Annotated in this window: 97 protein-coding genes, 1 tRNA gene and 1 CRISPR repeat array (1 of these 99 running past the window's edge); of the genes, 41 read left to right on the plus strand and 57 right to left on the minus strand. The window is 61.9% G+C overall.

Going from position 1 to position 115,343, the window contains the following annotated elements; translation table 11 throughout:
- Positions 1-323: 323 nt before the first annotated feature.
- Positions 324-1,355: an IS630 family transposase gene (locus tag C7H85_RS09165; protein WP_106729418.1), complete on the plus strand. Its 1,032-nt coding sequence runs from the start codon at positions 324-326 to the stop codon at positions 1,353-1,355.
- Positions 1,356-1,384: 29 nt separating this feature from the next.
- Here C7H85_RS09165 and C7H85_RS09170 read toward each other — a convergent pair whose 3' ends face one another.
- From C7H85_RS09170 to guaB, 17 genes are all read right to left on the minus strand, one after another.
- Positions 1,385-3,532, minus strand: a complete 2,148-nt coding sequence (locus C7H85_RS09170) for an SEC-C metal-binding domain-containing protein (RefSeq protein ID WP_106729419.1) — start codon at positions 3,530-3,532, stop codon at positions 1,385-1,387.
- 203 nt (positions 3,533-3,735) lie between these two features.
- Positions 3,736-4,017, minus strand: a complete 282-nt coding sequence (locus C7H85_RS20320; RefSeq protein WP_425445064.1) for a type I toxin-antitoxin system ptaRNA1 family toxin — start codon at positions 4,015-4,017, stop codon at positions 3,736-3,738.
- 2 nt (positions 4,018-4,019) lie between these two features.
- On the minus strand, positions 4,020-4,277 hold the full coding sequence (locus C7H85_RS09180) for a hypothetical protein (protein ID WP_106729420.1): 258 nt from the start codon (positions 4,275-4,277) through the stop codon (positions 4,020-4,022).
- A 2-nt stretch (positions 4,278-4,279) separates the two neighbouring features.
- A complete protein-coding gene (trbL, locus tag C7H85_RS09185) occupies positions 4,280-5,674 on the minus strand; it encodes a P-type conjugative transfer protein TrbL (RefSeq protein WP_106729663.1) in 1,395 nt (464 codons plus the stop codon).
- Positions 5,675-5,688: 14 nt separating this feature from the next.
- Positions 5,689-5,919, minus strand: coding sequence for an entry exclusion lipoprotein TrbK (trbK, locus tag C7H85_RS09190; RefSeq protein ID WP_106729421.1), 231 nt, complete (start codon positions 5,917-5,919; stop codon positions 5,689-5,691).
- Between the two features lie 11 nt (positions 5,920-5,930).
- On the minus strand, positions 5,931-6,701 hold the full coding sequence (gene trbJ, locus C7H85_RS09195) for a P-type conjugative transfer protein TrbJ (protein ID WP_106729422.1): 771 nt from the start codon (positions 6,699-6,701) through the stop codon (positions 5,931-5,933).
- A 224-nt stretch (positions 6,702-6,925) separates the two neighbouring features.
- Positions 6,926-7,345, minus strand: a complete 420-nt coding sequence (locus C7H85_RS09200; RefSeq protein WP_106729423.1) for a type II toxin-antitoxin system VapC family toxin — start codon at positions 7,343-7,345, stop codon at positions 6,926-6,928.
- Complete coding sequence (locus C7H85_RS09205; RefSeq protein WP_245879622.1) at positions 7,342-7,689, minus strand: FitA-like ribbon-helix-helix domain-containing protein; 348 nt, start codon at positions 7,687-7,689, stop codon at positions 7,342-7,344. Before C7H85_RS09205 ends, C7H85_RS09200 begins: the two co-directional genes overlap by 4 nt.
- Positions 7,662-9,440: a TraI/MobA(P) family conjugative relaxase gene (gene traI / locus C7H85_RS09210; RefSeq protein WP_106729424.1), complete on the minus strand. Its 1,779-nt coding sequence runs from the start codon at positions 9,438-9,440 to the stop codon at positions 7,662-7,664. The genes C7H85_RS09205 and traI overlap by 28 nt, the downstream gene beginning before the upstream one ends.
- Positions 9,437-9,811 carry a conjugal transfer transcriptional regulator TraJ gene (gene traJ / locus C7H85_RS09215; RefSeq protein ID WP_096779516.1) on the minus strand — a complete coding sequence of 125 codons (375 nt, stop codon included), beginning with the start codon at positions 9,809-9,811 and terminating at the stop codon, positions 9,437-9,439. The genes traI and traJ overlap by 4 nt, the downstream gene beginning before the upstream one ends.
- Positions 9,812-10,678: 867 nt before the next feature.
- Positions 10,679-11,434: an ABC transporter ATPase gene (locus C7H85_RS09220; protein WP_106729425.1), complete on the minus strand. Its 756-nt coding sequence runs from the start codon at positions 11,432-11,434 to the stop codon at positions 10,679-10,681.
- Positions 11,421-12,272 carry a helicase RepA family protein gene (locus C7H85_RS09225; protein ID WP_106729664.1) on the minus strand — a complete coding sequence of 284 codons (852 nt, stop codon included), beginning with the start codon at positions 12,270-12,272 and terminating at the stop codon, positions 11,421-11,423. The genes C7H85_RS09220 and C7H85_RS09225 overlap by 14 nt, the downstream gene beginning before the upstream one ends.
- 4 nt (positions 12,273-12,276) lie before the next feature.
- Entirely contained in the window at positions 12,277-12,507 is a 231-nt protein-coding gene (locus C7H85_RS09230; RefSeq protein ID WP_106729426.1) for a helix-turn-helix transcriptional regulator, read from the minus strand.
- A 564-nt stretch (positions 12,508-13,071) separates the two neighbouring features.
- A complete protein-coding gene (locus C7H85_RS19540) occupies positions 13,072-14,487 on the minus strand; it encodes a DUF6035 family protein (RefSeq protein ID WP_146140436.1) in 1,416 nt (471 codons plus the stop codon).
- Positions 14,488-14,845: 358 nt separating this feature from the next.
- On the minus strand, positions 14,846-16,039 hold the full coding sequence (locus C7H85_RS09240; RefSeq protein WP_106729428.1) for a tyrosine-type recombinase/integrase: 1,194 nt from the start codon (positions 16,037-16,039) through the stop codon (positions 14,846-14,848).
- A gap of 307 nt (positions 16,040-16,346) precedes the next feature.
- Positions 16,347-17,924, minus strand: a complete 1,578-nt coding sequence (guaA, locus tag C7H85_RS09245; RefSeq protein WP_106729429.1) for a glutamine-hydrolyzing GMP synthase — start codon at positions 17,922-17,924, stop codon at positions 16,347-16,349.
- A 95-nt stretch (positions 17,925-18,019) separates the two neighbouring features.
- A complete protein-coding gene (gene guaB, locus C7H85_RS09250) occupies positions 18,020-19,483 on the minus strand; it encodes an IMP dehydrogenase (RefSeq protein WP_106729430.1) in 1,464 nt (487 codons plus the stop codon).
- A gap of 158 nt (positions 19,484-19,641) precedes the next feature.
- Here guaB and xseA point away from each other — a divergent pair, with 158 nt between their 5' ends.
- Positions 19,642-20,988, plus strand: coding sequence for an exodeoxyribonuclease VII large subunit (gene xseA / locus C7H85_RS09255; RefSeq protein ID WP_106729431.1), 1,347 nt, complete (start codon positions 19,642-19,644; stop codon positions 20,986-20,988).
- Between the two features lie 274 nt (positions 20,989-21,262).
- On the opposite strand, the gene C7H85_RS09260 is transcribed toward xseA, so the two are convergent.
- On the minus strand, positions 21,263-22,930 hold the full coding sequence (locus tag C7H85_RS09260; RefSeq protein WP_106729432.1) for a methyl-accepting chemotaxis protein: 1,668 nt from the start codon (positions 22,928-22,930) through the stop codon (positions 21,263-21,265).
- A 199-nt stretch (positions 22,931-23,129) separates the two neighbouring features.
- Here C7H85_RS09260 and C7H85_RS09265 point away from each other — a divergent pair, with 199 nt between their 5' ends.
- The gene (locus C7H85_RS09265) at positions 23,130-23,630 is read left to right on the plus strand and encodes an aminoacyl-tRNA deacylase (protein ID WP_106729433.1); all 501 of its coding nucleotides are present in this window, start codon (positions 23,130-23,132) and stop codon (positions 23,628-23,630) included.
- 96 nt (positions 23,631-23,726) lie between these two features.
- Here the strand turns inward: C7H85_RS09265 and sucD are convergent, their stop codons facing one another.
- From sucD to sdhC, 8 genes are all read right to left on the minus strand, one after another.
- Positions 23,727-24,599 (minus strand): succinate--CoA ligase subunit alpha, encoded by an 873-nt coding sequence (gene sucD, locus C7H85_RS09270; RefSeq protein WP_106454431.1) that lies wholly within the window; start codon positions 24,597-24,599, stop codon positions 23,727-23,729.
- A gap of 4 nt (positions 24,600-24,603) precedes the next feature.
- Positions 24,604-25,770, minus strand: a complete 1,167-nt coding sequence (gene sucC, locus C7H85_RS09275) for an ADP-forming succinate--CoA ligase subunit beta (RefSeq protein WP_106729434.1) — start codon at positions 25,768-25,770, stop codon at positions 24,604-24,606.
- Between the two features lie 80 nt (positions 25,771-25,850).
- Complete coding sequence (gene odhB, locus C7H85_RS09280) at positions 25,851-27,050, minus strand: 2-oxoglutarate dehydrogenase complex dihydrolipoyllysine-residue succinyltransferase (protein WP_106729435.1); 1,200 nt, start codon at positions 27,048-27,050, stop codon at positions 25,851-25,853.
- Between the two features lie 18 nt (positions 27,051-27,068).
- A complete protein-coding gene (sucA, locus tag C7H85_RS09285) occupies positions 27,069-29,882 on the minus strand; it encodes a 2-oxoglutarate dehydrogenase E1 component (protein WP_106729436.1) in 2,814 nt (937 codons plus the stop codon).
- Positions 29,883-29,979: 97 nt separating this feature from the next.
- Positions 29,980-30,696, minus strand: a complete 717-nt coding sequence (locus C7H85_RS09290; protein ID WP_106729437.1) for a succinate dehydrogenase iron-sulfur subunit — start codon at positions 30,694-30,696, stop codon at positions 29,980-29,982.
- Positions 30,697-30,710: 14 nt separating this feature from the next.
- Positions 30,711-32,477 (minus strand): succinate dehydrogenase flavoprotein subunit, encoded by a 1,767-nt coding sequence (gene sdhA, locus C7H85_RS09295; protein WP_106729438.1) that lies wholly within the window; start codon positions 32,475-32,477, stop codon positions 30,711-30,713.
- A gap of 1 nt (position 32,478) precedes the next feature.
- A complete protein-coding gene (gene sdhD / locus C7H85_RS09300; protein WP_106729439.1) occupies positions 32,479-32,823 on the minus strand; it encodes a succinate dehydrogenase, hydrophobic membrane anchor protein in 345 nt (114 codons plus the stop codon).
- Positions 32,817-33,206 (minus strand): succinate dehydrogenase cytochrome b556 subunit, encoded by a 390-nt coding sequence (gene sdhC, locus C7H85_RS09305; RefSeq protein ID WP_245879623.1) that lies wholly within the window; start codon positions 33,204-33,206, stop codon positions 32,817-32,819. Before sdhC ends, sdhD begins: the two co-directional genes overlap by 7 nt.
- Before the next feature lie 408 nt (positions 33,207-33,614).
- Here sdhC and C7H85_RS09310 point away from each other — a divergent pair, with 408 nt between their 5' ends.
- Positions 33,615-34,904 (plus strand): citrate synthase, encoded by a 1,290-nt coding sequence (locus C7H85_RS09310; RefSeq protein ID WP_106729441.1) that lies wholly within the window; start codon positions 33,615-33,617, stop codon positions 34,902-34,904.
- Between the two features lie 100 nt (positions 34,905-35,004).
- On the opposite strand, the gene C7H85_RS09315 is transcribed toward C7H85_RS09310, so the two are convergent.
- From C7H85_RS09315 to C7H85_RS09345, 7 genes are all read right to left on the minus strand, one after another.
- Positions 35,005-35,535 carry an Hsp20/alpha crystallin family protein gene (locus C7H85_RS09315; protein WP_106729442.1) on the minus strand — a complete coding sequence of 177 codons (531 nt, stop codon included), beginning with the start codon at positions 35,533-35,535 and terminating at the stop codon, positions 35,005-35,007.
- Positions 35,536-35,693: 158 nt separating this feature from the next.
- The gene (fbp, locus tag C7H85_RS09320; RefSeq protein ID WP_425445065.1) at positions 35,694-36,713 is read right to left on the minus strand and encodes a class 1 fructose-bisphosphatase; all 1,020 of its coding nucleotides are present in this window, start codon (positions 36,711-36,713) and stop codon (positions 35,694-35,696) included.
- A 117-nt stretch (positions 36,714-36,830) separates the two neighbouring features.
- On the minus strand, positions 36,831-37,580 hold the full coding sequence (gene kdsB / locus C7H85_RS09325) for a 3-deoxy-manno-octulosonate cytidylyltransferase (RefSeq protein WP_106729444.1): 750 nt from the start codon (positions 37,578-37,580) through the stop codon (positions 36,831-36,833).
- Positions 37,577-37,765, minus strand: a complete 189-nt coding sequence (locus C7H85_RS09330) for a Trm112 family protein (RefSeq protein WP_106729445.1) — start codon at positions 37,763-37,765, stop codon at positions 37,577-37,579. Before C7H85_RS09330 ends, kdsB begins: the two co-directional genes overlap by 4 nt.
- Positions 37,755-38,714: a tetraacyldisaccharide 4'-kinase gene (lpxK, locus tag C7H85_RS09335; protein ID WP_106729446.1), complete on the minus strand. Its 960-nt coding sequence runs from the start codon at positions 38,712-38,714 to the stop codon at positions 37,755-37,757. Before lpxK ends, C7H85_RS09330 begins: the two co-directional genes overlap by 11 nt.
- Complete coding sequence (msbA, locus tag C7H85_RS09340; protein ID WP_106729447.1) at positions 38,714-40,465, minus strand: lipid A ABC transporter ATP-binding protein/permease MsbA; 1,752 nt, start codon at positions 40,463-40,465, stop codon at positions 38,714-38,716. The genes lpxK and msbA overlap by 1 nt, the downstream gene beginning before the upstream one ends.
- A gap of 27 nt (positions 40,466-40,492) precedes the next feature.
- Positions 40,493-42,640 (minus strand): DNA internalization-related competence protein ComEC/Rec2, encoded by a 2,148-nt coding sequence (locus C7H85_RS09345; RefSeq protein ID WP_245879624.1) that lies wholly within the window; start codon positions 42,638-42,640, stop codon positions 40,493-40,495.
- A gap of 72 nt (positions 42,641-42,712) precedes the next feature.
- On the opposite strand from C7H85_RS09345, the gene C7H85_RS09350 reads away from it, so the two are divergent.
- Together C7H85_RS09350 and C7H85_RS09355 are read left to right on the plus strand one after the other, a co-directional pair.
- Positions 42,713-43,225 (plus strand): DUF2062 domain-containing protein, encoded by a 513-nt coding sequence (locus C7H85_RS09350; RefSeq protein ID WP_106729449.1) that lies wholly within the window; start codon positions 42,713-42,715, stop codon positions 43,223-43,225.
- A complete protein-coding gene (locus tag C7H85_RS09355; protein ID WP_245879625.1) occupies positions 43,174-43,728 on the plus strand; it encodes a DUF2062 domain-containing protein in 555 nt (184 codons plus the stop codon). The genes C7H85_RS09350 and C7H85_RS09355 overlap by 52 nt, the downstream gene beginning before the upstream one ends.
- A gap of 187 nt (positions 43,729-43,915) precedes the next feature.
- On the opposite strand, the gene lolE is transcribed toward C7H85_RS09355, so the two are convergent.
- The 3 genes from lolE to C7H85_RS09370 are packed head-to-tail and all read right to left on the minus strand — an operon-like array spanning position 43,916 to position 47,044.
- Positions 43,916-45,157 carry a lipoprotein-releasing ABC transporter permease subunit LolE gene (gene lolE, locus C7H85_RS09360; protein WP_106729450.1) on the minus strand — a complete coding sequence of 414 codons (1,242 nt, stop codon included), beginning with the start codon at positions 45,155-45,157 and terminating at the stop codon, positions 43,916-43,918.
- The gene (gene lolD, locus C7H85_RS09365; RefSeq protein WP_106729451.1) at positions 45,157-45,840 is read right to left on the minus strand and encodes a lipoprotein-releasing ABC transporter ATP-binding protein LolD; all 684 of its coding nucleotides are present in this window, start codon (positions 45,838-45,840) and stop codon (positions 45,157-45,159) included. The genes lolE and lolD overlap by 1 nt, the downstream gene beginning before the upstream one ends.
- Complete coding sequence (locus C7H85_RS09370; RefSeq protein ID WP_106729452.1) at positions 45,833-47,044, minus strand: lipoprotein-releasing ABC transporter permease subunit; 1,212 nt, start codon at positions 47,042-47,044, stop codon at positions 45,833-45,835. The genes lolD and C7H85_RS09370 overlap by 8 nt, the downstream gene beginning before the upstream one ends.
- Positions 47,045-47,112: 68 nt before the next feature.
- On the opposite strand from C7H85_RS09370, the gene C7H85_RS09375 reads away from it, so the two are divergent.
- The 7 genes from C7H85_RS09375 (at position 47,113) to C7H85_RS19550 (ending at position 58,158) form a co-directional block, all read left to right on the plus strand.
- Entirely contained in the window at positions 47,113-47,700 is a 588-nt protein-coding gene (locus tag C7H85_RS09375; RefSeq protein ID WP_245879626.1) for a PilZ domain-containing protein, read from the plus strand.
- A gap of 4 nt (positions 47,701-47,704) precedes the next feature.
- Positions 47,705-51,142 carry a transcription-repair coupling factor gene (gene mfd, locus C7H85_RS09380; protein ID WP_106729453.1) on the plus strand — a complete coding sequence of 1,146 codons (3,438 nt, stop codon included), beginning with the start codon at positions 47,705-47,707 and terminating at the stop codon, positions 51,140-51,142.
- Positions 51,143-51,200: 58 nt separating this feature from the next.
- Positions 51,201-52,661, plus strand: coding sequence for an FAD-dependent oxidoreductase (locus C7H85_RS09385; protein WP_106729454.1), 1,461 nt, complete (start codon positions 51,201-51,203; stop codon positions 52,659-52,661).
- Between the two features lie 542 nt (positions 52,662-53,203).
- A complete protein-coding gene (locus C7H85_RS09390) occupies positions 53,204-54,118 on the plus strand; it encodes an AbiTii domain-containing protein (RefSeq protein WP_106729455.1) in 915 nt (304 codons plus the stop codon).
- A 112-nt stretch (positions 54,119-54,230) separates the two neighbouring features.
- Positions 54,231-55,967: a hypothetical protein gene (locus C7H85_RS09395; protein ID WP_106729667.1), complete on the plus strand. Its 1,737-nt coding sequence runs from the start codon at positions 54,231-54,233 to the stop codon at positions 55,965-55,967.
- The gene (locus C7H85_RS09400) at positions 55,964-57,706 is read left to right on the plus strand and encodes a hypothetical protein (protein ID WP_106729456.1); all 1,743 of its coding nucleotides are present in this window, start codon (positions 55,964-55,966) and stop codon (positions 57,704-57,706) included. Before C7H85_RS09395 ends, C7H85_RS09400 begins: the two co-directional genes overlap by 4 nt.
- A gap of 137 nt (positions 57,707-57,843) precedes the next feature.
- A complete protein-coding gene (locus C7H85_RS19550) occupies positions 57,844-58,158 on the plus strand; it encodes a hypothetical protein (RefSeq protein ID WP_146140437.1) in 315 nt (104 codons plus the stop codon).
- 73 nt (positions 58,159-58,231) lie between these two features.
- Here the strand turns inward: C7H85_RS19550 and C7H85_RS20090 are convergent, their stop codons facing one another.
- Entirely contained in the window at positions 58,232-58,720 is a 489-nt protein-coding gene (locus C7H85_RS20090) for a hypothetical protein (RefSeq protein WP_245879627.1), read from the minus strand.
- Positions 58,721-58,753: 33 nt separating this feature from the next.
- Here C7H85_RS20090 and C7H85_RS09410 point away from each other — a divergent pair, with 33 nt between their 5' ends.
- From C7H85_RS09410 to C7H85_RS09460, 12 genes are all read left to right on the plus strand, one after another.
- Positions 58,754-59,548 carry a class I SAM-dependent methyltransferase gene (locus C7H85_RS09410; RefSeq protein WP_106729458.1) on the plus strand — a complete coding sequence of 265 codons (795 nt, stop codon included), beginning with the start codon at positions 58,754-58,756 and terminating at the stop codon, positions 59,546-59,548.
- On the plus strand, positions 59,517-60,260 hold the full coding sequence (locus tag C7H85_RS09415; protein ID WP_106729459.1) for a class I SAM-dependent methyltransferase: 744 nt from the start codon (positions 59,517-59,519) through the stop codon (positions 60,258-60,260). Before C7H85_RS09410 ends, C7H85_RS09415 begins: the two co-directional genes overlap by 32 nt.
- A gap of 196 nt (positions 60,261-60,456) precedes the next feature.
- Positions 60,457-60,768 carry a DUF6172 family protein gene (locus C7H85_RS09420; RefSeq protein WP_106729460.1) on the plus strand — a complete coding sequence of 104 codons (312 nt, stop codon included), beginning with the start codon at positions 60,457-60,459 and terminating at the stop codon, positions 60,766-60,768.
- 159 nt (positions 60,769-60,927) lie between these two features.
- The gene (locus tag C7H85_RS09425; RefSeq protein ID WP_106729461.1) at positions 60,928-62,316 is read left to right on the plus strand and encodes a DEAD/DEAH box helicase; all 1,389 of its coding nucleotides are present in this window, start codon (positions 60,928-60,930) and stop codon (positions 62,314-62,316) included.
- 1,146 nt (positions 62,317-63,462) lie between these two features.
- Positions 63,463-63,627, plus strand: coding sequence for a hypothetical protein (locus C7H85_RS19715; protein ID WP_158260075.1), 165 nt, complete (start codon positions 63,463-63,465; stop codon positions 63,625-63,627).
- A 284-nt stretch (positions 63,628-63,911) separates the two neighbouring features.
- A complete protein-coding gene (locus C7H85_RS09430) occupies positions 63,912-65,129 on the plus strand; it encodes a radical SAM protein (protein ID WP_106729462.1) in 1,218 nt (405 codons plus the stop codon).
- Positions 65,126-66,127, plus strand: coding sequence for a hypothetical protein (locus tag C7H85_RS09435; RefSeq protein WP_146140438.1), 1,002 nt, complete (start codon positions 65,126-65,128; stop codon positions 66,125-66,127). The genes C7H85_RS09430 and C7H85_RS09435 overlap by 4 nt, the downstream gene beginning before the upstream one ends.
- Positions 66,124-67,221: a sulfotransferase domain-containing protein gene (locus C7H85_RS09440; protein ID WP_106729464.1), complete on the plus strand. Its 1,098-nt coding sequence runs from the start codon at positions 66,124-66,126 to the stop codon at positions 67,219-67,221. Before C7H85_RS09435 ends, C7H85_RS09440 begins: the two co-directional genes overlap by 4 nt.
- 15 nt (positions 67,222-67,236) lie before the next feature.
- Positions 67,237-68,679, plus strand: coding sequence for a GMC oxidoreductase (locus C7H85_RS09445; RefSeq protein ID WP_106729465.1), 1,443 nt, complete (start codon positions 67,237-67,239; stop codon positions 68,677-68,679).
- 4 nt (positions 68,680-68,683) lie between these two features.
- Positions 68,684-69,163: a VOC family protein gene (locus C7H85_RS09450; protein WP_158260076.1), complete on the plus strand. Its 480-nt coding sequence runs from the start codon at positions 68,684-68,686 to the stop codon at positions 69,161-69,163.
- Positions 69,160-69,804, plus strand: coding sequence for a 2OG-Fe(II) oxygenase family protein (locus C7H85_RS09455; RefSeq protein WP_106729467.1), 645 nt, complete (start codon positions 69,160-69,162; stop codon positions 69,802-69,804). The genes C7H85_RS09450 and C7H85_RS09455 overlap by 4 nt, the downstream gene beginning before the upstream one ends.
- A gap of 252 nt (positions 69,805-70,056) precedes the next feature.
- The gene (locus C7H85_RS09460) at positions 70,057-70,296 is read left to right on the plus strand and encodes a hypothetical protein (protein ID WP_106729468.1); all 240 of its coding nucleotides are present in this window, start codon (positions 70,057-70,059) and stop codon (positions 70,294-70,296) included.
- Positions 70,297-70,453: 157 nt separating this feature from the next.
- Here C7H85_RS09460 and alr read toward each other — a convergent pair whose 3' ends face one another.
- The 6 genes from alr to hinT all read right to left on the minus strand — a co-directional run bounded on the left by alr (position 70,454) and on the right by hinT (position 76,504).
- The gene (gene alr / locus C7H85_RS09465; RefSeq protein ID WP_245879629.1) at positions 70,454-71,686 is read right to left on the minus strand and encodes an alanine racemase; all 1,233 of its coding nucleotides are present in this window, start codon (positions 71,684-71,686) and stop codon (positions 70,454-70,456) included.
- A gap of 553 nt (positions 71,687-72,239) precedes the next feature.
- A complete protein-coding gene (locus C7H85_RS09470) occupies positions 72,240-73,532 on the minus strand; it encodes an NAD(P)/FAD-dependent oxidoreductase (protein ID WP_106729469.1) in 1,293 nt (430 codons plus the stop codon).
- A gap of 156 nt (positions 73,533-73,688) precedes the next feature.
- Positions 73,689-74,699 carry a beta-N-acetylhexosaminidase gene (nagZ, locus tag C7H85_RS09475; protein WP_106729470.1) on the minus strand — a complete coding sequence of 337 codons (1,011 nt, stop codon included), beginning with the start codon at positions 74,697-74,699 and terminating at the stop codon, positions 73,689-73,691.
- A 39-nt stretch (positions 74,700-74,738) separates the two neighbouring features.
- Positions 74,739-75,557 (minus strand): phosphotransferase, encoded by an 819-nt coding sequence (locus tag C7H85_RS09480; RefSeq protein ID WP_106729471.1) that lies wholly within the window; start codon positions 75,555-75,557, stop codon positions 74,739-74,741.
- Positions 75,547-76,143, minus strand: coding sequence for a penicillin-binding protein activator LpoB (locus C7H85_RS20260; protein WP_106729472.1), 597 nt, complete (start codon positions 76,141-76,143; stop codon positions 75,547-75,549). Before C7H85_RS20260 ends, C7H85_RS09480 begins: the two co-directional genes overlap by 11 nt.
- Before the next feature lie 10 nt (positions 76,144-76,153).
- Positions 76,154-76,504 (minus strand): purine nucleoside phosphoramidase, encoded by a 351-nt coding sequence (hinT, locus tag C7H85_RS09490; RefSeq protein WP_106729473.1) that lies wholly within the window; start codon positions 76,502-76,504, stop codon positions 76,154-76,156.
- A 100-nt stretch (positions 76,505-76,604) separates the two neighbouring features.
- On the opposite strand from hinT, the gene C7H85_RS09495 reads away from it, so the two are divergent.
- From C7H85_RS09495 to C7H85_RS09505, 3 genes are all read left to right on the plus strand, one after another.
- A complete protein-coding gene (locus tag C7H85_RS09495) occupies positions 76,605-77,951 on the plus strand; it encodes a dihydroorotase (RefSeq protein ID WP_106729474.1) in 1,347 nt (448 codons plus the stop codon).
- A 100-nt stretch (positions 77,952-78,051) separates the two neighbouring features.
- A tRNA-Pro gene (locus C7H85_RS09500) sits at positions 78,052-78,128 on the plus strand.
- A 282-nt stretch (positions 78,129-78,410) separates the two neighbouring features.
- Positions 78,411-78,623 carry a hypothetical protein gene (locus tag C7H85_RS09505; protein ID WP_106729475.1) on the plus strand — a complete coding sequence of 71 codons (213 nt, stop codon included), beginning with the start codon at positions 78,411-78,413 and terminating at the stop codon, positions 78,621-78,623.
- A 102-nt stretch (positions 78,624-78,725) separates the two neighbouring features.
- On the opposite strand, the gene C7H85_RS09510 is transcribed toward C7H85_RS09505, so the two are convergent.
- Positions 78,726-79,742 carry a LacI family DNA-binding transcriptional regulator gene (locus C7H85_RS09510; RefSeq protein WP_106729476.1) on the minus strand — a complete coding sequence of 339 codons (1,017 nt, stop codon included), beginning with the start codon at positions 79,740-79,742 and terminating at the stop codon, positions 78,726-78,728.
- A gap of 134 nt (positions 79,743-79,876) precedes the next feature.
- Entirely contained in the window at positions 79,877-83,494 is a 3,618-nt protein-coding gene (gene putA / locus C7H85_RS09515; protein ID WP_106729477.1) for a bifunctional proline dehydrogenase/L-glutamate gamma-semialdehyde dehydrogenase PutA, read from the minus strand.
- A 244-nt stretch (positions 83,495-83,738) separates the two neighbouring features.
- Here putA and C7H85_RS09520 point away from each other — a divergent pair, with 244 nt between their 5' ends.
- Entirely contained in the window at positions 83,739-84,191 is a 453-nt protein-coding gene (locus C7H85_RS09520; protein WP_106729478.1) for an Lrp/AsnC ligand binding domain-containing protein, read from the plus strand.
- A gap of 6 nt (positions 84,192-84,197) precedes the next feature.
- On the opposite strand, the gene C7H85_RS09525 is transcribed toward C7H85_RS09520, so the two are convergent.
- The 4 genes from C7H85_RS09525 to C7H85_RS09540 form a co-directional block, all read right to left on the minus strand.
- Positions 84,198-85,610: a sucrose-6-phosphate hydrolase gene (locus C7H85_RS09525; RefSeq protein WP_106729479.1), complete on the minus strand. Its 1,413-nt coding sequence runs from the start codon at positions 85,608-85,610 to the stop codon at positions 84,198-84,200.
- Positions 85,611-85,760: 150 nt separating this feature from the next.
- On the minus strand, positions 85,761-87,125 hold the full coding sequence (locus C7H85_RS09530; protein ID WP_106729480.1) for a sucrose-specific PTS transporter subunit IIBC: 1,365 nt from the start codon (positions 87,123-87,125) through the stop codon (positions 85,761-85,763).
- Positions 87,126-87,172: 47 nt separating this feature from the next.
- Entirely contained in the window at positions 87,173-88,291 is a 1,119-nt protein-coding gene (locus C7H85_RS09535; protein WP_106729481.1) for a carbohydrate porin, read from the minus strand.
- Between the two features lie 25 nt (positions 88,292-88,316).
- The gene (locus C7H85_RS09540; protein WP_106729482.1) at positions 88,317-89,246 is read right to left on the minus strand and encodes an aminoimidazole riboside kinase; all 930 of its coding nucleotides are present in this window, start codon (positions 89,244-89,246) and stop codon (positions 88,317-88,319) included.
- Between the two features lie 463 nt (positions 89,247-89,709).
- On the opposite strand from C7H85_RS09540, the gene C7H85_RS09545 reads away from it, so the two are divergent.
- Positions 89,710-91,695: a methyl-accepting chemotaxis protein gene (locus C7H85_RS09545; protein ID WP_106729483.1), complete on the plus strand. Its 1,986-nt coding sequence runs from the start codon at positions 89,710-89,712 to the stop codon at positions 91,693-91,695.
- Positions 91,696-91,769: 74 nt separating this feature from the next.
- On the opposite strand, the gene C7H85_RS09550 is transcribed toward C7H85_RS09545, so the two are convergent.
- The 3 genes from C7H85_RS09550 to tamA form a co-directional block, all read right to left on the minus strand.
- Positions 91,770-93,587 carry a PglL family O-oligosaccharyltransferase gene (locus C7H85_RS09550; RefSeq protein ID WP_106729484.1) on the minus strand — a complete coding sequence of 606 codons (1,818 nt, stop codon included), beginning with the start codon at positions 93,585-93,587 and terminating at the stop codon, positions 91,770-91,772.
- A 128-nt stretch (positions 93,588-93,715) separates the two neighbouring features.
- Positions 93,716-97,399, minus strand: coding sequence for an autotransporter assembly complex protein TamB (tamB, locus tag C7H85_RS09555; RefSeq protein ID WP_106729485.1), 3,684 nt, complete (start codon positions 97,397-97,399; stop codon positions 93,716-93,718).
- Positions 97,396-99,111 carry an autotransporter assembly complex protein TamA gene (gene tamA, locus C7H85_RS09560; RefSeq protein WP_106729486.1) on the minus strand — a complete coding sequence of 572 codons (1,716 nt, stop codon included), beginning with the start codon at positions 99,109-99,111 and terminating at the stop codon, positions 97,396-97,398. Before tamA ends, tamB begins: the two co-directional genes overlap by 4 nt.
- A gap of 154 nt (positions 99,112-99,265) precedes the next feature.
- On the opposite strand from tamA, the gene mobB reads away from it, so the two are divergent.
- Entirely contained in the window at positions 99,266-99,811 is a 546-nt protein-coding gene (gene mobB / locus C7H85_RS09565; protein ID WP_106729487.1) for a molybdopterin-guanine dinucleotide biosynthesis protein B, read from the plus strand.
- Here the strand turns inward: mobB and C7H85_RS09570 are convergent.
- Positions 99,762-100,328 carry a peptide-methionine (S)-S-oxide reductase gene (locus C7H85_RS09570; protein WP_245879630.1) on the minus strand — a complete coding sequence of 189 codons (567 nt, stop codon included), beginning with the start codon at positions 100,326-100,328 and terminating at the stop codon, positions 99,762-99,764. The genes mobB and C7H85_RS09570 overlap by 50 nt on opposite strands.
- Positions 100,329-100,402: 74 nt before the next feature.
- Here C7H85_RS09570 and C7H85_RS09575 point away from each other — a divergent pair, with 74 nt between their 5' ends.
- The 6 genes from C7H85_RS09575 (at position 100,403) to C7H85_RS09600 (ending at position 109,268) form a co-directional block, all read left to right on the plus strand.
- Positions 100,403-101,104: a DUF1499 domain-containing protein gene (locus C7H85_RS09575; protein WP_106729488.1), complete on the plus strand. Its 702-nt coding sequence runs from the start codon at positions 100,403-100,405 to the stop codon at positions 101,102-101,104.
- A 22-nt stretch (positions 101,105-101,126) separates the two neighbouring features.
- Positions 101,127-101,459, plus strand: a complete 333-nt coding sequence (locus tag C7H85_RS09580) for a hypothetical protein (protein WP_210433614.1) — start codon at positions 101,127-101,129, stop codon at positions 101,457-101,459.
- Complete coding sequence (locus C7H85_RS09585; RefSeq protein WP_106729489.1) at positions 101,456-102,214, plus strand: sulfite exporter TauE/SafE family protein; 759 nt, start codon at positions 101,456-101,458, stop codon at positions 102,212-102,214. The genes C7H85_RS09580 and C7H85_RS09585 overlap by 4 nt, the downstream gene beginning before the upstream one ends.
- A gap of 285 nt (positions 102,215-102,499) precedes the next feature.
- On the plus strand, positions 102,500-104,233 hold the full coding sequence (locus tag C7H85_RS09590) for an ABC transporter ATP-binding protein (RefSeq protein WP_106729490.1): 1,734 nt from the start codon (positions 102,500-102,502) through the stop codon (positions 104,231-104,233).
- Positions 104,223-105,998, plus strand: coding sequence for an ABC transporter ATP-binding protein (locus C7H85_RS09595; RefSeq protein WP_106729491.1), 1,776 nt, complete (start codon positions 104,223-104,225; stop codon positions 105,996-105,998). The genes C7H85_RS09590 and C7H85_RS09595 overlap by 11 nt, the downstream gene beginning before the upstream one ends.
- Positions 105,999-106,136: 138 nt before the next feature.
- Positions 106,137-109,268: a transglycosylase domain-containing protein gene (locus tag C7H85_RS09600; RefSeq protein WP_106729492.1), complete on the plus strand. Its 3,132-nt coding sequence runs from the start codon at positions 106,137-106,139 to the stop codon at positions 109,266-109,268.
- A gap of 33 nt (positions 109,269-109,301) precedes the next feature.
- Here C7H85_RS09600 and C7H85_RS09605 read toward each other — a convergent pair whose 3' ends face one another.
- Positions 109,302-110,378, minus strand: a complete 1,077-nt coding sequence (locus tag C7H85_RS09605) for a metal-dependent hydrolase (protein WP_106729493.1) — start codon at positions 110,376-110,378, stop codon at positions 109,302-109,304.
- Between the two features lie 104 nt (positions 110,379-110,482).
- Between C7H85_RS09605 and cobT the strand changes: the two genes are divergently transcribed.
- The 3 genes from cobT to C7H85_RS09620 are packed head-to-tail and all read left to right on the plus strand — an operon-like array spanning position 110,483 to position 112,887.
- The gene (cobT, locus tag C7H85_RS09610) at positions 110,483-111,526 is read left to right on the plus strand and encodes a nicotinate-nucleotide--dimethylbenzimidazole phosphoribosyltransferase (protein WP_106729494.1); all 1,044 of its coding nucleotides are present in this window, start codon (positions 110,483-110,485) and stop codon (positions 111,524-111,526) included.
- A gap of 3 nt (positions 111,527-111,529) precedes the next feature.
- Positions 111,530-112,312, plus strand: coding sequence for an adenosylcobinamide-GDP ribazoletransferase (gene cobS, locus C7H85_RS09615; RefSeq protein WP_106729495.1), 783 nt, complete (start codon positions 111,530-111,532; stop codon positions 112,310-112,312).
- Positions 112,309-112,887, plus strand: coding sequence for a histidine phosphatase family protein (locus tag C7H85_RS09620; protein ID WP_106729496.1), 579 nt, complete (start codon positions 112,309-112,311; stop codon positions 112,885-112,887). The genes cobS and C7H85_RS09620 overlap by 4 nt, the downstream gene beginning before the upstream one ends.
- Here C7H85_RS09620 and C7H85_RS09625 read toward each other — a convergent pair.
- The 3 genes from C7H85_RS09625 to C7H85_RS09635 all read right to left on the minus strand — a co-directional run bounded on the left by C7H85_RS09625 (position 112,835) and on the right by C7H85_RS09635 (position 113,911).
- Positions 112,835-113,233, minus strand: coding sequence for a septal ring lytic transglycosylase RlpA family protein (locus C7H85_RS09625; RefSeq protein WP_245879631.1), 399 nt, complete (start codon positions 113,231-113,233; stop codon positions 112,835-112,837). The genes C7H85_RS09620 and C7H85_RS09625 overlap by 53 nt on opposite strands.
- Before the next feature lie 16 nt (positions 113,234-113,249).
- On the minus strand, positions 113,250-113,567 hold the full coding sequence (locus C7H85_RS09630) for a DUF4144 family protein (protein WP_106729498.1): 318 nt from the start codon (positions 113,565-113,567) through the stop codon (positions 113,250-113,252).
- Between the two features lie 95 nt (positions 113,568-113,662).
- Positions 113,663-113,911, minus strand: a complete 249-nt coding sequence (locus C7H85_RS09635) for a hypothetical protein (protein WP_106729499.1) — start codon at positions 113,909-113,911, stop codon at positions 113,663-113,665.
- A 226-nt stretch (positions 113,912-114,137) separates the two neighbouring features.
- On the opposite strand from C7H85_RS09635, the gene C7H85_RS09640 reads away from it, so the two are divergent.
- Entirely contained in the window at positions 114,138-115,064 is a 927-nt protein-coding gene (locus C7H85_RS09640; protein WP_106729500.1) for a sugar ABC transporter substrate-binding protein, read from the plus strand.
- A 146-nt stretch (positions 115,065-115,210) separates the two neighbouring features.
- Positions 115,211-115,343: direct repeats of the CRISPR family, unit length 32 nt; unit sequence GTTTCAATCCACGCGCCCGCGTGGGGCGCGAC; it runs 10,573 nt beyond the window's last position.

A 115,343-nucleotide genomic window follows, 5' to 3' on the forward strand; every position in this document is an offset into this window, starting at 1 on the left:
CGTGAACGGCGATTCCGGAAATCCAGCAAAAGTGTTCATCTTGGGCCGGAATAGGTGTTCACGTTGAACCAGAATAGGTGTTCACGTTCCGCCGGAATGGCTGTTCACCATGGGCCGGAATATGCAAGAAGCGAACCCGAGAAACGAGTCTGTCACAGCACTGAAATTAGGCGGCTTGTCCGAATGTAAAAGTATTGTTGTCGACAGTATCTCTAAATAGCTGTTCCGAATAGTAGATCAGTGGAGGCAGGGAACTCAGTCCAGTTTGTGCGATCTGATCAGTCGCCAAACAAAACCAACTCGACACCCAAAGGACTGAGTTCATGCCGATCTTACCACCCCTGCCACGTCCTGAGCGACGCCGGATGCACAAAATCATTCAGACCACACCAGACAAACAGCATGCTCGGCGAGTCATGGCGGTGCTGTTGCGTCACGAACGATACACCCTTGAGAAAATACAGCAGCTGACCGGGGCCGCGCGCTCTACCCTGGGCCGCTGGTTCAACTGGTACCAGGACGGCGGGCTCGATGCCTTACGCTCGCTGCCGGCAGGCCGGCCACCCGCGCTTCCTATCCGTAACATTATCATGCTGCTTCAGATGCTTATCCAGATGTCACCACAAGACTTGGGTTACCAGCGTAGTCGCTGGTCTACCGAGCTCTTTGCTATTGAAATCAACCGGTTGTTGGGTCTCGACATCGCGGCTTCCACGCTCCGCCGTTGGCTGCCTCGCGAGGGGATTGTCTGGCGTAGAGTCGCCCCCACACTGCGGATCAAAGACCCGGATTACCACAGCAAAGTCGAGCAGATCAGGGCAGCACTGGCGAGCAGCAGCCGAGATAACCCTGTGCTTTATGCCGATGAAGTCGACATCGACCTAAACCCCAAGCTGGGAGCGGACTGGATGCCACGAGGCCAACAGAAGAAGGTGGTGACCCCAGGGAAAAACGAAAAGCACTATCTGGCTGGCGCGTTGCACTCAACCACCGGGCAAGTGACCTATGTCTCTGGCCATAAAAAGAATTCTTCCCTGTTCATCGCCCTGCTGGAGGCCTTGCGGCGGCGCTATCGCCGGGCTCGGCAGATCACTCTGATCCTGAACAACTACGTGATCCACAAGAGCCGTCAGGTCCAGGCCTGGCTGGCGAAGAACCCCAAGTTCATCTTGCTCTTCCAGCCGGTTTACTCACCTTGGATCAACAAGATAGAGCTGCTGTGGTACAAGCTGCACGAGACGGTTACCCGTAACCACCAATGCCGTAGCATCTGGTCTCTTCTCCAGCGGGTCAGGCACTTCATGGATACAGTTTCGCCCTTTCCCAGAAGTGGTTACGGAACAGCCAGAATGTAGCACTATTAGGATCAGTTATTTACACCGGATTACCTTAAACAGCACCTCTTGTATTTGAGTCCGCTACCGCAGTGACACGGGTCATTCCGACCGAGTTTTATGCGGCCGACTTTTCGCAAATATTGGGGAAGAGCATCGTTCACTTTAGATGCAGGCTTCATATCAGCTGTAAACCGTTCCATTTCGTCAGAGGCTTCCCACGGAAAATCCAATGTGACGCCGAACTGGACTTGCCCAGCCGGGCTGACAGAAACCCCAAACCACTGTGCTGCACGTTGCTGATACTTGCGTTTGACGCAGTGGGCCTCCAACACGGCAATCGCTTCAGGAGATGATGTTGGATTGCAATGGAAGCAGACCCCACAAGGTGGTGTGTTCGATGCAATCGTAACGTCGTGTCGCTTACCGTCGATCAGCGCCTTCTTCGTGATGGTTTCGAGTATGCGATGGACGTTCCTGCACGAATCTTCGTTCATTGAAAGCAAGTGAAAGCCGAGTTCGAGAGTTCCCGGGTCTGCCCTAGCTTCGATCTCTTTGATGAGGCTCTCGTAACGGGTTTCGCGCATCTTCGTGAGGATGCCCACTGGCGTATCGTCGCCAGGCTGATTGTCCCTGCGAACCATCATCGCTGCGTCTAGGTCTTGTGCGACGGAGTCCTCAAGTATAACTAGATCGTGCTTCTCATCCAGCCAGAGATTCTTCTGAAGGTGGTAGCCAAGCACAGTCAACTCGTGTCCACTCATCAGCTTGTCCGATACGGCCACGCGCAATTTCACATATCCAAGCAGACGCAACGGCGTCGCCAGCATCTCCGTCAACGTGTCGAGAAGGAACACGTCCATCACGAACGGAGGTCGGATGACATCGGTGGTCTGGAACTTCAGCGACTGGCTTGCCTGAAAAGCAAGCGCCGGATAGTGTTCCGACACAAGGCTGAACAAGAAAATTTCTTTGATGCTGGGTGGAAGCTCGACTTCTTTCTTGTTGTCGTCCACCAGCCGACACCCGCTGGCAAGCAGCTCGTTAGCGCATGTCCAGCCTTGGTTATACGAATCTTGGATGGCAGCAGCGAAGTCGGCTTTTAGCTGGTTATCGTTCCCCTTGCGCGCAGCGATGGTCAGTTTCTTAGCCTTCGCCTGCAAAATGATGAGTCGGTCTCCGTAGATGACCAGAACATCCACTTCACCCACAATGTCTTTGCCTCGATGCAGGTTCACATTCGTATGGACATGCTCACGGCCAAAGACCCTAGCCAACCGGCGCGCAGCGAACTGTTCGGTGAAGGCGCCGCGATGCTTGGCGGCTATTGGGCGGTAAGCTTTGTCGTCCCACATCCAAAAGAATGGAGATTCATACAACGCCTCGTAAATGGCGTAATGCGAGAAGAGAAGCACAGTCCCATGGTCGGTAGGTAGCAGCGGCCGAGCGGCGACCTCATTGAAATCACCTACCTCCTTGAACCCCGAGTTATCCCCCGCAAAGCGGAACGCGCGAAAGAAAGCTTCGACTACACCTTTATCAACCCTGCTATGATACGCCACCTCATCTAGCGAGAACTCAAATACGGGCAACCAAGTAGCGGGAGTGTTGACCATTCGGGTATCAGCGAGAAGTCGCGTCCCCTTTTCGTCCATCAAGGCGCACATCGTCTTTGCGATGATACGCGCCTGGTAGGATGTGAATCCTTTATTCTTAAGCATCCATGCGTCATCGGCCCCGTACTTCTCAGGCACAAAGTCCCTGTACTGGAAAGCATAGGCTGACTCAGTGCCGTAAAAGATAGGCTCTCGCATCCCCGGGCCGTGCCACGGTTCTGGCGGCGTGGTGCCTGCCTTCACAGCCTCGAACATGGATTTGAACATCGGGTAGGACATCGAGTCGTGCAGTTCCTGCATAAGGGCATCGGTGCGCCTGACGTAGCCATCAATCACATTTGTCGGCTGTAGAGACAGGTCTAACGGCTTCTTTACCATCAGGCCAATCAGCGTCGTCAATTCTGTCCGAATAAGGCGCTCACGACTGAACAATCGGTCCATGTCGGACGGCTTCAGCTTACCCTTGATGTGAATGACGTTGTCACGATGACAGATGTTGGCTACCGCATGAACGTATCCAGGCAATCCTGCAAGCGTAGCTAGGTCCTCAAGAATTTGGGATTCTTCGCGTGGCTTCTCCATGCTTCCTACTAGGTTCATTTTAAGTACCGAAACATTGAAATTTGACGCATATCATAACACCACCTAGTGTGTCACATTCGCAAAAGCGCGAAGCCGCAGACTGTCCAGAAAACCACCGTTTGATGAACACTTTTAGCCGCTAAAAAGAAAAGAGCGATCAACTGACCGCCCTTCCCTTCTTGGCGTTCAGCACTATCAGGGTGTCAAAGACTGCCGCACGGCCTTGATGGCCTCTTGGAGCCCCCCTTCAATACCTGGCCGGTTTCGGCCTGGCAGAACATCACCATGAACATATTGGCAACTGCCTCAGCCAGTGGCCCGAGTTGCTGGGCATGCTCCCGGTCGAGATATTCCCACATCACCAAAGCAGCAGCCGCTTGATACACGGCTTGGCAGGGGTCTATAAACTGTTGTATTGTCAAGATTCCCTCTCTATCTGGTGGATTGAGGAAATACCGGCCGGCCCGCAATGCCGGCCGGCGCACTTTTATCGGCCTGAGCTGAGAAAGCCGGCAGCCTCAGCAAATGGTGTGCTGCCCGTACTCGTTCCAGCGGACTTATCCATCACTCGGGTTTCTTCTTCTCTCCCAGTTTCAACACCAGGGAAAGGATCAGGCCGGCCCACGAAAGCGGCAACCTCTACGGCTACATCCAGCTCTGTTGACTGATCCCCTACCGGCTCAAAATAGGCTGTCGTACCTTGGCTAGCAACAACGTCCAGCCCGTCAAAAAAACTGCGTTTCATCGTCACTCATCCCGCTTGTTGTTGCTGTCGTTTGTGCCACCCAAGCTGCTACCTTCAAATGAAGGCGAGCTGGAACGGATCGAGGAGACCAAGCGGCCACCGGTCGTATCAGCCACGCGATCCTTGAACTTGTCCGCAGCCATAGAACCAGCCCCCTTAGCCAGATTCCCGACTGTCGCAGCAGCAAGGCTTGCTGCACGCTTGATCCCGCCAGCAGAACTGTCACTAAAACCTGCTGCTTGAGCAAACGGTGTGCTTCCGGTGCTGTTATCGCCGCCGGAGCTGGAGCCTCCGCCTACACCGCTACTATTCGATACTCCATCCATGCTGGGCATATCGCTCCCGCTCGACATCGAGGCCGATGCCTTTTCAAATGCAGCCTTAAGGGCCGAGGCGCCACCTACCGCATTTGCGACCCCTCCCAGCATGGCGCCTCCGGCCATTTTGGCCCCCGCCATGGCCATGCCGGCCGCCGTCATGGCTGCGCCCATTGCAGCACCGGCCCCAAAAGAGCCAATGCCCATGGCACCGACGCTGCCGCCGGATACTAGGCCGGAGATCATGGGCGGCACCTTGTTTACCAGGAACAGCAGGATCACCGACACCACCAGCATCACTACCAGCTCCTGGGACGCCATGTTCTCGCTGATCTGCGAGTAATAATGAGCGAGAAAATCCCGACCGATGGCGACAAGCAGCACCATGGCCATCAACTGGGCCGCAATGCCGAGAATGGCCTTGTAGTAATTGATCGCCATGTCCGAGGTCCAACGGGAACCACCAAAGCCCAGGAAGAACACGCCTGCGTAAAGCAGTATCCAACTGGCCGCCAGCAACAACAGCAGGTTGACGGAAATAATCGCCAGCACCAGCAATACCGCCAGGGCCATCAGCTCCATCACCAGCGCAGTGGCGAACTGTTGCCAGCTCAGCTCCGACGTGGCCTGTACCGTCCGGTCGTAGAGTTCAAAGCCAAGATCCAGGATGCTGGACGGGCCGAGATTACTGTTGGAAAGGCCACCGGCCTGCGCGCCCAGGGTTTGCAATGACTGGACGATGGTTCCGGCGATGTTCATGCCTTGGTTCGCGTTCGTCAGCAGCCACCAGAAGAACCCGGTAAAGATGGTGAACCGCACCAGCTCCGCGAAGAACTCGCCGATGTCGGCCCTGCGCAACGCCATCATACCGAAGGTCCAGACCATCGAAATCACCACCAGGGTCCAGAAGAGACGGCTCGCGGCGGCTTCTATGGCGGGCCCCCAGGTCGAGGCGGCACCATGAAAACGGTCCAGCACATCATCCATGATGTTGCTGCTGGACAGCTCCTGCGCCAGAACAGGCTCCGACACGACAACGGCGGCCAATACTCCCAGGCCACAAAAGGCTATTCGTTTCATGCTAAGGCCTCCCATCAATACCGGTCGGGGGAGCTGGGCTTAAACTCCCAGCTCCGCATTTGCCGGGCTTTCTCGAAGGATCGGCAAGCCTGGGTGAAGGCTTTCCGGTTCGCCTCGTTTCTCAGCTCGCTGATGGCCTGCTGAAATGCGGCCGGCGCACAGGTTGCCGCGCTCGCCTCCGGTACTACTTCCTGCTCACATCCGGACAAGGCAACCAGGGCCACCAATGGAATGATTCTTTTCATGGCGGCCTCCCTTAGTAGCGATCTGCTGAGCTGGGTTGATAGGTCCAGGTGCGCAGCTGCTGTTCCCGTGCTTCGCCCCTGGCGTAGGCATCCATTTCGGACGCCAGCCGGGCTGCCTCTGCATTCTGCTGGGCAATCAGCAGGCTACGGATCTGCAGGAGCTGGTTGGCCTGGTTGCTGGCGAGCTGATTGGCGTAGCCGATGGCGGCAAGCTGGCCATCCGCGCCCTGGGCGGCGGATTGCAGGCGTTCAAGCTGACGAGCGTCGGATTGCAGGTTGCGCTGCTGCTGGCTAAGCCCGCGAAACAGCGCGTCGTTGGCCGCCTTTTGGTATTCGGACGCCAGGCGGCGGTTTTCTTCCATCGCAGTTTTTTCGGCCGGTGTGCAGCCACCGGAGCCGTTAAAACAGGGCGAGCTGCGGTAATAGGCCACATCCTGGAACTTGCCCAGGTAGGCATCGAGGCTGCCAAGCTGGTTCTGGTAATGCTGGAGCGTGTTGGTGGCCTGGACCAGATCATTGATGGTGGTCTGGGCCTGATCCCAAATGTAAGCGGCCGGAGCCATGGTGTTCTGCAGTTGGTTTTCGTACTGCTGGAGCTGGGTTTGATACTGCTCAATTTGCTTGAGCGTCTGCGCAACGGCCTCCATCGCTGACATCATGTTTTGCGCCAGGTTGGTGCCGTCGACAACCGGAATGCCCGCCCGTGCCGGCACGGATGTGGTCAACGCCAGGGAGATGGCGAGCGCGGCCATTTTAGCCGCTAAAATACGTTCTTTTTTCATGATTGAGTGCTCTTAGTGTTGTCGTAACTAAGTTGCACTCACCAACCTGTAGCGGCTCGCCGGATATGGCTGCAAACCGCTACCCCTGCTGAACGTCAGCGGTGAATGTGGACCTCTACAGAGATAGCTCGTTACTTACTATCCCGGCGTCCGACCTGCGCGACACCGTTAAAACGCGCGGCCGCATTGTTGTTGAACATCGGTGTCATTGTCCTTGGGGACGGTTAGGCTTCCCAAGGGTTAATGGTGTCTACGCCCGCCGCTTCAAACGGGCTGACGTCTCGCGTGGCGACGATCATGCCATTGGCGGCGGCCGTCGCGGCGATATATCCGTCGGCTGCGCCGATTGCCAGGCCGGCTGTCCGTGCCTTCGCCATCAGCTCGCCGTAGGCTTTCGATGCCGACATATCGAACGGCAGCACCCGCCCGGCAAACAGCGGCAGAATTTGCTTTTCCAGGCTCTCTTGCAACCCATCACGGCGTTTGCCGGCAGGCAACGATGCCATACCGAAACGCAGTTCGGCCACTGTGATAGCCGACAGGTAAAGCGTTTCAAGCGCCTGCGCGTCAATCCATTCAATCACCCGGGCTTCGGGGGCCTGACGCAGTGGCTCCGAAACGACATTGGTATCCAGTACGATCATTCGAACGTCATCGGCTTGGCAGGGGTCTTGTCGCGCACCTGCTCGATGGTTTTAAGATCTTCATCGGTCAACTTGGCCCGTCGGCCAATCTCGGCCAGCAGAGAACCCAGTTTCTTCCGGCCTTTCGGCTTTACGGCATTTTCCAGGATGTCGCGGATTTCCGCTTCGGCGCTGCGCCCGTGCTGGGCAGCCAGCACCTTCAGGGCACGATGCACCTCATCCGGCACATTTCTAACAGTGATAGACGGCATGATTTCAAACCCCACACTTGCTTTACATGACTGCATTTTAGCACACTGCAAGCATTGAACAAATTTTACCGCGCCCGCCCCTTGCTCTGCCACCTCGCCTTCTTGGCGTCCAGCTCCGCCCGCAGCTTGGCCTTGCGGCGCTCCTGCTCGCTCGGCCCTGGCGGGGTCGGCGTGCTGACGACCTTGTTCCCGAAGCGCAGCACATCGAGTTGAGACAGGGTTTGCAGCCGGTTACGGCGCATCGGCGGCGGCTCCTGGCCGATTGGCGTTACTCCCGACCGTTTGGCCCGCCCCTGGATCCCGGTTGTACCCTGGCTGTTGGCCAGGGCCTGGCGACGGCGTTCCAGACCGGCATCCGCGAATCTAACAGGCAGTTGCCCATCCACAGCCGCCCGGATCACTCGGGCCTTGAACTCCGGCGAGCCATGCACGGTAATGCGGTCGCCATAACGCTCCATCGCCAGTCGTAGCGCATTCTGGATACCTGCCTGGTCGGATTCCCTGGATACCTGGAGCCGGTCGCCATCGTCGCGCACCGCACTGGAGCCGGCCCGGTAAATGATGGTGCCCTTCTTGGTGATGTTGTCGATCACCGGCGCATGACCGGGCTTCGCCCGCCCCTCTCCCTTGAGGGTATTGCCCTTAAGGCCCTGGGCGGCCTCTCTGGCCCGCAGCGCGGCCAGGGCCTCGGCATCGCCCTGCAGGGCCTCCCGCTTGAGCCAATCGGCCCAAGTGCGCTTTCCGTGGGCCTCATGGATGGCCTGCCGTTCTTCCCGGTACTGCTTCTGGATGGCGTCAATGTCGGCTTTCAGGGCACTGCTGGCCTGGGCATACAGGAGCTTTTGGGTCAGCTTGCCGCCGCCAGTAAGCTTGATGGCCGCCCGCCTCGCCCTGCCGTTCATCTTGGCGTGCTCAATCCGGCGGTCTTTCCGTCGCCGGGCTTTATCCAGGGCGGCCGTTTTGTTGGCCGCCGCCGTCGCCTGCTCTGACTTGTACCGGGCGTAAAGCGCGCTGGTGTTCACCCGCAGCCGTACCGGATCTTTGCGGTACTGTCGGCGGGGCCTGGCCTGTTGCGCCTGGTCAGGCTCGAACGGGCCAAAACGTGCTTCCAGCTTCGGCTTGGAGAAATCCCGCCCCAGGGTGCTCGCCTTGACCATAACGTCATCGCCGGCCATCACCACCAACCCATTGCCCCGCCCCCGAAGTTCCAGGCCGTTGTCACGCATCACCCGGTGCAGCTCGCCCCAGGACTGCACGGCCTTGAGTTCGTCCAGGCACTCGCGCTTGATCCAGCCGATCAGGCTTTCAATACCGGCGTGGCGCTCCATGTCGGCCGCCCGGGCCTCGGCACCGCGCCGGCGCGGCATGTGGTTGTCCCGCTGCAACCCGTAATCCCGCTCCATGGCTTCGCACAGCTCGGCCAGCGTCTGGTGTGGGTAGTAGGGCTCGTGGATGGTGTTCCGCGTCGGGTGGATCTTGTTGATGGCGATATGGATATGCAGGTTGTCGGTGTCGTTGTGAACGGCACTGATACGCTGATGCTCGCCAAAGCCCAGTCCCTCGCAAATACGATCCTCGATGGCGGCCAGGGTCTCGGCTTCAACCTGCTCCCCGGCCCGGAAGCTGACAATCAGGTGATAGGTTTTGTCGCTCTTCGCCCTGGTATTGGCAAACTGGGTCGCCAGCACTTCGCTGATCGCATCCCGGACCGAATGCGCCTCGCAATTGGTCAGCCGGACGGCCCCCAACCGATGCTCCTTGCTCTGTTTGTCGGTGATGTAATTCACCAACCCGGCAAAGTCGGATTTGCCCTGTGAGCGCATGGCAACGTGTTTGGCTATCATGACTCGGCCTTCGGCCGAAGTATGGACTCCATGAGGAGGCTCATCTGCTCCTGCGTCGCCTCGATGCGGCCCAGAACCGCCAGGATGGTATTGGCCCCGACTCCGGCCACCCTGGCGTCATTCGTCAGCCAGAGTTTCAGCAGGCCACCCAGTCGGCCCAGGTCGCCATTCACCCTGACCAATTCGCGCACCTGCTCGGCATCGGTCACACCGCGAACCTGGTAGCCCTGGCCGACCAAGCGCAGATAGGTCGAGGCGCTATGGCCCGCCCTCCTGGCGTTGGTCTCGATGGCAGCCCTTTCCTCGGGCAGGCAATAGACCTTGATCGGATTACTGCCCTTTCTCGTTGGCTTGTTCTCGCTTGTCTCCATGTCACCGTCCTCTTCGTGATTGCCAGCTGAGCTGGACGGCCCCGCAGGGCAGGATGAACGTTGAGCACCGCAGGTGCGAATAAGGGCCGGTGAAGAGGCTCCGCCATGCTTGCATGGTGGGCCTACTTCACACATCCTGCCCGCACCTCGGCGTTGATTCTTGCGCGTACGCCATGTGCAAAGCATCGCTATTACCGTGCACTCGTCGTGTAATCCTGTGGAATCGCACACAATCAGCCTTAAACAGCGCAGTAGCTGATGCTTGCAGCGATAATGCAGCGCGCCAACAGCGGTAAAACAGCGCTCTAATCGTGTTCGCCCCATGGCAGCTGACCTTGCGCTTTACACTTTGGAATACACAGGTTTCCACCCGCTTTCCCCACTACCAGCCCGGCCGCCCCTCAAATGTCAATAACGCCAAAGTGCCGTACCTCAAGCCGTCAACCAGACCAAAATGCTGACTCCAGGTGGCAATAAAACCGTAACCGGCGCTCCCTGGTGTCAATCAAGCCGGATGGCTGCCCCTCAAATGTCAATAAAACCGAGGCCCCGCCCCTCAAGTGTCAATAAACCACGCCATAGCAATTCCTTTGCGACGCTCCTTTGTCTTCTCCGGCCGCTCTGTAGCCGGAGGTCAACTCCGGCCTGGCAGCCCTCCCCTCCTGGCGTTCAACCATCGGCCGTAGGCCGATTGATAAAGCCCGACAGGGCTTTATCAAGAAAGGTGTAATCGCCCGCATCAAGCGGGCGGTTATACCGCCTGGATATCCTGAAATATCCTGAAGATCCTGCTAAAACGGCAAAAATTCGGGCGGCTGTACCACGCGTCCGGGCGGTTGTGCCACGCCTTCGGGCGGGTACGCCACGCTATCGGGCGGCTGTGCCACGCTTCACCCTGTTCTCATCAGTGATTTCTATCCCCAGCTCGGCAAGCCCAGCGGCATCATGTTTCAGTCGTCTACGCCCATCCCGTATGGCCTGGCCAGCAACATCATCACCGCATACGGCACGGATCAGGGTATCCATATGCCAGCCCCCGGCTGGATCATGCTTATGGGTCAACACATGGCGAGCTACCGCTTGACTGATCCCATGCTTGAGCCTGGTGATAGGCGCCGGCTGGTAGTGAAGGGATAAGTCGTGCTCCAGCAGCATGACCAAGGCAACTCCCAACCGGACACGCCACAGGTTGCGTTTTCCCCTGGTCAGAGGGTCGGGACGAGTCATCGGTGATGGTATTACGTGATCGATCAGGCCCCCGATAATTGGAAAATCAAACTGCGGCGTCTCTATAGTGATGGTCGCCGCCCGCAGTTCAGCCAACAGCTTCTCAATCTGGGTAAGGCTGTATTGATGATCGGACATTGTCCGGCGAAGCTTCGCAGGGTCTACCAGAAGCTCCACTCCGCCATCCGACACATCCCGCTTCCGCTCGGCAACGTACAGCATGGATTCCATAAGGTCGGCATGGCGCTGTCCGAGCCTGCCGGTTACTCGACAGCGACCAAAGCAGGTGTCCATCCACTGTCCCTTGCGTTCTCGGGGACGCTGAGTGGGCTGATAGATCATCACACGAGCCTGTAATGCCGTGCTGGTGGGAGCGACCTTGTTACCAGTTGTCATCACCAATCCCAACCACTGCTTTCGGCTTCACAAACTGCTGCCGCTTTTGCCGCTCCAGAACGGCCGGCTTGAGTACGCCCCCTTCATGTCGGCGCAACCAACGTTCGGGAAAAGGTGCGCCGTAATTGGCTTTGCTTACGCCAAAGCGGACGAAGTAACCCCGTTGGCCGTCATCCACTCCCCATTCCTCGGCCTCCCCTGGCGTCATGCCTGAGAGGTAGGATTGCCAACGGATGTTATCGACCAGCACAGATGAGCCACGGCTGGCTTGCTGTTGGTCGCCAGCGCCCATCATGGCCGCTCCCTTGCTGGAATGATGCAGAAATACGATGGCGCAGCCCGTTTCGGCGGCGATGGCCTCCATCCGGCCAATCACCTGCGACATGGGCCCGCTGGCATTCTCTTCCTCGATATGGAAACGGCGCAGTGTATCCAAGATCAGCAGGCGTCGACCCTCTGCAACCTGCCTGAGGCCATCAAACCATGCCGAAGACATAATGTCGGGGCACCTGCCAATCAATGGCTCAACCAGCAGTCCATCAGCCACCGCCTGCTGCTGTGGAGGCGTGAGGTACCTTCCCAGGACGTGCAGCCGATGATGGATAGCCGCAGTCGGATCTTCGGCTGGCAGGTAAGCCACGGCGCCGGAGGGAAACTCGCCAATATCCAGCAGGTCGGGACCACCGGCAATCTGTGCCGCCAGTTGCAAGGCCAGCATGGACTTACCCGCCCCGCCAGGCGACACAATAGCCCCCACGGTTCCCGCAACCATATTCGGCAAAACGTAATCAATCGCCGGCGGCAGCTCAGTAAAAGCAGACATGAGATCAAGAGCCATATCGTTACCCACCCATGAAATAGCCAGGGCGCATGGCTTGGATACCAGACGACTTACGCTCTTCAATCCACTTCTCAACCTCTTCCAGATCCCAGGCAACATTTCTGCTTGTTAGTGCAATGCGACGCGGAAATTCGCCACGCTGTTCTAGGTTGTAAATTGTCCGAGCGGAAAGCGGAATCATCTCCAGAAGTGCCTTTCTATTAATAAGTGTTTTATGTGCCATTGATTGCATGTATTTGCCTCCCAAGACCAGAAGAGACTTTAATACTAACAACAAAAATAATTTTTTAAATAAAAAATAAAATTAAACCTTCAACTTAAAAGCCAAGCTAAAGTTAAATTTCGATATATCGAAATCACAAACAAGCGAACATAAAAAGTTAAGCTAAACCTTTTCACGAAAATAAAGAAACAGAAAAAAGAGCACTATAAAATGACATAGCCACCTTGGTTTTTAGCCGCTAAAACCTCAAAAAAAGCGCACACCCTAAAAAGTAGTAGTTGTTTTGACTAGCACATAAAGCAACCTTCGACACGCCAAGCTATATGTAAACCTGGCAAAAACTTGATCAAAATTCAGGCCACATAATTTTAGCGGCTAAAATACATGACTAGAATTTAGACTACATTCTCTGCGCAAGATGGGAGGCAGGATTGAGTGTGTATTAGAGCCGGCCAATTTTTCGGGGAGGGTTACACCGTGGTTAGTTTGTAGTGGCCTAACTGGTAAAACACCAGCTCAAAGACTAGAATTAGCTTAGGGGCCGGTTGAGATCCAAAAAATACTTTCCCTTCCTCATAATCTTGGCTCAGATAAAAACCAGTTCATAAATTCATGAAAGTCTATTTTTTGTTCAACATGTGAAAAGTCTTTTTTTAGTCTGTCGGACATTGTATCGTCATTGATAATCATCTCTTTATGTGGACTCTTATCTAAAATTGACATAAACAAAGTAAAGTATGAATGAAAAGAGGGTTGATCATAGAAGTTATATGCTGCTCTGACTGGCCCAGTATTTTTCATGGCTGGGTATCCAGATATGACTAGCAAGTTTGCAATAATATTTAACTGAACATTGGGAGAAATGCCAAAATCATTATATCCTAACTGCCTTGCACAACGATTCCAGCGTTTCATATCGTGCTTTTTATCTAATAAAATATTGATAATTGTTTTCTTTAACCTTAGGACTCTAGTATCATAATCTTCCTTATATACTTGATACAACCATTCACTATTGCGAGTAACGTCTACAAAAGGCCATCCTTTTTTAACATTAACTAAAAAATCTTCCCATGTCCTGCACTGCCATGAAGATATATTCTGCGCCACAAACCTTTTCCCTTGTGACTCCAACTTCTGTCTATTACCATCATCAACAGATATGAAGTCATAATAGAATGCAGCTCCATCTTTAAAGTGAACATCATCAAATGAGATAATCTTATCGCTCCATCTACATTTAATTAACCCATCAATTATGGTTGAGTCTATGTACTTTACCAGCACTTTAAGGCTATTATAGGTTTTAGAGATCTTGGCGAGACTACCATTAAAGAAAAAAATACTCCCTCTATTTGCAAAAGCAATGTCTTTTTGAACTTGTTTCATTTCAATTGCATTGGTTTTGTATATCTCAGAAACCAACTCTGAGCTTTCAGCACTTAACCAAACCAGCCTCATCCCCTTTTTATTGTAAAAGGCTTTACGCTTTACAATAACAGCCGGATTTTCGCTTCTCATCTGTATCTCAAAAACAACATCTTGCCCTTTATATTTAGCATGTAAGTCGGGCTTTCTCCTTTCTAGATTGTCTAGACTGACAATAAAGCGTCTATCAACATCAATTACTTCCCAACCATCGATCACTTCAAGTGTTTCTTGAAGTAACCTTTTCATTTCTCTGTGTCGCTTACCTTCCTTAATCCCTGCGTAAATTTCACCTAGCGTCTTAGAATCACGTTTCCATAAGCATTCTTTTCCTGCTTGATGCTGAACATGATATTTGTGGCCACTCTCATGACTATCACTACGCTTTGCATAGAGGATTACCGGAGACTTGCAATGAAAACAGAGAAACCTCTTTTTATTTTCATTATTCGCTCGTATCTCATGGATTTCCCTTATACCAAGATGTTCCTCAAAGAACTCGACAGAGATCATCTCATTATGTAGCGAGTCAAGCACAATGGGGATCTGCAATTTTCTCATACCATTCACCTCCACTTGCTCATCAACCACTAAAAATATCACATAATCCACTGATTTAAATTAACTTTTCAAATAAAGATTTTCTTTCACGAAAGGAGTGTGACAATAAAATAGGCACACAGGGATTTATGCTCATCGAGGCGATTTTGGCAACTAGTCTTTTCGATTTTTCCACCACGATGAGACTGAATCACGTTCAAATTGAGAAGGACATTAAACGTACTGACCGACTGGGGAGCGATATCGCAAAGATCCCCTACGCCATTGGGCTGCGTCCTCATCAATACAATGATGGATTGCCGTCGGCTCAGGCCGAGCATCGGTATATAATAATTTACTGTGTGGAATTAGTTGACCACTACACTTCAGTCGTCCACTCATCAATCATATCCGCCCAGTCCTGCAACATGGCGGCACGCTGCTCGCGGTACTCGGCTTTGTTATACACCGCCCTTACGCCCTTCTGTTCGTGGGCCAGGCATTTCTCAATCCAGTCGGTATTGTAGCCGGCTTCGTGCAGCAGGGTGCTGGCAGTGCGGCGCAGATCGTGGGGACCGAACTTGGCCAGGCGCTGCCCTTCTTTTTGGGCCAGCTTATAGGTCAGGTCCAGCACGCGGTTCAGGGTGGCGCTGCTCATGGGCAAGTCGGAGTCGTAACGGGACGGCAGAACGTAGTCTGAGCCTCCCGAGAAGGTCTTCAGGGCAATCAGGATATCCAGGGCCTGCCGGGATAGGAACACCAGGTGGGGGTTCCGCCGCTTCATCCGCTCCTTGGGGATGGTCCACAGCGCCTCGCTGAAATTGATCTCGCTCCAGGTGGCATTGGTCAGCTCGCTTTTGCGCACCATGGTCAGCAGCAACAGCTTGACCGCCGCCCGGATGGAGGGCGATGTACCGATCCGCCCCATGTACTCATACATGAGCCGGATTTCCTCCGGCGACAGGGTACGGTCTCGCGGCTCAAACCTGGCGATGCTGGTGGGCCTTACCAGGTCGGCCGGGTTCTCTACCTTCTGCCCCCGCTCGATGGCCCAGCGATAAACCTGGAGCACAATATCACGGGTGTGAACGGCCGTCGCAGGAGCACCCCGCTCCACAATGGCATCGGTCAGCATGCGCAAATCTTCATGGGTGATCTCGGTCAGCTTCTGATTACCGAATTTCTTCTCCAGTTCCCGGGCATAAACCGAGCGGCGCATATCACGGGTAGAGTCCGCCATCTGGTAGCCCCGCAGCCACTTTTCCGCCCAGGCACCAAAGGTTTCGGCGTCTTTCACCCGGGCCTTGTTCCGGGCTTTCTCCTTGGCCGGTGACTTGCCATCGGCCACCATGCGCTTGGCTTCATTCAGCCGCTCCCGGGCTTCCGCCAGGGTAATGCCGCCCACGCCATAACGACCGAAGGTGATCGTCTCCTGCCGACCATGGATGGAATAGTTGTAACGGAACGAGACGGTGCCGGCCGGCGTCACGGCCACATAGAGGCCATCCCGGTCGTTCACCTTGTAGAGCTTCTCCCTGGGCTTGAGGTTACGCAGCTTGGTATCGGTCAGCATCAGTCTTGTCCTTCGTCGGTTTTGATACCATGCTGAAAACACCCCACAAAATAGCCATTAATTTATTTAAAAACAGCTAGTTATGGACTTTTGATACCATGAGTTCACAAGGCAGCGCAGCATGGTATCGGCTCTCGCTTATGGCATCACCCGCTGATAATACCACCCTGAATACCACGCTCAAGACCTGCTTGGGGCTGCCAAATCTTGCCAGACAGTGCAGGCTATAAAAACAAAAAAGCCCATGTAAACATGGGCTTAAGTGTCATTTTATGCCGATTGGTGCCAGCTGTTACCTAACGCGTGATCATTCCCACTCGATAGTCGCGGGGGGTTTACCGGAGATGTCGTAGACCACCCGGGAGATGCCGTCGATTTCGTTGATGATGCGGTTGGATACATGGCCCAGGAAGTCGTAGGGCAGGTGCGCCCAGTGAGCGGTCATGAAGTCGATGGTTTCCACCGCGCGCAGGGACACCACCCAGTCGTACTTGCGGGCATCGCCCATCACGCCGACCGAACGCACCGGCAGGAACACGGTGAAGGCCTGGCTGACCTTGTTGTACAAGTCATGCTTGTGCAGTTCCTCGATAAAGATGGCGTCGGCCCGGCGCAGCAGGTCGCAGTATTCCTTCTTCACCTCGCCCAGCACCCGCACGCCCAGGCCCGGACCCGGGAAAGGATGGCGGTAGAGCATGTCGTAGGGCAGGCCCAGCTCCAGGCCAACCTTGCGCACCTCGTCCTTGAACAGCTCCTTCAGCGGTTCGACCAGCTTGAGCTCCATGTCTTCCGGCAGGCCGCCCACGTTGTGGTGGGACTTGATCACGTGGGCCTTGCCGGTGGCGGAGCCGGCGGACTCGATCACGTCCGGATAGATGGTGCCCTGGGCCAGCCATTTCACGTCCTGGATCTTGCCCGCTTCCTCGTCGAACACCTCGATGAACACCCGGCCGATGATCTTGCGCTTGGCTTCCGGATCATTCTCGCCGGCCAGGGCGGCCAGGAAGCGCTGCTCGGCGTTGACGTGGACGATATTGAGGCCGAAGTGGTCGCCGAACATCTCCAGCACCTGGTCCGCCTCGTTCAGGCGCAGCAGGCCGTTGTCCACGAACACGCAGGTCAGCCGCGGGCCTATGGCCCGGTGCAGCAGCATGGCGGTCACGGAGGAGTCCACGCCGCCGGACAGGCCCAGCAACACCTTGCCGTCGCCCACCTGCTCGCGGATGCGGGCCACCGCGTCCTCGATGATGGAGGCCGGGGTCCACAGCGCCTCGCAACCGCAGATGCCGCGCACGAAGTGCTCCAGCATGCGCGCGCCCTGGCGGGTGTGGGTCACTTCCGGGTGGAACTGCACCCCGTAGAAACGGCGTTGTTCATCGGCCATGCCGGCGAAGGGGCAGCTGCCGGTTTGAGCCACCTTGGCAAAGCCTTCCGGCAGGGCCACCACTTTGTCGCCGTGGCTCATCCACACGTCCAGCAGGGCATTGCCGTCGGCATCCACCGCATCCTCGATATTGGTGAACAGGGCGCAATCGCTCACCCGCTGCACCTGGGCATAACCGAATTCCCGCTCGCTGGAGCCGGCCACGGCGCCACCCAGCTGCTCGGCCATGGTCTGCATGCCGTAGCAGATGCCGAATACCGGCACCCCGGCATTGAATACGTATTCCGGCGCCCGCGGGCTGCCGGGCTCGGTTACCGACTCGGGCCCCCCGGACAAGATAATACCGTTCGGATTGAAGCCGCGGATCTGCTCCTCGGTCACGTCCCAGGCCCACAGCTCGCAATACACACCCAGTTCACGCACCCGGCGGGCGATCAGCTGAGTATACTGGGAGCCGAAATCCAGGATCAGGATCCGGTTATCGTGGATATTTTTGGTCATTGTCTTCCTACTAGTTACAGGCGCCGTTTGCGGGGGGTAGTCAAACGGCAATATAAAAACGGGGGACAGATCCCCCGTTGGCAGCACTTTCGGGATTAACCCATACGGTAGTTGGGGGCTTCCTTGGTGATGGTCACATCATGCACATGCGACTCCTGGATACCCGCGCCGGATATCTTAACAAATTCCGCCTTGGTGCGCAGGTCGTCGATGGTGGCACTGCCGGTCAGGCCCATGGCGCTGCGCAGGCCGCCCATCTGCTGGTGGATGATTTCCTTGAGCTTGCCCTTGTAGGGTACCCGGCCTTCGATGCCTTCCGGCACCAGCTTGTCGGCGGCGTTGTCGGTCTGGAAGTAACGGTCGCTCGAGCCCTTGGTCATGGCGCCCAGCGAGCCCATGCCCCGGTAAGACTTGAACGAACGGCCCTGGAACAGTTCGATTTCACCGGGCGATTCCTCTGTGCCGGCAAACATAGAGCCCATCATCACGCAGTTGGCGCCGGCGGCCAGCGCCTTGGCGATGTCGCCGGAGAAACGGATGCCGCCGTCGGCAATCACCGGGATATCCAGGTCTTTCAGGGCGTCCACCGCATTGGCCACGGCGGTGATCTGGGGCACGCCACAACCGGTCACGATACGGGTGGTACAGATGGAGCCGGGGCCGATGCCCACCTTGACCGCACTCACGCCGGCTTCGGCCAGGGCGCGGGCACCGGCGGCGGTCGCCACGTTGCCACCGATGATCGGCAGCCCGGGATAGGCCGCGCGGGTTTCGCGGATGCGCTGCAGCACGCCTTCGGAGTGGCCGTGGGAGGAATCGATCAGCAGCACGTCCAGACCGGCGGCCACCAGGGCGGCGATGCGCTCTTCGTTGCCGGGCGCGGCGCCGACGGCGGCACCGACACGCAACCGGCCCTGGGCATCCTTGCAGGCGTTGGGCTTGCTTTCGGCCTTCTGGAAATCTTTGGAGGTGATCATGCCGGTCAGGCGGCCGGCGGCAGACACCACCAGAATCTTCTCGATACGGTGCTGCTGCATCAGGGCCTCGAGCGTTTCACGCGACGCCCCTTCCTGCACGGTCACCAGGCGGGCTTTTTCGGTCATGACTTCGTGGACTTTCTTGCTCAGATCCTGCACAAAACGCACATCGCGGCCGGTAATGATGCCCACCAGCTCCCCCTCGGCGGTGACCACCGGATAGCCGGCAAAACCATTCTGGCGAGTCAGCTCTCGGATATCGGCGATGCTCATGTCCGGGCGTACGCAGACCGGATCGGACACCACGCCACTTTCGAATTTCTTGACTTTGCGTACCTGGGCGGCCTGCTGTTCGATCGACATATTCTTGTGAATGAAGCCAATCCCCCCTTCCTGGGCCAGCGCGATCGCCAGATCGGCCTCGGTCACCGTATCCATGGCGGCAGAAACAATAGGAATGTTAAGATTAATTTCCCGGGTCAGACGGGTACGGAGATCCGCCGTGTTGGGAAGGACGGTAGAATGAGCTGGGACCAGTAATACATCATCAAAGGTCAGGGCGTCTTGGGCAATCCTAAGCATCGCAATATTCACCATAGGTTTGGGGGAAAAATATTGCCGACAAATTGTAGGCATCCGACCCTCGTTGGTAAAGCGATTTTTGTTATTTTGGCAAATTAAGCGCAAAATATCGGGCAAAGACGTTTATTTTCATATAAAAATACTGTTCAGGGGTGATTTTGCATCAGGAAAAGTTAACAAATATTTATACCGTCACCCGCCTGAATCGCCAGGCCAGGCTGCTGCTGGAAGGTGAAATGGGGGCCGTCTGGCTCACTGGCGAAATATCCAACCTGGCGATGCCCGGCTCGGGCCACTGGTACTTCACCCTGAAGGACAGCCAGTCCCAGCTGCGCTGCGCCATGTTCCGCGGCAACAACCGCAGCGTCGCCTTCCGGCCCAGGGAGGGTGAACAGGTGCTGATCTTCGGCAAGCTGACGCTGTACGAACCCAGGGGCGACTACCAGCTGGTGGCCCAGACCATGGCCCCCGCCGGCGAAGGCCTGCTCAAACAGCAGTTCGAGGCGCTCAAGCACAAGCTCGGCGCCGAGGGCCTGTTCGACGCCGGCCGCAAACGTCCCCTGCCCGCCCATCCCCGGTGCATCGGCATCATCAGTTCGGCGAGCGGCGCGGCCCTGCACGATATCCTCACCGTGCTGGCCCGGCGGGCACCGCAACTGGAGGTCATCATCTACCCCAGTCAGGTGCAGGGCGAGGTGGCGGTGCCGCAGCTGTTGGCGGCACTGGCCATCGCCAACCGCCGGGCGGAAACGGATCTGCTGATCCTGGCCCGGGGCGGCGGCTCGCTGGAAGATCTCTGGTGCTTCAACGACGAGCGGCTGGTGCGGGCCATCGCCGCCTCCACCCTGCCGGTGGTCAGCGCCGTCGGCCATGAGGTGGACGTCACCCTGAGCGATCTGGTTGCCGATCTGCGCGCGCCCACCCCTTCCGCCGCCGCCGAACTGGTCAGCCGGGACGGCGACGCCCAGGCCCGGCAATGGGCACAACTGAGAGAACGCCTGGCCAGCATCCAGCGCCGCTATCTGCAGAACCAGTACCAGCGGTTGCTGCAGCTGGAACAGCGCCTCGCTCGCCAGCATCCCGAACGTCGTCTGCAACAGCAGGCCCAACGGCTGGATCAGTTGCAGTTGCGCCTGCAACGGGCATGGCTGCGCCGGCTGGAACGGGCCACCCAGCTCCTTGACGCGGCCCGGCTGCGGCTGCAACACCAGCACCCCGAGCGTCGCCTGCAGGCCGGACGCGAGCGGCTGGCGGGGCTAAAACAGCGACTCGACACCCTGCTGTACCGACGGCTCGAGCAGGGCAGGCACCGGCTGGCACTCGCCGCCTCCCGGCTCGACGCCATGAGTCCCCTGGCCACCCTGTCCCGGGGCTACAGTATCACCCTCTGCAACGACCAGGTGGTGACCGACGCGACCCGGCTCACGCCCGGGGACGAACTGTGCACCCGCCTGGCCCGGGGCGAGGTGCGAAGCCGAGTACTGGAAGTCAAAGCCGACGGCTGAAAACCTTCGGGCTTATCCAGAGCACCATATAGTTTAAAACTCAGGCAGTGACGATGCTTGGGGCGCGGGCGGCCCGCCCGCATGATAATGGCACCGAAGTGGGCGAAGGCACAGCCCAACCCGCGATGCCTGTTCTGCCTTGAGCCTTTTTAAACCTGTGGTGTGCTATGCCTGTCCGAAGGTTCGCGCTACACACGAAGGCAGGCGAGCCGCCTGCGCTCCACCAGCAAGGCGCACATCAGCAAACGGCGGTGTCATCAAGCTGCCTTCACCCTCAGAGTGCCATCATCGGCTCCCCTGCCGGCAAGGCCTCGTCACCGCGGGCAGCGCCGCCTTGCAGCCGGTAGTGGGCGATCATCTGCTCCAGCACCTTGCACTCGGCCACCAGCTGCAGGCTGGCGGTGGCGGCGGAATGGGCCTGCTGCAAGGTATCGCCGGAGGCATCCCGCACCCGGGTGATATTACGGCTCACCTCGGAGCACACCGCGCTCTGCTCCTCCGCCGACGCCGAAACCTGGGCATTGAGTTCATTGATGCGCGCCACCTGCCCGATAATGGCCTGCAGCGAACCCATCGCCGCCTGGGTCCGCTCGACGCTATCCAGTGCCTGATCCTCGGCCTTTTCAATGGCGGCGACGGCCCCCTTGGCCTCTTGCTGCAACAGCCGGATCATGCCGGTAATGTCCTGTGCCGACTGCTGGGTACGCTGCGACAGCGTCCTCACTTCATCGGCCACCACCGCAAAGCCGCGCCCGGAGGCGCCGGCCCGGGCCGCCTCGATGGCCGCGTTCAGCGCCAGCAGGTTGGTCTGCTCGGCAATCCCCTTGATCATGTCCAGTACCTTGTCGACCTGATCGCAGCGGCCGTCCAGCTCGCGGACGACCTTGTCGATACGGCCGATTTCACCACTCAGGGCCTGGATACCGGACACCGCCACCTGGGCCTGATCGCTGGCGGTCAGGGCGAAGGCATGGCTCTGCTCCGAGGTTTCCGCCGTCAGCCGGGCATTCTCCCGCACTTCCCGGGCCGAGGCCTCCATCTCGTTGATGGCGGTGGCGATCAAGGCGGTTTCCCCGTCCTGCGCCCTGACCGAGCCCTCCGTCTGCTGGGCCGTCTGCTGGATCTGATCCGCCGCCTGGTAGATGTGGCCGGTGACCTGGCGCACCTCCTGCAGGCTCTGTTGGAAGCTGCCCAGCAGCCCGTTGATGGCGCCGACCAGGCCGCCCAGCTCATCCTTGCCCAGGGGCACCAGCCGGCTGGCCAGATCCCGCTCGCTCGCCAACTGCTGCAGCCGGCTGCTGAGATGGAGGATAGGGCGCTTGAGATAGTGGTTCTGGATCAGCCACAGCAGGACGAAGGCGGCACCGAATACCAGCAGCAACACCGCGCCCAGGCGCAGGTTGTTGTCGTGGATCCGAGCGAAGGTATCGCTCAGATCGTAGCTGATACGCACCGCTCCCATCACCGAGCCTTCCGCCACCCGATGGCACTGCAGGCAGGCGGTACCGCGATATTCCTGATAGGCCTTGTAGGGTTTGACCAGAGTCAGGTTGGGAATGTTGTCATCCAGGTGCAGCTCGAGCACGGTTTCCCCCTGCTCGATGGCGCGCCGGTCCAGCTCGTCCGCGATGCCCTGATCAGCCGCGCCGGGGCCGAACACGTCGCTCACCGCCGGAGCCCGGATCACCCTCGCCTGCTGAATGCCCACCTCCTCCTGGATCTTGGTTTGTACCAGCTGGCGCTGATGAATGGCACCGTTGACCATCAGCACATTGAGCTGATCCATATAAAGGTTGGCGGTGGTTTCGATTTTTTCTTCGGCCAGGTGCAGCGCCAGTGTCCGTTGCAGCTGAGTGGAAATGGTGAAACACAGTACGAATACCAGCACGAAAATCACCAGTAGCGGCAGAAAAATCTTCCAGTTTAATGACAGGTTGCGCATTCCTTCAGGCTCTTTTTGGCTCCGTAAAAGGCCATTTTAAGGTAATTGAACGGTTAAAAAATGGTAATCCGGTGCTTGGTTGATCTGGATCAATGGTCTCAATTGAGCATTTGAAAAGCAACTTTTTAAACCCGGACTATACTGTTCTAGCAGGACAAGAAGGCGGCCCTCGGCGGGCATTCGTCTTCAGGAGGTAGTCATGGGTATGTCAGTTAGGTTGAAAGAATATCTGGACGAACAGGGTATTCCATACGATATGGTGCATCACGCCTACTCCGAGGGGGCGGCACAAAGTGCCATTGCCAGTCGTGTTCCCCTGGCCCAGATGGCCAAGGCGGTCATCCTCGAACAGGACGACGGCCGGGCCGTGATGGCGGTGATCCCCGCCGCCGACAAGGTAGATCTGCAACGTCTGAATTACCTGGTACAGGGCGAAGTGCACCTGACCCCCGAACGGGAGCTGGGTCAGTGGTTCCGCGATTGCGATCCGGGGGCCATTCCCGCCATGGGGGACGCCTATTCGCTCAATACACTGGTGGACGATGCCCTGCTCGGCATGGCGGATATCTACCTGGAAAGCGGCGATCACCGGGATCTGATCCACATGAAGGGCGACGACTTCCGCCGCCTGGCCAATCGCTGGCAACACGGCCAGTTCAGCATGAAGCCGGATCCCTGGAGTCGGGCCGAGCGCATGTGACGGGAAGCTGGAAGCTAGAAGCAAACCGTACTAAAAAAGGAGCCTGTGGGCTCCTTTTTTTCTTCCAGCTTCAAGCTGACAGCTTCCAGATCTGTTTTACCAGCCGGTTACTTCGCGCAGCGCCTTGCCGATGTCGGCCAGGGAGCGTACGGTTTTCACACCGGCATCCTGCAGGGCGGCGAATTTCTCGTCGGCCGTGCCCTTGCCACCGGAGATGATGGCACCGGCGTGGCCCATGCGCTTGCCCGGAGGTGCGGTCACACCGGCGATGTAGGACACCACCGGCTTGGTCACGTTGGCCTTGATGAAGGCGGCGGCTTCTTCCTCGGCGGTACCGCCGATTTCACCGATCATCACGATGGCCTCGGTCTCCGGATCGTCCTGGAACAGCTTCAGGATGTCGATGAAGTTGGAGCCGGGGATGGGGTCGCCGCCAATGCCCACGCAGCTGGACTGGCCGAAGCCTTCGTCGGTGGTCTGCTTGACCGCTTCGTAGGTCAGGGTGCCGGAGCGGGATACGATGCCGACCTTGCCCTTCTTGTGGATATGGCCGGGCATGATGCCGATCTTGCACTCGTCCGGGGTGATCACGCCCGGGCAGTTGGGGCCGATCATGCGCACGCCGGCTTCGTCCAGCTTCACCTTCACGTCCAGCATGTCCAGGGTAGGAATGCCTTCGGTGATGGTCACGATGAGCTGGATGCCCGCGTCGATGGCTTCCAGGATGGCATCCTTGCAGAAGGCCGCCGGCACATAGATCACGGTGGCGGTGGCGCCGGTGGCTTCTACCGCTTCACGCACGGTGTTGAACACCGGCAGGCCCAGGTGGGTGGTGCCGCCCTTGCCCGGAGACACGCCGCCGACCATCTGGGTGCCGTAGGCGATGGCCTGTTCGGAGTGGAAAGTCCCCTGGCCACCGGTAAAGCCCTGGCAGATAACCTTGGTGTCTTTGTTGATCAGAATGCTCATTCTCTTATTTCCCCTGTGCGGCGTTAACGACCTGGACCGCGGCGTCGGTCAGGCTGGTGGCAGCGATGATGTTGAGACCGGAGTCGGCCAGCTTCTTGGCACCGGCTTCGGCATTGTTGCCTTCCAGGCGTACCACCACCGGCACTTTCACGCCCACTTCCTTCACCGCACCGATGATGCCTTCGGCGATCATGTCGCAACGGACGATACCACCGAAGATGTTCACCAGTACCGCTTTCACGTTGCTGTCGGAGAGAATGATCTTGAATGCTTCGGTCACCCGTTCCTTGGTGGCGCCACCGCCCACGTCCAGGAAGTTGGCGGGAGAGCCGCCGTGCAGGTTGACGATGTCCATGGTACCCATGGCCAGGCCGGCGCCGTTGACCATGCAGCCGATGTTGCCGTCGAGGGCCACGTAGTTCAGCTCCCATTTGGCGGCGTGGGCTTCACGGGCGTCGTCCTGGGACGGATCGTGCATTTCACGCAGCTTGGGCTGACGGAACAGGGCGTTGGAGTCGATGTTGATCTTGCCGTCCAGGCAGTGCAGGTTGCCGGCGGTGGTGATCACCAGGGGGTTGATCTCGAGCAGGGCGAAATCGTAGTCCAGGAACATCTGGCCCAGGCCCAGGAAGATCTTGGTGAACTGCTTGATCTGGTCGCCTTTCAGGCCCAGTTTGAACGCCAGTTCACGGCCCTGGTAAGCCTGCGGGCCCACCAGCGGATCGATGGCAGCCTTGTGGATCAGCTCAGGGGTCTCTTCGGCGACTTTCTCGATTTCCACGCCGCCTTCGGTGGAGGCCATGAACACCACGCGGCGGGTGCCACGGTCGACCACCGCGCCCAGGTAGAGTTCCTTGTCGATGTCGGTGCAGGACTCGACCAGGATCTTGGCCACCGGCTGGCCCTTGGCGTCGGTCTGGTAGGTCACCAGGTTCTTGCCCAGCCAGTGCTCGGCGAACTCACGGATCTCTTCCTTGGTCTTGGCCAGCTTGACGCCGCCCGCCTTGCCACGGCCACCGGCGTGGACCTGGCATTTGACCACCCACATGTCGCCGCCGATCTTGCTGGCCGCTTCCACCGCTTCTTGCGGGTTGTCACATGCGTAGCCTTCAGATACGGGCAGACCGTATTCGGCAAACAGCTGTTTTGCCTGATATTCATGCAAATTCATGTTGCGTTTTCCGTTGTTGTGTTTGGGTTCAGGGCATAAAAACGGGTCGGGCCGCAACCCGACCTCTTGTTATTATCGACTTACACGTCCAGCAGCAGACGGGTCGGGTCTTCCAGCAGTTCCTTGATGGACACCAGATAGCCCACGGACTCGCGGCCGTCGATCAGGCGGTGGTCGTAAGACAACGCCAGGTACATCATCGGCTGGATTTCCACCTTGCCATTCACCGCCATCGGCCTGTCCTGGATCTTGTGCATGCCCAGGATGGCGCTCTGCGGCGGGTTGATGATGGGGGTGGACATCAGGGAGCCGAACACGCCGCCGTTGGTGATGGTGAAGTTGCCGCCGGTCATGTCGTCCACGGTCAGCTTGCCGTCACGGCCCTTGATGGCCAGATCCTTGATGCTCTTCTCGATGTCGGCCAGGCTCAGGCGATCGCAGTCGCGCAGTACCGGGGTCACCAGGCCACGGGGGGTGGACACAGCGATGCTGACATCGAAATAGTTGTGGTAGACGATGTCGTCACCGTCGATGGAGGCGTTCACTTCCGGATAACGCTTGAGCGACTCCACCACCGCCTTCACGTAGAAGGACATGAAACCCAGGCGGATGCCGTGACGCTTCTCGAACACCTCCTGATACTGCTTGCGCAGGCTCATGATGGGGCCCATGTTGACCTCGTTGAAGGTGGTCAGCATGGCGGTGGTGTTCTTGGCTTCCAGCAGACGCTCGGCCACGCGCTTGCGCAGACGGGTCATGGGCACCCGCTTCTCGGTACGCTCGCCCAGGGGGATGACCGGGGCCTTGGCTTCGACCGCAGGCGCGGCGGCAGGCTTGTTGCCACCCTTGATGAAGGCTTCCACATCTTCCTTGGTGATGCGACCGCCCTTGCCGGAGCCGGCCAGCTTGGCCACGTCGATGTTGTGCTCGGCCACCAGGCGGCGCACCGCCGGGCTCAAGGCGTCACCGTCGGCATCAGCCTTGGCTTCACCGTTGCTTTCGGCAACGGCGGGCTTGTCCTTGGTTTCTTCACCGGCCACGGCGCCCTGCTTGAGCTTGCCGATCACCTGCTGACCCAGCACGGTGGCGCCGTCGCCTTCGAGGATGGCTTCCAGTATACCGGCTTCGGGGGCCGGCACTTCCAGCACCACTTTGTCGGTTTCGATGTCGACGATCACTTCGTCGCGCTCAACCCGATCACCCGGCTGCTTGTGCCAGGTGGCAATGGTGGCATCGGCGACAGATTCTGGTAGGTCGGGAACCTTGATTTCGATGGTCATCAATATGTCCTTTGTGCGTTATGCTTCAGTCAACGTCAGTGCGTCTTCGACCAACGCTTTTTGTTGTTGTAAGTGAACAGAGGTGTAACCCACGGCCGGCGATGCCGAGGCGGCGCGACCGGCATAACGCAGGTTGGCACCCGCCGGAATGGCAGCCCAGAAATGGTGCTGGCTGCAATACCAGGCCCCCTGGTTTTGCGGCTCTTCCTGACACCAGACAAAGTCCTGCACGTGCTGGTAGTCGGCAAGAATCGCGGCAACCTCTTCCTGAGGGAACGGATACAATTGCTCGATCCGGATAATGGCCACGTCCGTTTGTTCTTTTTTACGGCGCGCTTCCAGCAGGTCGTAATACACCTTGCCGGAGCACAGTACGATCCGCTTGACACCTTTCGGATCCAGGGAGTCGATTTCACCGATGGCGTTCTGGAAGGTGCCGCTGGCCAGGGTTTCCAGCTCGGACACCGCCAGCGGATGGCGCAGCAACGACTTGGGCGTCATCACCACCAGCGGCCGGCGCATGGGGCGCAGTACCTGGCGGCGCAGCATGTGGAACACCTGGGCCGGGGTGGTGGGCACGCACACCTGCATGTTGTGCTCGGCGCACAGCTGCAGATAGCGCTCAAGGCGGGCGCTGGAGTGCTCGGGGCCCTGGCCTTCGTAACCATGGGGCAGCAGCAGGGTCAGGCCGCACATCCGGCCCCACTTCTGCTCGCCGGAACTCAGGAACTGGTCGATCACCACCTGGGCACCGTTGGCGAAGTCGCCGAACTGGGCTTCCCAGATGGTCAGACCTTCCGGCTCGGCGGTGGCGTAGCCGTATTCGAACGCCATCACCGCCTCTTCGCTCAGCACCGAGTCGTACACCTGGAACTGACCCTGACTATCGGACAGATGACACAGCGGGGTATAGGTGCTGGCGTCGTTCTGGTTGTGCAGTACCGCATGGCGATGGAAGAAGGTGCCGCGGCCGGAATCCTGGCCGGTGAGACGCACTTCATAACCGCTGTTGCACAGGGTGGCGTAGGCCAGCACTTCGGCAAAGCCCCAGTCCGCCAGTTTCTCGCCCTTGGCCATGGTACGGCGATCGTCGTAGATCTTGCCGACCTGGCGCTGCAGGGTGTGCGTCTCGGGGTAGCTGGTCACCCGCTCGGCCAGCTCTTTCAGCTTGTCCAGCGGGTAGCTGGAGTCGTAGGGCATGTCCCACTCGTGGCCCAGGTAGGGTGACCAGTCGACGGAGTGCTTCTCCATCGGCCGCCATTCCTTGACCACGCACTCACCGTGATCCAGCGCATCCCGGTACTCGTTGATCATCACGGTGGTGTCTTCGGTAGACACGGTACCCTTGCCGATCAGCAGGTCCGCATAAATCTTGCGCGGGGTTGGGTGCTTCTTGATCTTCTGGTACATCAGCGGCTGGGTGGCGCTCGGCTCGTCCGCCTCGTTGTGGCCGTGCCGGCGATAACACACCAGGTCGATCACCACGTCACGGCCGAACTCGTTGCGGAAGTCCAGCGCCAGCTGGGTCACCTGCACCACGGCTTCCGGATCGTCGGCGTTGACGTGGAAGATCGGTGCCTGCACCATCTTGGCGATGTCGGTGCAGTATTCGGTGGAGCGGGTATCGCGCGGGTTGGAGGTGGTGAAGCCCACCTGATTGTTGATCACGATACGGATGGTACCGCCCACCCCATAGCCGCGAGTCAGCGACATGTTGAAGGTTTCCGCCACCACACCCTGGCCGGCGAAGGCCGAGTCGCCGTGGATGGTGATCGGCAATACCTGGCGGCCGTCCGGATTTTCCAGCCGGTCCATGCGCGCACGCACCGAGCCGATAACCACCGGGTTGACGATTTCCAGGTGCGAGGGGTTGAACGCCAGCGCCAGGTGCACGGTGCCGCCCGGGGTTTCGAAGTCGGAGCTGAAGCCCATGTGGTATTTGACGTCACCGGAGCTCTGGGTCTCGTACTTGCCGGCAAAGGCATCGAACAGGTCTTGCGGACGCTTGCCCAGCACGTTGACCAGCATATTCAGACGGCCCCGGTGGGCCATGCCGATCACCACTTCCCGGCCACCTTTCTCGCCGAAGCGACGGATCAGCTCCTTGGTCATGGGTACCAGGGCATCGCCCCCTTCCAGGGAGAAGCGCTTGGCACCGGGGAACTTGGCACCCAGGTATTTCTCCAGACCCTCGGCGGCGGTCAGGCTGTCGAGGAAGCGCAGCTTGTCTTCCTGGGTGTATTGGGGCTCACCGACAACAGGCTCCAAACGACCCTGGATCCAGCGTTTTTCCTCGGTGCTGGTGATGTGCATGTATTCCGCACCCACGGAGCCACAGTAGGTCTTCTTCAGCGCCGCGACCAGATCCTTCAGCTTCATGGTTTCCTTGCCGATGGCATAGGAGCCCACGTTGAAGGTCGCCTCGAGATCGGCGCCGGTCAGGTTATGGTAGGCCGGATCCAGCTCCGCCACGGTTTCCCGTTTCCACAGTCCGAGCGGGTCCAGGTTCGCATTCTGGTGCCCGCGGAAGCGGTAGGCGTTGATCAGCTGCAGAACTTTGACTTGCTTGGCATCAGCGTGGGGATCGCTGACTGGGGTGGCATATCGGGAGTTGTCTTTGGCGAGGCGGCGAAAATAATCTCTTACTTGCGAGTGGGGTTGATCCTGAACATGACTGTCTGATTGAGGCAGACCGTCAAAAACGGATCGCCACTGGTCAGGAACGGTTTCAGGATCGGCAAGGTAGGCCTCGTACAGGTCTTCTACATAGGTCGCATTGGCACCGGCCAGGTGAGAAGATTCCAGCCAGGCTTGCATTACGCCATTGTGCATCTTTATCCCTTTGTAACTTCTCGACAGGGCTACTGTCGTTCTGGTCGTCGAGTCAAAAGCCGCCCGCGAAGGCGGCTTAAATTTCAGCTTGGGCTGATTATACCGCCCGTTTCAGCAGCATGGACTTGATATGACCGATGGCCTTGGTGGGGTTAAGGCCTTTGGGACACACGTTCACACAGTTCATGATGCCATGGCAGCGGAATACGCTGAAGGCGTCATCCAGGTTGGACAGGCGATCGTCGGTGGCGGTATCGCGGCTGTCGGCCAGCCAGCGATAGGCGGCCAGCAGGCCGGCCGGGCCGATGAACTTGTCCGGGTTCCACCAGAACGAAGGGCAAGAGGTGGAGCAGCAGGCGCACAGGATGCACTCGTACAGCCCGTCCAGCTTGGCCCGCTCGTCCGGCGACTGCAGGCGCTCGCGGGCGGGCGGCTGCTTGTCTTCGGCGATGAGGAAGGGCTTGACCTTCTCCCACTGGGTATAGAACTGGCTCAGGTCGACCACCAGGTCGCGCACCACCGGCAGGCCGGGCAGCGGGCGGATCACCACCTTGTTGTTCTTGCCCAGCAGATCGGACAGCGGGGTGATACAGGCCAGGCCGTTCTTGCCGTTCATGTTCAGGCCGTCGGAGCCACAGACCCCTTCGCGGCAGGAGCGGCGAAACGCCAGGGTAGGATCCTGCTCCTTCAGGGCCAGCAATGCGTCCAGCACCATCATGTCGGAGCCCTGCGGCACCTCCAGACGGTAGTCCTTCATGTGCGGCGCCGAATCGGTTTCCGGGTTGTAGCGATAAACAGAAATCGTGACTTGCATAGTATCCCCTCCCCTTAGTAAGTCCGCGCCTTCGGCGGGAATGCGTCACGGGTTTTCGGTGACATATTCACGGACCGACGGGTCATGGACTCGGTTTCCGGGCTGTACAGCGAGTGGCACAGCCAGTTCTCATCATCACGCTCCGGATAATCGAAGCGGGAGTGAGCACCGCGGCTCTCGGTACGGAAGTTGGCCGCCACGGCGGTGGCGTAGGCGGTTTCCATCAGGTTATCGAGTTCCAGGCATTCGATACGCTGGGTGTTGAAGTCGCGGCTGGTGTCGTCCAGACGGGCAGACTTCAGACGCTCGCGGATCACCTTGAGCTCGGCCAGGCCTTCGGCCATGGCATCACCTTCCCGGAACACGGAGAAGTTGTTCTGCATGCAGCGCTGCAGGTCTTTCTTGATCTGTACCGGATCCTCGCCGCTGCGGGTGTTTTCCCAGCGGTGATAACGGGCCAGGGAGGCGTCCAGATCGGACTCGGAAGCGGCACGCACGTCGCCCAGCTCGTTCAGCGCTTCGGTCAGGTGGCGACCCACGGCACGGCCGAACACCACCAGGTCGAGCAGCGAGTTGCCGCCCAGACGGTTGGCACCGTGCACCGACACGCAGGCAATCTCGCCCACCGCGAACAGGCCCTTCACCGGCACGTCGTTGCCGTTGGCATCCTGTTTCAGGGCCTGGCCGTGCACGTTGGTGGGGATACCGCCCATCATGTAATGACAGGTGGGGATAACGGGGATCGGCTCTTTCACCGGATCCACGTGGGCGAAGGTGCGCGACAGCTCGCAGATGCCGGGCAGGCGGCTTTCCAGCACGTCCTTGCCCAGGTGATCCAGCTTCAGCTTGATGTGCGGACCCCAGGGGCCGTCGCAGCCGCGGCCTTCGCGGATCTCGATCATCATGGAGCGGGCCACCACGTCACGACCGGCCAGGTCCTTGGCGTTGGGGGCATAACGCTCCATGAAGCGCTCGCCGTCCTTGTTCAGCAGGTAACCGCCCTCGCCCCGGCAACCTTCGGTCACCAGCACGCCGGCACCGGCGATGCCGGTGGGGTGGAACTGCCACATTTCCATGTCCTGCACCGGCACGCCGGCACGCAGCGCCATGCCGACACCGTCACCGGTGTTGATGTGGGCGTTGGTGGTGGACTGATAGATGCGACCGGCGCCGCCGGTGGCCAGGATGGTGGCCTTGGCCTTGAAGTAGACCACTTCACCGGTTTCGATGTCGATGGCGGTACAGCCGACCACATCACCGTCCTGGTTTTTCACCAGGTCCAGGGCATACCACTCGGAAAACACCGTGGTCTGGTGCTTGACGTTCTGCTGGTACAGGGTGTGCAGCAGGGCGTGGCCGGTGCGGTCGGAGGCCGCCGCGGTACGGGCAGCCTGCTCGCCGCCGAAGGCCTTGGACTGGCCGCCGAAGGGGCGCTGATAGACCTTGCCGTTGTCGAAACGGGAGAACGGCAGGCCCATTTTTTCCAGCTCGAGGATGGCCTCGGGGCCGGTCTGGCACATGAACTCGATAGCGTCCTGGTCACCGATGTAGTCGGAACCCTTGACGGTGTCGTACATGTGCCATTCCCAGTTGTCGTCGTGGGCATTGCCCAGCGCCACCGTGATGCCGCCCTGGGCGGACACGGTGTGGGAACGGGTCGGAAATACCTTTGACAACAGCGCGCAGCTCTTGCCGGATTCAGCGATTTGAAGGGCGGCGCGCATGCCGGCGCCGCCAGCGCCGATTACCACGGCGTCGAATTCACGAATTGCAATAGTCACCTTATACACCCCACAGGACAACGATACCGGTCAGCAGATACACCAGCAGCAACACCACCACCCCGAACTGGGCCAGGCCACGCCACAGCGCCGGCTTGACATAGTCGGAGAGCACCTGCCAGGCACCGATCCAGCCGTGCATCAGCACGCTGAACAGGGCCAGCAAGGTGAACACCTTGGTGAAGGTCTTGTCGAAGAAGCCGGTCCAGACATCGTAGGTGATGTCGTTGAAGGCGATAAAACCCACCAGGTAAATGGTGTATAAGGTAAGAATTACAGCAGTCGCGCGAATCAACATGAAGTCGTGCACGCCGCTGCGGCCAAAGGTTGCAGAATTGGTTACCATACCAGTACCCCCGCCAGCAGTGACAAGAAGATTGTCACACCGAACGCCACTTTGGCGCTCAGCGCACCCGACTCCAGCTCTTCACAGTAGCCCAGGTCCATAATGAGGTGGCGGATGCCGCCCACTATGTGATAGGCCAGTGCAGTCAGCACACCCCAGAGGATCAGACCGACGAAGAAACCGTCGAGAATGTCCACGACCGCCCGGAACCCGGCTTCCGAAGAAAGCGAGTAACTGAGCAGCCAGAGCAGGATGGCGAGTGCAAACAGCGTGATGACACCGGAAGCCCGGTGGAGGATGGATGCGATAGCAGTAACAGGTTGGCGAATAGTCCGTAGGTCGAGGTTTACAGGTCTCTGTTTTTTAGTCACGGTCTTGCCCACTAGCTCCATTGAGCACGTTAGTTATTGTATTTAACAGGTTTTTCCCGGGTATATGAAAATGTGGTCATGGTGCGAAAAGCATACGAGAGATCGACACCGACAACGGTTCCGGGACTCTCATCTGCATCCTGTAGCATGGCCACAACTGCATCCTATACCCTCGGCGGCCAGTATAAGGAGGGGGAAAAATAATTACAATGAAGGCCCTGAAACAATTGCCAAATATGTAAAGTTGATCGCACAACGGGGTTAACGGCCTGTACCGGGTGCCGACGAAAATTGACATTCGCCCCGGGTTCTGTCTTCAATATGCCCGCACCATGGGAAGCAAAAATGGTTAAATATTCACTTGACCTGTGTAAAAATTCTTACCCGTGGACCTATTATAAAAAGCAAAGGAGACGTGCTATGGCTGACCAAAAGGCCACACTGCATCTGCCCGGCAAGGAACCTATCGAGCTTCCGATCGCCTCAGGCACTGCTGGTTACGATGTGATCGATATCAGTTCCCTCGGCTCACACGGTTACTTTACCTACGACCCCGGTTTTATGGCGACCGCGTCCTGCCGGTCCGAGATCACCTACATCGACGGTGACCTGGGCATACTGCTGCACCGCGGCTACCCGATCGACCAGCTGGCACAGGATGCCAACTACCTGGAGGTCTGTTACCTGCTGCTGTACGGCGAAGCCCCCACCGCCAAGCAATACGAAGAATTCCATCGCAACATCATGCGCCACACCATGGTGCACGAGCAGTTGTCGTCTTTCTTCAAGGGCTATCGCCGCGATGCCCACCCGATGGCCATCGTGTGCGGCGTTATCGCCGGCCTGTCCGCCTTCTACCACGATCCCATGGACATCAACGATGCCCGCCATCGTGAAATCGCGGCCCACCGCCTGGTCGCCAAGATGCCGACCATCGCCGCCATGGCCTACAAGTACTCCATCGGCCAGCCGTTCGTGTATCCGCGCAACGATCTGAGCTATGCGGGCAACTTCCTGCAGATGATGTTCGCCGTGCCCTGTGAAGACTACAAGGTCAACCCCATCGTCGAACGCGCCATGGACCGTATCTTCACCCTGCATGCGGATCACGAGCAGAACGCCTCCACCAGCACGGTGCGGCTGTCCGGCTCCAGCGGCGCCAACCCCTTCGCCTGTATCGCCGCCGGTATCGCCTCCCTGTGGGGACCTGCCCACGGTGGTGCCAACGAAGCCTGCCTGATGATGCTGGAAGAAATAGGCTCCGTCGATCGCATCCCCGAGTACGTCGAAAAGGCCAAGGACAAGGACGATCCCTTCCGCCTGATGGGCTTCGGCCACCGGGTGTACAAGAACTTCGATCCGCGCGCCACCGTGATGCGCGACACCTGCCACGAAGTGCTGGACGATCTGAAAATCCAGGATCCGCTGCTGGACGTGGCCATGGAGCTGGAGCGCATCGCGCTGTCCGACCCCTACTTCGTCGAGCGCAAGCTGTATCCGAACGTGGATTTCTACTCCGGTATCATCCTGAAGGCCATCGGTATTCCGACCAGCATGTTCACCGTGATCTTCGCCCTGGCCCGTACCGTCGGCTGGATGTCCCACTGGAACGAAATGATCTCCGATCCCAAGCAGAAGATCGGTCGTCCGCGCCAGCTGTACACCGGCGCCGCCCAGCGCGACTTCAAGACCCAGGTAGAAAAGAAGTAACCCTTCTTGCCACCCGGGTAAAACAAGGCCGGCTTATGCCGGCCTTGTGTTTTGATGGCGACGCGTCAGGGCTCGCCGCCTCCGGGAGAACAAGCGGGGCTTACTGGTTAATATCGATCTGCTTGCCCTTGCTTTCGCTCCGCGGCTGGCGGGGCACGCTGACCTTCAGCACCCCGTCTTTGAACTCGGCCTTGATGTCGTCTGCCCTGGCGTCATTCGGCAGGGTCAGCAGCCGCTGGAAATGGCCGTAGCTGCGTTCCACCCGGTGCAGCTTGTCGGTTTTCTCTTCGTGTTCGTATTTCTTCTCGCCGCGGATAGTCAGCCGGTTCCCTTCCAGGGTCAGGCTGATATCTTCCTTCTTGACGCCGGGGATCTCCAGGCTGATCAAGTAGTTGCCTTCCCGTTCACTGATATCGAGGCTGGGCTTGAGCTGGCTGAAACTGGGCCAGTCGTCCAGGGCCGGGGCACCGAAACGGCGCAGGCTGCGTTCAAACAACCGGTCCATGTCCTGCTGTAGCCGGAGCATGGGATGCACGTCTTCCTTGTCCACCATAGGCATGGCTTCATCCTGCTCGTGGCGGAACCAGTTCCAGGGCGCCAGCCTGGACGGCGACAAATCTTTTAATGCCATGATAACCACCTCCTTGAATTGACTTTTTTTTAACCAACCCCAGGATCAAGTATTATCTTCGGCCGGCGACTTTCAAGGCAGATAACAGGGCCGGGCTTGATCAGCATCAAGCCCGGCCCTGTTTTCGGTCGGGAGGGCGCGACCGCGCCCTGGCGAGGTTATTCGGCCGACGGCGTGGAGTACTGGGCCATGAATTCTTCGGCCTTTTCCACCATGCGGGTGGAGCCGACGAAATAGGGGGTGCGCTGGTGCAGGGAAGTGGGCTTGATTTCCATGATCCGGCGGTAGCCGTCGGAGGCCTTGCCCCCGGCCTGCTCGGCCAGGAAGGCCAGCGGGTTGCACTCGTACAGCAGGCGCAGCTTGCCGTTGGGGGCGCTGGTGCCGGAGGGGTAGATATAGATGCCGCCCTTCAGCATGTTGCGGTGGAAGTCGGACACCAGGGAGCCGATGTAGCGGGAAGTGTAGGGGCGCTTGCTGGCGTCGTCCTTTTCCTGGCAGTACTTGAGGTACTTCTTCACCCCATCCGGGAACTTGATGTAGTTGCCCTCGTTGATGGAGTAGATGGTGCCCTCTTCAGGAATGCGGATATCCTCATGGGACAGGCAGAAGGATCCCAGCGTGGGATCGTAAGTAAAACCGTGCACCCCGTGACCGGTGGTGTATACCAGCATGGTGGAGGAGCCGTACACCACGTAACCGGCGGCGATCTGGTTGATGCCCGGCTGCAGGAAGTCCTCCAGGGTCACCGGCTGGCCCGGCTCGCTGATGCGGCGGTAGATGGAGAAGATGGTGCCGACGGAAACGTTGACGTCGATGTTGGAAGAGCCGTCGAGCGGATCCATCAGCACCACGTACTTGGCGTTGGAATGGTTCTCGCCGTCGAAGGCCACGAAATGGTCTTCCTCTTCGGAGGCGATACCGCACACCTCGCCGCGGGCCTCGAGGGCGGCCTTGAACATATCGTTGGCGTAGACGTCCAGCTTCTGCTGCACCTCGCCCTGCACGTTCTCGTTGCCGTTGCTGCCACCGATGATGTCGGCGGCCAGCCCGGCCCGGTTGATCTCCCGGTTGACCACCTTGGCGGCGCGGCGGATGGAAGACAGCAGGGATGAAAGCTCACCGGTTGCGCTGGGGTATTCGGCCTGTTTCTTTACGATGTATTCACCCAGGGTAATCATATGGTTCCTCAGACGTTTCCTTGTGGCGGAGATGGTCCCCGCCGGCGTTGCGGGGCAATTTACCCCTTTATCTTTTTTCTTGCAGTGAATTTTGTCGGATACCGCCGCTGAATCGAGTCAGCCTGCGCTCAGCAGGCGACGAACCGCGTCCAGATCCGCCGGGGTATCCACCCCGGCCGGCGGCACCGTGCAGGCCTCGGCCAGGACGATGGACTCCCCGTGCCACAGCACCCTCAGTTGCTCCAGCTTTTCCCGCTGCTCCAGCGGGCTGACCGGCAGGGCCAGGTAACGGCGGATAAAGCCGGCCCGGTAGGCATAGATGCCGATATGGCGCAGGCAGCCGGCAAGCTGGGGCGCCGAGGTGGCCATGCCGTCCCTGTCCCAGGGAATGGGCGCCCGGCTGAAGTAGATGGCCTTGCCCGCCGCGCTCTGCACCACCTTGACCACGTTGGGATCCTGCCACTGCTCCGCCTCCTCGACCGGCGTCGCCAGGGTCGCCATGGGCGCATCACTGGCCGCCAACAGGCTCGCCACCTGATCGATCAGGGCCGGCGGCAACAGCGGCTCGTCCCCCTGCACGTTGACCAGGATATCGTCCGGCGCCAGGCCGAGCTGCTCCACCACTTCCGCCAGCCGTTCGGTGCCGGACTCGTGGTGGCGGCCGGTCATGCACACCTCCACCCCGCTGTCCGCCAGGGCGTCACGGATACGTTCGTCGTCGATGGCCACCACCACCCGGGCGGCGGCACTCTGCAGGGCCTGCTCGACCACCCGGCGGATCATCGGCTTGCCATGGATGTCGGCCAGCGGCTTGCCGGGCAGGCGGGTCGAACTGTAACGGGCGGGGATCACGACGATAAAGCTCATCCGGGCAGCTCATCCAGGTCGAGTTTGCGGGCCCGGTTTTCCAGCAGCACCGGGATGTTTTCGGTAACGGGGTAAGCCAGCCGGTCAAAGCGGCAGATCAGCTCGTTGTGCTGCCGGTCCAGCTGCAACTTGCCCTTGCACACCGGGCAGGCAATGATTTCCACCAGTTTGGCGTCAATCGCCATGGTCTTGCTCCTTTAGTCGGGTTAACAGCAGTCGTTCGAAGTCGGGATCCAGCCGGGCATCGACGGGGACGAACCAGGCGTTGTCGTGCCCCCCCGGCCACTTCACCGCATCTTTCTCGGTCATCAGCAACGGCGCCGCAGCCAGCGTCGCCAGTTGCTCCGGGCTCACCGCTCTATGGTCGGCCAGGGCCAGCCGCCGGTCAAGCCTGAATCCCAGTCGTTCCAGAGTGGCGAAAAAACGGGGCGGATGGCCGATGCCGGCCATGGCATGCACCGGTGTACCCGGCTCGGGCGGGGTTCGGCCGGTGAGTGGGCTCAGCCGGCCGGGCTCGAGCGTCATCAGATATTCCCCGGGCCGGGCCGGGCCACCGTTGTTGACCACGGCGCTCACGGTGCCGAGCCGCCAGCGGCCTTCGCGCAGGGGGCCCATCGGCAGCAGCCGGCCGTTGCCGAAACGGCGCTGGCCGTCCACCACCACCAGCTCGATGTCCCGGGCCAGGGCGTAATGCTGCAGGCCGTCGTCGCTGACGATGATGTCCGCGCCGAGCTTCACCAAACGGGCGGCCGCCTCGGCCCGTTTGGGCCCCACCACCACCGGACAGCCGGTGCGTCTATGGATCAAGACCGGCTCGTCGCCGGCCTCGGCGGCGGCGGTATCGGCGTCCAGCACCAGCGGATAGCGCTCGGCCTTGCCGCCATAGCCCCGGCTGATCACCCCGGGCCGGTAGCCCCGGGCCCGCAGCCATTCCACCAGCCACACCACCAGCGGCGTCTTGCCGTTGCCGCCGACGGTGAGGTTGCCGACCACGATCACCGGCACCGGCGCCCGGTACACGGGGCGCAGGCCGGCCCGGTACAGCCGGCGGCGCAGGCCGCTTGCCAGGGCGAACAGCACGCTCAGCGGCGCCAGCAGCCACAGCCAGGTGGGCGCCCTGTACCAGGCCCGCATCAGTGCTCGCCGTACTGGATGCTGCGCAGCTGGGCATAGGCGCCCTGCCGTGCCAGCAGCTCGGTGTGGTTGCCCCGCTCCACCACCCGGCCCTCGTCGATCACCAGGATTTCGTCCGCGTTCTCGATGGTGGACAGCCGATGGGCGATCACCAGCGCCGTCCTGTCCTTGCGCAGTACTTCCAGCGCCGCCTGGATATGACGCTCCGATTCGGTATCCAGCGCCGAGGTGGCCTCGTCCAGGATCAGCAACGGCGCGTTGCGCAGCATGGCCCGGGCGATGGCGATGCGCTGGCGCTGGCCGCCGGACAGGCTGGCGCCGTTTTCGCCGATCACGGTGTCGTAGCCCTGGTCCAGCTTCCGGATGAACTCGTCGGCGTAGGCCACTTTGGCCGCCGCGATGATCTGCTCGCGGCTGTACTGGCCCTGGGCGGCGTAGGCGATGTTGTTGGCGATGGTGTCGTTGAACAGGTGCACATGCTGGGACACCAGGGCGAACTGGCGGCGCAGATCGCTCAGCCGGTAGGCGCGGATATCGACCCCGTCGAGGCGGATCTCGCCCTGGTCCACGTCGTAGAAGCGGGTCAGCAGGCTGGCGATGGTGCTCTTGCCCGAGCCGGAGCGGCCCACCAGGGCGATGGTCTTGCCCGGCGCCAGGCTGAAGCTGACATCCTTCAGCGCCGGGGTGTCCTTGGTGGGATAGCGGAAGGTGACATGGTCGAACTCGATCCGGCCCTGGGCGCGCGCCAGTTCCCGCTCGCCCTCGTCCTGCTCGCCGTCGCTGTCGAGCAGGTCGAACAGGCTCTGGCAGGCGGCGATGCCGCGCTGGTAGGAGGCATTGACCTGGGTCAGGCTCTTCAGCGGGCGCATCAGCATCATCATGGAGGTGACGATCACGGTGAAGGTGCCCGGCGTCAGTTGCTGCTGAATATCATCGAAGGTGGCCACGTAGAGCAGTATGGCCAGGGCGGTGGAGGCGATCACCTGCACCAGCGGGGTACCGATCGAATCCGCCGCCACCATTTTCATGTTCTGCTGGCGCACCTTGTTGCTGACCCCGGTGAAACGCCCGGACTCCACCCGCTGGCCGTTGAACATCAGCACTTCCTTGTGGCCCTTGAGCATCTGTTCGGTGCTGCTGGTGATATTGCCCATGGCGTCCTGCATGCCCTTGCTGATACGGCGGAAACGGCGGCTGATCACCGCGATCATCACCCCCACCACCGGGCCGACCACGAAGAAGATCAGCGACAGCTGCCAGGAATGGTAGAACATCAGGCCCAGCAGGCCGATCACGGTGGCCCCCTCGCGCACCAGGGTCACCAGGGTGGAGCTGGCCGCCGACGACACCAGGGAGGCGTCGTAGGTCACCTTCGACAGCAGGTTGCCGGTGTTGTGCCGGTCGAAAAAGGCCACCGGCATCGCCATCAGCTTGTTGAACACCTGCTGCTGCAGCGCCATCACCACATGGTTGCCGACCCAGGCCATGCAGTAGCCGGAAAGAAAGGTACAGATGCCGCGCAGGAACACGATGCCGATCACGAACAGCGGCATCCACTTCAGCACGTTCGGATCCTGGCCGGTCAGGCCATCGTCGATCAGCGGCTTGATGGAGTAGACAAAGGTGGTGTCGACCGCGGCATAGCCCGCCATGCCGATAATGGCGGCCACCAGGCCGAGCTTGCGCTCCTTCACATAACCCAGCAGGCGCTTGAGCACCGGCCAGGACGAGGAGTGTGCATCTTGGGACATAAGGTCTCTGCCTTGAAAAACGAGGCGCTATTCTAACGGCTTAGACTCGTTCAACCAAGCGTTGAGCCGATGATACCAGGGGCCGGGCCGGCGGGCGTTCACCAGCCGCCAGCGGTCGCCGCTTGCCGCCAGGTGCACCATGCCGTGCTCGCCGGTCACCAGCTGGGGCACGCCCTGCTGCGCGAAACGCGCCACCACCTCCGGCGACGGAAAGCCCCAGCGGTTGTTGAAGCCGGCGGTGTGCACCACCAGCTGCGGCGCCACCGCCCGGTTGAAGGCCTCGGTGGAGGAGCTGCGGCTGCCGTGGTGGGGGCTCAGCAGCAGTTGGGCGTCCAGCCGCGGTCCGCGCCCGAGCAGGGCCCGCTCCGCCCGGGCCTCGATATCGCCGGTCAACAGCAGCGCCAGCCGGCCGTCATCGATGCGCAACACGCAGGAGTCGTTGTTGCGGTGGCCCGTGCTCGCCTCGGGCCACAACACCTGCAGCTGCAGCCGCCCCCACTCGGCCCGCTGGCCGGCCCGGCAGCGCGGCCCCTCCGGCCAGGCCCCCAGCCGCCGGGCCACCGGCAGGGTGGCGGCCAGGTGCTCCCGGTTGCCGCTGTGGTCGCTGTCGTCGTGGCTGATCACCAGGTAGTCCAGCCGCCCGATGCCGAGGCGGGTCAGCAGCGGCAGTATCACCGCATCCGCCATGTTGAACCCGGAGGGGAAGCGGTTGCCGGTATCGTAGAGCAGGGCCCTCTTGCCCTGGGTCACCAGCACCGACAGCCCCTGCCCCACATCCAGCACCCGCACCTCCCAGGACGGCCCGGGCCAGAGCTGCAGCCCGGCGAGGTAGAGCGCCAGCCAGGCCACCGGCCGGCCGCGCGGCAGCAGGCCGGCCAGCAGCAGCGCCGCCGCCAGCAGCACGATGCCCTGCGCCAGGGCCGACAGCATCAGCCAGGGCGACAACGCATGCGCCAACCAGTGCAGCCCTGCCAGCAGGAATTCGAACAGCCGGCCGAGCCCGTGCAACAGCCAGGCCGCGACCCCGGGCGCCGGCACCAGCAGCAGGCAGGCGAGCAGCAACAGGGGGATCAGCAGCAGGGAAAACAGCGGGATCAGCACCAGGTTGACCGGCAACGACAGCCAGCTGACACCGCCGAACAGCAGCATCACCAGCGGCAGCAACAGCAGGGTCAGCCCCAGCTGCAACCGCCACAGGTTGTTCCCGCCCAGCCAGCCGGCGCAGGCCAGCAGGGCGGCGACCGCCAGCACCGACAGCCAGAAGCCCTGGTTCAGCGCCAGCCAGGGCATGGTCGCCAGCAGCAGCGCCATGGTGACCAGCAGGATGCGCCGCCCGCTCCAGAACCGCCCCCAGCACAACAGCGCCAGCCACAACAGCAGCATCAGCAGGGCCCGCTGGGTCGGCAGCGAAAAGCCGGCCAGCCAGGCATACGCCAGGGCCAGGCCACCGCCCAGCAGGGCCGCGGCGAGCGGCTGGCCGGTCAGCCGGCCGAGCAGCACGCCGAGCGCCGCCGCCAGGCCGATATGCAGCCCGGAGATGGCAAACAGGTGGCTGATGCCGAGGGCGCGCAGCACCTCCCAGTCCGCCGGCGTCAGCCCGGCCCGCTCGCCGAAGCTCAGCGCCAGCAGCCAGTCCCGCGCCGGTTGCCCGTCCGTCAGTTGCCGGAAGCGGGCCAGCAGGCGCGCCCGCCAGGACGGCACCGCCGCCTGGTGCGCCAGGGTGCCGGTCAGGTAGCCACGCGCCGTGATCCCCTGCCCCAGCAGCCAGCGGGCACTGTCGAAGGTGCCCGGATTGTGCAGGCTGTGCGGCGGCTGGAGCCGGCTGACGGAATGGATTTCATCCCCCCGCGCCGGCGCCGCGCCCTGCCCGTACCAGGACAGCAACACCCGGGGCCGGGGGGAAAGTGCTTGACCATCAAGGCTTTTCAGACTGACAATCAGCCGGCTCGCGCCCCTGTCCCGGTGTTGGGCGTCGACCACTGAGCCCGCTATAATATGACTTTTCTGAAACAGGGCGGGCTGCTGCAGCCAGGCCAGCTGCCAGTGGCTGTAACACAGCGCCCAGACGATGCCGAGCAGCAGGCAGGCCAGCGCCGGCCGTGCTCGCCAGCACAACCAGCCCAGCCAGGCCAGCGGTAGCCACCAGTCCCAGCCCGGCAGCCAGGGCCAGAGCATAAGGGTAGATATGCCCGCGCAGAAACAGAACAGCCGCTTATCCATGTGATAAGTATTGCGGACCCGGAGCAGATGCCAAAAAAGACGTTAAAACGCCTGATGCCCGACCCGGGCATCATCAAGAACAACAAGCTGCTCGGCCTGCTCGGAAGCCGCCTGCACGACATCAACCTCTGGCACCTGAACCGCCACTCCGCCGCCGGGGCCTTCGCGGTGGGCCTGTTCTGCGCCTGGCTGCCCATCCCCTTCCAGATGCTGCTCGCCGCCGCCCTGGCCATGGTGTTCCGGGTCAACCTGCCGCTGTCGGTGGTGATGGTCTGGTTTACCAATCCGCTGACCATGCCGCCGATGTTCTACTTCGCCTACCGGCTGGGCGCCTTCCTGCTGGGCAAACCCCATCACTACGAGCACTTCGAGATGAGCCTGAGCTGGCTGACCAGCGCCATGAGCACCGCCGGGCCGCCCTTCCTGCTCGGCTGCCTGGTGCTGGGGCTGGTCAGTTCGGCCACCGGTTTCATGCTGATCCACGGGCTGTGGCGCTGGTCGGTGTCGCGACGCTGGAAGCTCAGGCGACGGGGTCGCTGATGCTGCGCCAGTGGTTGCGCCGCAAGATGCCGAGCCAGGAGACGCTGCGCCAGCACAAGACCCTGGCGCTGTTCGGCGAGCGCCTGCTCACCCCCGACTGCTGGTTCTGCAACCGCCATTCCGCCGCCGTGGCGGTGGCCGCCGGCCTGTTCGCCGCCTGGCTGCCACTGCCCATGCACACCCTGGTGGCCATCGCCCTGGCACTGATTTTCAAGGGATACCTGCCGCTGGCCATCGCCATGGTGTGGGTCAACAACCCGCTGACCCTGGCACCGATGTTCTACCTGGCCTACCGTGTCGGCGCCCGGCTGCTGGGCAGCCCGGAGATCGATTTCGCAGGATCGCTGGAAGAGGAAGCCCTGGCCCTGGCGCTGCCGCTGTTCACCGGCTGCCTGTTGCTCGGCCTGGGCTCGGCCCTGCTCGGCTGGCTGCTCACCCGCCTGGGCTGGCGCTGGAAGATCCAGCTGTCCTGGCTGCTGCGCAAACAGAATCGTGAGCCCTGAGGCTTGCCCAACATCCACGACCGAGTGGGGCGCGGGCGGCCCGCCCGCATAAAAGCCGCACGCTTGAGTGGAGAGCATGGCCCACCCCGCGATGCCGCTTTTTACCCGAGGATCTCCCCCCAACCACGACTCCCACTCCATGGGTTCGCACTGCGCGCGAAGGCGGGCGGGCCGCCTGCGCTCCAAATCAAGCTTCGCCCAGCAGTTGGTTGGGCAGCAGCCGGCCGGCGCGCCAGGCCGGGTAGAGGGTGGCGACGAAGATCAGCGCCAGGGCCGAGCCGGTCACCAGCCACAGATCGGCCCAGTGGAACTCGGTGGGAATGAAATCGATAAAGTAGACCTCGGGGTTGAGCAGCCGGTGCCCGGACAGCCGCTCGTAGCCGGCCACCAGCTCCGACAGCCGGGTCGCCAGCAGCCCGCCCAGCAGGCCGCCGATCACCACCCCGGCGATGCCGTTGAGCATGCCCTGCACCACGAAGGCGCCGCGGATCTGCCAAGGGCCGGCGCCCATGGTCTTGAGGATGGCGATGTCGCCCTTCTTCTCGTTCACCGCCATCACCAGGGTGGAGACGATATTGAAGCTGGCCACCGCCATCACCAGCAGCAGCACCACTATCATCAGGGTGCGCACCAGCTGGATGTCCCGGTAGATATTGCCCTGGCTGTTCATCCAGCTGGTGACGTAGAACGGCGCCGGCAGCCCCATGGCCGCGTTCATGGTCAGTTCATCGGCGGCCAGCACCTGGTTCACCCGCAGGTGGAAACCCAGCACCGCCTGGTCCAGCTCCCGCAGCTGCTGCGCGTCTTCCAGGTGGGTGTAGCCCAGCACGGTGTCGAGCTGGCCGCCCAGGCTGAGGATGCCCGCCAGGGTAAAGCTGTGCCGGCGGGGCGAGCCGAAGCCCTGGCCGCCGGGCGCGGGCAGCAGCAAGGACACGCTGTCGCCCACCTCGAGCTCCAACTGCTCGGCGATGGCCTTGCCCAGGATCAACTGCCGCTCGCCCGGGTGCAGCACCGTCAGGCTGGCGCCGCCGAGGTAGGGCGCCAGCGCGGAGATGCGCGCCTCGTGCTCCGGCGACACCCCCTGCAGCTGCACCGCCTTCAGCTTGGCGCCCTTGCCGAGCAACCCCTCCAGCGGCACATAGGGCGAGGCCGCCACGATGCCCGGCGAGGCCTCGAGCGACGCCACCAGTTGCCGCCAGTCGCCGACCGGATCTTCCGCGGCATAGAGCTGGCCGTGGGGCAGCACCGACAGGATGCGGTTTTCCAGCTCGCGCTGAAAGCCGTTCATCGCCGACAGCCCCAGGATCAGGGCGCCGACCCCGATGGCGATGCCGAGGATGGAGGCCACCGAAATAAAGGAAATAAAGCGGTTGCGGCGCCGGGCCCGGCTGAAACGCCAGCCCAGGTACAGGCTCAGGGGGCGGAACATCAGCCTTGCTCCTGCAGGCGGCCGTCCACCAGCCGGGCCTGGCGGTCGAGCCGGGCGGCCAGGGCCAGGTCGTGGGTCACCACCACCAGGCCGGTGCCGAGCTCGCTCTGCAGCTCGGCCAGCAGCGCGAACACCTCGGCGGCGCTGTGGGCGTCCAGATTGCCGGTGGGCTCGTCCGCCAGCACCAGCCGGGGCCGGTTGACCAGGGCGCGGGCGATGGCCACCCGCTGGCGCTCGCCGCCGGACAGCGCCGCGGGCCTGTGCTCCAGCCGGTGCCCCAGCCCCACCCGGTTGAGCAGGGCCTCGGCCTGCTCCCGCGCATCCGGCACCGGCAGGCCGGCGATCAGCAGCGGCATGGCGGCGTTTTCCAGGGCGGTAAACTCCCCCAGCAGGTGATGGAACTGGTACACAAAGCCCAGTTTCTGGTTGCGGAAACGGGCCTGGGCCCGGGCCGACAGCCGGTGCAAATCCTGGCCTTCCACCAGCACCCGGCCGGTGCTGGGGGCGTCCAGGCTGCCGAGCAGGTGCAGCAGGGTGCTCTTGCCCGAGCCGGAGCTGCCCACCACCGCCAGGCTCTCGCCGGCGGCGAGCTGCAGGCTGACCCCGTCCAGGATCGGCACCGGCCGTTCCCCGTCCTGATGGGTTTTACTGAGCTGCTCGACCACTAACAGGGGGTTACTCATAACGCAATGCCTCGGCTGGATGAACGCGCGCCGCCCGCCAGGCCGGATACAGGCTGGCCAGCACGCACAATAACAGGGTGGAAAACAGGATAAGAGCCAACTGCCCGGGCAGCAGCAGCACCGGCAGCTCGCTGCCGCCGGCGGCGGAATAGAAGTTGATGCCGGCGGCGTCGAGCAGCCGGTCCAGGTTGAAGCACAGCAACAGCCCCAGGCCGAAGCCGAGCAGGCTGCCCAGCACGCCGCTGAAGCCGCCCTGGATCATGAACACCGCCATCACCCGGTTGCGGCTCAGCCCCAGGGTCTGCAGCATGGCGATCTCCGCCTCCTTGTCGGTCACCACCATCACCATGGCGGAGAGGATGTTGAAGGCCGCCACCAGGATGATCAGCGCCAGCATCAGGCTCATCAGCCGCTTCTCCATGGCCACCGCCTGGAACAGCTCGCCCCGGCTCTGCTGCCAGCTGTCGAGGCGCAGCCCGTCCGGCAGCGCCGGCAGCCGGCCCAGCTCGAAGGGATCGCGCAGCCACAGCCGCAGGCCCGAGGCCTCGCCCGGCGCATAGCGCAGCAGCCGGGCGGCGTCGTCCAGCCGGGCCAGCACCACCTGGCCGTCCACGTCGTTGCCGGTGCTGAAGGTTCCCACCAGGGTGAAGAGCCGCTGGCTGGGCACCCGGCCGAGCGGGGTGAAGCGGCTGCCCTCGGTGACCGTGACCCGCACCTGATCGCCGGGCACCACGCCCAGGGTGCGGGCCACCCCGGCGCCCATCACCAGGCCGTAGGGCAGGTATTCGAAGTATTCCCGGGTGCGCGGGTCCAGCCCCTGCAGCAGCCGGTCGTGCCCGAAGGCGGGATCCAGGCCGTACAGCTCCACCCCGGTCAGGTGGCCGGGCCCCTGGATCATCGCCTCGGCGCGGATGAAGGGGGTGCTGGCCTCGACCACCTCCCCCGCCTCGAACAGGGCGGCGTATTGCGCCGGATCGGCGAGCCGGCGCTGCTCGTTGGTGACCAGCGCATGGGGGATCACCCCCAACATGCGATCTTTCAGCTGTTGTTCGAAGCCGTTCATCACCGCCGACACCAGGATCAGGGCGGCGACCCCGAGCAGGATACCGATGGTGGAGAAGCCGGAAACGAAGGAAGCGAAGCTGCGCCGCCCCCGGGCGCCGGCATAGCGCAGACCCAACATCAGCGTCAGGGGTTGAAACATGGTCTAATCATCCGTTTTTCAAAGGGTTTTACGTCACCCGCAAGTTGCGGAATAATAAAGGCTTGTGAATGGCGCAACAAGAGCAGCAAATCATGGCAGACCCTTATTTCAGCGTCGACCACCGGGCCCGGGTCAACCTGATCCCCCTGGCCGAAGGGGAAACGGTACCCGACGACGACGCCCTGGAGGCCGAGATCCCCGCGCCGTTCAAGCTTATCAGTGAAGTCACCCGCATCGATACCAATACCGCCCGGCTGTTGCGCAACCTGGACGAACACGCCGCCGAGCTGGTGGAGATCATCAACCAGCAGTCGCGCAAAATCGACCTGGTGCTGAGCTACGTGCTGGCCGGCCAGGATACCCCGGAGCACCGCTACCAGACCCAGACCCTGGGCGGCGGCGGTTTCACCTTCGACTCGCGACAGCCCCTGGCCGAGGGCATCCGGGTGCGGGTCAAGCTGTTCCTGCCCGAGCTGTCGGTGGCGGTGTACGCCTATGGCGAGCTGCACCCGGCCGGCGAGGCGGAGCGCTACCGCTGTGACTTTATCGCCATCCGCGAGCAGGACAGGGACGCCCTGATCCGCGCCAGCCTGCAGCTGCAGGCCAGACAACTCAAGGCCCGCGCCGAGCGCCGCGCCCAACAAGATACCGACTGACCCCATGATCAAGATCCCAAGCCCCACGCCCAGGCCGAAAGCCAGCCTGGGCCAGCTTATCGGCAGCAGCCTGTCGCTGGCCGTGGCCGAGCAGGTAACGCAGCATGCGCACCTGGTGCTGCTGCTGGTGCCCGACACCCCCTCCGCCCTGCGCCTGGAGCAGGAGGCGCGCCACCTGCTGGCCGACAGCGGCCTGCCGGTGTGCCTGTTTCCCGACTGGGAAACCCTGCCCTACGACCACTTTTCGCCGCACCAGGACATCATCTCCCAGCGGCTCGAAACCCTGTACGGCCTGCCGGCCCTGGGGCGGGGCCTGCTGATCGTGCCGGTCACCACCCTGATGCTGCGCACCCCGCCCCGGGCCTGGCTGGAGCACAACAGCCTGCTGCTCAACACCGGCGACAAGCTCGACCTGCACGGCCTGCGCAGCCGGCTGGAGCAGGCCGGCTACCGGGCGGTGGACCAGGTGCTGGAGCACGGCGAATTCGCCGCCCGCGGCGCCCTGCTCGACCTTTTTCCCATGGGCGCCGAAGAGCCCATCCGCATCGACTTTTTCGACGACGAAATCGATACCCTGCGCCCCTTCGATCCGGACACCCAGCGCTCCAGGGACAAGGTGGCGCAGATCCGGCTGCTGCCGGCGCGGGAGTTTCCCACCGATGCCGCCGCCATCGAGCGCTTTCGCGGCCAGTACCGGGAGCGCTTTCAGCTGCGCAACGAGCCCGAGGCGCTCTACCACCGGGTGAGCCAGCAGCAGTTTCCGGCGGGCATCGAGTATTATTTCCCGCTGTTTTTCGAGCACACCCAGACCCTGTTCGACTCCCTGCCCGCCCAGACCCTGGTGCTGGCCCAGAACGATCTGCTGGCCCCCGCCGAGGCGGTGTGGGCGGACGTGCAGGCGCGCTACGAAGAGCGCCGCCACGACACCCTGCGCCCCCTGCTGCCGCCGGCACAGCTCTACCTGGCCCCGGATCAGCTGTTTGCCGCCCTCAAGGCCTATCCGCAGCTGGTGCTGAGCCAGCACCCGGTGATGGAGAAAGGCGACCGGCTCAATGCCCCGGTGGCGCCCCTGCCCGAGCTCGAGGTGGAGCACCAGAAAACCGAGCCCCTGGCCCGGCTGCTGGCCTTTTGCGAGCGGTTCCCCGGCCGCATTTTGTTCTCGGTGGAAAGCGCCGGCCGGCGCGAGGCGCTGACCGAGCTGCTGGCCGGCTCGCCCATCCGGCCCTGGCCGGTAGAGAGCCTGACCCGCTTTGTGGCCGGGGAAGAGCGCCTCGGCCTGCTGGTGGGGCCGCTCTCCCAGGGCTTTGTGCTGAACGACGAACTGGCCGTCATCTGCGAGGGCGACCTGCTCGGCGGCCGGGTGATCCAGCGCCGGCGGCGGGAAAAGTCCGCCGCGCTCAGCCCGGATACCCTGATCCGCAACCTGGCGGAGCTGTCCATCGGCCAGCCGGTGGTGCACCTGGACCACGGCGTGGGCCGCTACATGGGGCTGCAGACCCTGGACGCGGGCGGGCTCAAGTCCGAATACCTGACCCTGGAATACGCTGGCGGCGACAAGCTCTATGTGCCGGTGACCGCCCTGCACCTGGTGGGCCGCTACAGCGGCGCCGACGATCCCGGCCTCAACAAGCTGGGCAACGACTCCTGGGCCAGGGCCAAGCGCAAGGCGGCGGAAAAAGTGCGCGACGTGGCCGCCGAGCTGCTCGACGTGTATGCCCGCCGGGCCGCCCAGCCGGGCCAGGCCATCACCCACGACAAGAGCGCCTACCGCCAGTTCTGCGATGCCTTTCCCTTCGAGGAAACCGACGACCAGCTGAAAGCCATCAACGCCGTGCTGACCGACATGACCCAGCCCAAGGCGATGGACCGGCTGGTGTGCGGCGACGTGGGCTTCGGCAAGACCGAGGTGGCCATGCGCGCCGCCTTTGTGGCGGTGCACGGCGGCAAGCAGGTGGCGGTGCTGGTGCCCACCACCCTGCTGGCCCAGCAGCACTACGACAACTTCCGCGACCGCTTCGCCAACTGGCCGGTGCGGGTGGAAATGGTCAGCCGCTTCAAGACCGGCAAGGAGCAGGACAAGGTGCTCACCGGCCTGGCCGAGGGCGCCATCGACATCGTGATCGGCACCCACAAGCTGCTGAGCCAGGAGGTGAAGTTCAAGGATCTGGGCTTGCTGGTGGTGGACGAGGAGCACCGCTTCGGGGTGCGGCAGAAGGATCAGATCAAGGCGCTGCGCGCCGACGTGGACATCCTCACCCTGACCGCCACCCCCATTCCCCGCACCCTCAACATGGCCATGGGCGGCATGCGCGATCTCTCCATCATCGCCACCCCGCCCGCCAAGCGGCTGGCGGTGAAGACCTTTGTGCGCGAGCACGACCCGGCGCTGGTGCGCGAGGCGATACTGCGGGAGCTCAAGCGCGGCGGCCAGGTGTATTACCTGCACAACGAGGTGCAGACCATAGAAAACAGCGCCGACGCCCTGCGCACCCTGGTGCCCGAGGCGCGCATCGCCATCGCCCACGGCCAGATGCGCGAGCGCGAACTGGAGCGGGTGATGTCCGACTTTTACCACCAGCGCTTCAACGTGCTGCTGTGCTCCACCATCATCGAAACCGGCATCGACGTGCCCAGCGCCAACACCATCATCATGGACCGGGCCGACAAGCTGGGCCTGGCGCAACTGCACCAGTTGCGCGGCCGGGTGGGCCGTTCGCACCACCAGGCCTACGCCTACCTGCTCACCCCCCATCCCAAGCGGATGACCACCGACGCCAAGAAGCGGCTGGAGGCCATTGCCGCGCTGGAAGACCTGGGTGCCGGCTTCGCCCTGGCCACCCACGACCTGGAGATCCGCGGCGCCGGCGAGCTGCTGGGCGACGAGCAGACCGGCCAGATCACCGCCATCGGCTTCAGCCTCTATATGGAGATGCTGGAGCAGGCGGTGAAGGCGCTGCAGTCCGGCAAGGAGCCGGCGCTGGACCAGCTGCTGCGCGCCCAGACCGAGATCGAGCTGCGCCTGCCGGCCCTGCTGCCGGACGACTACATTCCGGACGTGAACATGCGCCTGTCCATGTACAAGCGCATCGCCGCCGCCGAGGACGAGGCCTTCCTGCGCGAGCTGCAGGTGGAGCTGATTGACCGCTTCGGCCTGCTGCCGGAGCCGGGCAAAAACCTGGTGGCCCTGGCCGGGCTCAAGATCAAGGCCAGCCGCATCGGCATCGAGAAGATAGACGCCGGCCCCCAGGGCGGCACCCTCGCCTTCGCCCAGGACGCCAAAATCGACCCGGGCTACCTGGTCAGCCTGCTGCAGAGCCAGCCGCGCATCTACAAGATGGAAGGCCCGACCAAGCTGCGCTTCGCCATTCCCAGTACCGACGCCAAGGCCCGGCTGGCGCTGGTGGGCGACATGCTGAAGGAGCTGGAGGCTCACCGGATCTGACCCCGCCGGCGCCGCCCGGGAGGGGCGGCGCCGGCCTGCGATGAATGACAGAGAGACAATGACTTCACCCTGCTGTAACGCCCCCGCCCACGGCCCCCTGCGGGTCGGCATTTTGGGCGGCGGCATGGCCGGCGCCACCGCCGCGCTGCGGCTGGCCGATATGGGCATCAACACCCTGCTGATAGAAGCCGGCAATGGCCTGATCAACGGCCCGCCCATCTGCCACCTGCACGCGGGCGGCAACCTCTACCGGGAGATTGGCGACGACCAGTGCCTGGCCCTGCTGCGCCAGTCCATCGACTCGGTGCGGGCCTATCCGCACAGCATCAACCGCCGCCCCACCGTCATCGCCACCCCGGTAACAGACCCGGGCGATGCCGAGGCGCTGCTGCCCCGGCTGCGGCAGGTGGCCCGGGAATATCAACGGCTGGTGGAACTGGACCCGGCCAACCAGGTGCTGGGCGAACCGGAGGACTACTACCGCTGCTACGGCCGGGAACAGTTCGAGGCCCTGGCCCGCCGCCCCATGCCGGACCGGGCCCGGAGCCTGGACGACTGGCTTATCCCCCTCGCCCGCCAGCTGCAGCCGGAGCAGTTCAAGTTCCCGCTGATCCTGGTGCAGGAATACGGCTGGAGCCTGTTCCGCATGGCCGCCAGCGCCACCTTGGCGCTGGAAGCCTCGCCCCACTGCGAGCTGTTGCTGAACACCAGGGCCATGGGCCTGGATCAACTGGAAGGCGGCTGGCGCATCCAGAGCCAGGGCCCGGCCGGCGAGCGCGTCGACAAGGTGGATTTTCTGGTGAACGCCTGCGGCTTTCGCACCGGCCTGGTGGACGACATGGCCGGCTACCGCCGCCAGCGGCTGGTGGAATACAAGGCCGCCTACCTGGCCCGCTGGCAAACCCCGGGCGACTGGCCCGAGGTGATCTTCCACGGCGAGCGCGGCACCCCGCAAGGCATGGCCCAGCTGACCCCCTACCCCGGCGGCCTGTTCCAGCTGCACGGCATGACCGACGCCATTACCCTGTTCAAGGACGGCCTGGTGGCGAGCGGCGCCGACAGCGCCCAGCCCCGCCTGCCCGAGCACTATCGCCGGCAAATCGACCAGGGCTGGCAGGCCGAGGACGTGGACGCCCGCACCCGCGGCGCCATCGCCCACCTGGCCCGGCTGCTGCCCGCCTTTGCCGGGGCCGAGCCCGCCGGCCAGCCGCTGTTCGGCGCCCAGCAGATCCCGGGCAGCGACCCCAAGCTGCGGGCGGCGGATGTATCCTTCGAGGGCAGCCACTACGCCCGGGTGGAAATTGTAAAAGCCTCCTCGGCGCTCACCGCCGCCGACCGCATTGTCGGCAAGCTGGCGGAGCTCGGCTGGCTGGGCCAGCCGGCGGCAAACCGGCCCCCGGCGCTCTCCCCCACCCTGGCCATCACCGCCGACCAGGATCCGGCAAAAGTGGAAGCCACCGCCGTGCGCCTGGCCCGCCAGCGCGGCTACCCCCAGGAGCTGGCCGAAAACGGCTGGTAAGCCTTTTACCTAAACCCTGCCATGCCGGCCAGCGGGCCGGCATCCCAAACCGCTCACAAAACCACCACTCAGGCGTTTTGCCCCCCACTTCCTGCTTTTTGCAATTGCCCTGCCCCACCCCAGCGGCCAGAATAGATACGTTTGAACACAGTGGTGGCAGGGATTGGCGACCTGAAACGTCCGGGCGGTAGCTTGGCTGCGGAATATGACCGCCATTTTATTTAGCCATCTAGAAGTCCGTGGATATACAGTATATTTGGCACCCAGCCAAAAGGCCGCGCGAAATCACCGCAGGCATTGCGCGTTTATCATCCATTGAAAAATAAAGCTCTTTTTATTCAGTTAGTTAAAAAGCGTCGAATATAGATTCCGCGCACACCCAGGAACAAATATGCGCATGCGCGTTTTTTACATTGGAATTTTGCTTGAAATACCATTAAGTTATTGATAATAAATTAATTATTCTGATGCAAAGCGGATTAGCATAAGAGCATATATGCGCATGCGCAGTATTAAAATGTTATGCTTTATAGGAGCCCGCATTGAAGCTTCTCAACGAGATCATTGATGCTTTGAGTTCGCAGGAAAGCTCCCTTACTGGGGCGCTGCTAAAGACCAAGGTATTACTTCACCATATCGGTCACAAAGAACTGGTCGAGTGGGTCAACCACGAGCTCAACGGTTATCCACATGACGGAGAGCTTCCTGAATATCGAATACTTCCAGCCCAAGTATTAGCCAACTTGGCCAACATGGCATATCAAGTAAATTCGCACCCCATTCCCCTCGGTCATCTGGATGACGAAGTTAGAGAGCGTTTTGAGGCGGCAAAGATGTATCAGTCTCTTGCCGTCCTTGAAAAACTCACTGCTGACGAAGACGGGGTTCTAGAATCACCAATCCCGATGCAATACAACGGTATCTTCGGAGGAAGCTTAGCCAATGGGTACAAGATCCAGAGAGTATGGAGTTCCATCGGGAAAGCTGATGTAGCCCAGATATTCATCCAGGTTAGATCAAGGCTTCTAGATTTTGTCCTTGAACTGAAAGAACAGATAGGAGACAACGTGCCAGATCAAGAGATAAAGAAACGAACTGACTCTATTGATGCTTCCAGCCTGTTCAGCAACGCCATCTTTGGAAATAACACAACCATTGTTGTCGGCAATCACAACTCTCAAGACGTCACTAACATAATCGCCAAAGGCAATTTTCCCGCCTTGGCGGAGCACCTAAAGAAACATGGTATTGCTGAGTCGAATATCGCCGAGCTCCAAACAGCGATCAAGACTGACGAAAACACCTTAGAAGTAAGACAAAAGCAGTTCGGGCCAGCCGTTAAGACTTGGCTCCAAAATATGCTTTCAAAGGCTGTCGATGCGTCATGGAATATAGAACTCGGCGTTGCCAGCAGCCTGCTAGCGACAGCACTTCAAAATTACTACGGTTGGCCATAATGCATAACAATCCGGTCCAGCGGACAGTCGGCCAGCTGCGCTGTCCGCCTGCTGCTGACCTTCGTCGTTAACTGTCAAGAGTGCCCAGATTATAGTTATAGGAATGAGCGTCGTGGATGAACTTAAAGAAAAACTGTTGAAAGCCAATATGGATGGCAATTTTTTTGAGCTCATCCAAGAGGTTTATTATGAAGACCGAAGAGGTGAAAAGCTTCTGCCTAGCCTTTTGGTTGAATTGCATAATGAAGGGCTGTTAGATCTCGTAGAGTTATTCGCCAGTTTTAAAAATAAAACTGAAAATTATGACTTTTTTTCAGTACGACATATTTTCGAAGAGGTTTTACCGGATATTAATGCTCCGGTAAAAGACGTTGCTGATTGCGTGAAGCATCTTACGCTAGAAGCTGGTCAAGATATGGCCGCACATATGCTTTTGCCCCCATTTAAAGAGTTCTGTAAAAAAGATACAGATAGAGCAAAAGAGCTATTTTATATCGCTTTAAATAATATTGACGAAGACTTTGACCATTTATCTACTGCTATTGAAGCAGGGGCAAGCAATGATGAAGTTCAATACGTTAATCAAGCGATTGAACTGCTTGCTCATGAGAACGAGTTAATTATACAAAGATCCATTTTTGCATTGGGTAGAATTAATTACCAAGACAAAATGCTATTAAAGCCAGTTGCAATAGCCATCAAAAAATTATCCGCGTCTTCGCCAACGGATGTGATTTTAGCGGCATCAATTAGAGCGCTGTTTAAAATTATTTCTCAATCTGATGATTTAGAGAGTTTGTTCTTAGATTTTTTAAACACACATTCAGACCACTTAGATGATCGATATATTCATGCTGCTTCAGAACTATTATTTTATGACGAGAAGAAAGTAAGCGGCAATGTTGAACCTGAGTTGTTGAATATTTGCAGCCATACCAAACCAGAAAACCAAGGCACTATTAATAATATTGATTACGCTCTGGGGAGAATATTAAAAAGAAACAGTTTTGATGATTGTGTTGTTTTTCTAGAAAAACTCTTTGAATTAAGTAGATACAAGCTATCTATAAAGCATTTCGATAGTTTTGTTCGGGAGCTGCATAATCACCGAGATACTCATCTATCCTCATTACTTACACGATGGTTGTTGTCAAAAAAAGTAAAGCTAGGAAAATATGCTTCTGATCTTCTTCGGGATTCAGATAAAGGTATTTCTATTGGTTTTGACGGTTCCTACGTAACCAAAGAAAACAAAGGCGTACACCTATTTTTAGCGAGAAAAGCTTGTGGATGGTTCTTTAATCAGCCTAAAACAGCTATTAGCTTAATTGAGTCCTTGATTCTTGATGCTCCTGATGATGAATTAAAGGATATTCAGCAGCTCATTTTTCACCCGCTTTGTGTGAGTTACCCTGGAAGTATTCGTAACCACTTGGAAACAATGAACGAGTCAAAAGAAGAAAGACTCAAACAGATAGCATCTGATGTTTTGTCTGAATACGAAGAATATCAAGCATCAGTGAAAGTGGCTTTAAAAATAAATGAATTGAGCCCTAGTGAGCAGGATAGACATACGTACTGGAGGCATCACAATAAATTAATGAGCGAGTCTATGAAGAAGGCCAGAAGAAAATCGCTTTTTACCTCTTTGTTTGGTGGGAATGAATCCGTATTACTCTATGGAAATAAGTCGATTCACTATATACATCATGGTGAGAAAAAGACACGCCAGGAAGTCCCTCTTAGTGAAATTAGTACATCATTTGAATTTGCATCAATGCATAACCTCGACCCGCACGGATTAGAAAATATGATCTGGCAGTTCAGAGCTGAGGGTTGTACGTCATGAAATTAGTGATTAGACAATACTTAGCATCCTTGAAAGAGCGAGGTGAATTGGATGCCTTATTGCCCGACTTACTGTCGCAAATGGGGTTGGAAGTATTTTTAAAACCTGGCGTCGGCAGCAGACAGTTCGGAGTAGATGTTGCAGCTTTTGGTAAGCTGACTAGTGAATCTGAAAGCACTGTTTACTTATTCTCAGTAAAGTCTGGGGATTTGGACAGAAAGGATTGGGATAGCGGTAATCCACAAGACTTGCGTCCTTCTATCAATGAAATAATCGATGTATTTATTCCTACTCGAATTCCAGCAGAATACAAAGATAAACCTGTTGAGATTTGTTTATGCTTTGGTGGTGAAGTTAAAGAAGAAGTAAGATCTAACGTAAGTATGTTTTTAGGTAAATTAAAAACAGATGAATTAAGCTTCTCTGAATGGAATGGCGACAGGCTTGCTGATTTAGTGGAGCAGCACATGCTTCGAGAGGAACTGTTACCCTATAATTGTCGCGGTCTACTTCGAAAGTCACTGGCGATGATTGACGAGCCAGAAGTATCATTTAAACACTTTAGACAGCTTGCCATTAGTCTCACTTGCACTGATGACAAAAAGCCAAAAGACGTTTTAACAGGTATTCGACAATTATATTTATGTCTTTGGATATTATACTCATGGTGCAGAGATGGGGATAATCTAGAGAGCGCATTCCTATCAGCTGAATTTACAATGCTAAATACTTGGGAAGCCGCGAAATTTTCGTTCGGCAAAAAAAATAATGTAGCAGTTTCTACACTGATAACTTTGGATTCAATTCTTAGGCTAAATCTGCAAGTATCAAATCAATATATTGATGAAAGAATCATACCTCATTGCAATAATTTGTATGCTATATCACATGCTGTAAAACCGTCTTGTGCCGCAGATGTAAACTTAAAGTTATTTGATGTTCTAGGTCGGCTAGCCCTTACAGGTTGCTGGTCTTATTGGTATTTAGGCCAAGTTAGTGATGAAAATGTAGAAGCCGGCATATTTTTTTCAGAAGCAGTAACTAAATATCAAGATAGCATTAAGCAGTTAATCGTAAACAACCCTATTTTGTTTACACCATACAAAGATGAACAAGCAATAGATTTAGTATTAGCCGTTTGGTTCCTTTCTCTTGATCATAACCATTGGAGTGATATCAACTCTTGGTTGAGCAATATGTCACGGGAGATATATCAAATGTTTAAGATCAGCGATAAATACCCGACAACCATACGAAGCTACGCCGAATTAATAGAGCATCCCCTTGATAAAACTGAAGATTATAAGAAGAGCGTAACTAAAGGCTCAATATTATACCCCTATATATCTGCTTTTTCAGCGATTATGGGATTTCCAGAGCCATATGAGATGGTTAAAAAAATTAAAGAAGAGTTTTTATCACACTGTAATTTTCAAGTGTATTTTCTTGATGATTCTTCTGAAAATCACTTTTACCGATTCGATAAAATGCACGGTGCAACATTATCTGATGTTTGCGTGACCGAAGCGCCAGATGAATTGATTCAGCAGTTGGTTAGTGAGTGTGATCAGTCAAATAAAATTTATGATATGACTGCTTTCAAATATTCTTTTTGGCCGATTATCTTAACTGGCTGTAGGCATTACAGGCTACCCGTTCCAATGCATTTTATAATTGATACTTTCAAACAAAAAAAAGAGCATGAAGCTGCAAGTGGTAGAGAGGCGGAAGAATCTTAAGCATTCAAGCCTTATCAAAACATACAGTTAACAATTGGCTGTTATCGCCCCTTCGGGGCTGGGACGGCCTTTCCGCCGCTTCGCGGCTACAAGACCGCCCTAAAGCGGGCGTTAGCCATCAAGCAGTGAAGTAATAAATGATATCTGAAGAAGAGTTATCCAGTTTGATAGATGAGTCCGAATGGATGATGGAGGGATTGGATAAGAGCTTTTGGCGATTAATAAAATTATCAGAGCCGGAACTTTGGGAGAATAAAAACCAAGATGGCGATGAACACTTTTGGGTTGTGGCATTAGTTGGTAACTGGTGCATATATCATAGTGGCTTCGAAGATAGATTTTGCATTGATCGCTATGAAGTAAGTGGCGCAGTTGAAGGCCCTACGAATAAATCAATTACATTGCAGTATTTAGTTGCTGACATTATCCAGTCAAGGTTTAAAATCAGCTAACAAGGCGCATCTGCCAGACAAATACTCGCTGGCCGATTTTTTGACATTCCGCTTCGCGGGCAAAAAGCGCCCATCAAGCATTTGCCGCAGCGCTAAACGTTAACTGCATAAACGCCCCCATGATCAATATTTTAAAATATAAAAGCGAGCATGAGATTACATTGCTCACGCTGCTAAAAAACGAGCCGGACTGGCGTTCCTTTGTAAGTGAAGGCGCCATAGATAGATTCAAAAAGCATTGCTTGAAAGCGAAACCTATATCTGCGAATACCAGGGTGAGATTGTCGGCTATATCCGTGCCCTGGTCGATGGCTTTGGAGTCTACATCAGCGAGCTTTATATCGCTCCACCGCACAGGGGAAACGGTTATGGCGCCAAGCTTCTGAGCAAGATCAAGCAGGCGCATCCGGATCAGGACGTTTACGTCCTCTCCGATGAAGATCTGTACTATAAAAAGCTCGGTTGCCAGCGCGTTGGCTCTGTTTTTAAATTGTAATAGGGTGGCCGGCAACGCCACCTCCCCGATTTTCCGCCGCCGGTAATTGGCACCTTGGGTGGCCAAAACGATCAACCGCTTTGACGGAGCCCACTGAAAATGGAAGGAATGGAATACTTTCTTGAAGTCTTTGGCGGGGTGCCTCGGGCTGGCCCTGGTTCGTCCGAGTCAACCCGGCGCCCCTATGGGTTGATGTCAGCGGTACCGCCGTGCCCACGCATTCTCGACATCGGATGCGGGCCGGGTGTGCAGACGGTTGATCTTCTCAAGATGTCCGGTGGAGAAGTGCTGGCGCTCGACTTTCTCCCGCTGATGCTCGAGCGAACACAGTCCAACGCCGCGAATGCGGGGGTCTCAGACCGGCTGACCGTCCTTGAGCAAGACATGACTCAAATGGACTTCCCCGCCGCCAGTTTCGATATTATCTGGTCGGAAGGCGCCATCTATCATCTTGGCTTCGAGCGCGGCCTCCAAAAAATCAAGAAGTTCCTCCGCCCGGGTGGCCATGTTGCCGTCAGCGAGGCCGTTTGGTTAAAGCCCGACCCGCCGGCGCCGGTGGTTGAATTCTGGAAGCAGTATCCCGAGATAGACACCATCGAGAACAAGCTCGCCGTGATCCGCCGGCTGGGATACGAGCCGGAGGGCCACTTTGTTCTTCCCGCAGATACATGGATGCGGGACTACTACGAGCCAATGGAGCTGATCCTGGCCGAGAAGATAAAGCTATGGGAGGGCGACTCCCAGGGTCAGGCGGTAATAGAAGAAGCGCAACAGGAGATAGCGCTTTACCGCCAATACTCGGGCTACTATGGCTATGCCTTCTTCGTGATGAAGCGCCCGCAAGAAAAGGAGATTTCCCACCATGGACATCCCCCGGATATTCAACATTACTGAAAGTGCCCACCGCATCCACAACCCGATCCCCCCCGGAAAGCTCGCCACCCTCGGCGCTGCGCTGCGCCTGGCACCCGGAACCCGGGTGCTCGACCTCGGCAGCGGTTCGGGAGAGATGCTGTGCACCTGGGCACGGGATCACGGCATCATCGGCACCGGCATCGACATGAGCCAGTTGTTCAACGAGCAGGCAAAACTCCGTGCCGAAGAACTCGGCGTCGCCGATCGGGTCGAGTTTATCCATGGCGATGCCGCCGGCTATGTCGCCGACGAAAAAGCCGGTGTGGCGGCCTGTGTCGGTGCCAGCTGGATCGGTGGTGGCGTTGCCGGCACCATCGGGCTTTTGGCGAAGAGTCTCGGTGCCAACGGGATCATCCTCATCGGCGAGCCCTACTGGCGGCAGTTGCCGCCGACGGAAGAGGTCGCCAGGGGGTGTCTTGCCCACTCAATCTCCGATTTTCTCACGCTCCCGGAGCTTATCGCGTCTTTCGGCCACCTCGGCTACGACGTCGTTGAAATGGTTCTGGCGGATCAGGACGGCTGGAACAGATACGAGGCCAAGTGGCTCACCATGCGCCGATGGCTTGAAGCCAACCCCGACGACGAGTTGGCCAAAGAGGTTCGTGCCCAATTGACCTCGGAGCCCGGGCGCTACGTCACTTACACGCGCGAATACCTGGGATGGGGGGCGTTCGCGCTAATGGCGCGGTGACGGAGCTTGGAGCCGGGCCTGGCATTTACGACCCATTTGGCTATCACCTGGCCAGCTCCTCTCCATCTGACCCCGCTTGCCTCCCTTTACGGACAAAAAATCGCAGAAATGGGCAGTTATCTTCTGCCCATCCATGTAGAATTCGCCTTTAAAAGCCGACTCGGCTTGACTCTTGTACACACCCCTAGGATTTTGAATGAAAAAGACCATCGCCCTGACCCATCCCAGGCTGAAGCCGGCTCGCCTGGTGGACTCAATCAAGCATGATATTAAAAAGTACCTGAACCGGGAGCGCCGCAAGACGCTGCCGGCGGGCATGGATTACTGGACCTTCGATTGCCGCTTCGGCGCCACTGAAGCAGCGGCGGAAAAGATTTTTACCTCTGAAATCAATGCCCATATCGATGCCGCCGTGGCGCAGGAATTGCCCTCCTTCTATGTGGAGATCCTCGCCAGGGCCTGTAACCATCAGCCCCGCGTCGCCGCCGACGAGGCCGAGGAAGGCTAAGCCCTTGCCCGCTGCCGGACCTGCCGCCAGGTCCGGCCCCGCCCTGGCTCACCGGCCAAAATTCAGCCAAAGCCACAAACAATCCTCTCCCCCACCGCCAAAATCCTGTATATTCTGCCCTCGTTTTTTTGACTGTAGCGACTCTACAGAGGAACTCTTATGCAATTTTCATCTCTGGATCTGGCCCCGGATCTACAGCGCGCTCTTGTAGAATGTGGCTACAGTGCTATGACCCCCGTACAGGCCCAGGCCATCGTGCCCGCCCGGCGCGGCAAGGATTTGCAGGTCACCGCCCAAACCGGCACCGGCAAAACCGCCGCCTTTGCCGTTCCCGTACTGCAGCGCCTGCTGGACAACCCCAAAGCCAGGGTCGAGCGCCGCCCCCGCGCCCTGATCCTCACCCCCACCCGCGAGCTGGCCGAGCAGCTGGCCGATGCCATCGGCGGCTATGCGCGGCATTTGCCGCTGACGGTCACCGCGCTCTACGGCGGCGTGAAGATGGGTGGCCAGGCCAACAAACTGAAAGCGGGTGTCGATATGGTAATCAGCACCCCCGGCCGTTTGATGGAGCACATCACCCTGGGCAACGTGGCATTGACTGATGTTGAATTTGTGGTGCTGGATGAAGCCGACCGCATGCTGGACATGGGCTTTATCACCGATGTGCTGAAACTGATGCAACTGACCGCGCCCAAGCGCCAGACCCTGCTGTTTTCCGCCACCACCTCGCCCGCGGTCAATGAGCTGTCCCACAAGATCCTGCACAATCATCAGCAAATCCGGGTCACCAAAATCAACAGCACCGCCGAGACCGTCCGGCATGTGGTTTATCCGGTGGAAGAAAGCCGCAAGATCGAACTGTTTGAACAGCTGCTGGAAGAGAAAAACTGGTTCCAGGTGCTGGTGTTTACCAGCACCAAGGAGCAGGCCGACCGGCTGCTGGCCGGCCTGAAGCAGCGCAAAATCGAGGCCGCCGTTTGCCATGGCGATAAGAGCCAGGGCTCCAGGCGTCGCGCCATCGCCGATTTCAAATCCGCCAAGTTGCAGGTGCTCATCGCCACCGAAGTGGCCGCCCGGGGCCTGGATATTCAGGGCCTGGATTATGTGGTGAACTTCAACCTGCCTTACCTGCCCGAGGATTACGTGCACCGCATCGGCCGCACGGGTCGCGCCGGGGCGGCAGGCAATGCCATTTCCTTCGTCAGCCGGGAAGAAGAGCAAACCCTGGAGCGCATTCAAAAGCTGATTGGCGGCGAGATCAAACGCATCGTCAAGCCGGGCTTTGAAGTGGGCAACCGGGGCACCCTGTTAAAGAGCATCTCGCGCAAGGTGTTGTCCGGGCGCTCCAACCGGGCCAGCGAAACCGTGATTGAGCTGGAAGGCTCGGGCAATGCCAAAGGCAAGCCACGCCGCGCCAAGCCGGCCGATGCCGCGGGCAACAAGGCCGCACCAAAACCCGTGCGCCTGAAAAAGCCGAGCGCCCCGAAAAGCACCGGGCCGAAGAAAAAAATACTGCGCGGCAAACGCGCCGAGAAATATGCCCGTTAAGCCCTGTTAACCGTCAGTTAAGTCGGTGCCGCCTAAAGAGGTTACTCATAGGCGGCACCCCTGGCCATCCCCCGTATAAGCCAGCACCGACGTGACCGGGCGGCCAGTTCAGCCGCCGTTGCCCCCAAGCCGGCGACACGGCACCCCCTCTCACCCGCGCCACCATGGTCGCACGCCTCCATCACGCCCTCGGCCGGGCTAGACAGGCCAGATTGGGATCAGCTCTTGCCTTTTACCTCGCCTCCTGGCTTGCGGTTCCGCCTCCTCCAACAAACCCAATCCACCACGGCCAATGCCGGAAAAGAGCCCGGGATGGCCGGACTCGCCCCCTGCCGCCGGCGGGTTTGCTCCCGGGTTTCGGCCACCGGCGTTGTGATAAGCACCTACGCCCCCGCGGGCGATAGCGGCCGAAAGAAAGCCCCACCTTGCCGCGCCCCCGTCGGTCCCCAAATATCTTCTTGTTATCGGTGCTCCCGCCTCGCTGTGGGATAATAAGAACCGGATGATGTTCGAAGCCCACAAAAAATTGCCACGCAATAATTAATGCCGTTATACAGATATCAGCGTTCATTTTATTCAGACCCATCAAAAATACCAAAAATAACCAGCAACACATTGAAATATTAGGTCTTATCCATAATTCCAATACAACGGACACCCACTTAAACAGCCGTTGCGAATAGTATTTCACTCAAAACAAGCGACGCCCCCTCACCAGCCCGGGTTGAGTCGTGCCCCAGGGATGACGCAGCCCTTTAAATAGCTGTTCCGAATAGTAGATCAAGCAAGACAGCGGGCGGGTACTGCTAAGCAGACCCTCTGCGCCAGGGATGGCGCGGCGGAGCCCCCGGGGATGGGTTTACGGCGTGTCTGTGTGCGGTGCCCGGCCGATGTAGCACCATTAGGATCAGTTATTTAACCGGTGCAATAACCATTCAACGACACCGAATTAAGATCAATCGGTTATAGCTACTCGACATTTAGCCATATAAAACAGAGCCATTTGATTACCACCCTCTGTTATTGCGTGGAATCCGCATTTCCAATTGACTCATCGATGATCCAGACTATTTTTAGAGATGAGGTAGCACACCACCTCAACCACTCACAACAGGAATGCGATACTTTTGCTCAGGAGAATAAAAAATGCGTCACAATCAATCAAAAAAAACAGTAACCGCAATGATGGCTCGCGCTCAAACTGCTTTCTCAAGTGGCAAACTGCAACAGTATAAACCGTTGGAAGCCTCCGGTGCCGAAGGGGTGAAATCCACCTGCGCGGCCTCCTGGGGTCCGGCCATGCGGCGTTAATAACCAAGGTGCCGGCCCATTTTTCTGAATGGAGGGCTGCTCAAGATCACTGTTCCTAATAGAGCTCCCTTGTGGACCGAAGCCTGGCACTGCCAGGCAGTTCTGCGCCCAGGCAAAAACTTGGGCGCGGGCCACGTAAAAACGGCCAGGCCTGAACACACTTTTTCGGCAGATAAAATATAACGGGGGTTTCCGCCAAGAATTCGTTGAATGGCACCTCCGGCCGGAAAAACACGGATTATTGGGGGCACCCCCACCATGTTCCACCGACAAGGAGTCAGCGCATGTCATCTGCCGAACCCAACCAGGCCTCCCCGCTGGGGCCAGTAGAGATGGTCGTACTGCAGGGCACCTCATTTTGCAACCTCAATTGCGCCTACTGTTACCTTTCACAAGAAAGCCGCCGCAACAAAGCGACCATGCCTTTATCAACCATACTTGCCACTTTCGAAAAATTGTTTTCCAGCCCCTACCTTGAAAACAAAGTGCGCGTTAGCTGGCATTCTGGCGAGCCGTTGGTCCTGAGGCCAGACTATTATCGAGCGGCCATGGACGGCATCCTCAACCTGAGAACATCATTGGGAGTCAAGTCCCTGGATGTCCAATTCGACATTCAGACAAATGGTACCCTTATCAATCAGGAATGGTGCGACCTGCTCCATGAATATCAACACTGCCTGAGTATTGGTGTCAGTTGTGACGGCCCCGACTTCCTTCACGACAAACACCGAAGAACATGGTCAGACAAGCCGACCCACAGCAAAACAGAGCATGGCTTGCAACTGCTTTCCAGCAACGCAATCCCCTTTGACATCACCGCTGTCATTTCTCCAGAGGGTCTCGATCATCCCATAGAATTCATTGAATACTTCGCGCCATACCTTGAACATATTCGTGAATTTCACTTCAACCTCCATGATGAATTTTTCATTGAAGAAGATCTTGAATCAAAAATAGAAAAATATATAAAACGTTATCAACTCTTCCTGCGTGCCTTGCTAGACTACGGCACCAAAAGCCATTGCCACCCCATGCCACGGATCAGAAACTTCTCGTCCTTTTACCACCGGCTATTTACTAATGAGGAAGAACACTCAGGCTACGATGCGCGCAGTATGAGCAAACCGTTTAAAACTCTCAGCATTGAAGCCAATGGCGACGTAACAACGTTTTATGCGGGCCTTACCCTGGATGAGTGCAGGGATCTCAAAAACCTGTATGGCGACAACCACGGCCTGGTAATAGGCAATATCCTTACCGACACACTGAGTGACATTGCCCACTCTAACAAACTCAAGAGGATCATGGCCGATTTTGAAGCAAGCCATAGTGCCTGCGAACGAGGCTGTGAATATTTCAACCTCTGCTCTGGCGGTTATAACCTTATAAAGCACCGCCGGTTTGGCAGATTCGATGCAACCGAAACCCCAGAGTGCAGGGTGCACGTAAAAACTTTTGCCGACACCTTGCTGAATCATCTAGACGAGCACCTGTCCCAATGAGTGATACCTTAGGTCAGATTCCTCTTGACCCGGCGTTGCTGCAAAACAACAGCCTTGACAATGTTCGCACAAGAATACGTAGAATTGTGCGGAGCATAAACTTCGAATTGCTGGAGAATAACAACGCATTCCGCATCCATGGGCCAGACCTGGGTTATCACCTGGCCGATCCACATCTGCCACAGGTTTTGAAAACCTGGAGCCCTCCATTAGGGTTGAATGACGTCTTTCTCTACCGTACCCACCAACAGTACTTTGATCTATGTTTTGAAGACTGTTGGTCTGGTTATTTTATTACCAAGGCGCTTTCTGGATACACTGGCGATATCGTGTTGCTCCACCTGGATGACCACACCGACATGATGCCAACGCTGTTAGCACAAACGGACACCGGCCTGATGAACCCCGTAACAGCGCGCATTTTTGATCCCAGCCATCCCGCCGACTGGATCTCGGCAATCAAGACGGGATGCATCAGTATCGGAGATTTCATTACGCCATTATTTCATAGCGGCCGCCGGATCCATGTGCGACATCTCAACAATTCATCTCCCGGCCATGCCTCTCCCGTGCCGGTGTCGCGCGCCTTCTGCTCCTACCCTGAAATTCCGGGTTATCGCTTTGCCACCCTCACCAAGGAGGAAAACTCCTCCCCAGGCGCAGACGGCAGTTACCTGGCAGGCCCGGATCCGTTCACATTGTTCGAAGCCCTGCCAGCAGGAAAGGTAATATTGCATATCGACCTGGATTACTTTATCAACGACTTCAATGGCAATGTGGGCGCCTTGCCACCACTTTCACCCAAAGAGTTATACCTGCGGGCTCAGGGTAAACTGGCGTCTTTCCTTAAGGCACTCACACCACTGCAACCACGCATAGAGCTTAAGATAGTGGCAACATCGCCTGGTTTTTGCTGCGCCTTGCATTGGAACGGATTGTTACAGGAACTTCGTCATGGGCTGGGTTCTTTTCTGAACGAGTCAGAGGCCGGGCCATGACCAGAATTTATATCTTTTCATCCCCCGTTGACGCCATGAAGATAGTGGACTGGCTATCCCGAGCAGGGGGCATTACCGCCACGGAAATTACCGCCATCGTGGCGCCCGCTGAGGAAAGCCCCCCGACACCACTGGCGGGTATTCCCGTGCTCAGTGCCGGGCAAGCATACCGCACCTTGTGCCCGGAAGATCTGGTCATGGTGGCGAACAACCATTTCGATCAAACCGTCGCTCAGCTGTTCAGCCATGGCATACTGCATGTCTTTGACGGCCGTGCGGCGCTCACCCGCGGCGAGCTGCGCCACCGCTTTATAGGCCTTGCCAAGCCTTATTACATTGGCCCCAATTATCCGAGCCTGCTCAACAACAGGGACCATGCCTTTCTCCGCGATACGGCAGAGCCGCTTAACGCCAACGCCATTCCAGGGCACAAGTTATTTATCGTCAACAGCCTGCCCAAGTCCGGCACCCTGTGGATGATGGCCATGCTGGAAAAACTGCTGGGGATCAAAGCCCACCGGCAGCTTGTTCTCGCCCATGTGATGGACATCGAAACGGACAGCAACAAACCCAATACCCATGGTGCCGTGATGCTGGTGCGCGACCTGCGCGATGTGGTGATCTCCTGGTTTCACGACCTGGCACGCCACGACATGCGCAACGGCTTTGCCGAACCACGCTACGCCAATATTACCGAGTTCTATTTCAATTACCTGGTGGGATTGCTGAGTGCCAGCCCACGCTATGCCTTCGGCCGGCTGGATCAATGGCTCAACCTGGCGGCCTGTAACGGCTACCCCATCATCCGTTATGAAGATCTGCTCGCAGACCCCCCTGGCAGCTTACGCAAAATCATGACCTTCTGGAAAATCCGGGTCCCGGATAAAGACATTACCGAGGTAAGCCACTCGCTGGCATTCAACAACATGCCGCTCACCCTGGCGGGGCAAGAGGGATACGTAGCAGAGGCGGTGCGATCCGGTCACCTGCGGCGCGGTGCCGTCGGCGCCTGGAAAACCGAACTGCCGGCGGCGGTTGAGGACGATATCAATCAACGCTTTTCGGCCTACCAACAACGGCTGCAATACGATTAGCCACAGGATGGACTCATGATTCTGGATGCCAGGAACCCCGACGTTTCCTTAAACCGGACCACCGAACTGGCCATTGTGGGGGCCGGCCCGGCCGGCCTGGTGCTGGCCCGTGAACTGGCTGAGCTGACCCCGGTGTTGCTGATTGAAAGCGGTGGCGTCGCCCCCGATCCGCAGGTGGCCGCCCTGCAGGAAGGCGAATCCACCGGTATTGATTATCCGCTAACGGAAACCCGGAGCCGGGGTTTTGGTGGCTCATCCTCCCTTTGGGCGGGTTACTGCGCCCAATTCGACCCACACGACTTTGCACAGCGGCCCTGGGTTGCCGACAGCGGCTGGCCATTCGGCGTTGAAGAGCTGACCCCCTATTATTCCCGGGTGGCCAGACTGCTCAACCTCGGCCACGCGGACTTCGACGCCCGCGCCATCACCGCCAGGGCGGGAAGCCGCCTGCCCCTGGACGGCCGGCAACTGGCGCCCACCCTATGGCGCTTTGGTACCCCCATCCAGCGCTTTGGGGAGTCATTCCAGCCCGACTTCGCCTCGTCATCCACCATTACCACACTCACCCACGCCACAGTGGCGGATATCCGCCTCGGTGCCGGCCTCGACCATGTGGCCGAGCTTGAGATACGCACTCTCAATGGCCGCCGAGGACACATTCGGCCGTCCATGGTGGTGCTGGCCTGCGGCGGGCTGGAAACCCCCCGAATATTGCTCAATGCCAATCGCCAGCTCGCCTGCGGGCTGGGGAACGGCTACGATCTGGTCGGCCGTTATTTCATGGAGCATCCCCATTTCACCATCGACGCGTTCGAACTGTTACAACCCGACGCGTTTGCAGACTGGACCGCCCGCGGATGCGGCGGTAATGGGCTCGAATATTTGTCATGCCTGGGCCTGAACGGCGAGGCACAACAGCAGTTGGGCGTGCTCAACGCACGGCTGCATCTGTACCGCACCCCGGCCATGGCCGAGGATGCCGCCCCCCGCGCCGGCCTGTTCATGGAGCAGGCGCCAAACCCAAACAGCCGGGTTACCTTGTCGGAGCAGGCCGATGCCCTGGGCAACCGGCGGCTGAGGCTGTATTGGCGGCTGAGCGAACTGGATCGGCTCTCCTTCGTCCGCACGGCCCAGGCGCTTGCCGCCACATTCGAAAGAAAAGGCCAGGGCCGCGCTCTCGGTCCGCCCCCGGTTGCCCCCTCACCGCTGTACTCCAACCATCATCTGGGCACCACCCGCATGGCAGAAAGCCGGCACAAGGGCGTGGTGGACCCCAACGGCAAAGTACATGGCATCCGCAACCTGTACATCAGCGGGGGGAGCGTATTTCCAACCGTGAGCTGGGCAAACCCCACCTTTACCCTGATGGCCCTGACCTACCGCCTGGCGAACCACCTGCAAAGCTTGCTGCGCCCTGGCTGCCAGGGCACATCCCATGATCCAAAGTGCAAGGAGTAACAACATGAGCACCGGTTATTCGCATGTTGGCGTGTCGACCCACAATATGGAAAGCACCATCCAGTTCTACGAAGGCATACTCGGCTTCCCCAAGGTGGTGGAGAACATCACCCACATCAACGAAGGGGGCACCCTGCGCCAGGTTTATTTTGATGTGGGCGATTCGCAATACCTGGTGTTTATGGAGCCGAAGGGCATTACCGGCATTGCCGCCGGTTACGACACCGGTATCAACGGCGCCCTGGGAGTGCCCGGCGGCATGTACCACTTCGCCTTTCGGGCCGCCTCGCTGGACGAATTGGCATCCCGCCGGCAACAGCTGCAGGCCCATGGGATAGAAGTGTCGACCATCATCGATTTGGGGCATGCCAGCTCCATCTTTTTTTCCGACCCCAACAAACTGCAACTGGAAATCTCCTGCCAGACCCGCCCTTTCAACGAGCAGGATCTGCACCAGGAATCAACCGCCAGTATCGCACTATGAACAGAGGCATTCCCTATTACTCCCCACCGGCCTGGCAAGAGCTGACACTCAACTGGCCCAAGGATGAAATGGCGTTGCTGAAAGCAGAGCTGGCGGCCACCGGGTTTATGCAATTAACGACCGCCATAGCCAAAGAACGGCTGAGCGCCCTGCGCGAAGAATCCGGCAGCCGGTTTGTTGATGCCCTTCCGGCCAGCGGAAACCGCACCCTTCCCTACCGCTCCCGCCTGGCGGGCCTTGGGCCGGTTGCCATAAGCTTTTTGACCGGGAATGCCATGGCCAACCTGCTGGTGTTGTTTTTTGGCCAGCGCTATAAACTCAGCCCCCAATCCAGCTGCTACACCTATTACCGGGAAGGCGACTTTCTGGCGGCCCACCGGGACAACGCCGAAGGCTGCAAGGTAACTGTGCTCATTTACCTGAGGGCCGATTCCCCGCTCCCCGGGAGAGCGGATTCAGGGTTGTTTTTGGAGCTTTATCAGGATACCCGGGGCCAACCGGGCTCTCTGCTGCGCCGCCTTGAAACAACCCAGGGCACCATGGTCGCCGGCCTGGGTTCACAAGTTTGGCATGCACGTAAAATGCTGCTACCGGGGGAAAGGGTAGATATGCTGACGGCGTGTTTCGTTCCCACATTATAACGAAAGGAACGATTTACCAGCGTACCTTCCTTGGGGATAAGCCAGAGTGAGGCTGGGTGGGTTGTCAAAGAAAGCCTGGAGCCGATCCTTGCCGCCGCGGCGGGCTCTCGCTCCCGGGTTTCGGCCACCGGCGTTGTGATGAGCACCGGGCTGTGGTAACAGCCCGGTGCTCAACCCTGATATAAATCAACACCCCGCCCCCTCCCCCACGCTACCCTGAAGCTGTGGTAGCGACTGTTCGCGGGAGGATCCATGTCCGACGAGATGCTTATCCGGGTGCTGAAGGGGGTGATGCTGGTGGGCATCGGCCTGATCTTGCTGGGGGTGTACCTGCATAACAGCGCCCGCATGGAGGCGCTGGGGGTGAGGGGCATTCTGCTCAGCGCCGGCTGTGTGGCGCTGGGCATGATCCTCTCGCTGCCCACCAAGATGTACCTCACCTTTATGCTGATGAAGCGGGAAAGCGGACGGTCTTCTTCCTCCCCAAACTGAGCAAGTTGCCGCCGGAGCCAAATCTGTGGTGGTTGCTTCGTTGGCCGGCTCGCCTGGGCTCCCGCCTTCGCGGGAGCGACCGCTTACCGTTCCGGCAATAAAAACCGGAAGCGGTTTTTCTTCCCGCTTCCGGCTTCCAGCATCAAGCTTCCCGCTGTTATTGCGCGCGCTTGAGGATCTTGGGATTGGAGTTGCCCCACACGGTGTACAGGTCCGCCAGCAGGGCGCCGTTGGCGTCTTCCAGCTCGCCCTGAGTGACTTCCGTGTCGCCCTGCCTGCCGAACAGCACCACCTCGTCACCCGGCTTCACGCCCGGGATGTCGGTCACGTCGATCATGGTGGTGTTCATCGACACCCGGCCCACCACCGGCGCGCGCTGGCCGTTCACCACCACATGGGCGTTGTTGGTGAATACCCGGCGGTAGCCGTCGGAATAGCCCATGGGCAGGTTGGCCAGCAGCGCATCCCGCTCCAGGGTATGGGTGCCGTCGTAGCCCACCTTGCTGCCCGCCGGGTAGTCGTTCACCGAGGCCACCCGGGTCTTGAACGACATCACCTTCTTGTATTCGGTATAGCTGGGGATGGTGTCGCCGTAGATGATGCCGCCGGGGCGCACCATGTCGAGCCGGGCTTCCGGCACTTCCAGGGTGGTGAAGGAGTTGGCGGTATGCAGGGTCAGCTTGCTGCGATCCAGGCCGGCGTCGTCAATCAGCCATTGCGACTGTTCGTTGAATTTGGCCAGCCCTGCGCGCACAAAGTCCGCTTCCTCGTACTGGAAGTGGGTCATGATGCCCACCAGCTCCAGGTTGCCGAGCTGCATCAGCGCGCGGGCCTCGGCCTTGCCTTGCTCGGTGGCCAGCTCCAGGCCGTTGCGGCTCATGCCGCCGGCGTTCAGCCCCAGGTGGTAGCGCAGGGTCTTGCCCTCGGCCCCGGCCACCTCGGCCGCCTGCCGTGCCGCCTCGATATCGCCGAACAGCTCTTCCATGTCGAATTGCAGGCCGTCGCGCACTTCCGCCGGGGTGGCGCTGCGCACCCGCATGATGCGGCCTTCATAGCCGCTTTCCCGTACGACCCGCGCTTCCTCGTTGCTGGTAATGCCCACGCAGGGAATGCCGGCGGCGATCACCGAGGGCATCAGGTTGGCGATGCCGTGACCGTAGGCATCGGCCTTCATGATGGCGCAGATCCGGGATTTTCCGTCCAGCAGCGCCTGCAGGGTGCGGATGTTGTGCTCGAAGGCGGCCTGGTCTACTTCCACCCAGGCGTTGGCGGTGGCGTACTGGCTGCTGCCGGTATCCAGGCCGGTGGCCGGCAATTCGGGGGCGGCATGCAGGGAAGTGGACAAACAGGCGGCCAGGGCCGCGGCCAGTACGGTGGGGGTCATTTTCATCTAATGCTCTCCTTGAATGGGCTGCCACCCGCTCCTTTGGCGAAACTCACCGGCCGGAAACCCCTTCCGGCTTGCAGATGGCCAGGCCACTATACAAGGAAAAAATCAAAACTTAATAGCGCAATTTAACTTTTTATTGACATTAAAAACCATTACAGCAGTTAAGTTTAGGTCTTAATACTTAACATTATGACAGCAGCAATATTAATTATGCAGACCCCATCATTCATTTTCATATAAAGCTATTCATGATGGCGTCACGATGCCGCCACTACCCCGGATAACGCCGACGTTCACCGCCGGAACGGCACCCATCGGAGCTGTGCGCAAAATAGCGGCACGGCATCGTTATGCACCGCGCAGGTAACGGCGGCAGCCCGGTGCAAGCGGTCATGGATCTCCGCCTTCGCGGAGATGACCAGGGTAAGAAGACGGAGATAGCCAGGATTGAACGGCGGTGATAAAGGAAAAACAGCCCATAAAAAAGCCGGAAAGAGGGTTTCCTTCCGGCTTCCAGCCTCAAGCTTTCAGCTTCTGGCTTCCTGCTTGAGTATCAGTGCAGCTTGAGCCGGGGCCGCAGGTAGCGGTTGATCTGCCCCACCAGCATCATCAGCCCGGTGCGGGTGTAGCCGTGCAGCGCCACCTGGTGCATGCGGTAGAGGGAGATGTACACGGTGCGGGCGATGCGCCCTTCCACCATCATGGAGCCGCGCATCAGGTTACCCATCAAGGATCCTACCGTGCTGTAGCGGCTCAGGTTCACCAGCGAGCCGTGATCCTTGTACACGTAAGATTTGAGCGCCTTGCCGGCGAGCAGGGCCTGGATGTTGTCGTAGGCGAGGCTGGCCATCTGGTGCGCCGACTGGGCCCGGGGCGGCACCGGCTTGCCGTTGTCCTGCAGGCAATTGGCGCAGTCGCCGATCACGAAGATGCTGTCGTCGCGGCTGGTCTGCAGCGTGGGTTTGACCACCAGCTGGTTGATGCGGTTGGTTTCCAGCCCGGCGATGTCCTTCATGAAGTCCGGCGCCTTGATACCCGCGGCCCATACCATCAGCTTGGCGGGGATCAGCTCGCCGTCCTTGGTTTTGAGCCCCTCGTTGGTGGCCTCCACTATCATGGTGTTGATGCGCACGTCCACGCCCAGCTCGCGCAGCTCCTTGTGCGCCATGGCCGAGATCCGCTCGGGCAGCGCCGGCAGGATGCGCGGCCCCGCTTCCACCAGGGTCAGCCGCAGGCAGTCGCGGTTGAGCTTCTTGAAGCCGTAGGCGCCCAGGTGCTCCACCGCGTTGTACAGTTCGGCCGACAGCTCCACCCCGGTGGCGCCACCGCCGACGATGGCGATATCGACCTTTTCATCCACGGTCTCGCTCTCCGCATACTGCAGAAAGCGGTTCATCAGTTCGTCGTGGAAGCGTTCGGCCTGTTGCGGGCTGTCGAGGAAGATGCAGTGGTCCCGCACGCCCTGGGTGCCGAAGTCGTTGGACACGGAGCCGATGGCCAGCACCAGGATGTCGTACTTGAGCAGGCGCTCGCTGACCATGGGCTTGCCGGCGTCGTCGAGCAGCGGGGCCAGGGTAATGCTCTTGGCTTCCCGGTCGATGCCGGTGAGGCTGCCCAGGTGAAAGCTGAAGCCGTGGTTGTGGGCCTGGGAGCGGTAACTCAGGCCGTCGATGCCCGGATCCATGGCGCCGGTGGCCACTTCGTGCAGCAGCGGTTTCCACAGGTGGGTCCGGTTGCGGTCCACCAATATCACTTCCGCCTTGCCCTTGCGGCCCAGTTGCCGGCCCAGCTTGGTGACCAGCTCCAATCCGCCGGCGCCGCCGCCGACCACGATAATTCTTGTCATACCTGACCCCTGTAAGATGTAAGAAAAAACCTGCGGCTATGAGCGCCCCATAGCGACAGATTCTCCCGGCAACCCCGCTCATCCTGAGCGGAGCTCATTCTAAGAGTTGCGTCAAAAACCACAACTTCATTTTCACATAAAAATAACTGGCTCCCGTCAGTCGTGCCAGCCCTGCTCCCGGCCCAGGGCCAGCAATCGCCGGCTCGCCTCGCGCCAGCGGCTGCTGCCGTAGAGGTGGGCCGCGCCGGCGTCGGGCCGCTTGCGCAGGGCGGACAGATCCCGTTGCAGAGAATGTGGCAGGCTGTCGATGATACGCACCGCCCCGGCCCGATGGTTGCAGGCCAGCAGCAGGTCGCAGCCCGCCGCCAGCGCCAGCCGGGCGCGCTCCGGGTAGTCACCGGCCACCGCCGCCCCTTCCATGGTCAGATCGTCGCTGAACACCAGGCCGCCGAAGCCGAGCCGGCGACGCAGTATCTCCTTGATCCAGAATGAAGAGAAACCCGCCGGCTCAGGATCCACCGCGCGGTAGACAACGTGGGCCGGCATCATGCCCTGGATCAGCCCCTGGCTTACCAGGGTCTTGAAGGGCACCAGATCGGCCGCTTCTATCTCGGCCAGCGCCCGTTCGTCCACCGGGCTCTCCTTGTGGGAGTCGGCGCGCACGCTGCCGTGGCCGGGAAAATGCTTGGCCACCGCCGCCATGCCCGCCTGCCGCATGCCGCGGATATAGGCGCCGGCATGCTCGATCACCGCGGCGGGATCGGCCCCGAAGCTGCGATCACCAATCACCTCGCTGCCCCGTTCCAGATCGAGCACCGGGGCGAAGCTGAGATCGATGTCGTGGGCCAGCAGCTCGGCGGCCATCAGCCAGCCCGCATCGGCCAGCAGGGCCGCCTTGTCGGGGTGGTCCAGCGCCGTCAGCCGGCCCGGTGCCGGCAGCGGGAAAAAGCCGTCGCGAAAGCGCTGCACCCGGCCACCTTCGTGATCCACGGTCAACAGCAGCCCCGGCCTGACGGCACGGATGGCCTTGACCAGCGCGCCCAACTGGGCCCGGTCGTGATAGTTCCGGCTGAAAAAAATAACGCCGCCCACGGTGGGATGGGCCAGCAGTTCGCGCTCTTCCGCATCCAGCTCATGGCCGTGTAAATCGAGGATAAAAGGACCCATGGTCGCTCCACTGCCGCCTTGGCTCGGCGGTATACAGATTCAGTATTGTGTCAATGCCCGCGCCAGCCGGGCCTCGGCCCCCTGCTGCAACGCCAGGTACGACGGCGTGCCGTGGTGGCGGTATTGCACCGCCGCCCACAGGGCGGTCAGCAGGTGTACCCAGCACAGGCGCGCCGCCAGGCGGGGCGGGTCGAGCTCTCCCCCGCCGGCCCGGTAATGGGCCAGCATGGCCGCGCTCGCCGCCGGGTCCAGCCCGAAGCCGTCGGCGATCACCGCCAGCTCGAAGGCGGCATCGCCCAGGGCGGCATATTCCCAGTCCAGCAGCCAGGGCCGCTCGCCCAGCAGGTTGCCGGCGGTCAGGTCATGATGGCAAAACACCGGGGTAAAGGCCGGATTCAGCGCCGGCTCGTCGAAACGGGGCAGGCAGGCTGCCAGGGCCGGCGGCACCGCCGTCAACCGCCCCAGATAATGCTGCATCCGCTGCCGCAGATCCAGCACCGGCAGCGTCGCCGGCAGCCGGTGCAGGGTGGCCACCCGGGCCATCAGCCCGGCCAGATCGGGCTCGGTTCGCTGCCGCCAGTCCGGCTCGTCCAGCCAGTCCAGCACCAGCAGGCCCCGCTCCGGTAGGGCAAAGCGGACCGCCGGCGCCAGGCCGGCGTCGGCGGCAAGGCGGTGCGCCTCCAGCTCCTGCCGGCGGTCGATGCCGAGCCGTTCCGGGCGGGCGCAGCCCAGGCGCAGCCAGTAGCGGCCCCGGGCCGTGTCCAGCCGCCAGCAGCGGTTGGTATGGCCGCCGGGCAGTGCCGTCAGCCGGCCCTGCAGCCCGTCGGGCAGCCAGGCCTGCGGCCGGCTACTGACCATTGACGCTGTCGGACCAGAGCACTTCGCCGCTGCTTAAATCCATCAGTTGGGCCTGCAGCCGAAAGCCGCCGCCGGCCCGGCTCAGGTTGCCGGACAGCAGGTAGTCGGCGCCGCTCTGCTTGCCCAGACGCACCAGGGAGGCCACGTCGGCCCGTCCGCCCTGGTAAGCCAGTTGCTGTCGCAGGCTGCTGACCTGGGCGCCACCCACGAACGTCAAGGGTCCGCTCAGGTTGGCCTGCAGCCGCTCGGTCAGGCCCCGGGTATCCACCGGGCTGCCCGCCTGGTTGCGGATATCGTCGAGCAGCACCGGGCCCGAGACCTCGGCGATGGCCGAGCTGGCCTTGAGCCGGGCCGCCAGGTTGTCGGCCAGCCGCTCCAGGTTGGCGCTGCGCGCCTCGGGCAAGGGGGTGACCGGGGCCTCGGGCAGCTGGATCACCGGCGGCTGCGGAGCGGGTTCCGCCGGCTGTACCGGGCCCGGGGTGGCGGGCGTGACCGGCGCCGGCTGCGACGAATAGGGGTTGGGCAGGCCGCAGGCGCTGAGCAGACCGCCGGCGAGAACCACCAGGGCGAAACGGGATAGGGTCATCGACATGTCCTCAGCGGGCCAGCATGGGGCCGAGCGGACGGCCACCCAGCAGATGCATGTGAATGTGGTAAACCTCCTGGCCGCCGTGGCGGTTGCAGTTGACGATCAGGCGGTAACCGTCCTCCGCCAGGCCGGCCTCGGCCGCCAGCTTGCGCGCCACGGTGAACAGCCGGCCCAGGGCCAGCTCATGCTCGGCTTCCACCTCGTTGACGGTGGGGATCAGCACGTTGGGGATGATCAAGATATGGGTCGGCGCCTTGGGGGTAATATCGCGAAAGGCGGTAACCAGCTCGTCCTGGTAGAGGATATCGGCGGGAATTTCCTTGCGGATGATTTTGCTGAATATGGTCTCTGCTGCCATTACCGGTCTCCTTGAAGATAAAACGCGCGGACCGCGCCTGTCGGCTACAGTCAAGATTCGCTATTATAGCCTTGTTAGCCGCCAAAGGAATGAAGTCACAATGAATAAACTATTGATTAAAAACGCAACCCTGGTCAACGAGGGCCGGGTTCAGGTGCAGGATGTGCTGATCGAGGGCGAGCGCATCGAGCAGATCGGTTTCGGCCTCAGCGCCGCCGCCGGCACCCGGGTGCTGGACGCCGCCGGCAAACACCTGCTGCCGGGCATGATCGACGATCAGGTGCACTTTCGCGAGCCGGGCATGCCCGACAAGGGCAACATAGCGTCGGAATCCCGCGCCGCCGTGGCCGGGGGCACCACCAGCTTCATGGACATGCCCAACGTCAACCCGCAAACCACCACCCTGGAGGCACTGGAGGCCAAGTTCAAGCTGGCCGAGGGCCGGGCCGCCGGCAACTACAGCTTCTACCTGGGCGGCACCAACGACAACCTGGAGCAGATCCAGCGCCTGGACCCCAACCAGACCTGCGGCGTCAAGGTGTTCATGGGCGCCTCCACCGGCAACATGCTGGTCGACAGCGAAGCGGCCCTGGCCGGCATCTTCCGCGACAGCCCGGTGCTGATCGCCACCCACTGCGAAGACTCCCCCACCATCAAGGCCAACGAGCAGAAGGCCCGGGAGCAATACGGCGAGGCGGTGCCCTTCGGCGAGCACGGCCGCATCCGCAGCGCCGAGGCCTGCTACCTGTCCTCCTCGCTGGCGGTGAGCCTGGCCAAGCGCTACCAGTCCAAATTGCACGTGCTGCACCTCACCACCGCCCGGGAGATGAGCCACTTCACCGCCAGCCACTCCCTGGCCGAGCTGAAGGACAAGAACATCACCGCCGAGGTGTGCGTGCACCACCTGTTCTACAACGAGGCGGACTACGAGCGCCTGGGCTCGCTGATCAAGTGCAACCCGGCGGTCAAGACCGCCGCCGACCAGCAGGCGCTGATCGACGCGGTGAACCAGGATATCATCGACATCATCGCCACCGACCACGCGCCCCACACCTGGGTCGACAAGCAGAACCCCTACTTCGGCGCCCCCTCCGGCCTGCCCCTGTGCCAGCACGCCCTGCCGATGCTGATGGAGTTCTACCACAAGGGCATCTTCAGCCTGGAGACCATAGTGCGCAAAACCGCCCACGCGGTGGCCGAGCGCTATCAGATCAAGGACCGGGGCTATGTCCGCGAAGGCTACTTCGCCGATCTGGTGCTGTTCGATCTCGATGCCAGCACCCCCGTCGGCAAGGACAACCTGCTCTACCACTGCGGCTGGTCGCCGCTCGAGGGCACCACCCTCAGGAGCCGGGTCGACACCACCCTGGTCAACGGCCAGATTGCCTACCAGAACGGCACGGTCAGCGAGCAGGCCTTCGGCAAACGGCTGCAATTCACCCGCTGATGCGCAAATAGCAGGCAAACGCACCAGGCAGGCCGGATGGAGTGTTGACAGCCCCCGGCCACTTGCCTAGAATCCTGCCCCGTCGACACAACGACGATTTCGGCGTGTAGCGCAGCTTGGTAGCGCACTGTCATGGGGTGTCAGGGGTCGGAGGTTCAAATCCTCTCACGCCGACCAAATCATCCTGAGAAGCCCACCGTAAGGTGGGCTTTTTGCTTTCCGGCAACACCATCACAGATCCATTTCAGTGGTCCCCCTGTAAAGGGACGTCTTGCCTCGTGTTTTGGACGACTGACATCGACAGGATACGCCGGGTCTACCGTAGAGTCCGTTTCAATGGCCCATGTCGGCACCACGCGTTGGCCGAATAAATTCGACCCTACAAACCACCTCCAGAGCCCTTTATCTCTCCCGCGGCCGTACTAGACTTTAGGTTTTAACCGACGCAGGAGGTGCGATATGACGGTACAGACCGAAGTGGCTCAGGAAGCATGGGACGATCTGCACGACAAGCGGGCCAAACTGAAAGAGGCCACCGAGCATTACGACATCAAGGTGCAGGCGTTCAAGGCCGATGAATGCGACCTTGAAGAGGTGACCCAGGCCTTCGAGCAGAAACAGCAGGCCAGCCAGGAGCACGCTGCCGCCTTCCACCAGCTCTTCAAGGTATGAGTCAAACCGCTAAAGTAAGGCGCCATGCCTTACTTTAGCGTCGCTCCCCTCCCCCGAAGCAGGCGCCAGCCCCTGTCATAGCGCTGCCGAAACCGTCACCGGTTACGCCTCGCAATGAGCGCGACTGCGCCAATGGACCCTGGTCGGCACCACATGGGCGGCCTTGACCAGGGTTTCCCCCTGCAGCAACAAACGGCACAGCTCGAAGGCCGCCCCGGCCAGCGCATCGCAGTCCTGGGCCACCGCATCCACCGCGATCGGCAGGCAGTCGAGCAGTTCGTGATCGTCGAAGGTGCCGAGCCGGATCGGCTCGGCCAACAAATGGTGCTCGTTGAGATAGCGCAGCACCCCCTCGAGCAGGGTAAAGGAAGCGGTAAACAGGGCCCCGGGCAGCCGGCCCAGATCCTGGTGCAACTGCGCCATCATGCGGTAGCCCGACACCGAGCGATAGTCCGCCGTCCAGATCCATTCCGGCCTGGCCTCTATCCCGGCCCGCTGCAGGCCCAGCTCGTAGCCCGCCAGGCGGTGACGGCTGGGCGACAGCGCCAGTTGTCCGCCCAGAAAATACACCGCCTCCTGCCCCCGGGCCAGGGACTGCACCAGCTCCGCCGTGGCCCGGCAGGCGTCCGAAATCACCAGCGGCAGGCTCGACTGGCCGATATGGCGGTCGAGCTGCACCACCGGCATCCGTCCCGCCAACTGCCGGTAGGGGCCGTCGTCATCGCCGCTGGAGGCCACGATCAACGCATCCACCTGGCGCTGGATCAGCCCAGCCACCACCAACTGCTCCAGCTCGGGATCGTCGTCGGAGCAGGCGATCAGCAGTTGCAAGCCGGCCTCCCGACAGCGGGATTCCAGGGACTTGGCGATGCTGGCGAAGCCGAAGTTGGTGAGGTCGGGGATCACCAGACCCAGGGTATGGCTGCGGCGGGAGCCCAGGGCGCGGGCGTGGAGGTTGGGCTGGTACTGGTAGCGCTCGGCCACCGCCATCACCCGTTCGCGGGTTTCGTCGGCAATCCGGTACTGGCCGGCCTTGCCGTTCAGCACCAGGCTGGCGGTGGCCTTGGACACCCCGGCCAGCTCCGCCAGCCGGGCTATGGTCAGTTTCTTCTTATCCACGTGTCTAGCATCTTGTTGGCAGATATGCCCATTCTACCCGTACTGAGATCGACCGCCAGCGCCGTGAACACCTGGATTCAGGAAGTGACGGCCCTGGCCCCGCCCGCCGGGCGGGACCACCACCGTCCGGCCGCTTACTCCGAGGCGGCGATCAGGCTGGCGTTACCGCCGGCCGCCGTGGTGTCGACGCACAGGTGGCGCTCGATCACGAAGCGCTCGGGTACGTTCTGCTCGGTAATGAGCGGCAGCAGGGCTCCATCGCGGTGCGACAGGGCGACCCGGTACTGGCGCAGGGTGGCGGTGTCGGCGCCACTTGCCACCGCCTCGAAGCCGGTGACGGTTTCGAGGGCGACGGGCTGCAACAGGCCATCCAGGCCGATGGCCGGAATATTGGCCGCCTCGGCCCGGCTCAGCGCCGCCCGGGCACCCGGGGCCACCACCACCACGGCGTTACCCTGGGACAGGGCGAGACCCGCCTGTTTCAGGGCCGAGGCCAGATCCGGTCCCAGGCAGAGCACGGTGCCACGGGCGCAACAGCGCAGGCGATTGAGCTCGCCGGTGGGGCCCGGCATCTCTTCCGGGGTGGCATCCAGCGCCGCCGGCACGGTGCCGAAAATCGGTGCAAGGCGCTCGGCCCGGTTCCGGGCCTGGGCCCAATCCTTGCCATTCAGCCGGTCGATGCCGCCTTGCAGCTGAGCCGCCGTGACCGATGCCTGCTCCGCCGCTTGCACGCCTTGGCCCTCGCCGGACGCCATAAAGCGGCGTACATACTGCGGACCACCGGCCTTGGGACCGGTGCCCGAGAGCCCTTCGCCGCCGAAGGGCTGGGAGCCGACGATGGCGCCGATCTGGTTACGGTTGACGTAGATATTGCCGACCTTGATGCGGCTCGTGATGCGTTCCACCCGCTTGTCGACCCGGGTATGCAGGCCGAAGGTCAGGCCGAAGCCCCGGGCGTTGATGTGATCGACCACCTGGTCGAGTTCATCCGCCTCGAACGTAGCCACGTGCAGCACGGGCCCGAAGATCTCCTCTTCCAGCTCGTGGATGCCGTCGAGCCTGATCACCGTGGGCGCCACGAACAGCCCCTCGGCGGGCACCGGCAGTTGCTTGAGCACCCGTCCCATGCGCGCGAATTTTTCGCAGTGCGCCTCTATGCCCCGCTTGGCGTTCTGGTCGATCACCGGGCCCACGTCGGTGTCGAGCTGCCAGGGGTTGCCCAGCCGCAGCTCGTCCATGGCCCCGAACAGCATCTCCAGCAGGTGATCGGCGATGTCCTTCTGCACATAGAGCATGCGCAGGGCGGAGCAGCGCTGGCCGGCGCTCTGGAAGGAGGAGGCCAGCACGTCGCGCACCACCTGCTCCGGCAGCGCGGTCGAGTCCACGATCATGGCGTTCAGGCCGCCGGTTTCGGCCACCAGGGGCGCGTCCGGTGCCACAGACTCGGCCATCACCTTGTTGATGTGCTGGGCGGTGGCGGTGGAGCCGGTAAAGCAGACGCCGTCAATGCGCGGGTCCGAGGTCAGGGCCGCCCCCACGGTGCTGCCGCTGCCGGGCAGCAGCTGGATGGCCTCGCGGGGAATGCCGGCTTCATGCATCAGCTCGACCGCCCGGGTGGCGATAAGCGCGGTCTGGCCGGCGGGCTTGGCGATGACGGCGTTGCCCGCCGCCAGCCCCGCCAGCACCTGACCGGCGAAAATGGCCAGCGGGAAGTTCCAGGGCGAAATACAGCTGATCACCCCGCGGCCGGTACCGAATTCCTGATTGCGTTCGGCTTCGTTCGGATAGTAACGGGCGAAGTCGACGGCTTCGCGGATTTCGGCAATCGCATCCGGCAGGCTCTTGCCCGCTTCCCGGGTGGCCAGGGCGAACAGCTCGGCGGCGTGTTCTTCGAACAGGTCGGCCACGCGACGGATGCGCGCACTGCGCTCCGCCACCGGCAGCGCGGACCAGAGCTCGAACCCGGCGCGGGCGGCGGCGATGGCGGTGTCGATATCTTCTTTCGACGCCTGGGTGACATGGCCCACCAGATCCGACGGCACCGCCGGGTTGCGCACTTCCTCCACCCGGGTGCTCTGCACCGGGCCGGCGATCACGGGCCCGCCGGTCCACTGTCGGGTCTTGAAGGGCGCGCGGGCGGCCTCGATTTCCGCCACTTCCACCGGGTTGGTGAAATCCCAGCCCCGTGAGTTGCGGCGTTTGGCGCCGTAGAGATCGGCGGGGCGGGCAATGATCTTGCTCGACAGCGCATCGCCCATGGCCGCCACCGCATCGAAAGGATCCCGGGCGATGTCTTCCGGCTGGATGCGGGTGTCGACAATCTGGTTAACGAAGGAGCTGTTGGCGCCGTTCTCGAGCAGGCGGCGCACCAGGTAGGCCAGCAGATCCTGGTGGGCGCCCACCGGCGCGTAGATACGGCAGCGGGTACCCTGCTTGGTGAGCACGGCGTCGTGCAGGGATTCGCCCATGCCGTGCAGGCGCTGGAACTCGAAGCAGTCGCGGCCCTGGGCCAGCTCGAGGATGGCCGACACCGAGTGGGCGTTGTGGGTGGCGAACTGGGGATAGATGCGATCGGTCATCCCCAGCAGCTTCTGGGCGCAGGCGATATAGGACAGATCGCTGTTGACCTTGCGGGTGAACACCGGAAAGTCCGCCAGCCCCATCACCTGGGCGCGCTTGATCTCCGCATCCCAGTAGGCGCCTTTCACCAGCCGCACCATGATGCGGCGGTCGAGCCTGTCGGCCAGGGCGTACAGCCAGTCGAGCACAGGGGCGGCCCGCTTGCCGAAGGCCTGCACCACGATGCCGAAGCCGTCCCAGCCCGCCAGGGCGGGATCGGACAGCACCGCTTCGATCACGTCCAGGGACAGGTCCAGGCGATCCGCTTCCTCCGCGTCGATGTTGAAGCCCATGTTGGCGGCCTTGGCCTGTTTGGCCAGCTCCAGGGTGCGGGGCACCAGCTCGTTCATCACCCGTGCTTTCTGGCCGAACTCGTAACGGGCATGCAGCGCCGACAGCTTGACCGAAATACCCGGGTTCTGGCGGATGTCCGGGTGCACGCAGTGCGGCGCCAGGGACTTGATGGCATCGGAGTAGGCCTTGTGATAGCGCAGGGCGTCGGCGTCGGTGCGGGCGGCTTCGCCCAGCATGTCGTAGGAATAGGTGTAACCGCGGGCCTCGTAGCTTTTGGCGCGCTTGACCGCTTCCTCGATGTTGCGGCCCAGCACGAACTGGCGCCCCATTTCCTTCATCGCCTGGCCGACGGCGGTGCGTACCACCGGCTCGCCCAGCCGCTTGACCATCCCGCGCAGGGTGTTCGCCAGCCCCTGCCGGTCGACCGGCGACAGCAGCTTGCCGGTGACCAGCAGCGCCCAGGTGGAGCTGTTGATCAGCGACGAGTTGGAGCGGCCGCGGTGCTCGCCCCAGTTGCCGGATGAAATCTTGTCTTCGATCAGCTCGTCGATGGTGCTCTTGTCCGGCACCCGCAGCAGCGCCTCGGCCAGGCACATCAGGGCCACGCCTTCCTTGGTGGTCAGGCCGTATTGGGCCAGGAATTTTTCCATCATGGTCGGGGTGGAGTTGGCGCGCACGTCACGCACCAGTTCAACCGCCCGTGCCGAGATGCGGGCGCGAACGTCGGCGGACACCCGGGCATTGGCCGCCAGGGACTTGACCACCCCGGCCTCATCCGCCAGGTAATGGCCACGAATCTGCTCCCGGCAAGCCGCCAGCGACAGTGCTTGTTCTTTCATCCGACCTTCTCCCTCGGTATGTGCAATTTTGTTGGCACCATGCTAACCGAAAGTGAATATTCTTTTTTCCTATATAAAGAAAATAAACGACACCAATATACTTTTTATATCGATAATTAATTAATTATTCACCACATAAAATGACAAAAATAGCCATATCAACCATAATACCGTTTTCTCCCGCTGTTATGATGGCGCGCCATGCCATCGCGCCGGGGCATGTTGACGAAAGAGGACGAGAAAGATGAGCCATCTGGACAGGGCGGACCTGCAGATCATCCAGGAGCTGCGGGAGAACGCCCGCATCACCCTCACCGAGCTGGCCTCCCGGGTCGGGCTGTCGAAAACCCCCTGCCAGCTGCGCATGCGCCGGCTCGAAGAGCAGGGCTATATCACCGGCTACACCGCCCTGGTGGATCAGAGCAAACTCGGCCTCAGTCATATCTCCTTCGTGCAGATCACCCTGAACGACACCAGCAGCAAGGCCCTCACCGCCTTCAACAAGGCGGCGCTCAAGATTGCCGAGGTGGAGCAGTGCCACATGATCGCCGGCGGCTTCGACTACCTGCTGAAAATCCGCACCAGGGACATGGCCTCCTACCGCATGGTGCTGGGCGAAAAGATCTCCGCCCTGCCCCATGTGCTGCAGACCAGCACCTTCGTGGTGATGGAAAACGTGCGGGATATCGGGCTCTGAGCCCGGTCACGACTGGCGCAGCACCGGCGCCAGCGGCCAGTAGCGGAAGCGGGTCTCCCCCGCCCCGCCCCAGCGGATTTCGGGATGGGCTCCCGGGAAATAGCGGGCCGACATCGCCGCTTCCCCCTCGTTGATAAACAGCTCGATGCTGGAGCTGTCGAGCAGCAGCCGCAGATCCGTGACCGCCCCATGCCAGCGCCGGCTTTCCCATTCGCCGCTGCGCCAGTTCAGGCGCCGGAGCTCGAGGCCGCCGGCGTTAACCGTGAGCACCGCCGCCTGGCCCAGGTAGAGCCGCACCTCGCCGCTGATGACCAGCTCAAGCTCGGCCCGCCCGCCCTGCAGCCGGGGCGCCTGCACCGCCAGCCCCTGCCAGTCGAACGCCTCGCCGCGCAGGGCGGCCAGCTCGGGCACCGGATTCTGATACAGCTTGCCCTCGCGCCAGCTCAATACCCGCGGGCAGCTGAGCTGGTTCATCCAGCCGTAGTCCCGGGTCGGCTGGGCCGGCTCGTTGTCGTCGGGCAGGCCGAGCCAGCCGATCAGCAGGCGCCGGCCCTGGTCGTCCAGGGTGGTTTGCGGGGCATAGAATTCAAAGCCCAGATCCAGCTCGTGGAAGTCGCCGTGGGCCAGGCGCCCGCCGTGCCAGTCCAGCTCGCCGGCCAGCCAGCCGCACTGGTACAGGTTCTGGTAGCGATCGGCCTCGGCCGGCAGGCCTTGGGGGCAGCAGATCAGCACATGGCGCCCGCCAAGTTCGAACAGGTCCGGGCATTCCCACATGTAGCCGAACTCCCCGAGATCCTGCTCGCCACTGCCGGCCAGCACCCCGATCTGCCGCCAGTGGTGCAGATCGGCGCTCTGGTAGAGCAGCACCTTGCCCTGGCCGTCTTCGCTCTGGGCCGCCAGCACCATCCACCAGTGCCCGTCGTGCCGCCACACCTTGGGGTCCCGCACATGGCCGGTATAGCCCTCGGGCAAGTCCAGCACCGGGCCCAGCTTCTCAAACTCGCCGAACTCCCGCTCCACCGCCAGGCACTGGAAGGCGGTGCGCCGCTCCCGGTCGTATTTGACGTTGCCGGTGTAGATCAGGGTCAGCTCGCCGTTGTTGTCCACCGCCGAGCCGGAGTAGCAGCCGTTGCGCTCGTAGTCCTCGGTGGGCGCCAGCGCCAGCCCCAGGTGCTGCCAATGCACCAGATCGTCCGACACCAGCTGACCCCAGGCCTTGGCGCCGTGGGCGCAGGCCAGCGGGTTCCACTGGTAGAACAGCCGGTAGCGGCCGTCGAACCGGATAAAGCCGTTGGGATCGTTGAGCAGGCCCACCGGGGCGGCGATATGCCAGCCGGGCCGGTGGGGATCCCCCTCGGCCCGGTTCAGCCCCCCGAGCAAGGCTTCGCTCAGCCTGTTCAGCCACTGCTGTTCGGTCATTGCCATATCTCCTTGCAGTTTGATGACAAACTCCATTATCTCGTCGTCGCCTCCGCGAAGGCGGAGGTCCATGACAGCTTGCCGTGGACTCCCGCCGTCGCGGGAGTGACAACAGAGTAAGCCGAAAGTTTGTCAACTATCTGATTTCCATCAGTCCAGCTTGTACTTCAGCAGGGTGGAGGCGGTGAAGGCCGCGGCGAAGGCGATGACCATGCCGATGCCGTAGTTCAGCAGCGAGGCGGGCTGCACGATGGCCAGGCCCGGCAGGCCGGTCAGGCCCACGGCGGTCATGCCCACCTTGGTGGCCACCACGTAAGCCCCGCCCAGGGCGCCGCCGAACAGGCCGGCCAGGAAGGGCTTGCCGTAGCGCAGGTTGACCCCGAAGATGGCCGCCTCGGTAATGCCCAGCAGGCAGGAGGCGCCGGCCGGCACCGTGATCGCCTTGAGCTTGGCGTCCTTGGTCTTGAAGTACACCGCCAGGCAGGCGCCGCCCTGGGCCACGTTGGCCATGGCCCAGATCGGCAACAGGAAGTTGACGGCGATGGCCGGGTTGGTCAGCAGCCCGGTTTCGATGGCGTGGAAGCTGTGGTGGATGCCGGTGATCACGATGGCGGAATAGGTGCCGCCGAACACCAGGCCCGCCAGCCAGCCGGCGTGGTCGTACAGGCCGCTCAGCAGCAGGGAGATGCCGTCGCCCAGGCCGCGACCGATGGGGCCCACGAACAGCAGCGCCACGAAGCCCGCGATCAGCAGGGTGAGGAAGGGGGTGACGATCAGATCCAGGGCATTGGGCACCACCTTGCGCAGGCGCTTTTCCACCTGGCTCATCACCCACACCGCCAGCAGCATGGGAAACACCGTGCCCTGGTAGCCGACCATGCCCACTTCCATCCCGAGGAATTCCATGGTCTTGAAGCCGTCGGCCACGGTCCAGGCATTGGTCAGGGCCGGATGGGTCAGGATGCCCCCCAGGGTGGCACCCAGGTAGGGGTTGCCGCCGAACTCTCGGGCGGCGGTAAAGCCGATCAGCACCGGCAGGATGATGAAGGCGGCCGAGCTGAACATGTCGAGCATGATGAACAGGGCGCTGTCGGGGGAGACCCAGCCGTAGGAGCGCACCATGCCGAGCAGGCCCATCAGCAAACCGGCGGAAACGATGGCCGGGATGATGGGCACGAAAATATTGGACAGGGTGCGCGCCAGGCGCTGGGCCGGGTTGAGCCTGGCCGCCGCCGCGTCCACCAGCTCGGCCTTGCTGGTGTCCCCCAGGCCGGTGAGGGCGGCAAACTCCGCGTACACCTTGTTGACCAGGCCGGTACCGAAGATCACCTGCATCTGGCCGGCGTTGGCGAAGCAGCCCTTCACCCCTTCCACGTTCTGGATGGCCGCCTTGTCGGCCAGGCTGTCGTCGTTCAGCACCAGCCGCAGCCGGGTGGCGCAATGGGCGGCGGAGGCGATATTGTCCCTGCCCCCGAGCAGCGGCAACAGTTCTTTGGCGATGGCTTCAATATTCATGGTTCGATATCCGTCATGCGCAGGGGGGCCTGACGCCCCCCTCAAGATTAGAAGAAGTATTTAAAGCGTACCCGGGTACCGTAACGGTCGGTGGCGGTGGTGGACTCTTCCACATCGAAGCTGGACCAGTAAGCACCGACCAGAATGTCGAAGTTGTCCAGATCCAGCACCCGGTCGAACCGGTAGGAGGTGTAGAGGGTGTTGCTCTGCTGGGTGCCGATCAGGTAGCTGGCGTGCTCGGACGCCGGGTTGACGTCGTCTATCTTGTTGCGGCCGTAGATATAGCCCAGACCGAACTTGTCGAACAGCACGTTGGCGCCCAGGGTCAGGTTTTCTTCCCGGTGCGCGTCCAGGTAGGCGGCGTTGAGATTGGCCTTGATGGTGCCGGACTGCCAGCCGAAGGTGGTGCCGTAGCCGGTGCGGTCTGACACGTCACGGCCGCGCTCGTCGACGATGGCGTCCTCGATCAGGTTGTGCTCCATGCCCACCGCCCAGCTGAAGTCACCCAGCTGCCAGCGCAGGGCCGGACGCACCACCACCGAATCCTTTTTCTTCTCCAGATCGAAGCCGTGGTATTGGGCGCCGTTGAACAGATCCAGGCGGTTGCCGAACAGGGTGGCCAGCTCGACGTAGACGTCGCCCAGCTGGCGGCTGACCATGACATGGCCCGCGTCACCGGCCCGGCCGCGGGCTTCCTTGGTCATGTACAGGTAGGCGGAGCCGTCGGTGTAGAGGCCGGAAGAGGTGTCGCCGGAGTGCTCCACGAACACGTCCTGGCCGAGGGGAAACAGGTCCAGCGCCTCGAAGCGGCCGACCTTCATCTCGCCCACATCGCTGCGGCCGAAGGCGAACCAGGCGTCGTCCGAGCCGACGCCGCCGTTGCTGGCCAGGGTGGGCTGGGCCTTGAACCTGGCGTAGGCGCCGGAATCGGCGACCCGCTCCCCGGAGATGTCGAGCAGCAGCCGGCCGGTCTGATCCCAGCGGTCGTCACGGCCGTCGTTCATATACAGGTTGCTGTCTTCCTGCTTGTTGGCCACGTTGACGTCGAACTCGACGTCGCCGCCCAGAGTCAGCCGACCCTTTTCGCCTTCCCAGCTGACTTCCGCATTGGCGGTGGCGGCAGTCCCTGCCACCAGCAAACCCACTAACAGTGCTTTCCTTGTCATTTTTTTCTCCTGTGATCAACGATGATCAGTTCTGTTGGTTGATAAAATCGTTCAATGCCGCGCCGTCGGGCAGGGCCGCCATGGCCCCCGGCTGCAGGCAGCACTGGGCGCCACAGGCCTGCGCCTGCCGCAACAGGCGGGACAACTGCGCCACCCCGGGTTCGGGGTTTTGCGCCAGCCCGGCCAGCAGCCCGGCCATGAAGGCGTCTCCCGCCCCGGTGGTATCCACGGCCCGCACGGCAAAGGCGCCCTGGTGCACCCGCTCGCCCTGCCGGGAGGCCAGCACGCCCGCCGAGCCCAGGGAAATCAGCATCAGCGGCCGCCGGTATTCGGCTTCCAGCACCGTCATCGCCAGGTGGGGATCCGCGTGGCCGGTAAGCAGCTCGGCTTCTTCCTGCGACAGCTTGAGCAGGTCCACCTCGGGAATGATGCGCTCCAGGGAGGCCTTGAGCGTGGCCCGGTCCGGCCAGCGGCTCAGCCGGATATTGGCGTCGAAGCTGACGAAGCCGCCGGCCTGGCGGATGCGGCGCACCGCCATCAGGGCGGTGCCCCGGGCCGGCTCCGCGGTCAGCGCCAGGGAGCACAGGTGCAGCCAGTCGCCGGTCCGGAACACCGGCAGATCGGCCGGCTCCAGCAGTTGATCCGCCGAGCTCCTGGCCAGAAAAAAGAAGCTGCGTTCACCGCCGTCGCCCAGGGTCACCAGGGTGGCGCTGGTGGGCAGGCGCGGGTCCCGGGCGGCATGGCGGGTGCAAACGCCTTCGGCGTTCAGGGCCGCGATAATGTCATCGCCGAACGGGTCCTGCCCCAGACGACCGACAAAGGCGGCCTCGCCCCCCAGCCGGCGCACACCCACCGCCACGTTGGCCGGCGCGCCGCCCACACAGGGCCGCAACTGTCCCGCCGCCGCCGGCAGCAAATCCATCACGCCATCACCCAGGCAATAAACAACAGGCATCGTTTTCTCCGTATCATTTCGTTGCCACGCACACTAGCTAAACCGATTTAGCTAAACAACAAAATTAAGCTGAAACGGTTCAGCTTTGTGATCCAGCTAAAAAAAGTGTGCCCAAATAGGCGCCAAACGAGCCATTTTATGACAAAAAAATTAAAGTTTTGGCTGAGCCGGGCCGATATGGTTAGCAGATGGGTGTAGACTCAAGTGAAACACAAATAAGGCACGGAGCTGATACCGCCGGCGCCATGGGGTGGAAGCTCAAACACCGGGGCACAAGGGCATGGGAAGATGTGTTGTCAGGCGGCCGGGAGAACCCTGGCTCCCGCCACCGGCACCTAAACGAGAGAAAACCCCAGGAAGGAAGCCCGATGAGTAACGCCCCCCTCCTTGCCATACCGTGCTACCGCCCCGGCCTAAGCTTGAGCCACCCTCTTTCTGCCCCCAGCCTGTTAAGGATACCCCCATGAATGCCTTAGGTTTTATCGTCGATATGAGTGTACGTAAGAAGCTGATCTTCGGCTTCGCTGTGGTGCTGTTCATTTCCCTGATCAGCGCCTGGCTCAGTTACGGGCGGATGCAGAATATCCAGCACCTGATCGACCGCCTGGTGCAGGTTGCCGAGATAGAAACCCTGGTGTTCGAAGCCCGGCGGAGCGAAAAAGACTACCAGCTGCGCCACGACGAGCAATATATCGAGCGTGCGCTGGAGATGACCCACCAGGCCGCCGAGCTGAGCGAGGCAACCCGCAAAATACTGCAGTATCCCGACATCGCCGCCCAGGTGGATACCCTGCACCAGGCGCTCGGTGGCTACCAAGGCGCCCTGGCCGACCTGCGCCGGCACCAGCAGGCCGCGACTGACGCCCAGCAGCAGCTGGAAATCAGCGCCCGCCAGGCCATGGAGCGGTTCGAGGAGCTGGAGTTCAGGCTGAGCAGCGAAGCCATCCGTCAGCTCAGGAGCATCGGCGAGACCAACGGCCTGCGGATGCTGGACGTGGCCGGCCAGGCCAATGTGCTGAGCAAGGCAGTGCTCATCGTGCGCCAGGCGGAAAAGAACTACGTCAGCAGCCGCAATCCGCTCTACGCCGACGAGGTGTTCAAACAACTGCAGGATCTGGCCACCAAGGCCAATGTGCTCAAGAACAACTACCAGGGCCGCAACCTGAGCCAACGCCTCGACGCCGAGGCGGCCACCGCCCTGGTCGACGGTGCCCTGGCCGAGCTGGGCCGATACCGGCAGAACTTCGAGCAGTTGCAGCAGGGCTATGAGCAGTTGCTCGGCACCGAAGCCGTGATGGTCGACCATGCCCGCCAGGCCCTCTCCGCTTCGGGCAAGGCGACCGGGCTGCAGGTCGGCATACTGCAGCAGAACGGCGATGAGGCCCGGCTGATCATGCTGGTGTCCACCGGCGTGGCCTTCGCCGCCGGCATCCTTATCGCCCTGCTGATCACCCGCAGCATAGTGGCGCCACTGCACCAGGTGGTGGCGCTGTCCCGCACCATCGCCGCCGGCGACCTGTCCCGCAACATCCGCAGCGATCGCCGGGATGAGCTGGGCCAGCTGATGCAGGCCATGCAGCACATGACCGAAAACCTGCGCGACCTGCTCACCCGGCTGACCTCCGGCATCGAGCAGCTGGCCACCGCCACCGAGGAGATGTCCGCCGTCACCGAGCAGACCAGCGCCGGCGTCACCCAGCAGAAGATGGACACCGAGCAGGTGGCCACCGCCATGAACCAGATGACCGCTACCGTGCTGGAGGTGGCCCGCAGCGCCGAGGCCGCCGCCGGCTCCGCTCAGGAAGCGGACGGCCAGGCCCGGCAAGGGACCCTGGTGGTACAGCAGGCGATCGGCCGCATCGAAAGCCTGGCCCAGGCTATCGAAGCGTCGGCTTCCGCCATCGAGCGGCTGAAACAGGACAGCGGCAATATCAACACAGTACTGGACGTGATCAAGGGCATCGCCGAACAGACCAACCTGCTGGCGCTCAATGCGGCCATTGAAGCGGCCCGGGCCGGCGATGCCGGGCGGGGCTTCGCGGTGGTGGCAGACGAAGTGCGGGCCCTGGCCAGGCGCACCCAGGAGTCCACGGTTGAAATTGAAGGCCTGATTAGCACCCTTCAAAACGGAGCCGAAGGAGCGGTGAGCACCATGGACTCCAGCCGTCAGTTGGCCGACAGCACCGTGGCGGCGGCTCGCCAGGCCGGCGTTTCCCTGGACGAGATCAACGGTTCGGTGTCTACCATCCAGCAGATGAGCCAGCAGATCGCCACCGCCGCCGAAGAGCAGACCTCGGTGGCGGAAGAGATCAACCGCAGCGTGTCCAATATCCGCGACGTGGCCGAACAGTCCGCCGCCGCTACCGAGGAAACCGCCGCCACCAGCGTCAGCCTGGCCCGCCTCGGCGACGAGTTGCAGGAGCAGATCGCCCGCTTCAAGCTGGCCTGACGGGCGGGAAGCTGGAAGCCGAGTCTACCCACTGCTCGGTCTGCTTCCAGCTTCATGCATCAAGCTTCAAGCTTTCAGTAAGCCCCGCCGATGGCCGGGCGCAGGTTATCGTACAGCGGAACCAGGTTGTTCAGCTCGGCCGGCGGCAGCGCCGGCGGCAGTCGTTGCAGCCGTGCCCGGGCCCGCTCGATGCTGGCCGGGCGCAACAGCTGCACATTGGGGTACAGCCGGCGGGCCTCGGCCAGCCACTGCTCGGCGCGTTCCGGCTCGTCCGCGGCCCAGAGCGCCAGGCTGGCGTTGTAGTAGATGCCGGCCCGGGGCGTGTGCTCGAGAAAGCGCCGGGCCCAGCCCGCATAGTCCAGCAACTGGGCCCGGTCGCCGGCCAGCAGCGCCGCCTTCAACTGCCAGTGATGGCGATAGAAGGCCACCCGGTCGTACCAGATCAGCGGATTGATCACCGCCGCCAGTTCGGCCGGCGTCCGCGCTTCCTGCTGGGCATAGCGGGTCAGCTGCTGGCCGGCGTAGAGGCCGGTCGCCATAAACAGCATCAGCCCGAGGCCCCAGGCCCGCACCAGCCAGCGGCTCCAGCCCGGCGGCGGCGCCAGCAGCCGGCGCTGGCCGTATTCCGCATCGATCACATAGATCAGTACCAGCACCATGAACCAGTGCGGCAGCGAGTGATAGAACGGAAACTCGGTCTGGCTGTGGATAAAGATAGGGGTCAGTATGCCGACCCAGGCCAGCGCCTGGGCGAAAGGCACCCGGTGCAGCAACCGCAGCACCAAGAGGCTTATCAGCACCAGTCCCAGCAGCGGCACCACCCCGCCCTCGATGGCCCACAGCAGAAATTCGTTGTGCGGGTGCCCCATCTCGGTAAACAGCGCCTCGGCGCCCGGGGTCTGCTCCCGCCACAGGGCATAGGTGCGGTAGAAGGCGGACTCGAAGCTGCCGTAGCCGTGGCCGAACCAGGGCTGGTCCAGCCACATGCGCAGGCCGTGGGCGTAGATCTCGAACCGGCCGTCCGCCTGGGTGTAGATCGCCAGGCTGCGCTTGCTCATCTCGAACACCTCCAGCCCGAACACCCCGCCCACCACCCCCAGCGGGATCAGCGCCAGGCTGGCCAGCAGCCGCTTGGAGCGGGTCTTGATCAGGGTCTGCCACACCAGGGGCTGCAGCAGCAGCAGCCCCAGCAGCAGCCCCAGCTGGCCGGCCCGGGATTGCAGCAGCACCACCAGCATGGCCCCGGCCCCCAGCACGGCGGCAAACCACACCGACTTGAGCAGGAAGGGCCGCCAGGGGGACTTGGCCTCGTTCAGCCACAGATACACCGCCAGCACCATGCCGGTGGCGATAAAGCTCGCCATCACGTTGCGGTGCTGGAAAATGCCGTAGGGTGAACGCACCTCGGTGTTGTAGCCGAACCGGTTGCCCGGCTCGAGCAGGAAGAACTGGGCCAGCCCCAGCAGGAGTTCGACGCTCACCGCCAGCAGCAGGCAATAGAGCAGGTAACGCCGGCCCCGGCCGTTGAAGCGACACTGCTGCAGCGCCAGGTAGAACAGCAGGCCGCCCACCAGCCCCAGCATCCGCGGCAGGGCGTGGCCGGCCACCGAATTGTTGTGGAAATAGAAGAAGGGCAGCCACAACAGGCCGCCGGCCGCCACCACCCCCAGCCAGAAGCGGCTGGTGAGCAGGCGGCGGCGATGCCAGTGCCACAGGCCGATGGTGGTCATCAGGCCGATGAAAAACCAGCCCGCCACGTTGAAAGGCAGTTGCAGACCGATGCCGAACAGGTGGGGGAGATAGAGATGCATGCCCAGCAAGGCATAGACGACGACACAGGCCAGCATCACTTTGGCCAGGCGCTCCTGCTGCAGCAATTGCAAAGACATCATGATAGGGCGGAAACTCGCGGGCCGGGGACCATCAACAAGCCCCTACTTTAACAGCTTGGAGCCGAAAGCTGGAAGCCGGGAACCGGAAGTCGGAAGATTTCCGTCGCTTCCGGCTTCCGCTTCCTCGGCTAGAACTCGAACTTGTAGAACAGATCGATCGCCTGGCTCAGGCCACTGGTCGCCTGCAGGTAGAGCCTGGGCAGCAACTCGTAGCGCAGCCGCAGCTCGCCGATGGACGAAAACACCCCGACCCCGTAACCGATCTGCAGGCCCGGCAGCACATAGGCGCTGATGTTCACCTCGGTGCTGTCGCCGGAGCCGGCGGTGTCCACCGACACGTCCTGGAAGCCGAGCGCCTCGCCCACCCCGGTGACGATGCCGCCGACCCGGCCCACCCCGGCGCCGATCAGCATGGACTGTACCAGGGCGTTGCCGTCGCTTTCGCCGCCGTCCAGGCCCCGCCCGCGCAGCAGCCAGGACAACTGCTCCACCTGCGGCATGCCCGGCTCCGAGAACACCGTCAGCTCGGGCTGGGCGGCGCTGCCCGAGACCCGCACCCCGACGGTGATGCTGCTGTCGGACATGGAGGAGGGATTGCGGATCGCCTCCACCGCCAGGTTGGGCTGATCCAGCGGGCCGCTGAACAGTATGCTGCCCTCACGGATCAGCAGGTTCTGGCCGTAGGCGCGGAAGTTGCCGTCCACCAGCCGGATCTCGCCGTTGCCGCGCATCACCCGGCCCGGCTGTTGCACGATACGCATGCCCCCTTCCAGCCGGGTCTTGAGGCCGAAGGCCGACAGCCGCACGTCTTCCGCCAGCCGCACCTGCACCCGGATATCCAGCGGCAGCGCCGGCCCGGTTTCCGGCACAATGCCGGAGGGGTCGACGATCACCACGTCGGCGGACTTGGACACCGCGCTTTCAGGCAGCTCCTTGACTTCGATCCGCGCCCAGGGAATGACGATGTCGCCGCGCACCCGGGCCTGTTCGCCCAGGGTGATCTGCAGATCCGGGCTGATCCGCACCCGGCCCATGCCTGGATAACCCGCTTCCAGCTCGCTGCCCTGCAGGCGGATTTCCCCGCTTACCGGCAGCGCGCTCCAGTCCAGTTCGCCGCTGATGTTGAGCGGCCCGTCCCCCACCCGCAAGCGGCCATCGAGGGTGGCATTGGTGCCGCGAACCGCCAGCCGGGTGCTGAAATCGCGCACCTGTACCATGTCCGAGTAGGTATCCACCTCGCCGCCGGTCAGGCTGATGTCGCCGAACAGCAGGGGCGCGTCCAGGGTGCCTTCGAGCCGGGCCTGGCCGGCCAGGGTGCCCTGCAGCCGGGCCACCTCCGGCAGCAGCGGCGCCAGCCAGTCGAGCCGGAGCTCGGTAATGGCCAGGTTGCCGCCGAGCGCGCGCCGCCCGTCCAGCTCCGCCACATCGGCGTTCAGCTGTAGCCGGCCCAGCACCCGGGAGTCGAACGCCAGCGACGACTGCAACTGGTTGCCGGCCATCTCGGCGTCGAGCACCAGGGTCTGGTAGTCGAGCCGGGTGTCGCCGCTGACGAAGGTACCCGGCGTGGTGCTGATGCGGGCGTTGAGCCGCGGCGCGTCCCCCTGCCAGCTCAGCTCCACCCGGCCGCCGAGAACAGCCTCCCAGGCGAAGTCTTCCGGCAGGAAGGGCGCCAGCCGGGCCAGGTCGAGGGTGCGGATGTCGATCCCGGCCTGGCCCTGATCGGCCCCGGCCACCAGGGGATCGAAACACAGCGCGGCCCCGTTCGAGCTCCAGCAGTGGGCGCTGGCCCGCAGCCGCTGCTCGCGCCAGGACAGGGCCACCGCCTGCTGCAGGGCCCAGCGCTCCAGTGGGGTATCCAGGGCCGCCTCGCTCAGGCGGCCCTCCCAGCCCTGCTCGTTCAGGCTGCCGTTAAGCTGCAGCCGTGCCGCCAGCGGATCGCCCTGCACCTCGACGCTCAGCCGGTGGGCGGCCTCGTTGCCGGCGGCGTTCAGCCGCAGATCGTTGAACTCGAGCCCGCCGCTCTGCAGGCGGGCGACCGTCAGCCGCAGGTCGCCGGCCATGGCCTCGCCCAGGGTGGCCTCGGCCTCCAGGGCGAGGCCGTTGGCCTGGGTACCGTTGATGCCGGCGCGCCCGCCGCGCAGACTGGCCCGGATCTCGGGCGCCGCCAGTTCCCCCGCAACCCGGACGGTGCCGGCGAGGTCGCCGAACAGCCCGGGGGCGTACACCGCCAGGTCGGGCGCCTGCAGCTCGCCCTCCAGCTGCCAGCGCTCGGTGATCCGGCCGTTGACCGCCAGCCGGTTATCGCCGTTGTTGAGCACCAATTCGCGGATGGTGCCCTGCAGATCCTGGTTGAGTTCCACCTCGCCCCGCAGCAGCAGCGGGTACTGCCGCAGCCGGCCGTTGATGTCCGGCTCGACTTCAAGCCGCCATTGCTCCCCGCGCAGCGAGAAGCGGCTGTCGAGCTCGCCGTTCAGCCGTCCGTCCAGCCCGGCCACGAAGGCGCCGGGATCCAGCTCGTCCAGGGTCAGCACACCTTGCCAGTCGATGCCCTCGGCCCAGCCCAGGCGCCCCTCCAGCCGCGCCTCGCCCTGAGGCAACGCCAGCGCCAGCGGGGCCAGCCGGGCCTGTTGCAGGTCGCCCTCGGCTTCCAGCCGGATGGCGAAGGGCGGCAGCTCGGGGCCACTGGCCTCGCTGCTCAGTTGCAGCCGGTAATCGTCCAGTTCGCCCCGCAGCGTCAGCTCGCCCTGCTCCAGCCGCCACCGGGGCTCGACCAGCGGCCAGCCGAGCCGCTGCCAGTCCAGCGCCAGTTCGAACGGCAGCCGGGGATCGAGCGGCCGGGCCGACAACTCGGCGCTGGCGTTGACCGGCCCGGCCAGGGTGAGCCTGGCCTCCAGCGCCGCCAGGTTCTGTTGCAAGGTCAGGCCCAGGGTCTGGCCCGCCAGCTGGCCGTTCAGCAGCGGCTCGTGCAGGGTCGCCTCCAGCACCAGATCGAGCGGGTAGTCGCCGCTCAGGGTGAGCCGGCCGGCGAGCCGGGCGTCCAGCAGCTCGTGTTTCAGCTCAATGTCGTGCAGCCGCAGTTCGCTGTCCTCGCCCTCCAACGCCAGCTGCAGCAACGACAGCTCCCGGCTCACCCCGTCCTGTATCAGGCGGCTGTCGCTCAGCCGGAATTCCTGCAGGGTGATGGGGAACGGCAGTATCACCTCCGGCAGGCTGAACGGCCCGGCCGGGGTCGCCGGGCCGGCGTCGGCCGGGGCCGCCGCGTCTTCCGCCGGCAGCAGGGTGATGGTCAGTCCGGCCATCCGCGGCCCGGTGATCACCATGCCGTCGTCGTCCCAGTGGGCCGCCACCAGCAGGCTCTGCCAGGCAATGGTCTGCCCGGGCAGCTCGATGCGCACCCGGTCGGCGCGGATCTCGTCCAGGTCGATGCGCAGCGGCGGGGTCAGCCCGGTAAGCGGATCCGCCGGCTCCTGGTCGCCCCCTTCGGGCAAGGATTTGATGCTGATCTCGATATCGGCGGCGTCCAGCCGCCGCAGCAGGAAACGCCGGTCGAGCAGGGTACCGAGCTGCCAGTCGATGGTCAGATCCCGGGCGCTGAAGGCCAGCGAGTCCTGCTGGTAGCCGAGCTCGGCAAAACGCCAGCCGGTGCCCAGCTGGCCGGCCACCAGGGTGCCGCTCAGGCCGGGCACCTGCTGCTTGGCCAACTGCCACAGCCACTGGTTGCCGGTATGGGTGAACAGCAGGCCGGCCAGCAATACCAGCAGCATGAGCACGGTGGCCAGCAGGCCGAGGACGGTCGTTTTGATGCGGCTCATAATTCAGGCCCCAGGGTGAAGTGCAGGCGCCAGGGAACCTGGTCTTCCGACACCCCGAACGCCAGGTCGAAGCGCACCGAGCCCACCGGGGTCAGCCAGCGCACCCCCACTCCGGTGCCCACTTTCCAGGGTTCGCTGTAGTCGTTGGTGGCGGTGCCGGTATCCACGAAGGTCGCCAGCCGCCACTTCTCCGCCACCCGGTAGTCGTATTCCAGGCTCAGGGCGGTGGCGTATTTGGCCCCCAGCCGGTCGCCGTTGGCGTCGACCGGGGTGATCGACTCGTAGCCGAAGCCGCGCACCGTGAGGTCGCCACCGGTGAAGAAACGCAGCGACGGCGGCAGATCGTTCACCTCGTCCACCCACACCGCGCCCTGCTCGGCCCGGGCGATCAGCCGGTGATCGTCGGACAGGGAGCGCAGCCACTTGCTGCGGCCCCACAGCCGCACGAAGCGGGTGTCCGAGCCCCACCAGGGCTCGGACAGCTCCAGGGTGGCGATCTGGGCATCGCCCCAGTAGGGATCCAGCCCGCCGCGCACCCGGGTGCGGCTGTAGGACACCCCGGGGATCAGCAGGAAGCTGTCGTCCTCCTGCTGGCCCTGGGTATAGGATTCGTATTCGGAGCGGATGAACACGTCCCGGGTCCAGTCATAGGCGTTCTTGTCCCAGCGGTGTACCGAGGCCACCAGCCGGTCACTCTCGGTGTCGTCCTGATCCAGCCGCTGGTAGCCGCCCTGCAGGGTGTAGTAGTTGTCGAGCGGATGGCCGCGGGGGATCTTGTAGACGAAGGTGATGTCCTGCTTGGGGGCCGACAGCTTGAGGCTGGTGTTGAAGCTGTGGCCCAGGCTGTTGATCCAGGGCTTCTCCCAGCTCACCGAAGTGCGTGGGCCCTCGTCGGTGGAAAAACCGACCCCCAGCTCGACCTCGTTGTCGGCCTTGGCCCGCAGCACCACCGACAGCGGCACCCGGTGCTCCTCGTCCGCCTCGCCCACCAGCGGCAGCACCTCCACCTGGCGGAAGTAGCGGGTGGACGACAGCGAGCGGCTCAGCTCGGCCACCTGGCTGGCCAGGTAGGGATCGCCGGGCTGCACCGTCACCAGCGGATTGAGCAGCCGGTCCACCGGCCGGTCGGTGTCGACCCTCAGTTCGCCGAACCGGAAGCGCGGGCCGGAGTCGAACGACAGCACCACATCGGCGGCGTTTTCCCAGGGGTGAACCCGTACCTGGCTCTGCCGGTAGCCGGCGTCGAAATAGCCGCGGGCCAGGGCCAGGCTGAGCAGGCTGGCCTTGGCGCCTTCATAGGTTTCATGATTGAGGATGTCGCCCTCGTCGAGGGCAAAGTCGCCGAGCCGCTCTTCGAACAGCGGATCCGAGGCTGCGTCGCCCTGCAACAGCACGTCCAGCTTGCGGATCCGCACCGGCTCGCCGGGGGTCACCCGGATGGTCACCCGCGCCGGATCGTCGTCGTCCGCCTGCACCTCGATCTCCGGCCGGTAGTAGCCCAGCGCCTGCAGGCTGTCCTCCACCGCCGCCACGATGCTCTTGCGAAAGCGCGGCAGCTGCTCGGCCTGGATCGGCGGCAGCTGGTTCAGGTAGACCCGGGTATTGTCCTCGAGTGCCCCGCTCAAGCCGGACAGCCGGAAGCTGACTTCCTCCGCGCTCGCCGCCAGGCTCAGCAGCATCAGGCCCATTATCCCCCACACACCTTTGCTCATAGCGCAACCCGTTCACTCTGTGTTTCATCGGACAGTTTCTGCCGGAAGCTGATGATTTTCGGTCCACCGCCGATTTTATTGATCTTGTTGTTCGGCCCGGCGGGCCGGCCGTGGCACACTGGCGGCCCGTTATCGTCCCTCGGAGGCCGTCCATATGCCCCCCACCGCTCGTCACTGCGCCCTGCTGGGTTTCGCCGGCTTCAGCGGCAGCGGCAAGACCACCCTGCTGCGCCAACTGGTGGCCTTGTTGCACCGGCGCCGCTTGCGCCTCGGTGTCATCAAGCACACCCACCACGACGTGGAGCAGGACTGTCCCGGCAAGGACAGCTACCAGCTGCGCCACGCCGGGGCCGCCCAGTGCCTGCTCGCCGGCCCCCGCCGCAGTATTCTCACCTATGAGAACACTAAAGCACAGGAGCCCGATTTAAACGAATCCCTTTCACGGCTCAGCCTGGATAAACTCGACCTGGTGCTGGTCGAGGGCTTTCGCGACGCCCCCATCCCCAAGCTGGAGGTGCACCGCCCCGACCACGGTAAACCCCTGCTGTGCCTGCATGACACCCATGTACTGGCGGTGGCCAGCGACGCCCGGCAACTGGCGGTGCCGGTTCCCCTGCTGGATCTGAACGACGCCGCCGCCATCGCGGACCTTATCGAACACTGGCTGGCGGCAGGCCGCCTGCGAGTTCGGCTGGATTGAGCCGCTCGCCCGCCGGGTAGCCGCAGGCCCGGCGATAGGCCGCATAGAGCAGCGGATGTTGGCGGGCATACTGCTGATGGCGCGGCAGGGCCAGGGTGAAGGCGCCCGCCGGCAGGATCCGCACCCTGACCTCCCGCCCGCTGGCCAGCGCCAGCCGGGACCGGCTCTGCTGCGCCCACTTTTGTTGCAGCGAGCTCTGCACATAGAGCGCCGGGCTGAACTCGCTGCCCCGGTCGCAAAACTGGCCGCCCTCGTCGAAGGCGTCGACCGCCGCCCAGTACAGGGTCAGCAGGTCGCCGTAACCCAGCCGGTTATCGTCGTAGTGGACCCGCACCACCTGGCGACGCTGGTGCTGGCTGCCGCTTTTCATCCAGCCCGCCTCGATCACCTGGATCCCCGGCCGGCCGGCGAACAGGGCATCCATCACCCAGAAACTGCCGCCGGCGAAGACCGCCTGTCCCGCCTGTGCCGGAAGAGCCAGCAGCAGCAAGTACATTCCCAGGGTTTTCAGATACACCCGTTTAGCTCCTTTACAACCGGGGGCCGCTTCCCCATAGTTTACTGGTTCTTATGCTAACCGATTGAAAGTCGATGGAAACATTTTTTGGCTCCCGATTGCTGCTGTGTTCACTGGCCGGCCTGCTGTTGCCGCTGGCCGGCGCGATAGGTACCCGATTGACACTCTGGCACTATACCACAGGGCTGCTGCTGGTGGGACTGGGCCTGGTGCTGGCGTTGCCGGTGCTGGCCCTGGCCCTCTGGCAGCAGCACTGGCCGGCCGCCGTGCCCGCCGCCCTGCTGTTGGCGGTGCTGACACCCTTTGTGTACAAGGGCGTACGCTATCCGGCCATTCACGACATCAGCACCGATACGGTCAACCCGCCGTCGCTGCTGGCAGCGGCCCGGCTGCGCGGAGATCGGGATCACCCCACCGGCTACGACGGCGAGGCCCTGGCGGCCAGGCAGCGGGCGGCCTGGCCGGCGCTGGCGCCGCTCCTGCTGCCCCATCCGCCGGCGCGGGTGCATGCCGCCACGCTGGCGCTGCTCGAACGTCGGGGCTGGCAACGGGTCGACAACGGCGATGATCGGCAGCTCGAGGCGGTAGCCACCAGCCTGCTGTTCGGCTTCAAAGACGATGTGGCCATCCGCCTCACCGCCACCGCCGGCGGCACCCGGGTCGACATGCGCTCCGCCTCCCGGGTCGGCAAGAGCGACCTGGGCGCCAACGCCCACCGCATCCGGACCTTTCTCGCCGATCTGGCGGCGGCCCTGAGCGCCCCTTCCGCCACCTGATGGCCAACCGCCGGGAGTCGAGATGCTGGATACCCGCGTGATCCCCCTGCCGCACCGGCCGCTGCCCCTGGTCGGCTTCATGCTGGGCATGTTGGCGCTGCCGGCCCTCTGGCAGCAACACTACCTGCTGGCCCTGGGGCTTATTCTGCTCAACCGCCTGAGCGACGACCTGGACAACCCGAAATATGGTCATAAGCCCTTGTATTATATGGCGGAGATTGACAGAGGGAACGGAGACCACCGGCATTTTCGTGCTATTCTGCCTGTTTGCGGAGCGGTTTGGCGCCCCCTGCCGGCTCACCGCAGTCAACCGCATCTGGCCCGGCTATCGCCCCCTGAAACGAGACTCGCATGACCGCAACCGAAGCCCTGTTGTTACTGGCGGCCGGTGTCCTGTCCGGCTTTATCAACGTGATGTCGGCCGGCGGCTCCATGCTGACCCTGCCGCTGCTGATGTTCATGGGGCTGGACAGCGCCACCGCCAACGGCAGCAACCGGGTGGGCATAGTGCTGCAGAACATTACCGCCATGGGCCAGTACCACAGCGCCGGCTTTCGCGATCTGCGCCTGGGGCTGAAACTGAGCCTGCCGGCGGTGGCCGGTGCCCTGCTCGGCGCCTGGATCGCCATCGGGCTGGATGAACGGCTGTTCCGCTGGATACTGATCCTGGTGATGGGTGGCTGTGCCGTGCTGATGCTGTTGCCCATGCCCCGGGGGCTACACACCCGGCCGCTGGATGAAGGCCACCTCGGCTACAGGGTCTACCTGGCGCTGGCACTGATCGGTCTTTACGGCGGCTTTATCCAGGTGGCGGTGGGCATACTGTTCATCACCCTGCTCTATCGGGTGCTGCATATCGATCTGGTGCAGGTGAACCGGCTCAAGGTGCTGATCGTGCTGGTCTACATGGTGCCGGCCCTGGCCATTTTCATCGCCGGCGGCAAGGTCGCCTGGGGCTATGGCCTGGTGCTGGCCCTGGGCAGCATGCTCGGCGCCTGGTTCGGGGCCCGGCTCAGCATCAGCCCCGGTGGGGTGAAGTGGATAAAATGGCTGACCCTGGTGATGATCGTCGCCATTATCGGCAAGCTGGGCTTTGATCTGTTGTATTGAGCCGAACAGCAAATTGCTGAGAACCTGTTTACGATCTCTGCGAAGCTTGTCTGTGATAATTCAGCAAAGAGGCAACAGGGCCACCTCCACCGACACGCTGCAAGCACATCCCTGTGGCGCTCGGCACATGCTGTCCCTGGCATGTGACGGTCGGTGGAGGCAATCCCTGTTGCCTCTTTCAAGCCTCGACGCCGTCTGATGGTGATGCCAGCAGACGACACTAGCGCTCAGATGCGCGGAGGTGACCGGGCCCCGATATCGGGAAAAGAAGAACAGGAAACGACCATGAAACTTTTCGGACAACTGGCCTGGTTTTTCAAGGCCCACTGGCGCACCTACAGCCTGGCGCTGCTGATGCTGGCGACGGTGGCGGTGATGAACATGAGCATCCCCTACCTCATCGGCCAGGCGGTGGACGAGCTGGTGGCGGCCGACAGCGGCGAGGCCGACGGCCGGCTGCTGGGGCTGATCCTGCTGCTGGGCATCGCCGTCTATGTGCTGCGCTTCGGCTGGCGCTGGATCCTGTTCGGCACCTCCTACCGGCTGGGCAACCTGCTGCGCCGCCGCTTCTTCGAGCTGCTGACCCGCCAGGGCCAGGCCTTCTACAGCCGCTACAATACCGGCGATCTGATGGCCCGCGCCACCAACGACATCGACGCCATCGAGGTCGCCGCCGGGGAAGGGGTACTGTCCGGTTTCGACGGCCTGCTGACCCTGCTGCTGGTGCTGATCATCCTGTTCGGGGTGATCGACTGGCGGCTGGCGCTGGTGGCGCTGCTGCCCTTTCCGCTGATGGGGCTGGCCTTCTACCGCATCTCCAACCGCATTCACCATCATTTCAGGGCCGCGCTGGAGCAGTTTTCGGTGCTCAACGACAAGGCCCAGGAGGCCATTGCCGGGGTACGGTTGGTCAAGTCCATGGGCCGGGAAGAGATCGAAAGCCGCCAGTTCGGCGCCATCGCCAAATCCGCCGCCGAGCGCAACTACCGGGTGGCCCGGGCCGAGGCGCTGTACGAGCCGGTGGTGTTCCTGTCCATGTCCGCCGCCCTGCTGCTGACCCTGGGCTTCGGCGCCTGGCTTATCTGGCACCAGCAGCTGAGCATCGGCCAGCTCACCAGCTTCACCCTTTATTTGTCCCAGCTGATCTGGCCGATGTTCGCCTTCGGCTGGCTGCTGAACATCGTCGAGCGCGGCAGCGCGGCCCTGTCCCGGGTGGACGCCCTACTGGCGGTGCCCGACAGCGTGCCCGACCAGGGCCGGGCCGTGCCGGCGGACGCCCATATCCGGGTGAACGAGCTGAGCTTCAGCTATCCGGATACCCGGGAGCCGGCCCTGCACCGGCTCAGCCTGGCGCTGGCCCCCGGCGAGGTGCTGGGCCTGGCCGGCCCCACCGGCTCCGGCAAGAGCACCCTGCTGCAACTGCTGATGCGCTACTGGGAAACCGAGCCGGGGCGCATCACCCTGGGCGGCGTTCCCCTCGAGCAGTGCCGGCTGGCCGAGCTGCGCCGCCAGTTCGCCTATGTGCCCCAGGACGCCTTTCTGTTCAGTGCCGGCATCGCCGACAATATCGCCCTCAGCCGGCCGCAGGCGAGCCGGGAGGAAGTCATGGACGCGGCCCGCCAGGCCTGCGTGCACGACGACATCCTCGCCCTGCCCCAGGGCTACGACACCCCCGTGGGCGAGCGGGGCATGACCCTCTCCGGCGGCCAGCGCCAGCGGCTGGCCATCGCCCGCGCCCTGCTCAGCCAGGCACCGGTGCTGGTGCTGGACGACGCCCTGTCGGCGGTGGACGTGCACACCGAGCAACAAATACTGCGCCAGCTGCGCGCCCGCCGTGGCCAGAGCTGCATCATCGTCAGCCACCGGCTGTCGGCGCTGGAGCACGCCCACCAGATCCTGGTGCTGCACCACGGCCGGCGGCAGCAGGCCGGCCGCCACGATGAACTGATCACCCGGGACGGCTGGTACAGCCGGATGTGGACTTATCAACAACTGGAGGCGGTGCTGGATGACGCCTGATCACGCCCCCGTGCAGGGCCGGGGCACCTTCGGCCTGCTGCTCGATTACGTTTATAGGGACAAGCGCCTGCTGGTAAAGGCATTGTTGCTGTTGCTGCTGGCCACCGCCGCCGACGTGGCCGGCCCGCTGCTGGCCAAGGTGTTCATCGACGACTACCTGCTGGCGGACCGGCTGGCGCCCTGGCCGGTGGCCGGGCTGGCGGCGACCTACGTGCTGGCCCAGGTGGCCGCCGCCTGGCTGCGCTACCAGCAGACCCTGCGCTTTACCGACATGGCGCTGGCGGCGGTGCTGGATATCCGCCAGAAGGTGTTCGCCCATGTGCAGCAGCTGCCGATGGCCTTCTTCGACCGGGCCATGACCGGCCGCTTGGTGAGCCGGGTGACCAACGACACCGAGGCGATCAAGGATCTCTATGTGCAGTTCCTGTCGGTGGTGCTGACCAACGTGGTGCTGCTGGTGGGCATCGTCATCGCCATGGCGCTGCTCGACGTCCAGCTGATGCTGGTGGCGCTGCTGCTGATCCCCACCGTGGTCGGGGTGATCTACCTGTACCAGAAGCTGAGCGGCCGGGCGGTGGCCGACAGCCGCCAGCTGCGCTCCGAGATCAACAGCGACATCAGCGAGTCCATCGCCGGCATGGCGGTGCTGCAGGCCTGCGGCCGCCAGCAGGCCGCGACCGAGCGCTTCGAACGGCTCAACCTGCGCTATTACGCCGCCCGTATGCGCACCATCAAGATCGGCGCCGCCCTGCTGCGCCCGGCCATCGATTTGCTGAGCGTGCTGGTGCTGCTCGGCATCCTTCAGGTGTTCGGCTGGCAGGTGGTCAACGGCGTGGCGGAAGTGGGCGTGCTCTACGCCTTCCTCAACTTCATGGGCCGCTTTACCGAGCCGCTGGCCGAGATCACCCAGCGCTTCAACCTCTACCAGCAGGCCATGGTCGCCGGCGACCGGGTGTATCAGCTGATGCACCAGCCGGTGCAGCACTACGGCCGGGAGCTCGGCCAGATCCCCCGGGGCGCGGTGCACTTCGAGCGGGTCGATTTCGCCTACCGGCCCGACAAGCCGGTGTTCAGGGGGCTCGATCTCGCTATTCCCGCCGGGGCCTTTTACGGCGTGGTGGGCCACACCGGCAGCGGCAAGAGCACCCTGCTCAACCTGCTGCTCAGCTTCTACCCGCCGGGCGGAGGCGAGATCCGCCTCGACGACCGGCCGCTCGCCGACTACAGCAAGGACGCCCTGCGCCAGGGCATCGGCCTGATCCCCCAGGAGCCCTTCATCCTCGCCGGCAGTATCCACGACAACATCGACATGGGCCGGGGGCTGCCCCGGGAGCAGATAGCGCGGGCCGCGGCCCAGGCCCACCTGCTGGGGGTGATAGACGGCCTGGAGCAGGGCTTCGACACCCGCCTGGGCGAGCGCGGCACCCGGCTGTCCACCGGCCAGCGCCAGCAGCTGGTGATCGCCCGGGCGCTGGCCGCCTCGCCCCGGATACTGCTGCTGGACGAAGCCACCGCCAACGTGGACAGCGAAACCGAACAGGTGGTGCAGCAGGCGCTGAAGGCCCTGCACGGCAAGGTGACCATGGTGGTGGTGGCGCACCGGCTGTCCACCATCAGCGGCGCCGATCGCATCCTGGTGCTGAACCACGGCGAACTGGTGGAAGCCGGCAGCCACCGTGAGCTGATGGCGCTGCCCGAGGGGCGTTACCGGGCCATGTACCGGCTGCAGCAGCAGGCCCGGCAGGTGGCGCTGGCCGAGCTGTGACCGAATGGGGAGCCGATTGCGTCAATCGGCGGCGCACCGGTAAATAATTTTTCGGGCCGCCGCCCCTCCGGGGCCGCCGCCAAGCTACGCTTTCTATATAAGAAGCCCTACACCTACAGTGGCGCTGAGGGGACCTGTATGGGAGCAATACAGCACACCGAGCATCCTCAATTGAGCCTCCAGGAACAGGAGTCGACGTCGATGCCCTTACCCAAGCCTGTCCGGCGCCGATCCCGCTGGCGCCTGCTGTTGTGGTTGTTGTTCCTGCTGCTGCTGACGGCCTCCGGCGTGCTGATCGCCTTCGAGATGCGCACCTCCTGGCTGCAGTCCCGGGAGATTTCCCGTTACGCCGAGACCCTCACCTTTTCCCTGGAATCCGGCGCCAGCGCCGCGGTGCGCTACCCCAGCCACGGCCCCTTCGATCAGCGCCTGGGCTATACCCGCCTGCCCGAGCTGCTGGGCCGGCTGCAGCAGAGCCATTTCATGATCGAGCAGCAGGCGCAGTTTTCCCCCGCCCTGCTCGAATACACCGGCCGCGGCTTTTTCACCCCCTACCCGGAAAAGACCCAGGCCGGCCTGTTTATCGGCGATTGCCGGGCCGAGCCGGTCTACGACTACCACTATCCGCAGCGGCACTATGAGAGCTTTGCCGGCATACCGCCGCTGGTGCTTAGCACCCTGCTGTTTATCGAAAACCGGGAGCTGCTCAATACCGAACAGCCACTGGCCAACCCGGCGGTGGACTGGCCCCGTTTCGCCAAGGCCGCCATGTCGCAGCTGGGCAAGGTGCTGGACGTGCAGGAGGACTCGGCCGGCGGCAGCACCCTGGCGACCCAGATAGAAAAATACCGCCACTCGCCCGGCGGCCTGACCCACTCCGCCGCCGAAAAGCTGCGCCAGATGATCTCCGCCAGCGTGCGTGCCTACCGGCACGGCCCGGAAACCCTGGAGGCCCGCAAGGCCGTGGCCCTCTCCTACCTCAACTCGGTGCCCCTGGCCGCCGCCCCCGGCCACGGCGAGGTGCACGGCCTGGGCGACGGCCTGTGGATCTGGTTCGGCGCCGAGCTGGAGCGGGTCAACCAGTTGCTGGACCCGACCCAGAACAAGGACACGCCCCTGGCCGAGCAGGGGCAGGCCCTGCGCCAGGTGATGGCGCTGATGATCGCCCAGCGCCGCCCCTCCTACTACCTGTTTCGCGGCCGGGAGGATCTCGCCGCGCTCAGCGACAGCTACCTGCGGCTGCAGGCCCAGGCGGGCATCATCAGCCCTGCCCTGCGCGACGCGGCCCTGGCACAGCGGCTCGAGTTCCGCAACTTCCGCGAGGACCCGGCCACTCAGTTCATCGAAAGCAACAAGACCCTGCAGGTCACCCGCGGCCGGCTCGCCAGCCTGCTCGGCGTGTCGTTCTACGAGCTGGACCGGCTGGACTTTTCCGCCACCACCACCCTCAATGCCGAGCTGCAGCAACAGGTGAGCGACTATCTGCACCGGCTGGCGGATCCGGAGTTCGCCCGGGAAGTGGGGCTGTACGGCGAGCGGCTGCTGTCACCGGAGAAAACCGCCGAGGTGCGCTACAGCTTCACCCTGTTCGAGCGGGGCGGCGACAGCTTCGACGTGCGGGTACAGACCGACAACACCAACCAGCCGTTCGACATCAACGAAGGCAGCAAGCTGGAACTGGGCTCCACCGCCAAGCTCAGGGTGCTGGCCACCTACCTGGAGGTGGTCGCCGAGCTGCACCGGCGCTACGCGGGCGAATCCCAGGAGGCCCTGCGCCGGCTCACCCCCGACCGACTCGACTTCCTCAGCCGCTGGGCCATCGACTACCTGATCCGCAACACCGACCGCACCCTGCCCACCATGCTGGCCGCCGCCCTGGAGCGGCGCTATTCCGCCAGCCCCGGCGAGCGCTTCTTCACCGGCGGCGGCATGCACACCTTCAGCAACTTCCGCAAGGAAGACAACGGCCGCAACCCCACCCTGATCGAGGCCCTGCGCGAGTCCATCAACCTGCCCTTCGTCCGCCTGCTGCGGGACCTGGTGCGCTACAGCATCTACCAGAGTGAAAACCGCACCCAACTGCTGGAAGACGACAAGGATCCCCGCCGCCAGGAATACCTGAGCCGTTTCGCGGACCGGGAAGGACAGGTATTTTTGCTGCGCTTCTGGCGCAAGTACCAGGGCAAGACCCCCGAAGAGCGGCTGGACACCTTTTTCGATGGCTTGCGCGCCACCCCGACGCGGCTGGCGGCGGTGCACCGCTACCTGATGCCCGCAGCCAGCCTGGAGGAGTTCACCGCCTTCCTGCAGGACCGACTGCCCCACGAGCGGCTGACCGAAAAACGCCTGGGCGAGCTCTACCACGGCTACGGCCCCGGCGCCTACAACCTGCCGGATCAGGGCTACATCGCCCGGGTGCATCCGCTCGAGTTGTGGTTGCTCGGCTACCTGCAGCAACAGCCGCAGGCCGGCTTTACCGATGCCGCCGCCGCCAGCCGGGAAGAACGCCAGGAAGTATACGGCTGGCTGTTCAAGACCCGCCATCGCAGCGCCCGCGACAGCCGGCTGCGCATCATGCTGGAGGTGGAGGCCTTCTCCGACATCCACCAGCGCTGGCAGCGGCTGGGCTTTCCCTTCGATCACCTGGTGCCGTCGCTGGCCACCGCCATCGGCAGTTCGGGCGACAAGCCCGCCGCCCTGGCGGAGCTGGTCGGCATTATCCTCAACGACGGGGTGCGCCTGCCCACGGTGCGCATCGACAGCCTGCATTTCGCCGCCGCCACCCCCTACGAAACACGCCTGGCCCGCAACCCCAACCAGGCCCAGCGGGTGATGGCCAGGGAAGTGGCGGCGGCCCTGCGCGACGCCCTGTCACAGGTGGTAGACGGCGGTACCGCCCGCCGGCTGCAGGGCAGCTTCAGCCTGGCGGACGGCACCCCGCTGGTGCTGGGCGGCAAGACCGGCACCGGCGACAACCGCATCGAAACCGTGACCCGCTACGGCCAGGTGATCAAATCCCAGGCCCGCAACCGTACCGCCACCTTCGTGTTCTTCCTGGGCGACAACCACTTCGGCACCCTCACCGCCTACGTGCCGGGCCAGGAGTCGGACCAGTTCCGCTTTACCTCCGCCCTGCCGGTCCAGGTGCTGAAGGGCATGGAGCCGATACTGCGCCCCTACCTGCAACCCGGTGCCCAGAGCCGCTGCCGGCAGCAGCTGGCCGGAGCGCCGGATCCGGCACCGGCCGCGGAGCCGCAACCGGAAGTCTGATGCCCACCGGCCGCCAAAGCCCGGCGGCCGGCTTTACCCCGCTCCTTCCGCCGGATTGACCGGCGCCACCAGCAGATGGTTGCCCGGTGCGGCCAGCGGCTCGCCCAGGGCCCGGCGCCACAGCCAGCCCAGCCCCAGCTGTACATCCAGCCGCTCGCTGAACTGCCGGGGTCGTTCCAGCGCCACCGGCGCCGGCTCGCCGCCGGTGGCAGCGGCCGGACGGCGTTCGGCCACCACGAAATTGAAGCTGTAGCCCGGTTCCTGGCCCATGCGCAGATCGGTGATCGAGATCTCGCCGCCGCGCTCGCTCATCTTGAAAAAGCCCCGGCTGAACCAGGCGATGCGGGCCACGTACCAGTTGTCCTGCAGCTGCCGGTACAGCTCCTCTCCCCGCTCATAACGGGTAAAGACCGGCGCCCGCTCGCCGTCGAGCAGGGAATAGAAGCCCTCCAGGTACCCCGAGGGGGTGATCACCAGGATGCGCCACAGCAGGGTGTTGAAGGCCGTGGGGGTGACCAGGCGCCGCTCGACCTGGACACCCTGCTCGGCCAGGCTCTGGTCCACCCGGTGCGACACCTGCCACTGGGCCACCAGGGTCCAGCCCAGGTAGAGGGTGCTCAGCCACAGGCCGAGCCGGTTCCAGCCCAGACCCTTCGCCCCGCGCCGGAGCAGGGCACCGGCCAGCCCCGCCAGCAGCGGCAAAGTGTAGAGCGGATCGATGATGAAGATGCTGCCGAAGCCGAAGGGAAAGTCGGTAAAGGGCAGGCCCAGCTGGGTGCCGTAGACCGTCATGTTGTCCAGCAGCACATGGGTGATCAGCACCAGCCACAGGGTCAGGGTCCAGCGGCCCCGCCAGGGCGCCTGCCCCGGCAGCCGGCTCAGCAGCCAGGCGAACACCGGCGACAGCAGCGTCAGGTAAAACAGCGAATGGCTCCAGCCCCGGTGAAAGGTCATGTTGCTGACCGGATCGCCGTAATCGATAAACACGTCCAGATCCGGCAGGGTGCCGAACACCGCCCCGGCCAGCACCGCCTTGCCCGTGCCGGCGCGCCGCCCCATCACGGCCACGCCCACCGCCGCCCCCAGCGCCAATTGAGAAATAGAATCCATCGGTCGTCCACACTCGCTGATTGAAATAGGGCCCGCAAAGCGGATCCCGGTTCCCCGCCACTTCTGCTAGCATATGAGTCCAGTTTTTCCGGATCCGAACTCCCATGCCTCATCCGTTCATAGTGCCCGCAATTCCCGTGCCGGCCAACCCCGCCCTGCGGCTCGCCCTGCAGCAGGCCATCGACAACAAGACCAAGCCCAGGGGCGCCCTGGGGCGGCTGGAATTCCTGGCCCTGCAACTGGGCCTGATCCAGGACAGCCCGACACCCCGCCTGGTGGCGCCGCAAATCCGGGTGTTCGCCGCCGATCACGGCCTGAACCGGCACGGGGTGTCGGCCTACCCCAGCGTGGTTACCGCCCAGATGGTGCACAACTTCCTGCAGGGCGGCGCGGCCATCAACGTGTTCGCCCGCCAGCACCAGTTGGCGCTAAAGGTGGTGGACGCGGGCGTGGATGCGGACTTTGCCCCCCACCCGGATCTGCTCGACTGCAAGATCCGGCGCGGCACCCGGGACACCCTGCACCAGGCCGCCATGACCGACGCCGAATGCCACGCCGCCCTCCGCCGGGGCATGGAGCTGGCCCGGGACATGGCCGGCAACCTGCTGATCGTCGGCGAGATGGGCATCGGCAACACCTCGGCCGCCAGCCTGCTGCTGGCCCGGCTGGGCGACTTGCCCATCGAAGACTGCACCGGCCGCGGCACCGGGCTGGACGACCCGGCCCTGGCCCGCAAGCGCCGGGTGCTGGCGCAGGTGCTGGCCCGCCATGCCGGGGCGCAATCGCCCTTCGACGCCCTCGCCGCCCTGGGCGGGCTGGAAATCGCCATGATGGCGGGGGCGCTGATCATGGCCGCCAGCCAGCGCCGCGTCCTGCTGATGGACGGCTTTATCGCCGGAGTCGCGCTGCTGGTGGCCGAGCGCCTGGCCCCCGGGGTGCGCCGGTTCGCGGTATTTGCCCACCGCTCCGCCGAGCCCGGCCACGGCCACCTGCTGCGCCTGCTGGAGGCCGAGCCGCTGCTGGCCCTGGACCTGCGCCTGGGCGAAGGCAGCGGCGCTGCCCTGGCCTACCCGCTGCTGCAGTCGGCCTGCGCCTTTCTCGACGAGATGGCCAGCTTCGCCGACGCCGGCATCGGCGCGCGGGGCTAAGCCATGCTGTACCACGAACTGCGCCTGCTGCTGGTGGCCATCCAGTTTCTGACCCGGCTGCCGGTGCCGGCCCTGACGCACTACCAGCCGGACTGGCTGCACCAGAGCAGCCGCTACTTTCCGGCAGTGGGGCTGCTGGTGGGGGGACTGTGCGCCGCCCTGTACTGGCTCGCCAGCCTGTGGTTCACCCCGCTGGTGGCGGCGGTGGTCAGCACCGCCTTCGGCATCCGGCTCACCGGCGCCTTTCATGAAGACGGCCTGGCCGATACCTGCGACGGCCTGGGCGGCGGGCTCACCCGGGAAAGCGCGCTGACCATCATGAAAGACTCGCGCCTGGGCACCTTCGGCACCCTGGGGCTGGTGCTGGCGCTGCTGCTGAAAGTGAGCCTGCTGGCGAGCATGCCGGCCGGGCTGGCGGTGGCGGCGCTGATCATCGGCCACGGCGGCTCGCGGCTGGCCTGTATCAGCCTGATTGCCCTGCTGCCCTACGGCGGCGACCTCGACCACGCCAAGGCCAAGCCCATGGCCCAGCAACTGACCCCGGGCCAGGGCCTGATCGGCGCCCTGTGGCTGCTGCTGCCGCTGCTGCTGGCCTGCTACTGGCTGCCGCAGTTCTCGCCGCTGCAGTGGCTGCTGCCGCTGGGCCTGGGGCTGCTGGTGACCGACCATATGCGCCGCCTGCTGAAACGCCGGCTCGGCGGTTATACCGGCGACGGCCTCGGCGCCACCCAGCAACTGTGCGAGCTGGCCTGCTACGCGGGCATCGCCGCCCAGCTGCCGCTGTGACGCTCTATATCTGGCGCCATCCCCGCCCCCTCGGCGCCGCCGGCCTGTGCCTGGGGCGCACCGATCTGGGGGTGGATCCGCGCAAGCTGCGCCGGCTGGCCAATCGCATCCAGCGCTTCGCCCGGCGCCACCGGCTGCCCCGGGAGATCCGGGTCAGCCCGCTGCAACGTTCGCTGGGAGTTGGCAGGATACTGGCCAGGCGCGGCTGGCACTGCCGGGTGGACTCCGGCCTGGTGGAGGTCGATTTTGGCGGCTGGGACGGGCGCCCCTGGCGGCAGATAGCGAAACGGGACATCGACGCCTGGTGCGCCGACTTTGCCGGTTATGCCCCCGGCGACGGAGAGAGCCTGACGGCGCTGTTCGCCCGGGTGGCCGGCTGGCTGCACGCCCTGCCGGCGACGCCGGTGCTGGCGGTGGGCCACGCGGGCTGGATAGGCGCCGCCCGCCTGCTGAGCGGCGGCGGCGGAGTGCCCGCCCGGGCCCGGGACTGGCCGGCCCCGGTCCGCTACCTGCAACTGAGCCTTATTCCAGCAGCTCCAGCCGCACCGGCACCACCCCATCGCGGATCATGTTGAGCTGCCGCGCCGCCTGCTCGGACAGGTCGATGATCCGCCCCCTGGCATAGGGGCCGCGGTCGTTGATGCGCACCACCACCGACTGCCGGTTGCGCAGGTTCACCACCCGCACCCGGCTGCCGAACGGCAGGGTCTTGTGGGCGGCGGTAAGGGCGTTCTTGTCGAACCGCTCGCCGCTGGCGGTTTTGCGGCCATGATGGCGGCTGCCATAGAACGACGCCTTGCCCTCGGCACTGTAACCGGACGAGGCCGGCGACGTGGCCGGCCCGGGATCGCTGGAGCAGGCCTGCACCAGCAGCAGCACCGGCAACCACCACAGCCAGCGCGCGTATTGTTGTGTTATCACCACTACCTCACTTTTTTTACTGTTGCTCCAGCCAGGCGACCAGGGCCACCGCCTCGGCCGGGGTGCGCACCACCAGCTTGCCGATGCAGCAAATGCCCAACCGGGCGGCATAGGCCCTGAGCCCGTCATTCAGCTCGGGCAGCGATAGTAACCGCTGCTGCCGCCGCCAGTACAGGGTGCCGCCGGCCGCCTGCGACAAAAGGTGTACCCGCCCCCGGCTGTCGATCAGCCGGTCGTGCTGATGCGGATGCTGCTCCGGCAAGTCCTGCGCCCCCGCCAGCCAGGCAAAGCCGTGGCCATCGGCAAACTCGATAATGGCCGGCCACTCGATCATCCCCTGCTCCTCTTCATGCCCGCGCTCCGGGCCAGGCAACGAAAAAAGCCCCGCGGGCCAACACGCCGGCGGGGCTTTCACTTAATCCAGTGATCTTAAATACCCAGTATTTGCTCTGCCTCGGCCAGCAAACGCATAGACTCCGCATGCTCACCCGCGTTGTGCTTGGCTTCACCTTCGGCGCGCAGTTCGGCCACTTTCGCCGCATCCTCCGCCGACAGCATGGGATTTTCCGCAAGCTTGGCGTCTATCGCTGCCATATGAGCGGGACAGCTGCTTGCCAGTGCCGCACCGCTCGCCAGGGCCAACACCCCGGCCAACAGGGCAGAAACAACTTTACGCATATCTCCTCCTCAGCCATGACTTACATATTGAGCGTAGCTCACTATGCTCCGAATCGCTAAAGCGGGGAAAAAACAAGAGCCGCATCAAAAAAACGACCGTTGTTGTTGCAATCTGGTTGCAGCAGAGCAAGTGATTCATTAATTTCATAAACATTTAAAATGAAAATAAAATTTCAAAAATAACGTCCACTATCCGAATGTAAACAAACCAAGGAAAGGAATCATTATGCGGCTCAAAAAAGTCATACTGGCGTCGGCCCTGGCCTCAACCCTGCCTTTTTCCTCCATGGCCGAAGAGCTCAAGCTCGGGGTCTCGGTGGCCTACTTCAACCATAACTACCTGACCCTGGTGCGCCAGGCCATGCAGCAGCAAATACAGGAGATGGACGGGGTCAGCGCCCACTTTGAGGACGCCAAGGGCGACGTGGCCCAACAGGTGCAGCACATCGAAAACTTTGTCGACCAGGGCGTGGACGCCATCATCACCATTCCGGTCGATACCCAGGCCGTACAGCCGCTGGTGAAACGGGCGCAGGAAGCCGGCATTCCGCTGGTATTTGTGGTTAACAAGCCGGAAAGCGAGCTACCCGCCAACACGGCCTTCGTGGGCTCCGATTCCAGACTGGCCGGCCTGATGCAAATGGAATACATCGCCGAAAAAATGGGAGGCGAAGGCAATATCGTGATATTGCTCGGCGTGCTTTCCAACGAGGCCACCCGCGAGAGAACCAAAGGGGTGGAAGAAGTGGTGGCCAAATATCCCGGCATTCGCATTCTCGACAAACAGACCGGTAATTTTTACCGCAACGAAGGCGTGGACATTACCTCCAACTGGCTGCTCTCCGGCCTGGACATCGACGCCGTGGTATCCAACAACGATGAAATGGCCATTGGCGCCATCATGGCCCTGCAACAATCCGGCAAAAAAGACGTGATCGTCGGCGGCATCGACGCCACCCCCGATGCCCTGGCCTTTATGGACAAGGGGCTGCTCGATGTGACCGTGTTCCAGGACGCCGCCGGCCAGGGCCGTGAGTCGGTAACCACCGCGGTCAAACTGGCCCGGGGAGAAAGCGTGGAGCAAAGCATCATGATCCCCTACCAGCTCATCACCCCTGAAAATGTCGAAACACTGGAATTGGGGAAACAGTAAGCCGCCCGATTGTCGAGTATATCCTTGCAGCTGCTAAGAGAGCTGAAGTCTCACTTAGAGGAAGCAGGTGACTGGTTAAGCCAGGCTTCGATAACCATGACGGTTTATCCCCGCGCCTGCGGGGGGCGGCATATGCGCAAAAAAATGTTTCAATCCACGCGCCCGCGTGGGGCGCGACGTTGGATTTTGTCTGGCCTTGCAAGACTTGGAGCAGTTTCAATCCACGCGCCCGCGTGGGGCGCGACCCGCCGGGATTTCTATCTCAACCCCACTACCAAC

It is taken from the genome of Zobellella endophytica, assembly GCF_003012775.1.
GTDB lineage: Bacteria > Pseudomonadota > Gammaproteobacteria > Enterobacterales > Aeromonadaceae > Oceanimonas > Oceanimonas endophytica.

What these genes read in the sequence shown, in the direction of transcription:
- C7H85_RS09165 (WP_106729418.1), top strand. Translation starts at nt 324, where the DNA reads ATGCCGATCTTACCACCCCTGCCACGTCCTGAGCGACGCCGGATGCAC.
- C7H85_RS09170 (WP_106729419.1), bottom strand. Translation starts at nt 3,532, where the DNA reads ATGGAGAAGCCACGCGAAGAATCCCAAATTCTTGAGGACCTAGCTACG.
- C7H85_RS09180 (WP_106729420.1), bottom strand. Translation starts at nt 4,277, where the DNA reads ATGAAACGCAGTTTTTTTGACGGGCTGGACGTTGTTGCTAGCCAAGGT.
- trbL (WP_106729663.1), bottom strand. Translation starts at nt 5,674, where the DNA reads ATGAAACGAATAGCCTTTTGTGGCCTGGGAGTATTGGCCGCCGTTGTC.
- trbK (WP_106729421.1), bottom strand. Translation starts at nt 5,919, where the DNA reads ATGAAAAGAATCATTCCATTGGTGGCCCTGGTTGCCTTGTCCGGATGT.
- trbJ (WP_106729422.1), bottom strand. Translation starts at nt 6,701, where the DNA reads ATGAAAAAAGAACGTATTTTAGCGGCTAAAATGGCCGCGCTCGCCATC.
- C7H85_RS09200 (WP_106729423.1), bottom strand. Translation starts at nt 7,345, where the DNA reads ATGATCGTACTGGATACCAATGTCGTTTCGGAGCCACTGCGTCAGGCC.
- traI (WP_106729424.1), bottom strand. Translation starts at nt 9,440, where the DNA reads ATGATAGCCAAACACGTTGCCATGCGCTCACAGGGCAAATCCGACTTT.
- traJ (WP_096779516.1), bottom strand. Translation starts at nt 9,811, where the DNA reads ATGGAGACAAGCGAGAACAAGCCAACGAGAAAGGGCAGTAATCCGATC.
- C7H85_RS09220 (WP_106729425.1), bottom strand. Translation starts at nt 11,434, where the DNA reads ATGACAACTGGTAACAAGGTCGCTCCCACCAGCACGGCATTACAGGCT.
- C7H85_RS09225 (WP_106729664.1), bottom strand. Translation starts at nt 12,272, where the DNA reads ATGGCTCTTGATCTCATGTCTGCTTTTACTGAGCTGCCGCCGGCGATT.
- C7H85_RS09230 (WP_106729426.1), bottom strand. Translation starts at nt 12,507, where the DNA reads ATGCAATCAATGGCACATAAAACACTTATTAATAGAAAGGCACTTCTG.
- C7H85_RS19540 (WP_146140436.1), bottom strand. Translation starts at nt 14,487, where the DNA reads ATGAGAAAATTGCAGATCCCCATTGTGCTTGACTCGCTACATAATGAG.
- C7H85_RS09240 (WP_106729428.1), bottom strand. Translation starts at nt 16,039, where the DNA reads ATGCTGACCGATACCAAGCTGCGTAACCTCAAGCCCAGGGAGAAGCTC.
- guaA (WP_106729429.1), bottom strand. Translation starts at nt 17,924, where the DNA reads ATGACCAAAAATATCCACGATAACCGGATCCTGATCCTGGATTTCGGC.
- guaB (WP_106729430.1), bottom strand. Translation starts at nt 19,483, where the DNA reads ATGCTTAGGATTGCCCAAGACGCCCTGACCTTTGATGATGTATTACTG.
- C7H85_RS09260 (WP_106729432.1), bottom strand. Translation starts at nt 22,930, where the DNA reads ATGCGCAACCTGTCATTAAACTGGAAGATTTTTCTGCCGCTACTGGTG.
- C7H85_RS09265 (WP_106729433.1), top strand. Translation starts at nt 23,130, where the DNA reads ATGGGTATGTCAGTTAGGTTGAAAGAATATCTGGACGAACAGGGTATT.
- sucD (WP_106454431.1), bottom strand. Translation starts at nt 24,599, where the DNA reads ATGAGCATTCTGATCAACAAAGACACCAAGGTTATCTGCCAGGGCTTT.
- sucC (WP_106729434.1), bottom strand. Translation starts at nt 25,770, where the DNA reads ATGAATTTGCATGAATATCAGGCAAAACAGCTGTTTGCCGAATACGGT.
- odhB (WP_106729435.1), bottom strand. Translation starts at nt 27,050, where the DNA reads ATGACCATCGAAATCAAGGTTCCCGACCTACCAGAATCTGTCGCCGAT.
- sucA (WP_106729436.1), bottom strand. Translation starts at nt 29,882, where the DNA reads ATGCACAATGGCGTAATGCAAGCCTGGCTGGAATCTTCTCACCTGGCC.
- C7H85_RS09290 (WP_106729437.1), bottom strand. Translation starts at nt 30,696, where the DNA reads ATGCAAGTCACGATTTCTGTTTATCGCTACAACCCGGAAACCGATTCG.
- sdhD (WP_106729439.1), bottom strand. Translation starts at nt 32,823, where the DNA reads ATGGTAACCAATTCTGCAACCTTTGGCCGCAGCGGCGTGCACGACTTC.
- C7H85_RS09310 (WP_106729441.1), top strand. Translation starts at nt 33,615, where the DNA reads ATGGCTGACCAAAAGGCCACACTGCATCTGCCCGGCAAGGAACCTATC.
- C7H85_RS09315 (WP_106729442.1), bottom strand. Translation starts at nt 35,535, where the DNA reads ATGGCATTAAAAGATTTGTCGCCGTCCAGGCTGGCGCCCTGGAACTGG.
- fbp (WP_425445065.1), bottom strand. Translation starts at nt 36,713, where the DNA reads ATGATTACCCTGGGTGAATACATCGTAAAGAAACAGGCCGAATACCCC.
- kdsB (WP_106729444.1), bottom strand. Translation starts at nt 37,580, where the DNA reads ATGAGCTTTATCGTCGTGATCCCCGCCCGTTACAGTTCGACCCGCCTG.
- C7H85_RS09330 (WP_106729445.1), bottom strand. Translation starts at nt 37,765, where the DNA reads ATGGCGATTGACGCCAAACTGGTGGAAATCATTGCCTGCCCGGTGTGC.
- lpxK (WP_106729446.1), bottom strand. Translation starts at nt 38,714, where the DNA reads ATGCGGGCCTGGTACAGGGCGCCCACCTGGCTGTGGCTGCTGGCGCCG.
- msbA (WP_106729447.1), bottom strand. Translation starts at nt 40,465, where the DNA reads ATGTCCCAAGATGCACACTCCTCGTCCTGGCCGGTGCTCAAGCGCCTG.
- C7H85_RS09345 (WP_245879624.1), bottom strand. Translation starts at nt 42,640, where the DNA reads ATGCTCTGGCCCTGGCTGCCGGGCTGGGACTGGTGGCTACCGCTGGCC.
- C7H85_RS09350 (WP_106729449.1), top strand. Translation starts at nt 42,713, where the DNA reads ATGCCAAAAAAGACGTTAAAACGCCTGATGCCCGACCCGGGCATCATC.
- lolE (WP_106729450.1), bottom strand. Translation starts at nt 45,157, where the DNA reads ATGTTCCGCCCCCTGAGCCTGTACCTGGGCTGGCGTTTCAGCCGGGCC.
- lolD (WP_106729451.1), bottom strand. Translation starts at nt 45,840, where the DNA reads ATGAGTAACCCCCTGTTAGTGGTCGAGCAGCTCAGTAAAACCCATCAG.
- C7H85_RS09370 (WP_106729452.1), bottom strand. Translation starts at nt 47,044, where the DNA reads ATGTTTCAACCCCTGACGCTGATGTTGGGTCTGCGCTATGCCGGCGCC.
- C7H85_RS09375 (WP_245879626.1), top strand. Translation starts at nt 47,113, where the DNA reads ATGGCGCAACAAGAGCAGCAAATCATGGCAGACCCTTATTTCAGCGTC.
- mfd (WP_106729453.1), top strand. Translation starts at nt 47,705, where the DNA reads ATGATCAAGATCCCAAGCCCCACGCCCAGGCCGAAAGCCAGCCTGGGC.
- C7H85_RS09385 (WP_106729454.1), top strand. Translation starts at nt 51,201, where the DNA reads ATGACTTCACCCTGCTGTAACGCCCCCGCCCACGGCCCCCTGCGGGTC.
- C7H85_RS09400 (WP_106729456.1), top strand. Translation starts at nt 55,964, where the DNA reads ATGAAATTAGTGATTAGACAATACTTAGCATCCTTGAAAGAGCGAGGT.
- C7H85_RS19550 (WP_146140437.1), top strand. Translation starts at nt 57,844, where the DNA reads ATGATATCTGAAGAAGAGTTATCCAGTTTGATAGATGAGTCCGAATGG.
- C7H85_RS09410 (WP_106729458.1), top strand. Translation starts at nt 58,754, where the DNA reads ATGGAAGGAATGGAATACTTTCTTGAAGTCTTTGGCGGGGTGCCTCGG.
- C7H85_RS09415 (WP_106729459.1), top strand. Translation starts at nt 59,517, where the DNA reads ATGGACATCCCCCGGATATTCAACATTACTGAAAGTGCCCACCGCATC.
- C7H85_RS09420 (WP_106729460.1), top strand. Translation starts at nt 60,457, where the DNA reads ATGAAAAAGACCATCGCCCTGACCCATCCCAGGCTGAAGCCGGCTCGC.
- C7H85_RS09425 (WP_106729461.1), top strand. Translation starts at nt 60,928, where the DNA reads ATGCAATTTTCATCTCTGGATCTGGCCCCGGATCTACAGCGCGCTCTT.
- C7H85_RS19715 (WP_158260075.1), top strand. Translation starts at nt 63,463, where the DNA reads ATGCGTCACAATCAATCAAAAAAAACAGTAACCGCAATGATGGCTCGC.
- C7H85_RS09430 (WP_106729462.1), top strand. Translation starts at nt 63,912, where the DNA reads ATGTCATCTGCCGAACCCAACCAGGCCTCCCCGCTGGGGCCAGTAGAG.
- C7H85_RS09435 (WP_146140438.1), top strand. Translation starts at nt 65,126, where the DNA reads ATGAGTGATACCTTAGGTCAGATTCCTCTTGACCCGGCGTTGCTGCAA.
- C7H85_RS09440 (WP_106729464.1), top strand. Translation starts at nt 66,124, where the DNA reads ATGACCAGAATTTATATCTTTTCATCCCCCGTTGACGCCATGAAGATA.
- C7H85_RS09445 (WP_106729465.1), top strand. Translation starts at nt 67,237, where the DNA reads ATGATTCTGGATGCCAGGAACCCCGACGTTTCCTTAAACCGGACCACC.
- C7H85_RS09450 (WP_158260076.1), top strand. Translation starts at nt 68,684, where the DNA reads ATGAGCACCGGTTATTCGCATGTTGGCGTGTCGACCCACAATATGGAA.
- C7H85_RS09455 (WP_106729467.1), top strand. Translation starts at nt 69,160, where the DNA reads ATGAACAGAGGCATTCCCTATTACTCCCCACCGGCCTGGCAAGAGCTG.
- C7H85_RS09460 (WP_106729468.1), top strand. Translation starts at nt 70,057, where the DNA reads ATGTCCGACGAGATGCTTATCCGGGTGCTGAAGGGGGTGATGCTGGTG.
- alr (WP_245879629.1), bottom strand. Translation starts at nt 71,686, where the DNA reads ATGAAAATGACCCCCACCGTACTGGCCGCGGCCCTGGCCGCCTGTTTG.
- C7H85_RS09470 (WP_106729469.1), bottom strand. Translation starts at nt 73,532, where the DNA reads ATGACAAGAATTATCGTGGTCGGCGGCGGCGCCGGCGGATTGGAGCTG.
- nagZ (WP_106729470.1), bottom strand. Translation starts at nt 74,699, where the DNA reads ATGGGTCCTTTTATCCTCGATTTACACGGCCATGAGCTGGATGCGGAA.
- C7H85_RS09480 (WP_106729471.1), bottom strand. Translation starts at nt 75,557, where the DNA reads ATGGTCAGTAGCCGGCCGCAGGCCTGGCTGCCCGACGGGCTGCAGGGC.
- C7H85_RS20260 (WP_106729472.1), bottom strand. Translation starts at nt 76,143, where the DNA reads ATGACCCTATCCCGTTTCGCCCTGGTGGTTCTCGCCGGCGGTCTGCTC.
- hinT (WP_106729473.1), bottom strand. Translation starts at nt 76,504, where the DNA reads ATGGCAGCAGAGACCATATTCAGCAAAATCATCCGCAAGGAAATTCCC.
- C7H85_RS09495 (WP_106729474.1), top strand. Translation starts at nt 76,605, where the DNA reads ATGAATAAACTATTGATTAAAAACGCAACCCTGGTCAACGAGGGCCGG.
- C7H85_RS09505 (WP_106729475.1), top strand. Translation starts at nt 78,411, where the DNA reads ATGACGGTACAGACCGAAGTGGCTCAGGAAGCATGGGACGATCTGCAC.
- putA (WP_106729477.1), bottom strand. Translation starts at nt 83,494, where the DNA reads ATGAAAGAACAAGCACTGTCGCTGGCGGCTTGCCGGGAGCAGATTCGT.
- C7H85_RS09520 (WP_106729478.1), top strand. Translation starts at nt 83,739, where the DNA reads ATGAGCCATCTGGACAGGGCGGACCTGCAGATCATCCAGGAGCTGCGG.
- C7H85_RS09525 (WP_106729479.1), bottom strand. Translation starts at nt 85,610, where the DNA reads ATGACCGAACAGCAGTGGCTGAACAGGCTGAGCGAAGCCTTGCTCGGG.
- C7H85_RS09530 (WP_106729480.1), bottom strand. Translation starts at nt 87,125, where the DNA reads ATGAATATTGAAGCCATCGCCAAAGAACTGTTGCCGCTGCTCGGGGGC.
- C7H85_RS09535 (WP_106729481.1), bottom strand. Translation starts at nt 88,291, where the DNA reads ATGACAAGGAAAGCACTGTTAGTGGGTTTGCTGGTGGCAGGGACTGCC.
- C7H85_RS09540 (WP_106729482.1), bottom strand. Translation starts at nt 89,246, where the DNA reads ATGCCTGTTGTTTATTGCCTGGGTGATGGCGTGATGGATTTGCTGCCG.
- C7H85_RS09545 (WP_106729483.1), top strand. Translation starts at nt 89,710, where the DNA reads ATGAATGCCTTAGGTTTTATCGTCGATATGAGTGTACGTAAGAAGCTG.
- C7H85_RS09550 (WP_106729484.1), bottom strand. Translation starts at nt 93,587, where the DNA reads ATGATGTCTTTGCAATTGCTGCAGCAGGAGCGCCTGGCCAAAGTGATG.
- tamB (WP_106729485.1), bottom strand. Translation starts at nt 97,399, where the DNA reads ATGAGCCGCATCAAAACGACCGTCCTCGGCCTGCTGGCCACCGTGCTC.
- tamA (WP_106729486.1), bottom strand. Translation starts at nt 99,111, where the DNA reads ATGAGCAAAGGTGTGTGGGGGATAATGGGCCTGATGCTGCTGAGCCTG.
- mobB (WP_106729487.1), top strand. Translation starts at nt 99,266, where the DNA reads ATGCCCCCCACCGCTCGTCACTGCGCCCTGCTGGGTTTCGCCGGCTTC.
- C7H85_RS09575 (WP_106729488.1), top strand. Translation starts at nt 100,403, where the DNA reads ATGGAAACATTTTTTGGCTCCCGATTGCTGCTGTGTTCACTGGCCGGC.
- C7H85_RS09580 (WP_210433614.1), top strand. Translation starts at nt 101,127, where the DNA reads ATGCTGGATACCCGCGTGATCCCCCTGCCGCACCGGCCGCTGCCCCTG.
- C7H85_RS09585 (WP_106729489.1), top strand. Translation starts at nt 101,456, where the DNA reads ATGACCGCAACCGAAGCCCTGTTGTTACTGGCGGCCGGTGTCCTGTCC.
- C7H85_RS09590 (WP_106729490.1), top strand. Translation starts at nt 102,500, where the DNA reads ATGAAACTTTTCGGACAACTGGCCTGGTTTTTCAAGGCCCACTGGCGC.
- C7H85_RS09595 (WP_106729491.1), top strand. Translation starts at nt 104,223, where the DNA reads ATGACGCCTGATCACGCCCCCGTGCAGGGCCGGGGCACCTTCGGCCTG.
- C7H85_RS09600 (WP_106729492.1), top strand. Translation starts at nt 106,137, where the DNA reads ATGGGAGCAATACAGCACACCGAGCATCCTCAATTGAGCCTCCAGGAA.
- C7H85_RS09605 (WP_106729493.1), bottom strand. Translation starts at nt 110,378, where the DNA reads ATGGATTCTATTTCTCAATTGGCGCTGGGGGCGGCGGTGGGCGTGGCC.
- cobT (WP_106729494.1), top strand. Translation starts at nt 110,483, where the DNA reads ATGCCTCATCCGTTCATAGTGCCCGCAATTCCCGTGCCGGCCAACCCC.
- cobS (WP_106729495.1), top strand. Translation starts at nt 111,530, where the DNA reads ATGCTGTACCACGAACTGCGCCTGCTGCTGGTGGCCATCCAGTTTCTG.
- C7H85_RS09630 (WP_106729498.1), bottom strand. Translation starts at nt 113,567, where the DNA reads ATGATCGAGTGGCCGGCCATTATCGAGTTTGCCGATGGCCACGGCTTT.
- C7H85_RS09635 (WP_106729499.1), bottom strand. Translation starts at nt 113,911, where the DNA reads ATGCGTAAAGTTGTTTCTGCCCTGTTGGCCGGGGTGTTGGCCCTGGCG.
- C7H85_RS09640 (WP_106729500.1), top strand. Translation starts at nt 114,138, where the DNA reads ATGCGGCTCAAAAAAGTCATACTGGCGTCGGCCCTGGCCTCAACCCTG.